Origin of the sequence: Arcanobacterium pinnipediorum, assembly GCF_023973165.1 — a bacterium.
Classification (GTDB): domain Bacteria; phylum Actinomycetota; class Actinomycetes; order Actinomycetales; family Actinomycetaceae; genus Arcanobacterium; species Arcanobacterium pinnipediorum.
This window is the reverse complement of the sequence record NZ_CP099547.1, coordinates 1,499,459-1,614,801: the sequence shown is the minus strand read 5'-3', so window position 1 is coordinate 1,614,801 and position 115,343 is coordinate 1,499,459. Positions and strand designations below refer to the sequence as shown.

At 52.1% G+C, this 115,343-nt stretch carries 107 protein-coding genes, 4 tRNA genes and 3 rRNA genes (2 of these 114 running past the window's edge); 89 read left to right on the top strand and 25 right to left on the bottom strand.

Features of this window, described 5'->3' with window-relative positions:
• On the bottom strand, nucleotides 1-317 hold the 5' portion of the coding sequence (locus NG665_RS07210; protein ID WP_252673036.1) for an NAD(P)H-dependent oxidoreductase. The gene continues 232 nt to the left of window position 1, outside the view; 317 of the gene's 549 nt are visible here — the first part of the coding sequence; it begins with the start codon at nucleotides 315-317; its stop codon lies beyond the left edge, outside the window.
• Between the two features lie 749 nt (nucleotides 318-1,066).
• On the opposite strand from NG665_RS07210, the gene NG665_RS07205 reads away from it, so the two are divergent.
• The 5 genes from NG665_RS07205 (at nucleotide 1,067) to ptsP (ending at nucleotide 8,527) form a co-directional block, all read left to right on the top strand.
• Nucleotides 1,067-2,593 (top strand): 16S ribosomal RNA (locus NG665_RS07205).
• A gap of 246 nt (nucleotides 2,594-2,839) precedes the next feature.
• Nucleotides 2,840-5,932, top strand: a 23S ribosomal RNA gene (locus NG665_RS07200).
• A 91-nt stretch (nucleotides 5,933-6,023) separates the two neighbouring features.
• Nucleotides 6,024-6,141 (top strand): 5S ribosomal RNA (rrf, locus tag NG665_RS07195).
• The 16S, 23S and 5S rRNA genes sit together here, the layout of an rRNA operon.
• A 417-nt stretch (nucleotides 6,142-6,558) precedes the next feature.
• Nucleotides 6,559-6,822: an HPr family phosphocarrier protein gene (locus NG665_RS07190; RefSeq protein ID WP_252673035.1), complete on the top strand. Its 264-nt coding sequence runs from the start codon at nucleotides 6,559-6,561 to the stop codon at nucleotides 6,820-6,822.
• Between the two features lie 4 nt (nucleotides 6,823-6,826).
• Nucleotides 6,827-8,527 (top strand): phosphoenolpyruvate--protein phosphotransferase, encoded by a 1,701-nt coding sequence (ptsP, locus tag NG665_RS07185; protein WP_252673034.1) that lies wholly within the window; start codon nucleotides 6,827-6,829, stop codon nucleotides 8,525-8,527.
• Between the two features lie 211 nt (nucleotides 8,528-8,738).
• On the opposite strand, the gene NG665_RS07180 is transcribed toward ptsP, so the two are convergent.
• Genes NG665_RS07180 through NG665_RS07170 form a run of 3 tightly spaced genes read right to left on the bottom strand, consistent with a single transcriptional unit; the run spans nucleotide 8,739 to nucleotide 12,700 of the window.
• Entirely contained in the window at nucleotides 8,739-9,590 is an 852-nt protein-coding gene (locus tag NG665_RS07180; protein WP_252673033.1) for a PRD domain-containing protein, read from the bottom strand.
• Between the two features lie 8 nt (nucleotides 9,591-9,598).
• The gene (locus NG665_RS07175; protein ID WP_252673032.1) at nucleotides 9,599-11,569 is read right to left on the bottom strand and encodes a glucose PTS transporter subunit IIA; all 1,971 of its coding nucleotides are present in this window, start codon (nucleotides 11,567-11,569) and stop codon (nucleotides 9,599-9,601) included.
• Between the two features lie 36 nt (nucleotides 11,570-11,605).
• On the bottom strand, nucleotides 11,606-12,700 hold the full coding sequence (locus NG665_RS07170; RefSeq protein ID WP_252674049.1) for an IS1249 family transposase: 1,095 nt from the start codon (nucleotides 12,698-12,700) through the stop codon (nucleotides 11,606-11,608).
• Between the two features lie 465 nt (nucleotides 12,701-13,165).
• Here NG665_RS07170 and NG665_RS07165 point away from each other — a divergent pair, with 465 nt between their 5' ends.
• Nucleotides 13,166-14,386: a peptidase T gene (locus NG665_RS07165; protein ID WP_252673031.1), complete on the top strand. Its 1,221-nt coding sequence runs from the start codon at nucleotides 13,166-13,168 to the stop codon at nucleotides 14,384-14,386.
• An 80-nt stretch (nucleotides 14,387-14,466) separates the two neighbouring features.
• Here the strand turns inward: NG665_RS07165 and NG665_RS07160 are convergent, their stop codons facing one another.
• The 3 genes from NG665_RS07160 to NG665_RS07150 all read right to left on the bottom strand — a co-directional run bounded on the left by NG665_RS07160 (nucleotide 14,467) and on the right by NG665_RS07150 (nucleotide 17,022).
• Nucleotides 14,467-14,865: a DUF4870 domain-containing protein gene (locus tag NG665_RS07160; protein WP_252673030.1), complete on the bottom strand. Its 399-nt coding sequence runs from the start codon at nucleotides 14,863-14,865 to the stop codon at nucleotides 14,467-14,469.
• A 101-nt stretch (nucleotides 14,866-14,966) separates the two neighbouring features.
• Complete coding sequence (locus NG665_RS07155) at nucleotides 14,967-16,226, bottom strand: alpha/beta fold hydrolase (RefSeq protein ID WP_252673029.1); 1,260 nt, start codon at nucleotides 16,224-16,226, stop codon at nucleotides 14,967-14,969.
• 13 nt (nucleotides 16,227-16,239) lie between these two features.
• Nucleotides 16,240-17,022, bottom strand: coding sequence for an FAA hydrolase family protein (locus NG665_RS07150; protein WP_252673028.1), 783 nt, complete (start codon nucleotides 17,020-17,022; stop codon nucleotides 16,240-16,242).
• 154 nt (nucleotides 17,023-17,176) lie between these two features.
• Between NG665_RS07150 and NG665_RS07145 the strand changes: the two genes are divergently transcribed.
• Nucleotides 17,177-18,133 carry an L-lactate dehydrogenase gene (locus NG665_RS07145; RefSeq protein ID WP_252673027.1) on the top strand — a complete coding sequence of 319 codons (957 nt, stop codon included), beginning with the start codon at nucleotides 17,177-17,179 and terminating at the stop codon, nucleotides 18,131-18,133.
• 169 nt (nucleotides 18,134-18,302) lie between these two features.
• Here the strand turns inward: NG665_RS07145 and NG665_RS07140 are convergent, their stop codons facing one another.
• Nucleotides 18,303-18,827, bottom strand: a complete 525-nt coding sequence (locus NG665_RS07140) for an LppP/LprE family lipoprotein (RefSeq protein WP_252673026.1) — start codon at nucleotides 18,825-18,827, stop codon at nucleotides 18,303-18,305.
• Between the two features lie 118 nt (nucleotides 18,828-18,945).
• Nucleotides 18,946-21,168: an NADP-dependent isocitrate dehydrogenase gene (locus NG665_RS07135; protein WP_252673025.1), complete on the bottom strand. Its 2,223-nt coding sequence runs from the start codon at nucleotides 21,166-21,168 to the stop codon at nucleotides 18,946-18,948.
• A gap of 215 nt (nucleotides 21,169-21,383) precedes the next feature.
• Here NG665_RS07135 and NG665_RS07130 point away from each other — a divergent pair, with 215 nt between their 5' ends.
• From NG665_RS07130 to NG665_RS07115, 4 genes are all read left to right on the top strand, one after another.
• Entirely contained in the window at nucleotides 21,384-21,836 is a 453-nt protein-coding gene (locus NG665_RS07130; protein WP_252673024.1) for a protein-tyrosine phosphatase family protein, read from the top strand.
• Nucleotides 21,837-21,965: 129 nt separating this feature from the next.
• Complete coding sequence (locus tag NG665_RS07125; protein WP_252673023.1) at nucleotides 21,966-22,733, top strand: alpha/beta hydrolase family protein; 768 nt, start codon at nucleotides 21,966-21,968, stop codon at nucleotides 22,731-22,733.
• A gap of 24 nt (nucleotides 22,734-22,757) precedes the next feature.
• The gene (locus NG665_RS07120) at nucleotides 22,758-24,050 is read left to right on the top strand and encodes a M18 family aminopeptidase (RefSeq protein WP_252673022.1); all 1,293 of its coding nucleotides are present in this window, start codon (nucleotides 22,758-22,760) and stop codon (nucleotides 24,048-24,050) included.
• Nucleotides 24,047-25,585: a class I adenylate-forming enzyme family protein gene (locus NG665_RS07115; protein WP_252673021.1), complete on the top strand. Its 1,539-nt coding sequence runs from the start codon at nucleotides 24,047-24,049 to the stop codon at nucleotides 25,583-25,585. The genes NG665_RS07120 and NG665_RS07115 overlap by 4 nt, the downstream gene beginning before the upstream one ends.
• A gap of 67 nt (nucleotides 25,586-25,652) precedes the next feature.
• Here the strand turns inward: NG665_RS07115 and NG665_RS07110 are convergent, their stop codons facing one another.
• Both NG665_RS07110 and lipB read right to left on the bottom strand, forming a co-directional pair.
• The gene (locus NG665_RS07110; RefSeq protein WP_435366673.1) at nucleotides 25,653-26,699 is read right to left on the bottom strand and encodes a lipoyl synthase; all 1,047 of its coding nucleotides are present in this window, start codon (nucleotides 26,697-26,699) and stop codon (nucleotides 25,653-25,655) included.
• On the bottom strand, nucleotides 26,699-27,469 hold the full coding sequence (lipB, locus tag NG665_RS07105) for a lipoyl(octanoyl) transferase LipB (RefSeq protein WP_252673019.1): 771 nt from the start codon (nucleotides 27,467-27,469) through the stop codon (nucleotides 26,699-26,701). Before lipB ends, NG665_RS07110 begins: the two co-directional genes overlap by 1 nt.
• A 257-nt stretch (nucleotides 27,470-27,726) precedes the next feature.
• Here lipB and NG665_RS07100 point away from each other — a divergent pair, with 257 nt between their 5' ends.
• The 6 genes from NG665_RS07100 to NG665_RS07075 all read left to right on the top strand — a co-directional run bounded on the left by NG665_RS07100 (nucleotide 27,727) and on the right by NG665_RS07075 (nucleotide 37,627).
• Nucleotides 27,727-28,734 carry an ABC transporter permease gene (locus tag NG665_RS07100; RefSeq protein WP_252673018.1) on the top strand — a complete coding sequence of 336 codons (1,008 nt, stop codon included), beginning with the start codon at nucleotides 27,727-27,729 and terminating at the stop codon, nucleotides 28,732-28,734.
• A 23-nt stretch (nucleotides 28,735-28,757) separates the two neighbouring features.
• Nucleotides 28,758-29,699 (top strand): ABC transporter permease, encoded by a 942-nt coding sequence (locus tag NG665_RS07095; RefSeq protein ID WP_252673017.1) that lies wholly within the window; start codon nucleotides 28,758-28,760, stop codon nucleotides 29,697-29,699.
• Nucleotides 29,696-31,825, top strand: a complete 2,130-nt coding sequence (locus NG665_RS07090; protein ID WP_252673016.1) for an ABC transporter ATP-binding protein — start codon at nucleotides 29,696-29,698, stop codon at nucleotides 31,823-31,825. The genes NG665_RS07095 and NG665_RS07090 overlap by 4 nt, the downstream gene beginning before the upstream one ends.
• 191 nt (nucleotides 31,826-32,016) lie before the next feature.
• Nucleotides 32,017-33,720, top strand: coding sequence for an ABC transporter family substrate-binding protein (locus NG665_RS07085; protein WP_252673015.1), 1,704 nt, complete (start codon nucleotides 32,017-32,019; stop codon nucleotides 33,718-33,720).
• A 209-nt stretch (nucleotides 33,721-33,929) separates the two neighbouring features.
• Nucleotides 33,930-35,900 carry an ABC transporter ATP-binding protein gene (locus NG665_RS07080; protein WP_252673014.1) on the top strand — a complete coding sequence of 657 codons (1,971 nt, stop codon included), beginning with the start codon at nucleotides 33,930-33,932 and terminating at the stop codon, nucleotides 35,898-35,900.
• Nucleotides 35,897-37,627, top strand: coding sequence for an ABC transporter ATP-binding protein (locus tag NG665_RS07075; RefSeq protein ID WP_252673013.1), 1,731 nt, complete (start codon nucleotides 35,897-35,899; stop codon nucleotides 37,625-37,627). Before NG665_RS07080 ends, NG665_RS07075 begins: the two co-directional genes overlap by 4 nt.
• Before the next feature lie 35 nt (nucleotides 37,628-37,662).
• Here NG665_RS07075 and NG665_RS07070 read toward each other — a convergent pair whose 3' ends face one another.
• Nucleotides 37,663-38,277 carry a PH domain-containing protein gene (locus NG665_RS07070; protein ID WP_252673012.1) on the bottom strand — a complete coding sequence of 205 codons (615 nt, stop codon included), beginning with the start codon at nucleotides 38,275-38,277 and terminating at the stop codon, nucleotides 37,663-37,665.
• A gap of 115 nt (nucleotides 38,278-38,392) precedes the next feature.
• Here NG665_RS07070 and typA point away from each other — a divergent pair, with 115 nt between their 5' ends.
• The 5 genes from typA (at nucleotide 38,393) to NG665_RS07045 (ending at nucleotide 44,334) form a co-directional block, all read left to right on the top strand.
• Nucleotides 38,393-40,318, top strand: a complete 1,926-nt coding sequence (gene typA / locus NG665_RS07065) for a translational GTPase TypA (protein WP_252673011.1) — start codon at nucleotides 38,393-38,395, stop codon at nucleotides 40,316-40,318.
• Nucleotides 40,319-40,326: 8 nt separating this feature from the next.
• Nucleotides 40,327-40,716: a hypothetical protein gene (locus NG665_RS07060; RefSeq protein WP_252673010.1), complete on the top strand. Its 390-nt coding sequence runs from the start codon at nucleotides 40,327-40,329 to the stop codon at nucleotides 40,714-40,716.
• A 9-nt stretch (nucleotides 40,717-40,725) separates the two neighbouring features.
• Nucleotides 40,726-42,405 carry a VanW family protein gene (locus tag NG665_RS07055; protein ID WP_252673009.1) on the top strand — a complete coding sequence of 560 codons (1,680 nt, stop codon included), beginning with the start codon at nucleotides 40,726-40,728 and terminating at the stop codon, nucleotides 42,403-42,405.
• Between the two features lie 107 nt (nucleotides 42,406-42,512).
• Nucleotides 42,513-42,836: a ferredoxin gene (gene fdxA, locus NG665_RS07050; protein ID WP_252673008.1), complete on the top strand. Its 324-nt coding sequence runs from the start codon at nucleotides 42,513-42,515 to the stop codon at nucleotides 42,834-42,836.
• Nucleotides 42,837-43,002: 166 nt separating this feature from the next.
• Nucleotides 43,003-44,334 (top strand): citrate synthase, encoded by a 1,332-nt coding sequence (locus NG665_RS07045; RefSeq protein WP_252673007.1) that lies wholly within the window; start codon nucleotides 43,003-43,005, stop codon nucleotides 44,332-44,334.
• 94 nt (nucleotides 44,335-44,428) lie between these two features.
• Here NG665_RS07045 and NG665_RS07040 read toward each other — a convergent pair whose 3' ends face one another.
• Both NG665_RS07040 and NG665_RS07035 read right to left on the bottom strand, forming a co-directional pair.
• A complete protein-coding gene (locus tag NG665_RS07040; RefSeq protein WP_252673006.1) occupies nucleotides 44,429-45,088 on the bottom strand; it encodes a Maf family protein in 660 nt (219 codons plus the stop codon).
• A complete protein-coding gene (locus NG665_RS07035) occupies nucleotides 45,085-46,749 on the bottom strand; it encodes a DUF885 domain-containing protein (RefSeq protein WP_252673005.1) in 1,665 nt (554 codons plus the stop codon). Before NG665_RS07035 ends, NG665_RS07040 begins: the two co-directional genes overlap by 4 nt.
• Nucleotides 46,750-46,865: 116 nt before the next feature.
• Here NG665_RS07035 and NG665_RS07030 point away from each other — a divergent pair, with 116 nt between their 5' ends.
• The 3 genes from NG665_RS07030 to NG665_RS07020 all read left to right on the top strand — a co-directional run bounded on the left by NG665_RS07030 (nucleotide 46,866) and on the right by NG665_RS07020 (nucleotide 50,064).
• Nucleotides 46,866-47,921 carry an adenylate/guanylate cyclase domain-containing protein gene (locus tag NG665_RS07030; protein WP_252674103.1) on the top strand — a complete coding sequence of 352 codons (1,056 nt, stop codon included), beginning with the start codon at nucleotides 46,866-46,868 and terminating at the stop codon, nucleotides 47,919-47,921.
• Between the two features lie 69 nt (nucleotides 47,922-47,990).
• Nucleotides 47,991-48,671, top strand: a complete 681-nt coding sequence (locus NG665_RS07025) for a response regulator transcription factor (protein WP_252673004.1) — start codon at nucleotides 47,991-47,993, stop codon at nucleotides 48,669-48,671.
• Nucleotides 48,672-48,747: 76 nt separating this feature from the next.
• Nucleotides 48,748-50,064, top strand: a complete 1,317-nt coding sequence (locus tag NG665_RS07020; RefSeq protein WP_252673003.1) for a sensor histidine kinase — start codon at nucleotides 48,748-48,750, stop codon at nucleotides 50,062-50,064.
• 49 nt (nucleotides 50,065-50,113) lie between these two features.
• Here NG665_RS07020 and NG665_RS07015 read toward each other — a convergent pair whose 3' ends face one another.
• The 3 genes from NG665_RS07015 to NG665_RS07005 all read right to left on the bottom strand — a co-directional run bounded on the left by NG665_RS07015 (nucleotide 50,114) and on the right by NG665_RS07005 (nucleotide 53,436).
• On the bottom strand, nucleotides 50,114-51,532 hold the full coding sequence (locus tag NG665_RS07015; RefSeq protein WP_252673002.1) for an LCP family protein: 1,419 nt from the start codon (nucleotides 51,530-51,532) through the stop codon (nucleotides 50,114-50,116).
• Between the two features lie 15 nt (nucleotides 51,533-51,547).
• Entirely contained in the window at nucleotides 51,548-52,705 is a 1,158-nt protein-coding gene (locus NG665_RS07010) for an LCP family protein (protein WP_252673001.1), read from the bottom strand.
• Between the two features lie 65 nt (nucleotides 52,706-52,770).
• Nucleotides 52,771-53,436 (bottom strand): hypothetical protein, encoded by a 666-nt coding sequence (locus tag NG665_RS07005; protein WP_252673000.1) that lies wholly within the window; start codon nucleotides 53,434-53,436, stop codon nucleotides 52,771-52,773.
• Nucleotides 53,437-53,541: 105 nt separating this feature from the next.
• Between NG665_RS07005 and NG665_RS07000 the strand changes: the two genes are divergently transcribed.
• From NG665_RS07000 to NG665_RS06990, 3 genes are read left to right on the top strand one after another with little or no spacing between them, the layout of a single operon-like run.
• The gene (locus NG665_RS07000; protein WP_435366672.1) at nucleotides 53,542-53,889 is read left to right on the top strand and encodes a WhiB family transcriptional regulator; all 348 of its coding nucleotides are present in this window, start codon (nucleotides 53,542-53,544) and stop codon (nucleotides 53,887-53,889) included.
• Between the two features lie 23 nt (nucleotides 53,890-53,912).
• Nucleotides 53,913-56,843: a glycosyltransferase gene (locus NG665_RS06995; RefSeq protein WP_252672999.1), complete on the top strand. Its 2,931-nt coding sequence runs from the start codon at nucleotides 53,913-53,915 to the stop codon at nucleotides 56,841-56,843.
• A complete protein-coding gene (locus NG665_RS06990; RefSeq protein ID WP_252672998.1) occupies nucleotides 56,840-58,267 on the top strand; it encodes a DUF5719 family protein in 1,428 nt (475 codons plus the stop codon). Before NG665_RS06995 ends, NG665_RS06990 begins: the two co-directional genes overlap by 4 nt.
• Here NG665_RS06990 and NG665_RS06985 read toward each other — a convergent pair.
• Entirely contained in the window at nucleotides 58,264-58,695 is a 432-nt protein-coding gene (locus NG665_RS06985; RefSeq protein WP_252674101.1) for a metallopeptidase family protein, read from the bottom strand. The two genes, NG665_RS06990 and NG665_RS06985, sit on opposite strands and share 4 nt — an antisense overlap.
• 59 nt (nucleotides 58,696-58,754) lie before the next feature.
• On the opposite strand from NG665_RS06985, the gene NG665_RS06980 reads away from it, so the two are divergent.
• The 6 genes from NG665_RS06980 (at nucleotide 58,755) to hpf (ending at nucleotide 64,920) form a co-directional block, all read left to right on the top strand.
• Entirely contained in the window at nucleotides 58,755-59,204 is a 450-nt protein-coding gene (locus tag NG665_RS06980; RefSeq protein WP_252672997.1) for a DUF3499 domain-containing protein, read from the top strand.
• Between the two features lie 49 nt (nucleotides 59,205-59,253).
• Nucleotides 59,254-59,928 (top strand): MtrAB system response regulator MtrA, encoded by a 675-nt coding sequence (gene mtrA / locus NG665_RS06975; RefSeq protein ID WP_252672996.1) that lies wholly within the window; start codon nucleotides 59,254-59,256, stop codon nucleotides 59,926-59,928.
• Between the two features lie 5 nt (nucleotides 59,929-59,933).
• Nucleotides 59,934-61,568: an MtrAB system histidine kinase MtrB gene (gene mtrB, locus NG665_RS06970; RefSeq protein WP_252672995.1), complete on the top strand. Its 1,635-nt coding sequence runs from the start codon at nucleotides 59,934-59,936 to the stop codon at nucleotides 61,566-61,568.
• The gene (locus NG665_RS06965) at nucleotides 61,565-63,241 is read left to right on the top strand and encodes an LpqB family beta-propeller domain-containing protein (protein WP_252672994.1); all 1,677 of its coding nucleotides are present in this window, start codon (nucleotides 61,565-61,567) and stop codon (nucleotides 63,239-63,241) included. The genes mtrB and NG665_RS06965 overlap by 4 nt, the downstream gene beginning before the upstream one ends.
• Complete coding sequence (locus NG665_RS06960; protein WP_252672993.1) at nucleotides 63,238-63,951, top strand: ComF family protein; 714 nt, start codon at nucleotides 63,238-63,240, stop codon at nucleotides 63,949-63,951. Before NG665_RS06965 ends, NG665_RS06960 begins: the two co-directional genes overlap by 4 nt.
• A gap of 294 nt (nucleotides 63,952-64,245) precedes the next feature.
• Nucleotides 64,246-64,920, top strand: a complete 675-nt coding sequence (gene hpf, locus NG665_RS06955; RefSeq protein ID WP_252672992.1) for a ribosome hibernation-promoting factor, HPF/YfiA family — start codon at nucleotides 64,246-64,248, stop codon at nucleotides 64,918-64,920.
• 111 nt (nucleotides 64,921-65,031) lie between these two features.
• On the opposite strand, the gene NG665_RS06950 is transcribed toward hpf, so the two are convergent.
• The gene (locus NG665_RS06950) at nucleotides 65,032-65,526 is read right to left on the bottom strand and encodes a DoxX family protein (protein WP_252672991.1); all 495 of its coding nucleotides are present in this window, start codon (nucleotides 65,524-65,526) and stop codon (nucleotides 65,032-65,034) included.
• A gap of 292 nt (nucleotides 65,527-65,818) precedes the next feature.
• On the opposite strand from NG665_RS06950, the gene NG665_RS06945 reads away from it, so the two are divergent.
• Nucleotides 65,819-67,201, top strand: a complete 1,383-nt coding sequence (locus NG665_RS06945; RefSeq protein ID WP_252672990.1) for an FAD-dependent oxidoreductase — start codon at nucleotides 65,819-65,821, stop codon at nucleotides 67,199-67,201.
• 147 nt (nucleotides 67,202-67,348) lie between these two features.
• Here NG665_RS06945 and NG665_RS06940 read toward each other — a convergent pair whose 3' ends face one another.
• Entirely contained in the window at nucleotides 67,349-67,846 is a 498-nt protein-coding gene (locus tag NG665_RS06940; protein WP_252674100.1) for a YajQ family cyclic di-GMP-binding protein, read from the bottom strand.
• A 131-nt stretch (nucleotides 67,847-67,977) separates the two neighbouring features.
• Here NG665_RS06940 and NG665_RS06935 point away from each other — a divergent pair.
• From NG665_RS06935 to NG665_RS06910, 7 genes are all read left to right on the top strand, one after another.
• Nucleotides 67,978-68,058 (top strand) — tRNA-Tyr (locus tag NG665_RS06935).
• Between the two features lie 111 nt (nucleotides 68,059-68,169).
• Nucleotides 68,170-68,245 (top strand) — tRNA-Thr (locus NG665_RS06930).
• Between the two features lie 25 nt (nucleotides 68,246-68,270).
• Nucleotides 68,271-68,344: transfer RNA gene (locus tag NG665_RS06925), tRNA-Met, on the top strand.
• 53 nt (nucleotides 68,345-68,397) lie between these two features.
• Nucleotides 68,398-68,568, top strand: a complete 171-nt coding sequence (gene rpmG, locus NG665_RS08765; protein WP_204423927.1) for a 50S ribosomal protein L33 — start codon at nucleotides 68,398-68,400, stop codon at nucleotides 68,566-68,568.
• Between the two features lie 391 nt (nucleotides 68,569-68,959).
• Nucleotides 68,960-70,270, top strand: a complete 1,311-nt coding sequence (locus NG665_RS06920; RefSeq protein ID WP_252672639.1) for an ISL3 family transposase — start codon at nucleotides 68,960-68,962, stop codon at nucleotides 70,268-70,270.
• A gap of 373 nt (nucleotides 70,271-70,643) precedes the next feature.
• Nucleotides 70,644-71,780, top strand: coding sequence for an IS1249 family transposase (locus NG665_RS06915; protein ID WP_289812914.1), 1,137 nt, complete (start codon nucleotides 70,644-70,646; stop codon nucleotides 71,778-71,780).
• A 697-nt stretch (nucleotides 71,781-72,477) separates the two neighbouring features.
• A complete protein-coding gene (locus NG665_RS06910) occupies nucleotides 72,478-73,659 on the top strand; it encodes a UDP-N-acetylmuramate dehydrogenase (RefSeq protein ID WP_252672989.1) in 1,182 nt (393 codons plus the stop codon).
• Here the strand turns inward: NG665_RS06910 and NG665_RS06905 are convergent.
• Genes NG665_RS06905 through NG665_RS06895 form a run of 3 tightly spaced genes read right to left on the bottom strand, consistent with a single transcriptional unit; the run spans nucleotide 73,656 to nucleotide 76,199 of the window.
• Entirely contained in the window at nucleotides 73,656-74,312 is a 657-nt protein-coding gene (locus NG665_RS06905; RefSeq protein WP_252672988.1) for an esterase/lipase family protein, read from the bottom strand. The genes NG665_RS06910 and NG665_RS06905 overlap by 4 nt on opposite strands.
• A complete protein-coding gene (locus tag NG665_RS06900) occupies nucleotides 74,303-75,172 on the bottom strand; it encodes an alpha/beta fold hydrolase (RefSeq protein ID WP_252672987.1) in 870 nt (289 codons plus the stop codon). Before NG665_RS06900 ends, NG665_RS06905 begins: the two co-directional genes overlap by 10 nt.
• On the bottom strand, nucleotides 75,162-76,199 hold the full coding sequence (locus tag NG665_RS06895) for an adenosine deaminase (RefSeq protein ID WP_252672986.1): 1,038 nt from the start codon (nucleotides 76,197-76,199) through the stop codon (nucleotides 75,162-75,164). Before NG665_RS06895 ends, NG665_RS06900 begins: the two co-directional genes overlap by 11 nt.
• 108 nt (nucleotides 76,200-76,307) lie before the next feature.
• Between NG665_RS06895 and NG665_RS06890 the strand changes: the two genes are divergently transcribed.
• Nucleotides 76,308-77,567: an aminoglycoside phosphotransferase family protein gene (locus tag NG665_RS06890; protein WP_252672985.1), complete on the top strand. Its 1,260-nt coding sequence runs from the start codon at nucleotides 76,308-76,310 to the stop codon at nucleotides 77,565-77,567.
• A 144-nt stretch (nucleotides 77,568-77,711) separates the two neighbouring features.
• Nucleotides 77,712-77,990, top strand: a complete 279-nt coding sequence (locus NG665_RS06885) for a hypothetical protein (RefSeq protein ID WP_252672984.1) — start codon at nucleotides 77,712-77,714, stop codon at nucleotides 77,988-77,990.
• 76 nt (nucleotides 77,991-78,066) lie between these two features.
• Here NG665_RS06885 and NG665_RS06880 read toward each other — a convergent pair whose 3' ends face one another.
• A complete protein-coding gene (locus NG665_RS06880; RefSeq protein ID WP_252672983.1) occupies nucleotides 78,067-79,272 on the bottom strand; it encodes a pyridoxal phosphate-dependent aminotransferase in 1,206 nt (401 codons plus the stop codon).
• Nucleotides 79,273-79,467: 195 nt separating this feature from the next.
• Between NG665_RS06880 and NG665_RS06875 the strand changes: the two genes are divergently transcribed.
• From NG665_RS06875 to rplQ, 45 genes are all read left to right on the top strand, one after another.
• A tRNA-Trp gene (locus NG665_RS06875) sits at nucleotides 79,468-79,540 on the top strand.
• 51 nt (nucleotides 79,541-79,591) lie between these two features.
• Nucleotides 79,592-79,837, top strand: a complete 246-nt coding sequence (secE, locus tag NG665_RS06870; RefSeq protein ID WP_252672982.1) for a preprotein translocase subunit SecE — start codon at nucleotides 79,592-79,594, stop codon at nucleotides 79,835-79,837.
• A gap of 33 nt (nucleotides 79,838-79,870) precedes the next feature.
• Nucleotides 79,871-80,743: a transcription termination/antitermination protein NusG gene (gene nusG / locus NG665_RS06865; protein WP_252672981.1), complete on the top strand. Its 873-nt coding sequence runs from the start codon at nucleotides 79,871-79,873 to the stop codon at nucleotides 80,741-80,743.
• Between the two features lie 121 nt (nucleotides 80,744-80,864).
• The gene (gene rplK, locus NG665_RS06860; RefSeq protein WP_252672980.1) at nucleotides 80,865-81,299 is read left to right on the top strand and encodes a 50S ribosomal protein L11; all 435 of its coding nucleotides are present in this window, start codon (nucleotides 80,865-80,867) and stop codon (nucleotides 81,297-81,299) included.
• 101 nt (nucleotides 81,300-81,400) lie between these two features.
• Complete coding sequence (gene rplA, locus NG665_RS06855) at nucleotides 81,401-82,105, top strand: 50S ribosomal protein L1 (RefSeq protein ID WP_252672979.1); 705 nt, start codon at nucleotides 81,401-81,403, stop codon at nucleotides 82,103-82,105.
• Between the two features lie 372 nt (nucleotides 82,106-82,477).
• Nucleotides 82,478-83,098 (top strand): uridine kinase, encoded by a 621-nt coding sequence (gene udk / locus NG665_RS06850; RefSeq protein WP_252672978.1) that lies wholly within the window; start codon nucleotides 82,478-82,480, stop codon nucleotides 83,096-83,098.
• 250 nt (nucleotides 83,099-83,348) lie between these two features.
• Nucleotides 83,349-83,873, top strand: a complete 525-nt coding sequence (rplJ, locus tag NG665_RS06845; protein WP_252672977.1) for a 50S ribosomal protein L10 — start codon at nucleotides 83,349-83,351, stop codon at nucleotides 83,871-83,873.
• A gap of 63 nt (nucleotides 83,874-83,936) precedes the next feature.
• Entirely contained in the window at nucleotides 83,937-84,323 is a 387-nt protein-coding gene (gene rplL / locus NG665_RS06840; RefSeq protein WP_252672976.1) for a 50S ribosomal protein L7/L12, read from the top strand.
• Nucleotides 84,324-84,776: 453 nt separating this feature from the next.
• Entirely contained in the window at nucleotides 84,777-88,241 is a 3,465-nt protein-coding gene (gene rpoB, locus NG665_RS06835; protein WP_252672975.1) for a DNA-directed RNA polymerase subunit beta, read from the top strand.
• Nucleotides 88,242-88,332: 91 nt separating this feature from the next.
• Nucleotides 88,333-92,310, top strand: a complete 3,978-nt coding sequence (gene rpoC / locus NG665_RS06830; protein WP_252672974.1) for a DNA-directed RNA polymerase subunit beta' — start codon at nucleotides 88,333-88,335, stop codon at nucleotides 92,308-92,310.
• A gap of 82 nt (nucleotides 92,311-92,392) precedes the next feature.
• Nucleotides 92,393-93,745, top strand: a complete 1,353-nt coding sequence (locus NG665_RS06825; protein ID WP_252672973.1) for a PAS domain-containing protein — start codon at nucleotides 92,393-92,395, stop codon at nucleotides 93,743-93,745.
• 301 nt (nucleotides 93,746-94,046) lie between these two features.
• On the top strand, nucleotides 94,047-94,421 hold the full coding sequence (gene rpsL / locus NG665_RS06820) for a 30S ribosomal protein S12 (protein WP_252672972.1): 375 nt from the start codon (nucleotides 94,047-94,049) through the stop codon (nucleotides 94,419-94,421).
• On the top strand, nucleotides 94,421-94,891 hold the full coding sequence (gene rpsG / locus NG665_RS06815; protein ID WP_252672971.1) for a 30S ribosomal protein S7: 471 nt from the start codon (nucleotides 94,421-94,423) through the stop codon (nucleotides 94,889-94,891). Before rpsL ends, rpsG begins: the two co-directional genes overlap by 1 nt.
• A gap of 46 nt (nucleotides 94,892-94,937) precedes the next feature.
• A complete protein-coding gene (gene fusA / locus NG665_RS06810; RefSeq protein WP_252672970.1) occupies nucleotides 94,938-97,058 on the top strand; it encodes an elongation factor G in 2,121 nt (706 codons plus the stop codon).
• A gap of 124 nt (nucleotides 97,059-97,182) precedes the next feature.
• Entirely contained in the window at nucleotides 97,183-98,373 is a 1,191-nt protein-coding gene (gene tuf / locus NG665_RS06805) for an elongation factor Tu (RefSeq protein ID WP_252672969.1), read from the top strand.
• A 395-nt stretch (nucleotides 98,374-98,768) separates the two neighbouring features.
• Nucleotides 98,769-99,077 (top strand): 30S ribosomal protein S10, encoded by a 309-nt coding sequence (gene rpsJ / locus NG665_RS06800; RefSeq protein ID WP_013170582.1) that lies wholly within the window; start codon nucleotides 98,769-98,771, stop codon nucleotides 99,075-99,077.
• Nucleotides 99,078-99,090: 13 nt separating this feature from the next.
• A complete protein-coding gene (gene rplC, locus NG665_RS06795; RefSeq protein ID WP_252672968.1) occupies nucleotides 99,091-99,759 on the top strand; it encodes a 50S ribosomal protein L3 in 669 nt (222 codons plus the stop codon).
• A 5-nt stretch (nucleotides 99,760-99,764) separates the two neighbouring features.
• Nucleotides 99,765-100,412: a 50S ribosomal protein L4 gene (gene rplD / locus NG665_RS06790; protein ID WP_252672967.1), complete on the top strand. Its 648-nt coding sequence runs from the start codon at nucleotides 99,765-99,767 to the stop codon at nucleotides 100,410-100,412.
• The gene (gene rplW, locus NG665_RS06785) at nucleotides 100,409-100,723 is read left to right on the top strand and encodes a 50S ribosomal protein L23 (RefSeq protein ID WP_252672966.1); all 315 of its coding nucleotides are present in this window, start codon (nucleotides 100,409-100,411) and stop codon (nucleotides 100,721-100,723) included. Before rplD ends, rplW begins: the two co-directional genes overlap by 4 nt.
• 29 nt (nucleotides 100,724-100,752) lie before the next feature.
• Nucleotides 100,753-101,589 (top strand): 50S ribosomal protein L2, encoded by an 837-nt coding sequence (gene rplB, locus NG665_RS06780; RefSeq protein ID WP_204423886.1) that lies wholly within the window; start codon nucleotides 100,753-100,755, stop codon nucleotides 101,587-101,589.
• 17 nt (nucleotides 101,590-101,606) lie between these two features.
• Complete coding sequence (gene rpsS / locus NG665_RS06775; protein ID WP_204423885.1) at nucleotides 101,607-101,888, top strand: 30S ribosomal protein S19; 282 nt, start codon at nucleotides 101,607-101,609, stop codon at nucleotides 101,886-101,888.
• A 26-nt stretch (nucleotides 101,889-101,914) separates the two neighbouring features.
• Nucleotides 101,915-102,274, top strand: a complete 360-nt coding sequence (rplV, locus tag NG665_RS06770) for a 50S ribosomal protein L22 (protein WP_252672965.1) — start codon at nucleotides 101,915-101,917, stop codon at nucleotides 102,272-102,274.
• Nucleotides 102,275-102,276: 2 nt separating this feature from the next.
• Nucleotides 102,277-103,101, top strand: coding sequence for a 30S ribosomal protein S3 (gene rpsC / locus NG665_RS06765; protein WP_252672963.1), 825 nt, complete (start codon nucleotides 102,277-102,279; stop codon nucleotides 103,099-103,101).
• 5 nt (nucleotides 103,102-103,106) lie between these two features.
• Complete coding sequence (rplP, locus tag NG665_RS06760; RefSeq protein WP_252672962.1) at nucleotides 103,107-103,523, top strand: 50S ribosomal protein L16; 417 nt, start codon at nucleotides 103,107-103,109, stop codon at nucleotides 103,521-103,523.
• A complete protein-coding gene (rpmC, locus tag NG665_RS06755; protein WP_435366671.1) occupies nucleotides 103,520-103,753 on the top strand; it encodes a 50S ribosomal protein L29 in 234 nt (77 codons plus the stop codon). Before rplP ends, rpmC begins: the two co-directional genes overlap by 4 nt.
• An 8-nt stretch (nucleotides 103,754-103,761) precedes the next feature.
• Nucleotides 103,762-104,046 carry a 30S ribosomal protein S17 gene (gene rpsQ, locus NG665_RS06750; RefSeq protein WP_252672960.1) on the top strand — a complete coding sequence of 95 codons (285 nt, stop codon included), beginning with the start codon at nucleotides 103,762-103,764 and terminating at the stop codon, nucleotides 104,044-104,046.
• Nucleotides 104,047-104,137: 91 nt separating this feature from the next.
• Complete coding sequence (gene rplN / locus NG665_RS06745) at nucleotides 104,138-104,506, top strand: 50S ribosomal protein L14 (protein ID WP_252672959.1); 369 nt, start codon at nucleotides 104,138-104,140, stop codon at nucleotides 104,504-104,506.
• Between the two features lie 3 nt (nucleotides 104,507-104,509).
• Nucleotides 104,510-104,854 carry a 50S ribosomal protein L24 gene (gene rplX, locus NG665_RS06740; protein ID WP_252672957.1) on the top strand — a complete coding sequence of 115 codons (345 nt, stop codon included), beginning with the start codon at nucleotides 104,510-104,512 and terminating at the stop codon, nucleotides 104,852-104,854.
• Between the two features lie 8 nt (nucleotides 104,855-104,862).
• Nucleotides 104,863-105,408, top strand: coding sequence for a 50S ribosomal protein L5 (gene rplE, locus NG665_RS06735; RefSeq protein WP_289812937.1), 546 nt, complete (start codon nucleotides 104,863-104,865; stop codon nucleotides 105,406-105,408).
• A 5-nt stretch (nucleotides 105,409-105,413) separates the two neighbouring features.
• Nucleotides 105,414-105,599 (top strand): type Z 30S ribosomal protein S14, encoded by a 186-nt coding sequence (locus NG665_RS06730; RefSeq protein WP_204423874.1) that lies wholly within the window; start codon nucleotides 105,414-105,416, stop codon nucleotides 105,597-105,599.
• A 55-nt stretch (nucleotides 105,600-105,654) separates the two neighbouring features.
• On the top strand, nucleotides 105,655-106,053 hold the full coding sequence (rpsH, locus tag NG665_RS06725) for a 30S ribosomal protein S8 (protein WP_204423872.1): 399 nt from the start codon (nucleotides 105,655-105,657) through the stop codon (nucleotides 106,051-106,053).
• 15 nt (nucleotides 106,054-106,068) lie between these two features.
• The gene (gene rplF / locus NG665_RS06720; protein WP_252672956.1) at nucleotides 106,069-106,605 is read left to right on the top strand and encodes a 50S ribosomal protein L6; all 537 of its coding nucleotides are present in this window, start codon (nucleotides 106,069-106,071) and stop codon (nucleotides 106,603-106,605) included.
• The gene (rplR, locus tag NG665_RS06715) at nucleotides 106,605-106,976 is read left to right on the top strand and encodes a 50S ribosomal protein L18 (RefSeq protein WP_252672955.1); all 372 of its coding nucleotides are present in this window, start codon (nucleotides 106,605-106,607) and stop codon (nucleotides 106,974-106,976) included. Before rplF ends, rplR begins: the two co-directional genes overlap by 1 nt.
• Nucleotides 106,977-107,001: 25 nt before the next feature.
• The gene (rpsE, locus tag NG665_RS06710) at nucleotides 107,002-107,709 is read left to right on the top strand and encodes a 30S ribosomal protein S5 (RefSeq protein WP_252672954.1); all 708 of its coding nucleotides are present in this window, start codon (nucleotides 107,002-107,004) and stop codon (nucleotides 107,707-107,709) included.
• Complete coding sequence (gene rpmD, locus NG665_RS06705; protein WP_252672953.1) at nucleotides 107,706-107,888, top strand: 50S ribosomal protein L30; 183 nt, start codon at nucleotides 107,706-107,708, stop codon at nucleotides 107,886-107,888. The genes rpsE and rpmD overlap by 4 nt, the downstream gene beginning before the upstream one ends.
• Nucleotides 107,888-108,334, top strand: coding sequence for a 50S ribosomal protein L15 (gene rplO / locus NG665_RS06700; RefSeq protein ID WP_252672952.1), 447 nt, complete (start codon nucleotides 107,888-107,890; stop codon nucleotides 108,332-108,334). The genes rpmD and rplO overlap by 1 nt, the downstream gene beginning before the upstream one ends.
• A gap of 252 nt (nucleotides 108,335-108,586) precedes the next feature.
• The gene (gene secY / locus NG665_RS06695; protein WP_252672951.1) at nucleotides 108,587-109,873 is read left to right on the top strand and encodes a preprotein translocase subunit SecY; all 1,287 of its coding nucleotides are present in this window, start codon (nucleotides 108,587-108,589) and stop codon (nucleotides 109,871-109,873) included.
• Nucleotides 109,870-110,454: an adenylate kinase gene (locus NG665_RS06690; RefSeq protein ID WP_252672949.1), complete on the top strand. Its 585-nt coding sequence runs from the start codon at nucleotides 109,870-109,872 to the stop codon at nucleotides 110,452-110,454. Before secY ends, NG665_RS06690 begins: the two co-directional genes overlap by 4 nt.
• Before the next feature lie 81 nt (nucleotides 110,455-110,535).
• Entirely contained in the window at nucleotides 110,536-111,369 is an 834-nt protein-coding gene (map, locus tag NG665_RS06685) for a type I methionyl aminopeptidase (protein ID WP_252672948.1), read from the top strand.
• A gap of 249 nt (nucleotides 111,370-111,618) precedes the next feature.
• Nucleotides 111,619-111,840 carry a translation initiation factor IF-1 gene (gene infA / locus NG665_RS06680; RefSeq protein ID WP_013170545.1) on the top strand — a complete coding sequence of 74 codons (222 nt, stop codon included), beginning with the start codon at nucleotides 111,619-111,621 and terminating at the stop codon, nucleotides 111,838-111,840.
• Nucleotides 111,841-111,896: 56 nt separating this feature from the next.
• Nucleotides 111,897-112,010: a 50S ribosomal protein L36 gene (rpmJ, locus tag NG665_RS06675; protein WP_013170544.1), complete on the top strand. Its 114-nt coding sequence runs from the start codon at nucleotides 111,897-111,899 to the stop codon at nucleotides 112,008-112,010.
• A gap of 121 nt (nucleotides 112,011-112,131) precedes the next feature.
• Entirely contained in the window at nucleotides 112,132-112,500 is a 369-nt protein-coding gene (gene rpsM / locus NG665_RS06670; RefSeq protein WP_252672947.1) for a 30S ribosomal protein S13, read from the top strand.
• Nucleotides 112,501-112,552: 52 nt separating this feature from the next.
• Nucleotides 112,553-112,945: a 30S ribosomal protein S11 gene (gene rpsK / locus NG665_RS06665; RefSeq protein ID WP_252672946.1), complete on the top strand. Its 393-nt coding sequence runs from the start codon at nucleotides 112,553-112,555 to the stop codon at nucleotides 112,943-112,945.
• Nucleotides 112,946-113,069: 124 nt separating this feature from the next.
• Entirely contained in the window at nucleotides 113,070-114,074 is a 1,005-nt protein-coding gene (locus NG665_RS06660) for a DNA-directed RNA polymerase subunit alpha (RefSeq protein WP_252672944.1), read from the top strand.
• Nucleotides 114,075-114,109: 35 nt separating this feature from the next.
• Nucleotides 114,110-114,646 (top strand): 50S ribosomal protein L17, encoded by a 537-nt coding sequence (rplQ, locus tag NG665_RS06655; RefSeq protein ID WP_252672943.1) that lies wholly within the window; start codon nucleotides 114,110-114,112, stop codon nucleotides 114,644-114,646.
• A 260-nt stretch (nucleotides 114,647-114,906) separates the two neighbouring features.
• On the opposite strand, the gene NG665_RS06650 is transcribed toward rplQ, so the two are convergent.
• Nucleotides 114,907-115,343, bottom strand: partial view of an ROK family protein gene (locus NG665_RS06650; RefSeq protein WP_252672942.1) — the 3' portion only. 367 nt of this gene lie beyond the right edge of the window; 437 of the gene's 804 nt are visible here — the last part of the coding sequence; its start codon lies off the right edge, out of view; it ends in the stop codon at nucleotides 114,907-114,909.

Genomic DNA, 115,343 nt, shown 5'->3' with positions numbered 1-115,343 from the left:
TTTCCAGACATCTTCTTTGCGCCGAATGGGCGCGAGAGAATATCGAGGGCATTTTTGAGTACGGCTGGCATGGAGCGGTTATATTCCGGGGTGAGGATAATGAAGCCGTCCGCAGCATCTGCCTTGCTGCGCAATTCGGCGACGGCGGCCGGAATCGTTTCGGGTGTGTCCCATTCTTGATCGTAGAAGGGGAGATCTTGAAGGGAGAGGAATTCGGCGTCGAAACCTTCGGGAAGCATCGAGACGAGGTCTTGGGCGACGCGTCGGTTCCACGATCCTTGACGGGTGCTGCCAACAATAACGGCTATTTTCTTCATTGCATGCCTTTCTTGAGCATTTAAATGCATATTTTTGTGGGTAGTTTAGATTTTACGCGGGGTTTGGTGGCGGACGTGCCGCAAACCGGTCGTTTAATATTAAACTACAGTTTCTCCCTCACGTCCACTAATGACCCAGGCGGCTAGAAATTCCGCCACGTAGCGTTGTCTTTATTCGGAGCGACGCTGAAAAGCCGATATGCCACGACGGCGATCTGCTTGTCTAGTTAAAACAATGTCACCTGGGTTACGTTGTGAGTAATCGTTGTGACGACGCCGAAGATTGATATTGTGGCGGTGCTTACGTCATTTTGGTTTGACGGTTGTGTGGGTGGGTGGGTACAGTTTTTATCTGTCGCCACGGAGCGTGTGAGTGTTCTGGTGGTGGTGTTTTCTTTCCAAGTTGATGTGTGACTGGTCCTGGATTTTGTTTTGGGTGTGGTTGTGTGTTAGTTTGGTGGGGTTATCCTTCTTGATGGTTGCCTGTTGTGGGTGGTTGTTGGGTGTGGGTGTGTTGTTTGATATCTCAATAGTGTGTCAGCTTTTTATAATGATTGTTTTGTAAGGGTTTGCGTGCTGGCCTTTGTGGTTGGTGTGTTTGCTCTTATGTTTTTTCAAGGGCGAGCTTTTGTGGTTTGTTTTTGATTTTTTTGGATGAGCTAGTTTTTGGTTTGTCTGTTTTGTTGAGCCTGTTTGGGCTTTTCGGACGTGTATTGATTGGATGCCTCTTTTGTGGGGTGTTTGGTTTTTGTTTGGAGAGTTTGATCCTGGCTCAGGACGAACGCTGGCGGCGTGCTTAACACATGCAAGTCGAACGATGATGCTCCAGCTTGCTGGGGTGGATTAGTGGCGAACGGGTGAGTAATACGTGAGTAACCTGCCCCCTTCTTCGGGATAAGCCTTGGAAACGGGGTCTAATACTGGATATTCTGCACTGGACGCATGTTTGGTGTTGGAAAGGGTTTCTGGTGGGGGATGGGCTCACGGCCTATCAGCTTGTTGGTGGGGTGATGGCCTACCAAGGCTTCGACGGGTAGCCGGCCTGAGAGGGTGACCGGCCACATTGGGACTGAGATACGGCCCAGACTCCTACGGGAGGCAGCAGTGGGGAATATTGCACAATGGACGCAAGTCTGATGCAGCGACGCCGCGTGGGGGATGAAGGCTTTCGGGTTGTAAACTCCTTTTAACACTGAACAAGGCGAGAGTTGAGGGTAGGTGTTGAATAAGCGCCGGCTAACTACGTGCCAGCAGCCGCGGTAATACGTAGGGCGCGAGCGTTGTCCGGAATTATTGGGCGTAAAGAGCTCGTAGGCGGTTTGTCGCGTCTGCTGTGAAAGACCGGGGCTTAACTCCGGGGCTGCAGTGGGTACGGGCAGACTAGAGTGCGGTAGGGGTAACTGGAATTCCTGGTGTAGCGGTGGAATGCGCAGATATCAGGAGGAACACCGATGGCGAAGGCAGGTTACTGGGCCGTTACTGACGCTGAGGAGCGAAAGCATGGGGAGCGAACAGGATTAGATACCCTGGTAGTCCATGCCGTAAACGTTGGGCACTAGGTGTGGGGCTTCATTTCCATGGGTCCTGTACCGTAGCTAACGCATTAAGTGCCCCGCCTGGGGAGTACGGCCGCAAGGCTAAAACTCAAAGGAATTGACGGGGGCCCGCACAAGCGGCGGAGCATGCGGATTAATTCGATGCAACGCGAAGAACCTTACCAAGGCTTGACATACACTGCGACATGCTAGAGATAGTGTGGCCTTCGGGGTGGTGTACAGGTGGTGCATGGTTGTCGTCAGCTCGTGTCGTGAGATGTTGGGTTAAGTCCCGCAACGAGCGCAACCCTTGTCTTGTGTTGCCAGCACGTTATGGTGGGGACTCACGAGAGACTGCCGGGGTTAACTCGGAGGAAGGTGGGGATGACGTCAAATCATCATGCCCCTTATGTCTTGGGCTTCACGCATGCTACAATGGCTGGTACAGAGGGTTGCGAGCTTGTGAGGGTGAGCGAATCCCTTAAAGCCAGTCTCAGTTCGGATTGGGGTCTGCAACTCGACCCCATGAAGTCGGAGTCGCTAGTAATCGCAGATCAGCAACGCTGCGGTGAATACGTTCCCGGGCCTTGTACACACCGCCCGTCACGTCACGAAAGTTGGTAACACCCGAAGCCCGTGGCCTAACCTTTTTGGGGGGAGCGGTCGAAGGTGGGATTGGCGATTGGGACGAAGTCGTAACAAGGTAGCCGTACCGGAAGGTGCGGCTGGATCACCTCCTTTCTAAGGAGCTGCCTTCACACCTGGTTTTGTTTATTGTGGGTGTGGCTGATGTCCCTGTTTTTTGGGGGTGTTGGTTGTGGTGGTTTTTAGTGGAAATGTTGTTATGGATTGCTGGCATGCTGTTGGGGTGTGGGGTAATACTCCGTGCTGCCTGTGTTTCTGGATGCTCTTTTGTGGGGTGTTTGGGGGTGTGGTGTTGGTGTGGTGGTTGAGAATTGTATAGTGGACGCGAGCATCTTTGGTTTTTTGTAAGTGTTCAAGAGCGTTCGGTGGATGCCTTGGCATACGGAGCCGATGAAGGACGTTGTAGCCTGCGATAAGCCTCGGGGAGTTGGCAAACGAGCTGTGATCCGGGGGTGTCCGAATGGGGGAACCTGGCTAGAGTTATTTCTAGTTACCAGCATCTGAATGTATAGGGTGTTTGGGGGTAACGCGGGGAAGTGAAACATCTTAGTACCCGTAGGAAAAGATATTCTGTGAGTAGTGGCGAGCGAAAGCGGATGAGGCTAAACCATGTGCGTGTGATAGCTGTCGGGCGTTGCGTGTGTGGTGTTGTGGGGCCATGTTTGATCCCGCCGATGAGGGGTCGGATAGTGATAAATGCTGGTGTGTAGGCGAATCAGTTGGGAAGCTGGACCGTAGACGGTGAGAGTCCGGTAGTTGTAACATGTCAGTCTGTCTTATGTGGTGCCCGAGTAGCACGGGGCACGTGAAATCCCGTGTGAATCTGCACAGACCACTGTGTAAGCCTAAATACTTCGTGTGACCGATAGTGGATAGTACCGTGAGGGAATGGTGAAAAGTACCCCGGGAGGGGAGTGAAATAGTACCTGAAACCGGACGCTTACAATCCGTCAGAGCCTCCTTGGTAGGGGTGATGGCGTGCCTTTTGAAGAATGAGCCTGCGAGTTAGTGGCATGTAGCGAGGTTAACCCGTGTGGGGTAGTCGTAGCGAAAGCGAGTTTTAAAAAGCGAATTTTAGTTGCATGTTCTAGACCCGAAGCGGGGTGATCTACCCATGGGCAGGTTGAAGCACGTGTAAGAGCGTGTGGAGGACCGAACCCACTTCAGTTGAAAATGGAGGGGATGACCTGTGGGTAGGGGTGAAAGGCCAATCAAACTCCGTGATAGCTGGTTCTCCCCGAAATGCATTTAGGTGCAGCGTCGTGTGTTTCTTACTGGAGGTAGAGCGACTGGATGGCCGATGGCCCTTATCGGGGTACTGACGTCAGCCAAACTCCGAATGCTGGTAAGTGAGAGCACGGCAGTGAGACTGCGGGGGATAAGCTTCGTAGTCGAGAGGGAAACAGCCCAGACCATCGGTTAAGGCCCCTAAGCGTGTGCTAAGTGGGAAAGGATGTGGAGTTGCTGTGACAACCAGGAGGTTGGCTTAGAAGCAGCCATCCTTGAAAGAGTGCGTAATAGCTCACTGGTCAAGTGATTCTGCGCCGACAATGTAGCGGGGCTAAGCACACCGCCGAAACCGTGGCAATGAGACATTAGTGTTTTGTTGGGTAGGGGAGCGTCGTGCGTGAGGTGAAGCAGCACAGGTAACTGGTTGTGGATTTCGTACGAGTGAGAATGCAGGCATGAGTAGCGAATGACGGGTGAGAATCCCGTCCGCCGTATAACTAAGGGTTCCAGGGCCAGGTTCGTCCGCCCTGGGTTAGTCGGGTCCTAAGGCGAGGCCGACAGGCGTAGTCGATGGGTAACCAGTTGATATTCTGGTACCGGCGAAAGACCGTCAATGCTGAATCGTGTGATACTAACCATCCGATCTGCCATTGTCTTCCTTCGGGTTGATGGTGTGTGGGGAGCGTGGGGCCTGAGCATGTAGTAGGCAAGCGTGTTAACAGGGGTGACGCAGAGTGGTAGCTTCGCGTGGCTAATGGCTTGCCACGTTTAACAGTGCGGCCTGTTTCCTAGGTAAATCCGGGAAGCGTGAAGGGTGAGGCTGGATGATGACCCATTATTGTGGGGAAGTAGAGTGATCCTGTGCTGTCTAGAAAAGCCTCGACGTTAGGTTTTAGCCGCCCGTACCCGAAACCGACACAGGTAGTTGGGTAGAGTATACTAAGGCGAGCGAGTGAATCGTGGTTAAGGAACTCGGCAAAATGCCCCCGTAACTTCGGAAGAAGGGGGGCCTGATCCTTGAAGCCTTTTCTGGCTAGGGGTGATGGCCGCAGAAACCAGGGAGAAGCGACTGTTTATCAAAAACACAGGTCCGTGCGAACATGTAAGTGGATGTATACGGACTGACGCCTGCCCGGTGCTGGAAGGTTAAGAGGAACGGTTAGAACACGTTTGTGTTCGAAGCTGTGAATTTAAGCCCCAGTAAACGGCGGTGGTAACTATAACCATCCTAAGGTAGCGAAATTCCTTGTCGGGTAAGTTCCGACCTGCACGAATGGCGTAACGACTTCTCCGCTGTCTCAACCGCGAACTCGGTGAAATTGCATTACGAGTAAAGATGCTCGTTACGCGCAGCAGGACGGAAAGACCCCGGGACCTTTACTATAGCTTGGTATTGGTGTTCGGTACGGCTTGTGTAGGATAGGTGGGAGACTGTGAAGTTGCCACGCTAGTGGTGATGGAGTCATTGTTGAAATACCACTCTGGTCGTGCTGGATGTCTAACCTTGGACCATGATCTGGTTCAGGGACAGTGCCTGGTGGGTAGTTTAACTGGGGCGGTTGCCTCCTAAATGGTAACGGAGGCGCTCAAAGGTTCCCTCAGCCTGGTTGGCAATCAGGTGTTGAGTGTAAGTGTACAAGGGAGCTTGACTGTGAGACCGACAGGTCGAGCAGGTACGAAAGTAGGAACTAGTGATCCGGCGGTGGCTTGTGGAAGCGCCGTCGCTCAACGGATAAAAGGTACCCCGGGGATAACAGGCTGATCTTGCCCAAGAGTTCATATCGACGGCATGGTTTGGCACCTCGATGTCGGCTCGTCGCATCCTGGGGCTGGAGTAGGTCCCAAGGGTTGGGCTGTTCGCCCATTAAAGCGGCACGCGAGCTGGGTTCAGAACGTCGTGAGACAGTTCGGTCCCTATCCGCTGCGCGCGTAGGAAACTTGAAAAGGGCTGTCCCTAGTACGAGAGGACCGGGACGGACGAACCTCTGGTGTGCCAGTTGTACCGCCAGGTGCATGGCTGGTTAGCTACGTTCGGAAGGGATAACCGCTGAAAGCATCTAAGCGGGAAGCCTGCTTTAAGATAAGGTTTCCATAAACATTTAATGTTTTGAAGGCCCCCTATAGACCATGGGGTTGATAGGCCAGGCGTGGACAACAAGTAATTGTTGGAGCTGACTGGTACTAATGGCCAACCACTTAACAAAAGACACGATATTAACATGTTTCGCGTTCACTATACGATTCCCAACCCCCACACTAAAATACAGTGGTGGTGGTATTAAACTCCAAGATTTTTGACGGTGGTCATAGCGGTAGGGAAACGCCCGGCTCCATTCCGAACCCGGATAGCTAAGCCTACCAGCGCCGATGGTACTGCACTCGAGGGAGTGTGGGAGAGTAGGACACCGCCGTCAACACATTATTGACAAGGTAGGAGACACCACCCAGTAGGTTAAACTATTGTGGTTGTGTCTCCTACCATTTTCGTGTATATAGAATAAACCAGTAAACACCCGCACCCCTCCCAACCACAAACACACAATCACAAACCAAACAGACATACCAACATCAAGCTCACTATGTTGTGTGAACTATAGCGCTAACTTTTCCCTCAGCGAACGTTGATCTTATCTTCTTTCGGCATAGACCTAGATTATGTGTAGGGCAATGCGCTAAACTAGGGAGTGGATAAAGTCCACTAACAGGGTTGTTACTGAAAAGGCAAAACCTGAGAAATGCGTTCGCATATCTCAGGCTTTTTTATTTTTGGCAACAATCAAGAATGTTGAAGTCGTATGCGTAAAGCACCTTCAAAGAGGAAGGAATCACTCATGATCTCTCGAACAGTTACCGTAGCGTCCACCGTCGGACTCCACGCACGTCCGGCAGCTCTGCTTGCTGAAGCTGCCGAAGCCACCGGAGTAGAGTTCACCCTCACCCTCGATGGCGAAGAAGCAGACGCAGCATCGGTACTCGATATTATGTCTCTTGGTGCAGATCACGGTGACGAAGTCACCATCTCCACCGAAGACGACACCGCTACCGAGGCGCTAGACAAGCTTGCAGAACTGATCTCTACCGATCTGGACGCGTGATGTTATGGCGGTAGAGCATCGCGTACTACTTGGAATTGGCGTATCGGCTGGAACAGCCCACGGCGCAATCGCAGTCGTATCTCCGGCCCCAACAATTGACCCAAATGAGCCACGAACCACAGACGTAGACCAGGCGAGTGAAACGGTCGCACAGGCCCTCGAAACGGTTGCGAGCGAACTGCTGGACCGCGCCGAACACGCCTCGGAAAAAGCGCAAGAGATTTTAAGCGCCACCGCCAAAATGGCGCGCGATCGGGGTTTGAAGAAAGCAATCGTCAAAGAGCTCAAAAATGGTTCCGGTCTTACCCGAGCCATCTCTGATGCGATTCAAAAGTATGCCGATATGTTCATCGAACTTGGTGGATATATGGCAGAACGCGCCACCGATCTCTACGATGTACGAGATCGTGCGATTGCCGTCGTGCGTAACCTACCGATGCCCGGTATTCCGGAACTTGCGCAGCCCTCTATTATTGTTGCCCGCGATCTTGCTCCCGCTGAAACCGCGACGCTCGATCCTGAAAAAGCTCTCGGAATCGTTATCGCAGAAGGTGGCCCAACGAGCCACACAGCGATTTTGGCTGCACAGCTCGGTATTCCGGCAGCGGTGCGCGTTGGAAAAGTAGTCGAATATGCCACCCAAGCCCAAGAAGCTGGCGCTACTATGGCACTCGATGGTGGGGTTGGCGAAGTCATTATCGCACCTTCGCAAGACGACGTCGATCTGCTAACCGAACGTTCCGAACAACGTGAAAAGGCGTTAGCGGATTCTCACGGAGTTGGAATGACGTATGACGGTCATCGCGTTGCACTACTTGCCAATATCGGTACAGCTGATGATGCACAACGAGCAGCCCAAAAAGACCTTGAAGGTTCGGGGTTATTCCGTACCGAATTCCTGTTCCTGGGCCGTGAAGCAGCTCCGAGTGTTGAAGAGCAAACCGAAGTATACAAAACAGTATTTGAAGCGTTTGGAAAACGTCGGGTCACAGTACGCACCTTAGATGCCGGCGCTGATAAACCCCTGAAATTTGCAGACCTCGGCGAAGAAGAAAACCCGGCGCTTGGACGCCGCGGTGTTCGGCTGACCCGGATCCGTGAAGATCTTATGGACGCGCAACTCCAAGCACTAGCAGCTGCCTATAAGGCAACGGGTGCTGATGTACGCGTGATGGCTCCGATGATTGCCACAATGGAAGAAGCACAGTGGTTTGCCCAAAAAGCGCGAGCTGTTGGTTTGCCATCAGTGGGTATCATGATCGAAGTCCCTGCAGCTGCCATCAACTCCGCACAGTTACTTTCCGTAGTGGACTTTGCGTCGATTGGCACCAACGATCTCGCTCAATACACCATGGCTGCTGATCGTATGCAAGGCGAGCTTGCCAGCCTCCTTGACGTCTGGCAGCCAGCTGTGCTGCGCATGATTCGACTCGCATGCCAAGGTGGTACCGCCACTGGAAAGTATGTGGGAGTGTGTGGTGAAGCAGGCGGAGATCCACTCTTGGCCCTGGTTCTGACCGGACTAGGCGTCCAGTCGCTATCGATGGCACCGTCAAAGGTTGGGGCAGTACGTGCAGCACTCAAACTCCACGATCTGTCCACCTGCCAGCAAATGGCCGCATACGCGCTAGATGCTCCAACGGCAGCAGACGCACGTGCAGCAGTTGAAAAGCTGATCCATCCAGACGTGAAGTTCCTCCTGTAAGGAAGCAGAGCTTGGCGGAACATCGGCACGATGTCTGCCACGTATAGTGGAGCCAAACAGGGGAGAACTCAACCGAACAACTAATTATACTCAGCCGAAGTCAAATATCGGGCAGGCTGAGAAACAACGTAGAGGATGGGAGACTGAACTTTCAGTCTCCCATCCTCTAGTTCAATCTCGAGCAGATATAACTCGGCAAATATACACTTGTTTAGTCTTGAACGGACGTAACTCGGGAAATATGCATCGCCAAGTAGGCGATTTCGTTGTCGTTGAGCTCGGTGCCTAAACGTAGCGAAATGAGTTGATTAATATTTTCGGCGCACGCATATTCGGCTACCAGTGAGCTTCGGATGGCGGCAGCAATACTAGAAATCTCATCGGTGAGTTGTTTGCCTTGGAAGATACGGACGAATAGGTAGCGCATGTGCGTGATTAGGCGAGCAGTGTTGACACTCGTTTGGTCAAGGCGAACTCCAAATGTTGCCCCGATAACATCGATAACCTGCTGGATAAGACCAGTCATTGTGTACGTGTGTGCCAGATTACCGCCGGCAAACCCGGCATTGACAAGATGTAGTGCCACAGCGATACTCTCATGCGCAGGCAACGGCGGATGATCGTTGGCAGTAAGTAGCGTATTTAATGACTTTAAGAACATGCCAGCTTGAACGTATTCGGCATGGTAGAGATGTTCGACTTCCGCCTGGAGCGGGTATTGTAGCGTTTCACCAGTTTTGATTCGGCGCAACGCCAACTCGATGTGGTCGCATAACGCTATATAGAGTGTGGGGCTCGAGAGCTGTTCGTCAGAAAAGTGTGCATCAACCATCGCTCGGTGTACGAGATCGCGGACGTTGTCGCTCAATTGAGCGATCAGAGCTCCTAGATGGTCTGGATCGCGACCATCTAGTGGGACAAAAACGCGCACGATTAACTCAGGATTGAGAGCTTGCCCTACCCGGGCTTTAAAGCCGACGCCCCGGCCCGTCACGATGACCTCACGGCCAGAGTCTTGACGGGCCAAGACGACGTTGTTATTAAAGATTCGAAGAATCTCCATGGGTGTCCTTAACGTTGGGTGGTTACACCTGGCGTAAGTACGGTTGCATGTTCTGCCAGTACTGGTGTTACTGCCGCAAAGGAACGCGTATTAGTGACCGTGACGATCACGGTGGTGGCATATCCTGCTGCGGCAACTTTCTTAAAGTCTACCGCGACCAGCGGGTGTCCGGCTGTGATCTGCTCGCCCTTAGCAACTTTGACATCGAACCCGTCACCTTTGAGATTGACGGTATCAATGCCGACGTGAACGAGAACTTCCGTGCCGTCAGCCGATTTGATTCCGAAAGCATGTCCAGACTTTGTCACACTGGACACGGTTCCAGTGATAGGGGCGACGACGGTGGCGTTACCAGTTTCATCAACTTCTGGGACGACGGCGAAACCTTCACCCAGAGCGCGTGAGGCGAATACTTGATCACCGGCGTCGTCTAGGGAGATGACTTTTCCTGCGATGGGAACACCTACGGTGTTATCGGGAAGAGTGACGGTGTGCTTGCGAATGTAGGAAGGACGTTCCTCGCGTGGACGGTAATCGAGGACGATAACAGCCAACATCGAGGTTGTGAATGCTACCGCGATTGCGATCAAGTAAACCCAAGCCGGATCGAAGACGGAGATAGTGAGCAATGAGGTAAAGACGAAGGCGTCTGTGGTCACCCCGCCAAATGGCAAGCTCAATACTGCGATAGTAAGGCCGCCAGCTAAACAGCCAGCCAATAGCCGCGAGTAGGCGAGCTTGAAGCGTAAGTGAATACCGTAAAGTGAGGGTTCGGAGATGCCGCCGAAGAGGCCGGCTGCGAGTGCACCAGAAGCGGTTTGGCGCATGACGTTGTCCTTATCGCGGATTGCCAAGTAGAGCACGCCTGCGGTGGTGCCGAAACACGCGAAGTTCCATGCACCCATTGGGCCTTGAATGAAGTCATAGCCTAAGGTTTGGATATTGACGAGCATCATGGCGTTCAGTGGCCAGTGCAAACCGAGTGGCACGAGGAATGGGTAGATGAGTGGGATTGCGATTGCGAAGATGAATGGAGCAGTGGTGTTCATCCATGCCAAGCCGAAACCGAGACCGTTACCGATCCAGATGCCCAATGGGCCGATGAGGAAAGCAGTAAGCGGAATGAGGACGATCATGGAGATGAATGGAATGAAAACCATCTGGACGTTGCTGGGGATGATCTTCTTCAAGTTGCGGTAGACCAATGCGAGTACGGGCACCATCATCAATGGCACGAAAACGTTACCGGAATAATCTGGCAAGGTCAGTGGCAAACCGAAAACGTCAATCGAACAGGTAGTTTGTTTAATTGCCTCGTTTTCCACGCATTGTAGAGTGGTGTAAAGCTCTGAGTTGGACAGTTTGAGGAAGTCGGGGGTCAAGAATGCAGCCATGATGGTTGCCCCGAGCCACGGATCAACTAAGAGTTTCTTAGAGGCGTTAAATGCCACCATGATGGGCAGGAAGTAGAATACTGAATGCCACATGGAATCGACGAACACCCACCCGGGAGCCTTATCGGCAGCGCGGAAGTCGACGACGCCGAGCGCGTCAAGAACAGCAGCGAAGGCGATGATCAGCGATGCTCCCAAGAGCACGCCAAGAATAGGGCGGAAAGAATCAGAAAGGTATTCGAAGAAGGTATCGAGCCATGCTGACTTGCCGCGCGCTTTGGAACGAGCTGCCGCCTTGATATCTTCATCAGATTCGCCTGCTTTGGCGCGATTAGCCATCTGCGGTAGCGCATTGATTGCGCTATACATCGATTCAACTGCGCCGCCCACGATCACCTGATAGCGATCACCTGATTGTGCCATTGTGCCAAGGACTTCAGGAATCTGTTCCAGATCTGCTGCCTTGACCAGATCGGCGTCGTTGAGTTCGAAGCGTAGCCGCGTCGCGCAGTGGGTGAGAGATCGTATATTCTCTGGTCCGCCGACGGCGTCGATAATACCGTTGGCGCTCTTGTTTGTAGACATCCTTGGGGTTATAGGACAAAAGTTATTGATTTTGGGTTAGTAGTCGTTGCGGTAGGGTGTGTGGGTGTGGAGTTCGTTCCAGTCAAGGCCGTTGCCCCAGCGATGGTTGTTGTGGTCGGCTCGGTGTCGGGCTGCGGCTTGCTGGTAAGCGCGCATGATGTCCGTGTTGGTGGGCATGATACGCAGGATTTCGGCTGGGTTGGCAGGGTTCTCGGTGTGTAGGTAGCACCACCATGACACTGCACGGATCCGGTGATCGATACTCATACCCCGATGACGGCGCAGCAGTTCACGTAAAGGCGAGTTGATACCTCCCTCGATCTGGTTATTCATCGCTGGTAGAGAACCGATTATTTCTCCGTCATCGTAAAGATCGGGATTGAGAAACGTGAACAAATGGCCACTATCGACCAGCCTAGACAGACTATTGCCAGCCTTGACGAGCCGCTCGTGTTTATCGACTAGTTTTCCTTTCTCGTTACGGGTTTTCTCGGCCAGGAACCCAGCCCAACGGTGACGCCAAGCATAGAAGCTATCGATCCATGCGTGCGCGTGTGCGGGAGTTTTCACATGCAATAGATCAACACCGATCCGGTAGAGCTGTCTGCCACATTCAGTTCGTGAGCGTGTGGTCGTGTAGCGTTTGACCTGTTGATAGGCGTGGAACGTGCAGCGTTGGACACGCGTGGAGGGCCACAATCGTGCCCGAGCTGTTGTGAAACCTGTGCCCCCGTCAGCCACGACCATACCGGGTGGTGGGATTTTCGCGAGCAGGTCCAGCCAGGCTTGGGTCGATTCACGTCTGGCCACATGCCAGGCAATCACATATTCGGGGCTGCAGGCGATCAGAATGACAGCATCGCGGCCTAAATGGATACCATCAACATGGATCACGCGGTGGTCTTGCCCATCGGGTTCGCATATCGGCCAGATCTCCCACAACACAGCGCTCCTGCGTCGGAAGGTCCGGCCCTGTCCAGGAAGTTCTCGCTGCGTGGTTTTCCCAGTCAGAACGTCTAAGAACGCGCGCAAATCCCGCGAAGTGACGTCGTTATGCCAACGCGAGGTTACCTTGCATGAGCAGCAGATCCAGCGTTGGTGGCCGCATTTGTCTTTACCGTTTTTGACCATGCCTTCACCACAAGTAGGGCAGTGTTTCTTGTTCGATCTCATACCCACTAGTATGCAACCGACTTTCACCACAATTTTTCCCTGCTATCACGCGGATAACTGGCAACAAAATCAATAACTATTGTCCAACCAAAAACTCGAGTCGAAACGAGTTTCTTTCCAGAAAACCCCACCCTAGCAACGAAAAACAGCAAAACCATCAATAACAATTGTCCGCTAGCCCCATCCTTGTCCTTACTGCTTGTGCTGAAAACAAAAAAGACCCAAGAGCGCGCTAGAGCGTCTCTTGAGTCTTGCCTATGAAAGTTGCAACCTCTATAGGTTTCTTATCCTACGAACAATACACGGCATGCGTCAAGTATTTTTCCAAAACTGCTGCCGATAGTCATAGCCGAGGCTGGTTCAAGCCGTACAATAGAGACCAAGTAACAAAACGAAGTCTCAACGAGAAAATACGGCAGAGCAATGCACACAACGAGTCTAACCCAAGAGCTGGTGGAACGATTTTTCCGCTACGTAGCGATCAGCAGTCAATCCGATGCCTCCAATCCGGTTGTTCCCACCAGTCCCGGTCAGCGCGTTCTAGCCGAGTTACTCGCCGATGAATTACGTCAAATCGGTGCGATCGACGTCGTTCTCGATGACTACGCGTGCCTCACAGCGCGGTTTCCCGGAACGCTGCCCGGCCCGGCATTGGGGTTTTGTGCCCATTTAGATACCGTCGACGTCGGTTTGAGTCCAGATATTTACCCACAGCTTGTCCGCTTTTCTGGGCAGCGAATCGAACTAGGTCACGGCCAGGTCCTAGACCCGCGCCAGTATCCTGTTCTTGAAGACTATCTAGGAGAGGACATCATCTGCACCGATGGTTCGTCGGTGCTGGGCAGTGATGACAAGGCAGCATTGGCTTCGATCATGACGGCGCTCTCTCACCTGGGCGAGGTCGAACACCGCGATATTGTCCTCGCTTTTGTCCCGGATGAAGAAATTGGGTTACGCGGAGCTAAGGCACTTGATTTGACGCGTTTCGCGGTAGCTGGCGCCTATACAGTTGATTGCGAGGGGCAATCAACAATAGCCTACGAGACGTTTAATGCCGGTCAAGCAATCGTCGAGATTGCTGGGGTGACTGCTCATCCGATGTCGGCCAAAGGAGTGTTGGTTAATCCTAACCTAGTTGCCCACGATCTGATCTCGTGTTTCGATCGCAACCAGACTCCCGAATGTACTGCAGGACGCGAGGGATATATTTGGGTCCAAGGTATCGACGGTAACCAGGCTCGAACGATCGTTACACTCAATATCCGTGACCACGATAAGGCCAGATATGAAGAACGCAAAACCGAGATTCTGCGGGCGGTAGCGGAGATCGAGAAGCGTCATCCGCGGGCGCAGATTTCGTGTCAGATCGACGATGTGTATGCGAACATAGCTGACGCGCTAAAGCCAGAAAATCAGTGGGTAGTCCAGGATTTGCAGGCTGCTGTGCTCACCACTGGGCGCCCGGCGCGTCCACTGGTTATGCGCGGTGGCACAGATGGGTCATACTTATCAACTCAAGGAATCCCGACCCCGAATATTTTCACCGGGGGTTTCAACTTCCATTCAGTGCATGAATTCTTGCCAGTTTCAGAGTTTTATCGTTCGTATCGCACTATTTGGGCGCTAATGACGCGCCAGTTCTAGCCGCCACCTAGCCCCAGATAGGCAATAGTAGTTTTAGTACGTGGGTTTAGGTGAGCTATCAGCCAAAACCCACGTACTCACTAGCTAAGGATAGGAATCTGGAACGGGTAGGAGTATTGCTCGCCGCGGTTAGTTGCCCCGAATGCTTTGAGGTGCTGCCAAATTGTGAGTACGAAACTGGCAAATACCAGCGGCAGGCCGATAGGCGCCAAAATAATAGTTATAGTTAGCGCCCACCCGACGATATTCATTATCCACATGCCGGCATTGAAATTGAACGATTGCGCAGCAGCTTGACGCACGAACGGGCTCGAGTCCTTCTTCATCGCCCAAATAACAAGCGGGCCGAGGAAAGATAGCGAGGTTGCAGAGACAATCATGGCAATAATCGCAGAAAGATGAGCGATTTTTGCCCAGGTGCGTTCATCTTCGGTAACCGATTCGATAATGCGACCATTACGATAAAAAGATTCAGTCATATCTCCATTATTCCCTTAAAAGCCGGCGAACGTGAGTATTTTTCCTCTCAGCAGAGCCGAGCTTGCGTAGCACAAAGAAGAAAACCTGCAATCAGCGCTGTCTAGCGGTAGCGAACGTCGTCAGCGAGCTCATACATGTGTTCAAAAATGGCGCCACCCATCGCACCCAACCCATTGTGTTCATGGGAATTGGTAACGATCTCACGCACGCCCGGCATAAGATCGGCAGTTGCCATAGACAGTTCAAACGGTACGAAAGCATCACGGAGATAAATCGTTGCAGCTCCACGTACCCCCGAGGATTGTAAAACATCGGGTTTGAACAAGGCCGGCCACTGCCAGTTTGCCAGTTCGTGTGCAACCTCAGCCCACGGCTGCCAAGCCGGAACGGTCGAACACCAATCCTCAAACACGTGTTCACCGGTAAACAAGGTGACATCATCACTAAAATCTGCAGGCATAACACGCTGTGCCGACCATTGCGTAGACACGCCGTTAGCTCCGCATGCCTCGTGGAGCAGGAAGTAGAGCGGGTTACGTGCACTAAAAGGCAACTGGGCTGCCAGATCGTGACTAAAGGTTGCCGAACGCGGATCCCATTCCAGCAGATTATGAATAGCGAGCCAGCCGTTGTCTCGCCCCAAGTCCATGCCGATCGAGCGCAATCGCGAAGGGGAGACGACTTCGCCGTCGGGCAAAACGATCTCTCCGGCTGCCGCCAACTCAACCGCGGAACGCATCCGGTCACGATCGTGGGGAAAACGCGAATAGTAATTTTCCGATAGCCAACGCATCTTATTAAACGTAGCGCGGTAAAACTCATCGACGTGCCCAGTTACTGGCGGCAAACCGCCGGTGAAGAAGACGCGATTAAGGGAGTGCGGATAACGGGAAATATAGCAAACTGCACTAAATCCACCAAAACTTTGCCCCAAGAGATTCCACTGATGGCCACTGGCACCGAGATGTTCGCGGAGAATTTCAGCGTCTTCAACTATTGCGTCAGCGCGAAAATAGCTAAGATATTGTGCAGTCTCGCTGGGTGTGCCAGTTGAAAGGAGAGTGGAATCAACCGGCGTGGAGCGCCCAGTACCACGCTGATCGAGCATCACAACCCGATAGTGTTTCAGTGCGCTACCTAGCCAGCTAGGAGACAGCGGGTTGAGTGCTACACGTGGTGCTTCAAAGCCTGGACCGCCCTGTAAATAAACTAAAAATGGTAAGTCTTCCCCGCCAGCAGGAGTGATAACGCGAGCGAAGATCTCGATTGTGCGAGCGTCGGCGTCGTCGTGATGAACTAGCGGAACCGTCAAAGTGTGATCATCGAGGCGTAAACCTTGCAGCGTAGTTGTTTCCATCATCCCTAACTAACCTTTAGACGAAACGAGCCGAAATCGTACCCATCCGGCCGTAATCACACAAAATGACGTCACCACGCTCTACTGGCATAGAGCGAGTGAAAGAACCGGCCAAAATAATCTCGCCGGCATCCAAGGCTTGGTCGTGACTGACTAAGGTATTGGCAAGCCAGGCAACGCCGTTTGCCGGATGATTCAACACCCCAGCAGCGACGCCGGTTTCCTCGATAACTTCGTTCTTGTACAGCAACGCCGAAACCCAGCGCATATCAACATCTTCAGGGCGTAACGGACGCCCGCCCATAATCATGGCGCCAAAATATGAATTGTCTGCAACAGAATCTATGACGGTGCGACCAGGACCGGCGATGCGCGGAGCTAAAATCTCTACCGCAGGGGTAATGAATTCGGTAGCGCGCAACACGTCATAGGTGGTCACGTTTGGACCTTCGAGACGATCTTTGAGAATGAAGGCCAGTTCGACTTCGACACGCGGCTGATGGAACATGTCAAAGTCGATCAGCGAAGAGTTATCGAAGATTTGGTCGCGGAAGATTGTGCCGTAAGTAGGCTCAGTGATTCCGCGACGATCTTGGGCTGCGCGCGCGGTCAAACCAATTTTGTGACCAGCCATCTTACGTTCGGCGTCAAGCTGCTCTTCGACCCATGCGGCTTGAATTTCGTAGGCATCATCGATACTAGCGTGAGGTAACTGTTCAGAAATACGTGGCAGTATTTCACGAGTGTGTTGCGCGGTGCTTAACTTCCGTGCGATTTCGGTTGCTAATGACCTGTCCATAACGTGTCCTTTCGTGCAGTCCGAAGACGATAACCTCCGCACAATGAATCTGTCTAAGGGTATTGTGTCACTTTTTACGGCTTGGATGCTACCTACGCGAAAGTGTGATTAAGAATTTCAAGACATCTGGCGTCAAAAGCAGGATAATAAGAATATGGCTACACAATTTAAAACCAAAATGTCCGTCATCGGTGCAGGGTCAGTTGGTACTGCGCTTGCGTATGCTGCGATGTTGCGCGGTTCTGCCAACGTCGTTGCATTGTTCGATATTAATAAAACGAAAGTCGACGCTGAAGTCCTCGATCTAGCACACGGCACCCAGTTCATGGCTGGCTCGGAACTGATTGGCGGATCAGATATTACTATTACCGCCAATTCAGATATTGTGCTCATTACTGCTGGGGCGAAACAAAACCCGGGTCAAACCCGGCTTGAGCTTGCGGAAAAGAATGCTCGAATTCTGGAAAGCCTCATGTCAGATCTGGTTCCACTTTCCCCCAACGCTATTTTCGTGTTGGTCACCAATCCGGTTGATGTATTGACTGCGGCAGCAGCGAAATTCTCCGGGCTGCCAGATGGTCGCGTCTTCGGCTCAGGTACTGTGCTTGACTCCTCGCGGCTGCGGTGGCTAGTTGGCCGTAAGATCGGTGTTTCGCCACGCTCGGTTCACTCCCTCATCGTAGGTGAACACGGCGATAGTGAATTCGCGCTGTGGTCTTCGGCAACGATTGGTCAAGTTTCGTTGCGGCAGTGGCGCAATGCCCAGGGAGAAAAAGTATTTACCGACGAAGTTTTGCATGAGCTCGAGCAAGAAGTTATCCATTCGGCATACAAGATTATCGAGGGCAAAGGCGCAACTAACTATGCGATTGGTGTAGCTGGGGCGCGCATTGTTGAAGCCGTGTTGAATAACCAGCGGGCAATCTTACCGGTATCGAGTGTTTTGCACGGCTCGTTCGGGGTTGAAGATGTGGCGCTCGCAGTGCCGTGCATTGTGGGTGCAAACGGCGTTGAACGCCCGATTGAATTCCCGATGGATGAAGCCGAACGCGCCCGGTTTGATGCATCTGTGCAAGCGTTGAGCGCAGCCCAAAAGAGCATCGGTCTATGAGAGCGTGTTACAACGCTGACGAAAAGTTCAAAGAGCATTCATAAGCGCGATCAGTCGCATTGACTTATGTCTTGACGTAGTGGCGGGGAACATCGGTATCGATGTTCCCCGCCACTAGGCTCTCACATGTGATGTTTTATTGCATGCAAGAGCAGAGAGAATGAAACAATTATTCAGCAGTTGGCTGTAGCCCACCGGCGGCAAATTCGTTTGGTGGTAGGCCACCGGTACGCTTGACGCGCGAAGTGTCTTCGTTCCACACATAGGTAGCTACCGCAGTCATTGGCTTGGTGTGCTCAGCATCGACAAACCACGGGCGTTCGATCTGAATTTCCTTGTCAGAGACCCGGGAAACCTTCGGCACGCCGAGGTAAGGGCGGGCTTCAGCAGTTCGAATAAATTCGCCGTTGTGGAACAGCGCAACCGTGTATGGTGAGTCTTGGCCTGAGTTACCGGTTGGAATTGAAATCCACGATAGTGCCTTACATGAATCGAATGTGGAGGTGTCAGCTGCAGAGAAGTCCCAGTTCTCCGATGAATCGGCAGGGAGTCCTTCCCAGGCTGGAGTGATGTTTTCGGCTACGCCGTTAAGGGCTTGCGTGCCACTAATATCGGCACAGTTCGAACAACCTGTGAAAGCTAGGAGTGCTATCGGCAGGCCGATAACAAACCGAGACGCGCGTGATCGAATCATAATTCCTTTCCTCAATGTCAATAATCAAACCACGTAAAACGTTAGCATTTTCAGGCACTATATGCGGCGTGTGCGATATGTGACATTGACTCAACTGTGGGCGATGTAGCATCGGGTGTTAGAGCGACGCCAAAATCGTGTTGAACAGTGTTGAGGGACGCATAACTTCTGCGAGGATCTGTGGATCTGGATGGTAGTAGCCACCAAGGTCTACCGCACGCCCTTGCACATCGATAACGTCGGCTTGAATTTGCGCTGCATGTTCGTGGAGCTGCCTGGCGATCGGTGAAAAAATCTGTGCCAGATCAGTATCAGCATCTTGGGTTGCCAATGCCTGTGCCCAGTATGTAGCTAGCCATAAATGCGACGAACGATTATCAGGCTGGCCAACTGAGCGTTGCGCAGAGCGTTCTTCGCTTAGTACTCGTTCGGTGGCTTCATCGAGAGTGGTAGCGAGCACGCGCGCTGCGCGATTACCAGACGTTCGCTCTGCGTGGCGCAATGATTCAGCGATCGCCAAGAACTCTCCGAGCGAATCCCAACGCAGATGGTTTTCGTCTAGTAGTTGCCGGGCGAGTTTGGGTGCAGACCCGCCAGCGCCGGTTTCAAACAGGCCACCACCAGCCATGAGTGGAACCACGGAGAGCATCTTTGCCGACGTTCCCAGTTCCATAATGGGGAAGAGGTCAGTTAAATAGTCGCGTAGCACGTTTCCGGTCACAGAGATCGTATCTAAGCCTTGCCGAATACGCGCCACCGTTGCCTCGGTAGCTAGGCGCGGGGACATAATCGTTATATCTAGACCGTTCGTATCGTGTTCATCTAGGTAGTGAGTAACCTTTTGTTCCATAACCCGATCGTGGGCACGCTCCGGGTCGAGCCAGAAAATAGCTGGCGTATCAGATATGCGTGCGCGCTCGACTGCTAACTTAACCCAGTTACGGATGGGCGCATCCTTAGTTAGACAGCTACGGAAAATGTCGCCTGCGTGAACTTCGCGGGCAAGAAGCACGGTGGCGTCGTCGGCGATAATCTCGACTCGGCCCGGTGCCCGGGCGATAAATGTTTTATCGTGAGAGCCATATTCTTCGGCCTTTTGTGCCATGAGACCCACATTTGGCACGCTACCCATCGTCACAGGGTCAAAAGCACCGTGTGCTATGCAATCGTCGATAACTGCCTGATAGACCTCAGCATAGGAAGAATCAGGTATGACGGCGATGGTGTCATGGAGTTGCCCATCTGGCCCCCACATTTTTCCGCCATTACGAATCATTGCCGGCATGGAGGCATCGACAATCACATCCGAAGGAACATGTAGATTTGTTATTCCCTTATCGGAGTTGACCATGGCAAGGAGTGGGCCGGCAGTTAAATCTTGCGCAAAAGACTCTAAAATTTCTGGTGCTTGCGCGCGCAGTTGCGCCGATTTTTCAAGTCCGGAAAAGATAGAAGCCAAGCCATTATCAGCATCTAGGCCAGCTGCTTGCAGTTCGCTGCCAAAGCGCTGGAAAGTGCGGGCAAAGAAAGCGCGAACCGTGTGCCCGAAAATGACTGGATCAGATACTTTCATCATCGTGGCTTTGAGATGAACTGAGAACAGTAGATCTTCCTTCTTTGCCGCAGCCAGTGCGCCAGCCAGGAATGAATCCAGAGCCTGGGCGTTCATCACGCTGGCATCAAGAACATCGGCACTTTCAAGATAGATATCGCTGGTGATAGTTTCCGGGCTACCTTCTAGTGGGGTGAAGACGATTTGTGCGCGGCAAGCTTTGTTGACGACGGCGGAGACTTCGTTGTGTTTGAAATCGCCTAAGTCCATAGTGGCAACGCGCGTACCGGAATCTGCAGACCAGGGCGCCATGCGATGCGGATGGGTGCGCGCATAGTTTTTCACCGCCAGCGGCGCACGACGATCTGAGTTCCCTTCGCGTAGCACCGGGTTAACGGCTGATCCTTTGACTGCGTCATAGCGTGAACGAATCTCGTTGTCAGCTTCACTTCTTGGATTGGTGGGATAGTCAGGCACGGGGTAGCCCTGGCTTTGAAGTTCGTCAATTGCGGCGAGTAGCTGGGGTAGGGAGGCGGAGATATTTGGCAGCTTAATAATGTTCGCCTCGGGGTGTTGCGTTAGCTCGCCAAGCTCGCCAAGGGCATCAGGTTGACGCAGGTGTTCGGGCAGATGATCTGAGAATGCGGCAATGATTCGCCCCGCGAGGGAAATATCGGCTGAGCGAATTGAAATGCCGGCTGTAGAAGCGAAAGCTGAGACGATGGGTAGCAAGGATGCGCTTGCGAGCATGGGGGCTTCGTCGGTGTGGGTGTAAATAATCTCAACCATGTCTACTCTCCTATGAATATGACGTGTCTAAAACATAGATGTCTTGATGTAAAGATTATCAGGAAAGGGAGGAAATGTGGCCCAAATCAACATACTGGTGTGACATTGATTGCCAAAGTGGCTCTAAGTGCCCCTAGTACTAGGGGAATCGATGCAAGCATTGGTATTTTTATACTACGCGAGAACACTTGCGAATCAATATCAGGAGGTTGGCGATGGCTACATGGAATGATGGTCCAGGTGTCATTACCCTCCCGTCTGGACGACGGATCAGAGGACGATCATGGAAGGTCGCAGTCGATGACGTTGCTGATCTATCCATCGTGTTAACAACCTCTGTTGGGCATCGATTTGGTGCCCAAACCCTCTCCTCCGAAGCTGGACAAACCATCATGATCGATTGGCCAGATTATCGCTTGCCACGCCGTTCAGCTCAAGCCTTGCAAACGTTGCGAGAAGCTTGGGAAAGCGCAGCGGATCAAAAAGTTGAAATTACGTGCGCCGGTGGTGTGGGGCGCACCGGAACTGCGTTGGCGATTCTAGCGGTTTACGATGGGATGGATCCGCACGCGGCTATCGATCTCGTTCAGCGCACATACAACCCCGAATCTGTAGAATCACCCGCACAACGCGCATTCGTAATGGATCTGGGCGCCGACGTTAACTAAAAACTGCCCCGCCTTTTAGTTCTTCACACCAAAATTAACGGTGCGTTGATTTCGTGGCAATGACCTCATCGAAGACATTTCGTTGCTAAAAACATGAGTTTTGCTCTCCTATGCGTAATACTAGTTCACATGTTCATTGACGAGGCAACACCAGATAGCCCAGAACGCCATGTCCTGCAAAACTTGGCGGTACTTAGTGTTGCCAGCGAAGAAGTCGAACCCTACGGAACAGATCCTTCGCAATTCATCGAATGGTATGGGCCTAGCGATGGGCACGTCGTTGTTTTCGTTCCCGGAGGCGGTTTCCGATCCGATGTCAGTGTTGCCTACGCTCGCCCAGCAGCGTTAGCCCTAGGTGAAGAAGGTTACCGAGTAGCCCTCGTTGAAGTGCGCAAAGAACGAGGAAATCCACGCATTACTCTTGACGATCTCGCGTTCCTAGCCCACCGCCCAGATCTTCGCGATGCCACTTGGATCGGTCACTCCCTAGGCGGAACCCTCATCCTTGACATTGTTCTCGATCCGCAATTGCCCCCGCGCAGAGCAATCGCACTGGCACCATTTTTCTGCCTAACCGAACTCGCAGCTGCCAACGCCGGCGTGACCGGCATTGAACGCTGGATGGGTGGGATGCCAACCGAACTGCCAGAACTATATCGCCACCTCGATCCCAGCGTTCGGATGAACGAGCTAGGCGAAGCAGGCTACGTCGATAGTGGACTGAACATACACATCATCCACGGCGAAGAAGATTTAACCATCCCGGCAATGCTCGTACGCCAAATTCCTGAAACTCCCATCCGAACCGCGATGATTCCAGGAGCTAACCACGTCGATCTGATTCGCCCCGGCCATGATGCCTGGCTCTTCCTACTCGGAGCTTTGCGCGCAGACTGAGCTACAAACGACTAGAATTAAAGTATGACTTACCTTGATTCTTTTACGCCACGTACCTATGCCCAAGCCTTTGGTGAATTCATCAGCCACTCACCAACGTCCTACCACGCTGCGGAAAATATAGCTCAGATTCTCCACGAAGCTGGTTTTACCCGCTGTACCAGTACTGAGCCATGGTCCAATGCAGATCGGGCAGTGATGGTGACCGCAGGCGCGGTTGTTGCCTGGCAGATGCCACGCACCTTCACTCAACACACCGGCGCTCGAATTATCGGCTCCCACACCGATTCGCCGTCCTTTAAACTCAAGCCCGTAGCTACGTCGATAACTGAAGGATATTCCCAGGTTAATGTTGAAGTCTATGGCGGTCCGTTGCTCAACTCGTGGCTGAACCGCGATCTGGGTATTGCCGGTCAGATCATCACCACCGACGGCGAACGGCACTTGGTCAAAACCGAGGCACTGATGACTATCCCTCAGCTAGCTCCGCATTTAGACCGCAGCCAAAATGATGAGTTGAAGCTCTCGCGCCAACAAGATTATCATCCCCTCTGGTCATGTAATGAAGCTGAGGTAATGGACCATATCTGCGCCAGTGCCGGGATTGATCCCCAACAGGTAGCTGGCACTGATTTGTTTGCCTACGATAGTGCGCCCTACCGTATCTATGGAGGCCCAAGCGGGGAAGATTTCTTTAGCGCCGCCCGCCAAGATAACCTCACTTCCGTGTTTGCATCCTTGCAAGCCTTCCTGAGTGTGGCGCAAGAAGAAGTAGGCCACAATGATGTTTTAGTCTTCGTAGCCTTCGATCACGAAGAAGTAGGATCGGCAACCCCAACCGGAGCAAGCGGACCAATCCTGGAAAGCACGTTGCGCCGGATCGTTGACGCTAGCGCTTATGCGGGCGAAGAAGGCTATTGGCGCTTTATCGCCAACTCCTCGTGCATCTCTGCTGATGCTGGTCACGCACTTAATCCAAACAAAATTGCCAAGCATGACCCAGCTCATCATCCTATTCTTGGTGGCGGGCCACTGCTAAAGCTCAACGCACAACAACGCTATGCCACAGATGCTCTCGGTTCGGCAATCTGGTTACGCGCCGCGCACCAGGCAGGGGTAGCTACCCAAGAATTTGTTTCGAATAACGACGTTCCGTGCGGAACAACAATCGGCCCGTTGACTGCTACCCGCTTTGGTATGACTACTGTTGATGTTGGCGTTGCCATGCTCTCTATGCATTCAGTGCGCGAGATAACCAACCCGGCAGATTTGCTTGGGTTAGCAAAGATCGCAGCGGCCTATTGGATGGGGGCATGAATCAGTTCGGTGCGCGATTTAACCCAGCACACGCACTTGATCTAGCGGCGCTATCCCATCCCGATCGAATCTCGATACATTACGGTTCGGGCTTCCTCACCGTCAAACAAGCAGCCCTCCGCACCCAGCAATTGGCTACGTTACTTACCGAACTGGGCGTTGGGGTCAACGATATAGTTGTGTTGGTGGCACGCAACAGCCCCTACCACATGCTCTTACATGTGGCGTGCGCACGTATCGGGGCGATCTTCGCCCCAGTATCCTATCGGTTCCCAACCCCAGAGCTAGCGGCGCTTTTTGATTTCATCGCCCCCGTCGTCGTCGTTGCCGATCCGGAAACGGCCAGAAGTTTTACTGGCAGGTTGCCTGAAAACGCCTTTATTATCGACGACGACGAATTCGCACCCCTGACCACGCAAGATGCCCCGAAGTGGCGGCGGCTCCAGGAAAGTTACGCGGATGCGCCCGCGAGCACTGCGCCCGTCACACCCGCCCAACCTGACGATGGGGGAGCCTTGCTGTTTACGTCAGGTTCGACGGGTCGGCCTAAAGGGGTGCGTTTGACTCACGAACAGTTGTGGTGGGGTTCGCAAAACTTTCGGGAAGGGTTTGAATACTCCAATCACGACGTCGAACTTGTCACAGTCCCATTGAGCCATATCGGTGGGTTTAACGGAACGACGTTAGATCTGTTTAGCCATGGTGGGTGCATAGTTATTATTCGAGAGTTTGATCCGCAACTGGTTCTGCAGGCTCTAGAACGGCACCGCGTGGCCATCATGTTTGCAGTGCCAACTATTTATGCGGCCTTGCTAGCGCATCGAAGCTTTGCGGAGTTTGACTTACGTCATCTGCGCCTGCCCCTTATAGGTGGCGCAGTATGCCCTCCGGCCTTGTTGACTCGCATGGAAGAACAGGGTTTAGCTCCACTTAATGTGTGGGGAATGACCGAAGCTGCAGCTGCAGGGTTTATGCTTTCCCCAGATCTTTTACCACAAGCACGCGGCGCGATCGGTATACCTTTTGCACACGTGCAAGGACGCATCGTAGATAGTGATGGCCAGGACGCAGATTTCGGTGAGCTCCTCATCGCCGGCCCTAATGTGGTTGACCAGTATTGGCATGATGCTGATTACTCTTCCCAAGCGTTTCGAGATGGTTGGCTATATACCGGGGATTTGGCGCGGCGAGATGAGAACGGTTTCGTGTGGATTATGGGCCGGGTGCGCTATCAGATCAACACCGGTGGGGAAAAGGTCATTCCAGAAGAAGTGACGAATGTATTGGTGCAGATGCCGCAGATCGCCGACGCATCTGTTGTAGGAATTCCAGATCCAGTATGGGGTGAAATAGTTGCTGCGGCAGTTATAGCTACTCCTGGTCACGAATCTCCTTCCGTTGAGCAGATTCGTGACTTTGTTGCAGCGCATATTGCGCGCTACAAGGCACCGCGCCGTATCGCCGTCGTCGAAAATTTGCCGACCAACGCTAATGGGAAAGTCGATATCGCCGCAGTCAAAGACTTATTTGCGTAACGTGAGGGCCGAGCTCGCCGCTTTGGTTTAGAGCAACGACGGCGAACCTGCGCGCTTAGCCGGGTAGCTAGAAACCGCGGGCGACTAAACTGGCTGCTTCTTGGCGCGCATGACCGCCACCAACGCCCAAACCGTGTTGGGCACTAGCTCCGATTGCTTTGAGGTTTTCTGGTATCTTCCAGCCCTTATGCGCCATTGCGCGAGCCCACAGGGAACCAGAACGATACGAGGAGCGAACCAACGGCCCAGCCATAATACCTGCAAAGCCCATCTCGTAACCGATTTTGGATAGTTCAACAAATTCTTTTGGCTTTAACCAGCGGTCGATAGGATGATGGAGCGGGGAGGGACGTAGATATTGGGTAATCGTCAACAAGTCGCACTTGGCGTCTTTGAGATCTTGCATCGTTTGAATAACCTCATCCATCGTCTCTCCCATTCCCAAAATGAGATTGGACTTAGTGATCAGGCCAGATTCGGATGCGGCGCTAATGAGTTGCAGGGAACGGTCATAGCGGAACGCAGGACGGATTTTCTTAAAAATTCGCGGAACAGTTTCAAGGTTATGTGCCAAGACTTCAGGGCGCGAATCAAAAACCTGCTGCAAGGAGTTGCTGCCGCCCCGCATATCGTCAATAAGAAGTTCGACGCCGGTGGTTGGAGATTGGCGGTGAATCTCGCGGCACGTTTCGGCATACAGCCACGAGGCGCCGTCGTCGAGATCGTCACGGGTAACGCCAGTAACAGTGACGTAATTAAGTTTCATACTCACAACCGATTCAGCGACGCGACGAGGTTCGTCGCGATCGTAACTGGTGGGGCGACCGGTTTTAATAAAGCAAAAATCGCAGCGTCGGGTACAGATATCGCCACCGATAAGGAAGGACGCCTCGCGATCTTCCCAGCATTCGTAGATATTAGGACAGTTTGCTTCAGCGCACACCGTGTGCAAACTTGCCCCCTCCATCAAGTTGCGCATATCGGTGTATTGTTCACCAACTGTTGCAGTGGTTTTAATCCACCCAGGTTTCTTTTCGATAGGAGTTTCACGATTGCGCTCTTCGACGCGCAATAACTTTCGGTGCTCTGGGTTTACGCGGTCTGCGACGGCCACTATGCCTCCTTGTGTTCTACGGTCGGTTTCCATGCTACGCCGGTTCGCTCAGGTACCGGAGGTAGAAAATGCTCAGCTTCTTCTAAGAGCTGATCTGGTGCCTGATGATAGTGAATTTCAGGTTCTGGGCGCGCCAGGAATTGCTGATAGCTATGTGATAAGTAAGGTATGAGGAGCTCAGCTGTGTGAGCCAATGATTTCTGTAAGCCAAGTTGGGCAAGTGAAGTCACACCTGCGTCAGTAATGCCGCACGGTCTCACGCGCATAAACTGTTCCAGATCGGTCGATACGTTCAAGGCCATGCCGTGCATCGTCGTTTCTTGAGCAAACTTAATCCCGATCGCACAAAGTTTGGATTCTAAACCGGTGGGCATGTACTGAGCGTCAATCCATACCCCAGAGCGTCCGGCAACTGTTTTTGCGTTAATATCCCACGTCTGGACTGCCTCGATGAGGGCCTGCTCGGTGGTGCGCACAAACGCGACGACGTCTTGTGGCGGACGAACTTTAACAATGGGATAAATCACGAGTTGGCCAGGACCATGGTATGTGACTGAACCACCGCGATCCATGGCGATCACTGGAACATTAGTGTCTGGAATGTCTTGTACTTGGGTGCGCCGACCGGCGGTGTAGGTATCTTGTGCTTCCCATATAATCAACGTGTCCGGAGCGTGGAGTGACGCGACTTTTTCGTGTAAATACCGCTGTAAAGCGTCCACTGACATATAGGGCAGTGGGCCGCGATGTAATAGATTTATGATCTGCACACCTCCAGCCTAGACCGGGACGTTAGTCATGTGCTAATTGGAGTGAGAAAGAGCAAACATTAAGGACGAAATCAAGGTTGGTTATGGTGTGGTGATGTAATCACAAAACTTTTTGAATGGAAGATGAACCACAAAGAGCCTGTACAATGTGAGTCGAAGTATTCTTTCGGTATACACTCCACTGTTAAGAGAATAAGAAAATCGGTGTTTTATTCGTCCCTGCGAGGCGGAGAACACCGCCGGACAGAAAGCCTCGCATGTTTAAGTTCATCATACGGCGATTGCTGAATTACCTGCTTTTACTAGCAGTAGCGGTCACTCTTGCCTACTTTATTGCTGGCACGCAGCTCGATCCGCGCTCGATGCTCATCGAAGCTGAGATCACCTCAGGGAAGAACGTTCCTTACGATGAGGTTGTTCGTACAGTTGATGCACGCCTAACTGGGTGGAACATCAATCCCACTGACCCAATTTTGGATAGATTCGTTAACTGGGTCGGCATGATTAGCCACTGGGACTGGGGTTATTCTCCGAAAGGCAGTAGCGTGAACGCGGAAATTGCGAACCGAGTTCCCATCTCGCTTCAGCTTGTTTTCCTCGGCTTCTTCATCGGAATTATCGGTGGTGTTTCCCTTGGTGCGTGGGCAGCTGTCCACCAGTACACCAAGCGTGACCGTGCGATCTCGCTCGGTTCGATGATCATTATCTCCACCCCAGCGATGGTTATCGCGGTGTTCTTGCAGATCTTGGCAACATGGGCCAACCAATCTGCTGGTTATCAGATCTTCAACTTCATTGGGCCAACATCTGCGATCCCGCCATCTGGCTTCTTCCCGCAACTCTTTGATCGCGCCCAGCACTTGTTGCTACCAACGATCAGTATGGCAGCAACCTCAATCGCGACCTACTCGCGTATCCAGCGAAACCTCATGCTCGATACTCTCGGTGCTGACTACGTGCGCACCGCCCGAGCAAAAGGCGTTCGTTTCGGAACAGCAATTCGTAAGCACGCCCTACGAACTGCACTTATCCCGATCGCAACATACTTCGCATTTGGTATCGCCACCCTTATTCTCGGTGCGGCCATTACAGAACAGGTTTATGGTTGGAACGGAATGGGTATCTACTCCGTGGGTACTATTACCGGCGCCGATATTAATGGAACGGCAGCCGTTGTAGCCTTCGCGGGTACTTTCACCTTAACCGGTGCGTTCTTATCCGATGTTGCTATATCAATTGTTGATCCACGAGTAAGGGTAGGCTGATGACGAGAATTCAACATTCCCCAATGGTCACACAGGCCGAAATCGACGCTGTCCAAGCTCAGCTGACTAAAGACGCAGATATTCGCATGGAAAATGCCGTGCGTTATTCTCGTGGCCAACTTATTCGCCGTCGTTTCTTGCGCAACAAGACAGCCGTCTTCGGCGTATTTATGTTGATCGGCGTGGTCGCGTTAGCCCTATTTGGCTCCTATATCAGCCAGTGGGATTACCTGACCCGTGACCGTACCGCGCCACTGCAAGGACCAAGTGGCAACCACTGGTTCGGTACAGATAATCGCGGACGCGACATCTTCGCCCTCACTATCGAAGGCCTACGCACCTCACTCATGATCGGTTTTTCGGTTGCGTTCTTGCAAACCAGCTGGGCCGCGCTCTTTGGTTCTTCGATCGCCTACTTTGGTCGCTGGATCGACAAAGTCGGTTCATGGATTATCGATTTGATGCTCGTTATTCCGTCCTTCTTGCTCATCGCTGTTATCAACCAGCGCCTGAGCGGGCAGTCGAGCTCGGTCGTCGTATTGATCATCTTGCTGGCCCTGTTTGGTTGGATGCTCACCGCGCGAGTGGTTCGATCCTTGACGATGTCTGTCAAGAGCTTGGATTACGTCCACGCCGCACAGTACATGTCGGTGCCACCGTTCTTCGTTATTATTCGTCACATTATTCCCAACATTTCTTCGTTGTTGATTATTGACTTTACGCTTGGGATTGCCGGTGCTGTGTTGTCCGAAACCACGCTGTCCTACTTCGGACTGGGTATTAAGGATCCGCAGATCTCTCTCGGTGCCCTTATCGGCCAAGGCCAGGCCTCGGCATTGACGCATTCCTGGCTCTTCGTGCCACCAGCACTCGTGCTTGTTTTCATGCTCGTCTCAGTGAACTTCATTGGTGACGGATTGCGCGATGCTATTGATCCAACGTCTAAGTCTGGAGGAAAAGCATGAGTAAGAAAAACGAAGCAGTATCGTTTGAGACCGAAGATCTTCCTCAAGCTACTAGCGGTGTACCGATTGTTGAAGTCTCTGATCTGCATGTGCGTTTCCCATCCGAAGATGGTTCAGTCCATGCAGTTCGTGGGGTCAACTTCTCAGTTAACTCCGGTGAAGTTCTGGGCATCGTCGGTGAGTCAGGTTCTGGTAAGTCGGTTACGTCGATGGCCATTATGGGCCTACTTGACCAATCTGCCCAAGTAGAAGGTTCAGTAAAGCTCCACGGCACTGAAGTTCTCGGCCGCTCAGATTCCTACATGTCACAGGTGCGTGGCAAGACTGTTGCGATGGTCTTCCAAGATCCGCTTTCAGCTCTGACACCGGTCTACACAATTGGTGATCAGATTGTTGAAGCTCTCAAAGTTCACAATCCGTCACTATCGGATAACGAATGTCGCGAACGCGCTATTGAGCTATTGACGATGGTCGGTATTCCAAATCCGGAAATTCGCGTCAAGTCTTTCCCGCATGAATTCTCCGGTGGTATGCGTCAGCGTGCGATGATTGCCATGGCTATTGCAAACAAGCCAGAGCTCATTATTGCCGACGAACCTACAACCGCACTTGACGTAACTATCCAGGCTCAGATTCTCGACGTGTTGCGCAGAGCACAACATGAACTTGGTGCTGCAGTTATTATGATTACCCACGATCTTGGTGTGGTTGCTGGAATTGCAGATAAAGTTGCTGTGATGTACGCCGGACGTGTGGTCGAATCTGGTTCTGTTGATGAGATTTTCTATCACTCGGCTATGCCTTACACCATCGGTTTGCTTGGTTCGTTACCGCGATTGGATTCGCGTAAAGAGTACCAGCTTGCTGCAGTTGAAGGTAATCCGCCTTCGATGCTCTATGAACCAACGGGTTGCCCATTCGCTGCGCGTTGCCCGGTGGCTCAACCGGCATGTCTTGATGGCGAACCCGTTCTAGCCGATGTGCGCAGTTCTGATAGCACCGCCCATCGTGTGGCCTGTAAGCGTGCCGAAGAAATCCGTGATGATTCGCGCAAGTACACTGATATCTATCCACTTCCGGCAGCGGTACCACCGCCGTTTGAAGGTTCGCGTGAAGATCGCGAAGAGGTTTTGCGAATTGAAGGCATGACGCGCTACTTCCCGTTGATGAAGGGATCAGTGTTCCGCCGCCAAGTTGGTACAGTTCACGCTGTTGATGGTATCGATCTTGATATCCGTGCCGGTGAAACCCTTGGACTTGTCGGTGAATCCGGTTCGGGTAAAACAACTACTTTGATGCAGGTCCTCGATCTCGTCAAGCCACAAAACGGCAAGATCGTCGTGATGGGTGAAGATACCAAAGATCTCAAGCGTAGTGATCGCAAGCGTATCCGCAAAGATCTTCAAGTTGTTTTCCAAGATCCAATGGCTTCCCTTGACCCACGATTCCCGGTATTCGATATCATCGCCGAACCGTTGCGTTATGGTGGCTGGAAGAAAGAAGACATTCCAGCTCGAGTTGAAGAACTGATGACGATGGTTGGTTTGGAACCAGCCCACGTTAATCGCTATCCACGCAACTTCTCCGGCGGTCAGCGCCAGCGCATCGGTATTGCGCGAGCCTTGGCACTGGAACCAAAGTTACTGATTCTTGACGAACCAGTTTCTGCACTGGATGTCTCCATCCAAGCTGGTGTCATTAATCTACTTGACGAATTGCGCTCGAAGATGTCGTTGTCATACTTGTTTGTGGCACACGATCTTTCGGTGATCCGCCATATCGCTGATCGCGTTGCGGTTATGTACTTGGGTAAAATCGTCGAAGTTGGTGATGTGGAAGCAGTTTTTGAACATCCGCAACATCCTTACACTCAAGCTTTGCTCTCGGCGATCCCGATTCCAGATCCGCATAAGGAACGAAACCGCGACCGAATTATCCTTGAAGGCGATTTGCCTTCACCGGCAAATCCACCAAAGGGTTGCCGTTTTGTTACGCGGTGCCCGCTGTATAAGACGCTTTCGGATGGCGAAAAGGCCAAGTGTGAAGCAAAGCATCCTGATCTTCAGATCTTAGACGATGACCACAAAGCAGCGTGCTACTATCCGCGAGCACTCAAGCTTTTCTAGTAGGTTATTAGCTTACTGATAGCATTCACAATCATTTGGGCAGATAGTTTTACTATCTGCCCAAATGTATCTTTCTCCACATTTTCTTAAAAATCGAGTAAATAAATTTACCTTTTTCTGAAAAGTAGCTAGGCTGGGTCTTAACGCTCCGGATGTTATCGTCGGAGTTCCGTCCTAAAAGGAGGACCACTATGGGAATCAAGAAAGCAGGCTTCGCACTCGTCGCAGCCTCCGCGCTCGTTTTGAGCGCATGTTCGGGCCCGGCTTCGTCCGAATCCGGTTCTGATGACGCCGGCAAGGCAACCGCAGCCCTGCCAGCTTCAGACTACAACAAAGTCGATCCAGCAGATCTGAAAGAAGGCGGTACACTCCGTCTTGCAATTGCTGGCTTGCCAACAAACTTTAACTCACTCCACGTCAACGGCAACACCACTGAAACCAGTGACATTTGGGGCTGGGCAAACACCGGCAACTTTATTTACGCCGACGATGCTTCATGGGAAGTTAACAAAGACTTCGTAGAGTCATACGATGTTAGCAACAAGGCTGATGGTGACGCCAAGATGACCGTTACCCTCAAGCTCAACCCAGAAGCCAAGTGGTATGATGGCACGCCAATTAACGTTGCTGATTACCAGGCCAGCTGGAATGCGTGTAAGTCTCAAGATACCGGATACGATTGTGCATCAACCGATGGTTGGGAACACATCATTTCTATTGAGCAGGGCGCAGATGAGTACGAAGTCGTAGCTAAGTTCAAGATTGAGTACCCAGATTGGTCAGCTATATTGGGCTCTCGTTACGCCGCAGCTGGCATGGCTGATCAAGCCATGTTCAACGAAGGCTGGGCTACTACAGACGTTAACGTTCTAAACAAGTTCGTTGCCGGTCCATTCAAGTTCAAGAGCATTGACGAGGGCGCTAAGCGCGTTACCCTCGAGCAAAACGAAAAGTGGTGGGGCGAAAAGCCAAAGCTCGATACCATCACCTTCTCCGTTCTCGATACCAAGGCACAGCCACAGGCATTCGCCAACAACGAACTCGATGTAGTCGATAACGTTCTTGAAGCGGCAGCCTACGAACTTATCAAGGGCCGCCAAGATGCAGATATTAAGCAGTCGGCATCTACCGTTTGGCGTCACATCACCTTGAATTCCAATGCGGAAGCACTCTCTGATGTCAAGGTTCGCCGGGCAATTCAAAAGGGTATCGACTCTGCAGACTTCCTCGCCACCGACATGGCAGGTTTGCCAGTTGAAGGGCTTGACCTCTCCCTCGGAAACCACTTCTTCATGCCAGGTCAAGCAGGATACGAAGACCACGCAGTTAAGTTCGATCCAGAAGGCGCAATGAAGGATCTCGAAGAGCTCGGTTTCAAGATGAATGAAACCACTAAGCTTTTCGAAAAGGATGGAAAGCCACTTTCCTTCAACTTCACCCGCTTCCCAGGCATCCCAGCTTCAGACAATGCTGCAGCACTGCTCAAGGAGCACATGAAGGCTATTGGTATCAACGTCAACTTCGTTGATGTACCACCAGCAGAATTCGCAAACGTTCTTGAAGCTGGCGAATTCGAATCAGTTACCTTCGGCTGGCGTGGAACGCCATACCCGATGGCAAACGTTGGACAGATCTACGGCCCAGGTTCGGCCTCGAACTTCTCAAAGGTTGACGATCCAAAGATCGCTGAATACGTTGAGAAGATTGCTGCTGAAACCGATAACGCCAAGCGCGTTAAGCTCACCAACGAAGTCGATAAGGTTATCTGGGATAACGTTATGACCATCCCGTTGTACTACCGCGCTAAGTTGATGGCAATTCCGTCGAATCTCGCAAACTACGGTGCAACCGCGTTCCAGACATTCTTGCCTGAGCACGTTGGCTACACCAAGTAAGCACTACGTGTAACTAGTCGATAGTCAACTATTGCTCTAGTTCCACACTACGTCCAACGAGACCGGACCGATTCATATCGGCCGGTCTCGTTGCGTCGCAGTCAGTTTTTACCTGATAAACCCATATTTTCACCACCAGCAGTCTCGGCTGTGTCCATAACCAAACCTCAACGTCGCCCATTAGCGGTGCCTGCTATCGAAAGATCACTATGGTTGCTCAGTTTTTTCGTACCATCTATACGATGCGCTCACCGAAGGTAACGAATCTGCAGAAAAAACGTGACTCCTCTGTGATCTCTCGCACCTACGAGGTAGGGCCACAACCTAAGACTTGGCCGCAATTCCTTGAATTTAAGGCAACTCCGAATGCCGATCACAACTCGGTGCTGTGGTCCACCCTCAAAGCCAACCGCGGGCTGTTACTTGGAGCATTCGTTATGTCGGTGCTGATGTTTGTTGGCGGCGCACTCATACCGTGGGCACTAGGTATCTTTTTAGACTCCGGACTCGAAAAAGGCTTAACTGCATCCTTGATCCCTGGCGGACTACTGCTCAGTGGTGTCATTTTGGTGCGGGCTCTAGGTTCCTTCAGTGAGCCGGTGCTTGTCGCGTCATGGATGCGCGGTGACTTCGGCTGGCGTCGCGATATCGTTGGCCACATTTCAACCATACGTGGCGGTGGACGCGAACACATTCCGTCTGGTGAAATAGTTGCTGCGGTGACCTCCGATACCCAAAAAATCGGTAACTTTCTCTACGGTGTGCCTGCTACAGCAGCCGCTGCACTATCGTTCATCGTTATCTCGGTGATGATGCTACGCACTAATATCGGTCTCGGTCTTATTATCGTCATCGGCCTTCCGATAGCGATCTTTCTTATGTCGCTACTCATTAAACCTCTCCACAAGCGCTTGAGCGCCAATCGTGAAGAGCGCGGAAAACTCACCACCCTTGCCTCCGATGCCGTAGTGGGATTACGTGTGCTACGCGGAGTAGGGGGAGAAGATACCTACAATGAGCGCTACCGCGACCAATCAGAACACGTGATGAACACTGGAATCCGTGCCGCCTTCGTCCAAGCGATCTTGGGCGCATTGACCACCGCAGTACCTGCGATCTTCACCGTCGTCGTCATTTCTATAGGACTGTGGGATGTCTACGATGGGGAATTAACTTACGGAGAACTCGTCGCATTCTTCGGATACACCGTCTACCTATCGGTCCCGGTCTCGGCGGCAACTCAGTTTTTACAAGTGTTTGCCGATGCGCGCGTCGGGGCGCGACGAGTTAGCCGAATAATGAACGCCACCGCGCTCACCAGCGATGCTGGTCTCGATCCGAACGTGGCACAACCGCGTTGGGAAGGTGTCACGCTCACCGATCAAACGTCTGGTATTTCTATATCGCCGGGAAAGGTGAGCGTTATCGTCAGTGCCCAGCCAGAAAAGTCAGCCCAACTCGCGCAACGGTTAGCGCGCACCGACGACGCGCACCCTATTAGCGCCCACTGGAATGATTCCGCCGGCAGCCACACTATCGATTTAACAGACATAGCCGTGGATAAAGTGCGCCAAGCCATCGTCTTTTCCGGTGCCACTGCACAACTTTTCCAAGGTCGGTTACGCTCTAATCTTGCCGGTGCCTACGCCGAACGGCCGCTGCCGCGCCTGGTTGGCGCACAAATGCGTGCAACCGGAGACGGTTCGGGCAGCGCCCAGCGCGAGCACAATCCTCACCCACATACCCCGAGCGAACACACCTTAGACGCTGCACTGAGTGTAGCCGACGCCCACGATATCGTCCTGGGTCTCAAGGACGGCCTCGATGATTATATTGCTGAACGCGGCCGATCGTTGTCTGGAGGCCAGCGCCAACGAATTGCCTTAGCGCGCGCTCTGGTCACCCAAGCTCCGATTCTTATCGCCGTCGAACCAACATCAGCTGTCGATTCGCACACCGAGATGCGTATCGCTCGAGCCCTTCACGAACGACGCAGCGGGAAAACCACCGTAATAGTGTCAGTTTCGCCGATTATGTTGCACCAGTCAGATGAGGTGATCGTACTTAACCCTGACGGTTCGCTGCGATTGCGCGGAACCTACGCAGAGGTGATCGCTGATGACTACGTCCACGCTATTGTTCATCGTGGGCAAGAAGATCTTGAGGACAACCACGCATGAAGCTACCAATAGCAAATAACTCAACAATTGTTCGTCATCTTACCCAGCTTGCCCGGCTTTTTGGACGCGATATCACCGTTGTGCTCCTCATCCAGCTGTGCGTTGCGGTAGCGAGCATTGTGACCCCATGGATAATCGGGCGCTCCTTCGACGCGCTCAATGAACCCGACCCAGCCCGTGCTATCCGATTCAACATCGTCGTCTTAATAGTTGCGGTGAGCGTGCAATCCGTATTGGCCGGTTTTGGGGAGTACCTTTCGCGCGCTCTCGGCCAGCGTTTCTTCCACAAGTTGCGTATCGATTTGGTCAACACCGTCACCCACTTACCGATTTCGACGGTGGAGTCAGCCGGTACCGGCGATTTACTAGGGCGAACGACGGCGGACGTAGACCGCATCGAATATATTGTTCGCGTTGGCATATCGCGTATCATGATGTTAGTCATGCAGATCCTTGTCACGGTGATTGCAGCATTTCTTATCGAATGGCGCGTCGGATTTGTGGTGGCGCTGTCCTTCATCCCGGTTTTCTATATCACTCGGAAGTATCTGCGCCGCACTATTGCTGCGTATCTGGCTTCTTCGGCACTGAATGCAGAAATGTCTGGCGATATCACTGAAACCGTCGAACATTCGGCAACTGTAGATGCCTTACGAATGGGGGCCTACCGCACAGCTCGAACTATGGTGTTACTCGACGAAAAATGGGAAAACGAACGCTACTCGGCGTTGATGCGCGCATTTTTCTCCTTCGGGATGGTTATCGCACTGTTTTCGCCCGTGATCTTGGCAGTAGTCTGGGGCGCCTGGCTCGTCGGGCACTCAATCGTGAGTGTGGGAGCGGTTATCGCTGTGGCTCTCTACGCCCAGCAGCTGCGCGGCCCGGTAGATGAACTGTCGTGGTGGATTGACGAAATGCAGTTTGCCTCAGTGTCACTGGCACGTATTTTCGGTGTGGCCGAAATCCACTCGGACCGAGTAACAGAAGCAGATCTGCCCATCGGCGAAGCAATCGAAATTCGAGATGTTTCGTTTTCCTACCGGGATGGGGTAGAAGTGCTCCACGATGTCGATCTAGATGTTAAACCTGGCGAACGCCTCGCGATTGTGGGTCCTTCCGGGGCCGGAAAATCTACCCTCGGACGCCTCATCGCTGGCATTAATCCGCCCTCGGCTGGTCATATTTCCATCGGCGGGGTAGAAGTGAGCAAGATCGACGAAAAGCGCGTCCACTCCTACGTTGCACTGGTCACTCAGGAAAACCATGTTTTTGTGGGAACAATTGCGCAAAACCTCCGTTTAGCAGCCCCAGAAGCCCGTGTGGAACGGTTGTGGGATGCGCTCGACGTCGTCGATGCACAATGGGCAAGAGATCTTCCTGACGGCTTAGAAACAACTGTTGGCTCCGGTGCCCTAGAGCTTCCCCCAGATCACATCCAACAATTAGCGCTGGCACGAATCGTTTTGCTCGATCCCGATATTGTTATTCTCGACGAAGCTACCTCACTGTTGGATCCAACCGCGGCGCGTTCGGCAGAGCGGGCACTTGCTCGAGTTTTGGAGGGTCGTACCGTGATCTCCATTGCCCACCGCCTCTACACCGCATACGACGCCGATCGGGTGTGCGTCATGATTGATGGAAAGATTGCTGAACTAGGCAGTCACGATGAGTTAGTTGCCTTAGGTGGGGAGTATGCGTCGCTGTGGGAAACCTGGCAACAAGACTAAAACGCGATGATTGGCCACAGGCGCTAGTTCGCGGCCTAGCGCCAGGTAAACATAGCAATTGTTGCTATAAGCAACGCTAGCGAGCCGATGATAGGCACTGGTAGCAATCGGCTCGTCGTGCCAGGTTTCCATCCATTTAGATGCGGGGCGAGGCGACGGCGCAGGGAGGCATCAGAGCGAATAGCGTGATTGCGGATATTTAACGAATCTGCGACGAAAGTTACAGGTAGCACATAAGAGCGTGATTCTGCGGCTTTCCAGTCGATTGCCTCAGGGGTGGCTTTTTTGCGGTCCCGCCATGAGTTATGTAGTAATCCGACTCGGCTAGGCAAAGCCCACACCGGAATTTTCTTCTCCGAGCGGGTGAAAATGTAGAGACCCCAACGGTTTTGTGCTTCAGCGAAATCGGCCCAGGAGATGAGGTGTTCGCGGAAGATATTGGTCACATATAGGCCGTCTGCGGTGACCTCTAGGCGCGGATTCCACCAGCCGACCCAGCCTATGAAGCTGAGGAATAAGCACAGTGGTAGGGCAAAGAAAAACTCTGCTAGTCCGCCGTTAATCGTTGATGCAGTTAGGATAAGTGCGGAGAAAGCCCACAGAAGGTAGGCCCAAAAATGCCCGCCTTCGCCACGGATAATCACGTTCATAATGCTATTGTCTCAGGTTGTTCGATCGCTCGCATTTCTTGGATTTTAGACGAAGTATGGTCTGAATTCAGCGTAAACTTGGACTATCTAACTAATTTTTTGATAAGGGACCTTTATGACTCAAGTACGCGCTGATCTGCGAAATGTTGCTATTGTTGCACACGTCGATCACGGCAAGACCACTCTCGTGGACGGCATGTTATGGCAAGGCGGCGCATTTGACGCGCGCGCAACTGTTGAAAAAACTGGCGAGCGTGTTATGGACTCAGGCGATTTGGAGCGTGAAAAGGGAATCACCATTCTCGCTAAAAATACTGCCATCACCTACCACGGCCCATCGGCAGCTGAGTTCGGTGCACCAGAAGGGGTCATTATTAACGTCATCGACACCCCCGGCCACGCCGATTTTTCTGGCGAAGTCGAACGCGGGCTGTCAATGGTTGACGGCGTGGTTCTCCTCGTCGATGCTTCCGAAGGTCCGTTGCCGCAAACGCGTTTTGTGCTGCGCAAAGCCCTAGAGGCTAATTTGCCAGTGATCACTGTGATCAACAAAGTCGATCGACCCGATGCGCGCATTTCCGAAGTTGTTGAAGAAGCTCAAGATTTGCTCTTGAACCTAGCAGCCGATATCGACGAGGTCGATCTTGACCTAGAGCGCTTAATGGATATTCCAGTTATATATGCCGCAGCGAAAGCAGGACGAGCAGACACAGTTCAGCCAGCTGATGGTCAAGTTCCAGCCAACGAGAATTTAGAGCCACTGTTCCGGGCAATCTTGGAACACATCCCAGCCCCCACCTATGAAGCAGATGCTCCTTTGGTTGCACAAGTTACCAACCTTGACGCCTCGCCTTTCCTGGGACGCTTAGCGCTCGTGCGCGTCTATTCAGGTGAGTTGAAGAAAGGCGCCTGGGTGGGCTTAGCTAACGGCCCAGATTCAGATATCGAACGCGTTCATATCACTGAGCTGTTGCGTACTCAAGGTTTAGATAGGGTACCGGCAACCGTGGCTGGTCCAGGCGATATCGTCGCAGTTGCAGGTATGCCAAATATTATGATTGGTCAAACCCTCGTCGATCTTGACGATCCGCGTCCAAAGCCACGTATCCACATTGACGATCCGGCAATTTCTATGACCATTGGTATCAATACCTCGCCGTTAGCGGGCAAGATCAAGGGTCATAAACTCACCGCCCGTCAAGTTCGCGATCGCCTAGCTCAAGAACTCGTTGGTAACGTCTCTATTCGAGTGCTTCCTACCGATCGCCCAGATGCTTGGGAAGTTCAAGATCGTGGCGAACTTGCCCTCGCAATCCTCGTTGAGACTATGCGCCGCGAAGGATTTGAACTTACGGTTGGAAAGCCACAAGTCGTCAAGCGTATTATCGACGGCGTTGTCCACGAACCTTGGGAGCGCGCAACTATCGACGTCCCCGAAGAGCATCTTGGTGCCGTTACCCAGCTCATGGCAGCCCGCAAAGGCCAGATGGAAACGATGTCCAATCATGGAAGTGGCTGGGTCCGAATGGAGTTCGTTCTGCCTTCTCGGGGCATGATCGGTTTCCGTACCCAATTCTTGACCCAGACTCGTGGCACCGGTATCGCAGCGTCAATCTCGGAAGGTTATGCGCCCTGGGCTGGCGAAATCGAGTCGCGCAACACTGGCTCTCTTGTTTCGGATCGATCCGGCCAGGTAACTGCGTTCTCATTGCAACGCCTCGAAGATCGTGGCACATTCTTTGTAGATCCAGGTGAGGAAACCTACGAAGGACAAATCGTTGGTGAGAATTCCCGCAACGAAGATATGGAAGTCAACGTCGTTAAAGCTAAAGAAATGACGAACATGCGTTCTGCGAACGCCGACGTATTCGAATCCTTGCAAGCACGCCGTAAGCTCACTCTCGAAGAATGTATCGAGTTCGCTGCTGAAGATGAGTGCATCGAGGTTACACCTGAAGTGGTACGGGTACGCAAAGTCATTTTGAGTACAACAGAACGTCTACGCCAAGCAGCTCGACGCAAGCGCTCTAACGGAAACTAATATCGACGATGATGGGCATATTTGCTGGCATTGTTCTTGGCCTGATTTCCGGGACTCTTTCGCTGGTGGCCTATTCCGGGCCGCTCGATCAACCGTGGATAGGACTGGTGATCGCAAGTGCTCTGGTTGCGTGTGGTTCCTGGCTGGTGAGCAGACTAGCTGGTGTGCTTGGTTGGGTTTTTTACGCGCTGAGCACGTTGGGAGTTACTATTTGGCTACTCTTCTTCGGCTCTGCAGATACTGCCCTATATACCGATCACCAGTGGGCAACCCATGTGTGGTTGGTACTGCTTCCACTCGCGTTGATCACCGCGCCTCTTATTGAAAAAATCTCTTCGCGCTCAGCTATGCCGGCGAGCCAGGTTGGCACCGTAGGCGAACCACGAAACGAGGAATGAGTAGCACTGATGCAACGAAAACTAGCTTTGACGTCGCCCCGAGTATTTCTTCCGGGTTTAGGTGTGCTGTTCATTGTGCTCTATCTTGGTATAGCCTACTCGTTATCCGGCTATATCCCGAACAACACAAAGATCTCTGGTGTTGATGTCTCTGGACTGACCCAAGACCAAGCCCGGGATAAGCTCAGCTCCCAGCTCGAACCGTTGCTGGCCCAGCCGCGTAGCGTCGCGATACGAGAAATTGACTCCGAAGCGATGTCAATTGATCCCGCGCCGCTATCTTTAAGCATCGACTATGAGGCAACATTGGGAAAATACACTGGTTTTTCACTAAACCCGGTGCGACTATGGCGCGATATCGTCGGCGGTAACAATGATAAAGCAATTGTGCAGGTCTCCCAGCCAGCACTTGACCAAGCTCTAACTGCCTTGGCCGAACAAACCGCCCAAGCAGCTACGGACGCTACTATTTCCCTGACCGGAACACAAGTAGACATCGTAGAATCACGTACTGGCCTGCAACTAGACACCGAATCAGCTGGTGACATACTCCTTGACCAGTGGCTATCGGGCACGGATGTTATCGTGTTGCCATCGGTGAAACAAGCCCCGCAGTTAACTACTGAGGATGCGCAGAATTTCGCCCGCGATCTCCTAACTCCTTTGGTAGACCAACCTATTTCGCTCGACGTCAAAGAACACCATATCGAGGTCTCCGGACCAGAACTTGCCGATCTTCTCACTGTTGAAAATCGAAGCGATGCATTTGCCATCGTAGTCAATAACGACAAGCTCAATGCCCTGATCGAGGCGAACTTGCCTGGCGTCTTGCCACAGGCACGAGATGCGAGTGTCACTATTGAAAACTCTGCCGTCCATATCCAGCCCTCCCAAGATGGCGAAGGGGTGGATCTTGGCGAGTTTACCAAGCGACTCACCGCCGTCGTTGAAACGAAGAATCGAACTGTTGTTGTGCCAATCCAAGCAGTTAAAGCGCAACTTTCGACTACCGACGTCGAAAGCTTAGGTATTAAGGAAGTAGTTTCAGAGATATCAACGCCGTTAACTGCCGATCAAGTTCGTACCACGAACCTGATCGTCGGCTCACGATACGTAACAAATACGTTGGTTCGTCCGGGAGAAACATTCGATTTGCAAACTGCACTCGGCCCGTTGGAAGAATCGCGCGGATTTGTCTCCTCAGGGGTGCTTGTTGATGGTTTTCCTTCCACGGCACTAGGCGGCGGATTGTCTCAGCTGGCAACGAATGTGTTCAATGTGGGGTATCGAGCTGGGCTAGAAGATGTGGCGCATCAACCGCACTCGGTCTACTATGATCGCTATCCGCGCGGGCTCGAATCAACGATTTGGTATGATCAGATCTTCGTGAAATGGAAGAACACCATCCCCTATGGTGTGGTGGTTGAATCCTTTGTTTCTGGGTCCCAGCTCACCACACGACTGTGGTCCACAAAGCACTTCGATGTGCAGATCCACCAGGGCCAACCTTATGGTTTTGTTAAAGCAGGAACCGAGATTAATCCGGCACCAGATTGTGAGCCCTCGTCGTATTCGAAGGATGGATTCTCCGTCGACGTCGGTCGTACCGTATCGCTTCACGGCGAGGTAGTTGAAGACTCTCGGCATACTGTGAACTATGAAACGCTTCCGCAAGTCCAGTGCCAGTAATTGGCGACTTCGCTGGCTTTCCCATCGCGAGCGGGACTATTGCCCATTGGCAAAATGCACTCCCAAGGCAGATAATTGAACCAGCCTACGAATAGAAAGAGGAACTCATGACGTACGTAATCGCATTGCCATGTGTAGATGTTAAAGATCGGGCATGCGTTGATGAATGTCCGGTTGATTGCATCTATGAAGGTGAGCGCACGTTATATATCCATCCAGACGAATGCGTTGATTGTGGTGCATGTGAACCAGTGTGTCCGACTGAGGCGATCTATTACGAAGATGATTTGCCAGCAGAGTGGAGTGAATACTATCGGGCGAATGTGGAGTTCTTCGATGACTTGGGCTCCCCAGGTGGTGCCACTAAGTTAGGGCCGATTGCAAAAGATCATCCGATCATTGCCGATTTACCTGAAGGCGTCAACGATTAATCAGTGAAGATCCCTAGGTTCTTGCGCAGATGAGCGCACTGGCCTAGGGATCTTTTTACCCCGAAGTTATCTCAATATCAAAACATCTCGCTCAATATGTTGTAATGTGGTCTATATCCTACCGTTTCAATGATGAATGGTAAGAAGATAGCGAAGGAGACGCATTATGCCTAACAACGCCCGCTTGAGTGTGGATGGTCACGATCTTGAACTCGAACGTGTCCGTGCAGTGTCTGGAAATGATGGCTTTAAAATCAATTCCCTCCTGTCAACCACCGGAACAGTAACGTTAGATCCGGGGTTTACTAATACCGCGTCGTGCGCATCGGAGATCACCTATATCGATGGTGAAGCCGGTATTTTGCGATATCGCGGTTATCCAATCGAACAACTAGCAGCTAATTGTTCCTTCCTCGAGGTAGCTTATCTGTTGATTTATGGTCAGCTACCTGACGTTAATTCGTTATCGAAATTCACGCGCCGGATTAAACGCCACACGTTGTTGCACGAGGATTTCCGGTCTTTCTTTACTGCCTTTCCTTCATCTGGTCATCCGATGTCTATTCTTCAAGCTGGGGTTGCTGGCTTGGGAACATATTATGAAGATACGCTCGATCCGCAAGATAAAGAACAACGCAATCTCGCATCGGTGTTGCTGTTAGCGAAACTGCCGACGATGATCGCCTATATTTCGAAGCGTGCTACCGGACTACCATTGTTGTACCCAGATTCATCGAAGTCCTACACTGAAGATTTTATTCGGATGACGTTCGCCTTGCCCTATCAAAACCACGACGTGGATCCGACCATCGTCAACGCACTAGATAAGTTGTTTATTTTGCATGCCGATCACGAACAGAATTGTTCGACGTCGACCGTGCGTTTGGTTGGTTCAGCGCACGCCAATATTTATGCTTCGGTTGCGGCCGGAGTTGGGGCGCTATCTGGCCCGTTGCATGGCGGAGCAAATGAGGCGGTGTTGTCTATGCTTGACCATCTGCGCGAAACCGGAACTCCGATTAAGGACTTCGTCAATCAGGTTAAGGACAAGAAGAACAATGTCAAACTGATGGGATTTGGCCATCGCGTGTATAAGAACTATGATCCTCGAGCCAAGATCGTTAAAGAGTTAGCCGATGAGATTCTGGGAGCCTTGTATGGCGATGAGGAATTGTTCGATATGGCACGTGAGCTTGAACAGATAGCGTTGCAAGATGAGTATTTCGTTTCACGTAATCTGTATCCAAATGTTGATTTCTATACCGGGCTGATTTACAAGGCGATGGGCTTTCCAACGAAGATGTTTACGCCGCTGTTTGCTTTGGGGCGGTTGCCGGGATGGATTGCGCAATACCATGAGCTTGTTGATGATCCAACGCAACGCATCGGCCGACCACGCCAAGTCTATATTGGTGCTGGCGAGCGTGATTGGGTGGCACTCAATGAGCGTTCCAAAACCTATTCCGGGTTCCGGGAGCCAATCGATTACCAAGTCTAGCCTGGGCTTAGGATCCTAACCCTAGTCGTAGTGCAAAATCTAGGGCCCAGACAATTGTTGTCTGGGCCCTACATTTTGGTAGATAGCCGGAGAATTATCGGGCAGATTTTTCAGGCAGGTGCCAGAATTCGGTGATGGAATATCCTAGTTCTGTTAGCAAGGAACGTAAAAGTGGTAGCGAAATACCAACGATGCCGTGGTAGTCACCTTCGATACGCTCAATGAATGGCCCGCCAAAACCATCAACTGTGAATGAGCCAGCCACATGGAGGGGTTCACCGGTGGCAATGTATGCCTCAATATCAGCATCAGATAGATGCGCGATATGTACTGTTGCCGTAGATACACCCGTCACGCTTGTGCCGGTGTGTGTATCTATCACGCAGTGGCCGGTGTGGAGGTAACCAACGTTGCCGCTCATAGCTCGCAGCCGCTGGCGGGCAATAGAAGGCGTATGCGGTTTGCCAACGATTGTGCCATCGATTTCAAGCATTGAATCACAGCCCACGATCACATCACTAGCTTGATCTAGTTCGCTGGCAGTTGTGAAGATCTGGTGTGCTTTAGCCTTGGCAAGCAGTTGGACTTGTGCGATGGCTAGCTCGCGCGTTGAAAGTTCGCGGTGAGCGCTACGATACTCCTCAATTAATGCTTCTTCATCTAGATCTGCAACCATGACGTGCGGAATAATCCCGGCATTTATCAGAGTTTGCTTGCGAGCAGGTGAAGCTGAACCCAGGAGAAGAGTTCTCATGCTAGCGCCTCGCGCAAAACATCGAGACCCACCGATCCTAAGGACAGTGCCTGAGTATGCCAATCTTTGAGGCTAAATGCTGAGCCGTGACGTTGTTCCGCCTCGCGGCGCAGTTCTTTCCACATCCGGTGTCCGATCTTGTAGGACGGGGCCTGGCCAGCCCATCCTAGATAACGGTTGAGTTCGAAGGTCAAGAAAGATCGATCCATAGCAACGTTATCTTGGAGGAATTGCCACGCTACATCGCGGTTCCACACCGGGCTAATGTGGTGGTATTGGGCGGGTGCGGGCTTTTGGAGATGAACCCCAATATCGAGGACGACGCGTGAGGCGCGTAGCCGTTCGGCGTCAAGAACCCCCATATAGTCTCCGGGTTCATCCATGTATCCGAGTTCACGCATGAGACCTTCGGCGTACAAGGCCCAGCCTTCTCCGTGCCCAGAAACCCAGCAGAAGTTCCGACGCCACATATTGAGTTGTTCGCGCAAGTAGGTGGTGTATCCAACTTGCAAGTGGTGGCCGGGAACTCCTTCATGGTAGACGGTTGTTTTTTCCTGCCAGGTGGTAAATGTTTCAGTACCTGCTGGCACCGACCACCACATGCGTCCAGGCCGGGAGAAATCGTCAGAAGGTCCAGTGTAGTAGATTGCTCCAGTGCCAGAAGGTGCGATCATGCACTCGATCGTCTTCATCGGCGTTGGAATATCAAAGTGGGTATCGCTGAGATCTGCTACGGCTTGGTCAGAGGTGGTTTGCATCCACTCTTGGAGAGCGTCTGTGCCGTGGAGTTGACGTGCCGGATCGTTATTGAGCCGTTCCATAGCTTCGGTCACGCTCACACCGGGGCCGTAGAGCTGAGCGGCGATAGCGGTTTGTTCTGCGACGATGCGCGCTAATTCTGCCACACCCCACTCATAGGTTTCATCAAGATCAAGTTGTGCGCCTACGAACTGGCGGATACGCCGTTCGTAGCGCTCGCGACCAAAAGCATCCTCGGCTACACCATGAGGGGCGATGTGGGTTGCTAAGAATTGTGAAAGTTCACTGTAGGCCTGACGTGCGGCTGTAGAAGCTGCGGTGAGTTGTTCGGCCAAGTGCGGAACGGCCTGGGCGCCGCGCTCTCCAAGACGGGCGAGGGCAGAAGATTGCCCTGCCACAGCTTCAGCTTCTGCGATGGCTAACTCGATTTGCCGGCGTGCATGTGCGGGACCGGTTTGGGTGCGCAATGCCAGGGTTTCTTGCCAACCCTTTAGAGCCTGGGGAACGTTACGAAGTCGGGCAGTAATAAGTTCCCAATCGGCTTCGGTAGCGCTGGGCATCAGATCGTAAATTTCTGCGATACCTTGTAGCGGGGTGGCGATATTGTTGATGTCGCCAAATTCGTGCGCCTCATGTAATTCTAAATCCAGGCCGATGCGCTCGCGCATGGCAGCGATGGTTACGCGATCGACGTCGTCGACGGGGTCGAGCTGGCTAAGTTCGTTCAGCGTGGAGCGTTGCAGATCAGCTATCTGTTCCAATCCTTGTGGGGAGTAGTCGGAGTAGGTTGATTCATCAGCGCCAGGTAAGCCTAAAGATGTTACCGATTCTGGGGAGTGGTCAAGTATTTTTTGGCTGTAAGTGTTGGCTAGATGGTCAATATGTGAAAGTTCTCGTGTCATGGTCTCTAGTCTACCGTCACCCGCGCCTAAGAAAATAGTAGTAACCTAATGTGGTTGTACTATTTTTGGAAAAACTCTTCTAAAAGTCAGAATTAATTGCTAGAGTAGTGGATGTGATGCAAAACACACCAGATTCTCAAGGGGAAAATGAACTTACCACCGTCGAGAAACATGCCCGACGGTTACTTGGTGGTGCACCGAAATACGCAGTGCGCCAAGCAGCGGAGTTAGCTGGGATGGATGTCGATTCCGTGCGCCGATTTTGGCGCGCAATGGGATTTCCGTACATCAATAACGCCGATTCACTGCTGTTTACCGAATATGATATTGACGTCATGCGAGCCCACCAAGACTTTATCGAGCGTGGGAAGATGGATGAAGATACCCAAAACTCACTCATCCGAGCCCAGTCTCACCTCGCTGATCGAATAGTGCTATGGCAGTATGAGGCACTCGTTGAGGAAGCAGAAAACCGATTCGGGCTAGACGAAGTCTCGGCGCGCTATTGGGTCCTTGACCACATTCAAGATTACGAGCAATTCTTGGTCTATCAAACCAAGTATGCGTGGCGGCGGCATTTGGCGGCATTCTTGCGCAGAACCGAAGTCGAACTCGAAGGCATGTCTTATAACGGAGCAGACGCTATGCCTCTCATGCGTGCCGTGGGATTTGTTGACCTAGTCTCATTTACACAACGTTCCGGTGAACTTTCACCCCATCAGTTGGTCGATTTTATTCAGACGTTCGAGTTCACTTCTCGCGATGTGATTTCTTCATACGGAGCGCGGGTAGTTAAAACCGTCGGAGATGCAGTGTTGTATATCGCCGATGATTTGCGTATTGGCGCTACTGTTGTTGCCGAAATTGTCCAAGCTCTCCATAAGACTCCTGGAATGCCGCAGGTGCGCGCATCGTTGGTATGGGGAGGTTTAGTCTCTCGCTTCGGGGATGTATTTGGCCCCAAAGTAAATCTTGCCTCACGATTATGCTCAGTGGCTCCAGTTGGCGGGATCCTCGTTGATCGCTCCACCGCTGAGGCATTGAAGAAAGTTGATGAGCAAGCCTATCGGATAGAGCCGTTCGGTTCTCCCGATTTGCAAGGAATTGGTAGTATAGACGCCGCGCAATTATTTGTTGAGGGGTATTTTGACTCTCAATCACCACAAAGCTGAATATTCCTTTACTATGGAAAGTAGTAGTTCGCCAAATTTAGCTAAAAACTTATGAAACGAGAAATGAAAATGACTAGAGTACTTATTGTTGAAGATGATGCGGCGATCTCAGCCCCATTGGTTCGAGCTTTTATGCGCGAAGGATATGACGTCACTGCCGTGGATAACGGGCAAGCAGCTATCGATCAAATCTCATCTGCTATTGACCTCATGGTTTTGGACCTAGGACTGCCAGATATGGATGGCCTCGATGTGGCTCGCGCTGCACGCACGAGCGGAGAAATTTTCCCGATTTTGATCCTGACCGCGCGCGCCGAAGAAGTAGATATGGTTGTTGGTTTAGATGCCGGCGCAGATGATTACGTAACGAAACCATTCCGCCTTGCTGAACTTTTAGCCCGCGTTCGCGCCTTGTTGCGACGCACTTCGCCTCAAGAAGAACCCGCGGGGATGTTGAAAGCCCAAGATGTCTCGATAGATTTAGGCGCCCACCGAGCCTATCTAGGAGATGAGGAGCTGCAGCTAACCGGTAAAGAATTCGAACTTCTCACCATTCTCTTGCGCTCTGCCGGATCGGTAGTATCACGCGAAAAACTCATGTCAACCATGTGGGGTAAGGACGTCGAAACCTCAACGAAGAAACTCGATATGCATATATCGTGGTTGCGCCGCAAACTTGGTGAAGACGTTGCTGAGCCGCACTATATTTCCACCGTACGCGGCATGGGATTCCGTTTCGAAGTCGAGTAAAAAGTAAACTACCAGCTACTTAACGCCTGAGATCTAGCCCGCCATGAGCGCTAACCGGAACTGAAGAAGGTATTAGATGCGACAACGCGCACTTGCATTGATGAGAGTAGTTGTAGCTGTTGCGGTACTTTTTCTCGCTATCCCAGGAGTGCTCCTAGGTAGTTTCCTCATTTGGCGCGACGCCCAAAACAGTATTGAACTCCGGTCGCAAACAGTTGTTGAGATCATCGGGCGCTTAGAACAAAACAACGCGAAGGTCTGGCCCAATCTACTCGATTCGTTAGCCGAATCCTCACGCCTATCCGAAGTTCATATATCGGTAGCCTATACAAACGGGCAAACCTTCGAATCAACCAACTCGCTAGCTCCGCTACGGTTCGAGATCCGCCGCTTTTCCCCGAAAGGCACCCTGGTAACAATATCTGCACCAAAGTATGCCGCCTTAGGAAATATCTTCAAACTTGGTGGCGCAGCGGTCGTCTTAGTTGTTTTAGCATACGGCGTGGGTGGTCTGGTTGCGCAACGTCGCGCACGAACCTTGTCCGAACCACTCGTCCTCCTAGCTGCCACGGCCGAGCAAATAGGTGCCGGGCGCGTGCGGCCGCACATGGATCCATCCGGAATTGAAGAAATCGATCTCGTCTATCAAGAATTAGAGCGAACTGCGAACCGAATGGCCGGGCGAATCGCTGCCGAACGTCAGTTCGCTGCCGATGCCGCACACCAATTACGCACCCCTCTTACCGCATTATCCATGCGGATAGAAGAAATCCAGTTTTTAGCCGACGATGACCAAGTGCGTGACGAAGCTACGTTAGCGCTCGAACAAATAGACCGGCTCAGTGGAGTTGTCCAGGAACTCATGCGCACCTCGGTATCTGACGAAGCACCAGGAGTCGAAGCTGTCTGGCTTAAAGAAATTTGCGAGCAACAATACAACGAGTGGAGTAGCGTCTTCCACAACGCGAATCGCGAACTCGTCCTAGCACCCGGCGATTACGATTTTGTTCGCGCAACCCCCGGAGCGCTATCTCAAATCATTGCCACATTGCTGGAAAACTCGCTCAAGCACGGAGCTGGGACGACGACGATCACCCCCACGAAATCAGGCCGGATGATGAATATTCGCATCCGCGACGAAGGCGCTGGAGTGCCCGATGAACTTGGCGATACTATCTTCCAAAAAGGGGTTTCTGGAGTAGGATCAACCGGTATTGGGTTAGCAGTAGCACGCCAGTTAGCTTCGAGTAATGGGGGACGACTGGAATTAACGATGCGCCAACCAGCCGAATTTACTCTCACCTTGCCCGCAGTTCCCGATCAGCTCAATCCAGCACATGTGGTACCCAAAGGTGCAGTAATTTCGTTAGCCTCGCGGCGCCGGCGCAGATAGTGCTACGGGCAAAAGCATCGCCTAGATGCGCACTGCCTAGAAACGATATTTAGAAGGATGCGAACGAATCCTTCGTCACGCTCCCGTCACGAACCTGAGCCCAGAAGCTATCGATGGCATCTTCGTCGAACAAGACGTAGGAGGCGCCATCGTAGCCGATATAGTTCAATGAACTAATCGGTGGGGCTCCCATAACTCCTTCTGTTCCTAGCGCGTCACGCAGCGCCAAGCCGGCCCATGCCACATCGAACAGGGAATCGGAGTCATCGGTAGTCAGCACGCTGCTGGCAGCTTCGACGAGGTGATGTTGCTGACCAGGATTAATAAACGTCGACGTCGAGGCGGCTTTACTAATAATCTTGGAGACAACTTGGCGTTGGCGAGTAGCGCGCCCAATATCGCCGAGCGGATCTTGGTAGCGCATTCGAGAAAACGCTAGCGCCGTGGTGCCATCGACGTCGTGACAGCCAGCTTGCCATTGTAGCGTTGAGTATGGGTCATTGACGTCGTAATCGAGGCAAAGATTAACCCCGCCAACCGCATCGGTAAGTTGCTTAACCCCGTCCATCCCGATCTGTACATAGTGATCAATCGTTAGATCGCTGAGGTTTTCTACTGTGGCAACCAGCGATTGCGGCCCGCCGAGGCTAAAGGCGGCGTTGATTTTCCCTGAAGAGCCATCTGGATAATCAACTAAAGCGTCTCGCGGTATTGAGATCAGCGATGTTTTTCCAGAATCTGGTACATGCAAAACCATGATGGTATCGGCGCGCTGGCCCTCAGTGGGATCAGAAACAACGCCGCCGCGTTCATCGGAGCCGACGATGAGATAGGTTGTGCCGGCAGTGCTAGGCCGATCAGTTAAGGCTTGCACGCGCGCGATATTCGAATTACCAAGGGCGTAGAGATAGTAGACCCAGCCGATGCTCACAACCAATATCACTAGAAGAGTTACGGCGCTACCGGCTGCATAGAATCGCCAACCGCGGCGCCGACGCGGATGCCCAGATCCGTTTCCTGGAGTGTGGCTGGCTTGGCCAGGGTGGATCTGTTGTGGGGGGCGAGAAGTATGGGCATGTGGGCCAGAGCTAGCCTCTCGGGCTGGCGCATAGGATTGCGGCGAGCTCGCCGGAGGGCGTTGAGCGCGGCGTCGCGGGGGAATCGACGGTGCAATAGGCTCTGGTGAGGCAGGTGTGGAATGGGATTGTTGTGGAGATTGTGGCTGTTGTGTGCGCGATTGGTCTGGAGAAAAAGCCGAACGTCGAATTGGGCCGCGTGGGGCGCGCCCCGCAGGTGCTGCCGACCTAGAGCGTGCAGGTGGCTGATCGTGAGGTGAGCGCGCACCTGGGCGCGACTCGCCAGAAGCTGAAGCCGAAGGTTGGTCCTTAGATCGCCCAACTCTACGCGCACCTTGAGCCGATGGCCGAGGTGGGCGGTTACGCGGTTGGAAAGATGGAGGTTGAGTCACCAGAAATCCTAACGGTTATTGTGTCAGTCCAGCACCGAGATTGTCTTTAAATTCTTGGAGTTGTTCTGGCGTTACACTGTGAACAACATCTGGGCCGGCGTCAGCTGCTGGAGTTTGTGCCGGGATGGGGGCATCGTTAATGAGTGCTTCCCACACAGCTGTAGCACTTGCGGCAGGGCGTACGCGAGGCCCCTCATATTCGAAAGGCATGGTAACGAAATTGATTTCGTCAGGGTTAATATTGCGCATCGAATAGGACAGTCCGCCTAGCCATTGGATATCACCAAGCCCATCAGATAAATCCATGTGGCTGGTTACATTCTTCAAAATACCGTAGAGCGTGGGGATATCGGTAAAGACGTTGAGGGAGAACGTCTTTTTAGCTATCGCGGTAACGACTTGGTGTTGGCGTGAAATACGGCCGATATCGGAGCCATCACCAATGGAATAGCGGGCCCGTGCAATACCAAGTGCCTGAGTGCCATCGAGGTGATGGCAACCGGCAGTGAGACTGATGCCGGAATATGGATCGTCAATATCTTCGTTGAAACACATGTCGATGCCGCCGATCGTATTGACGACGTCGCGGAATGAGTCAAAGTCTAAGACGGCAAACCCGTCGATGTAGATACCGGTGAGTTCTTCAACTGTTTTCATCGTACATGCGGCAGATTGTGCCACATTGCCATCGAAATTACCGCCGGTGGCAAAGGCGGCATTAAAAATGGTGTCGTATTGCCAAAATGATGATTCCCCGTTGCCCATGACGCACGGGGGAATATCGACGAGAGTATCGCGCGGGATCGAGACCACATCGATGCGTTCTCTATTTGCTGAAATGTGGACGATCATCGTCGTATCGGAACGTTGGAGGCCGCCATCGGCAAGATCTGCTCCCAAGAGCAAAATGTTGAGGGACTTTCCAGCTTTTTGATCCAGCGGAGCTTGGTTTTCTACTGGGCGATCTTTTTGCGATATCAGCGCAGAGACATCATGTTGCTTGATAGAGCTTTGGAGCTGGTGAAGCATCGTAGCTACCGCGGTTCCACCACACAGTGTCAGTGCCAGTACAGCGGTGAAGAAAATGCGTAGGCGATTGCGCCACGGGCCTATCTTTCGCTGATGGGTAGCTGATCTTTTGGGGAGGGTGGAAGTCTCGCTCGAAGGTTTCACGCTCTTGTCCTACTTCGTTTTATTCACGTTCGATGCTGTTGAATGTTCGATAAACAATTAAGTGTTCATATTGTATCCCACATGGATGCATTTTCGGCTGCAAGAATGGTCTCAATGTCTTGTTCTAGGGTTATTATCACCAGATTGCGATTCGTTACTGCAGCCCCGATGAACTCCGAACATAGCGTGTGAATATCGCGTGGTAGAACTGCCAGGGCGCGCGTGGCGTGCTCAGGTGGGACGACGGCGGGCAGTGGAGTGGAGCTGAGAATACTGGTATCGATTGTGTCGGCAAAGCGCATTGGAGCTGCGGTAGCGTCGTCGTACCCGGCGGGCAACGAACCGTTCCACGACAGTGCCAACGAGTCCAGATTCAACGCCAGATGTACTCCTTGACCCGGTGAATCTGTAGGAGCGTTCGTTACAACAATATCTTCCCAAGATAAATCGGTGCCCGCGGAGCTGACTTGGCAGCCACTGGCATAACCAGCTAGCTGCCAGAGAAGTGTTTTCCAGTGGATCGGCAAATCGATGACGAGGCGAGTATCTTCGCTCACTGCCAAGTCATTTAAAAGATAGCCAACGAGTTTAGATATATGCATAGCTACGACTTTGCCAGAGAGTTCAATTCGCTCTGATTTTCCATACCAGACCAGTGCGGGCATGGTTGCTCGAGTCAGGAGTGCTGAGATGAGATCTGCTGGAGTATGAGACATCTTTGCTCGCTTCATGTGATTATTTCCGATGCTAGAGGGCAGTTTGCCCTATCGCCTTGACTTTTGGGGTATGACACGCGTGTAATTTACATAGCACGTTATTTTTGAAGGGATAGTTGTATGCGGGATCTAGAGGCACAAGCAACCGGTAATCAGTCCGATGCGGCTCATGCTCAGACCCTCATGCAGGGTATCTTTAACCTAGGATACGGCACTTTAGTTGCTGAAGACCTCAGCTGGATGGAAGAAGCACTATGTGCTCAAACCGATCCAGATATCTTTTATCCCGAAAAAGGCGGATCTACCGCGCCCGCGACCTCAGTATGCGCCGGTTGTTCGGTGCGTGCTCAATGTTTAGAGTATGCCGTCTCCCACGATATCCGGCACGGTATTTGGGGTGGAACCTCAGATAATGATCGCAAGCGTATGGCTCGCGAACGGAAGGTTGCCCGGAATTTGCACGGGTAGCGCGATAGCGACGAGATATGCCTATGCAGGAGATACGCCGCGATCAAGTTACTGCGCTTATTATTTCGCAAGACTACGACTTTAGCAGTGCACGCGAGACCCTCCGGGCGGTGGCAGACCAATCCTATCTGCCCGCCCAAGTAATTGTCGGCGTCGAACGCGAAGCCCACGTTGGCCAGGTACACCAAGATTATCCGCACGCCCACGTCGTCGTTATTGGTAGTCAACCTACGTATGGCGCTGCGGTAGCGGCAACGCTTGCCCAAAGTGAGATCAACGATCCGTGGGTATGGTTTTTACACGCCGATAGTGCCCCTGAACGTTTAGCGCTCGATCTGTTGACTCACACCGGCGAAGCCTCCCGGCAAATCGGTATCGTGGGTGCGAAACAAGTCGGCTGGGATACCCATCAGCGCACGTTACTTGAAGTTGGTATCCGCGCTACTCGTTCCGCGCGCCGTGTTCCAGATGTCGAACCTGGTGAAATTGATCAAGGTCAGTTAGATTCTCGCCACGATGTGTTGGCGGTGGGGTCTGCTGGAATGCTCGTGCGCACATCGGTAGGGCAAGCCTGTGGCTGGTTGGATCCAGCACTGGGTCCGTTTGGTGACGGTTTGGAGTTTTCTCGTCGCGTGCGCAGCGCCGGATACCGGGTTGTTGTCCAGCCTCAAGCTCGTGTTCGCCATAAGCGGTTATCGCTGGGGAGCTCACTGGTATCGTCGTTTGCTGCGCGGCGAGTAGCACAGCTACACAACGCCTTGATCGCTGCTCCGGCGCTTGTTATGCCAGTGTTGTGGCTAGGTTATGTTCTTGGCGCTATTGGGCGCGCAGTGCTGCGGTTAGTTGCGAAAGAAGGCGCCTATAGCCGCGCCGAATTGCGTGCCGGTTGGCAGTTAGCACAACGTTTTGGTGCCATTATTCAATCTCGACGACGCTATGCCAACGATCTCGTGACTGCGCGGCGTTCTTTGGCCGCGTTGGAAGAAAAACCGTGGAGTATTCGGCTGGCAAAACGCCAATCGCGCCGGGCGCACGCCGATGCTGTGTTGATGGCCCAGGCTCCCGATCAGCTCACCTTGATCGAGCGCGGGGAGTTGGTTCGTGGGGTGCGTCTTGGACGTTTGGCTACGCTCGGCGTCGCAATCGTGGTAGCAGGCGTGATATTTTTCCCAGTTGCCTCTAGCGGGGTATTGACTGGTGGCGGTCTGGCGCCCAGCTCCCTAACTGGATTCGAACTCACCCGCCAGGCGATGTCAGGCTGGATTTTTTCTGCTGACGGTTATCCAGGTGCACTCGATCCGCTCTGGGTTTTCCTCTCCATGGCGCTGTGGCTCCTCCAGCCACTTCACATCACCCTAGGGCAGCTAGTAGCAATCGTGTTCTATTGCGCTACCGTCGTCGTTGCCTTGCTGGCATACGAAGCCGTGGGACGAATCATGGTAAGGTGGCCGGCCCGGGTGATGCTGGCACTGGTGTGGACGCTCTCCCCGCCATTCTTGCTCTCTTTGGCGCAAGGACGAATAGCTGGAGTTGTGGCATATATTGGTTTGACCGGCATCGCCTATGTTATTGGTCGAGCGTGGCGCAACCGGGTGCGTGAGGCTGGTCTGCTCTCCTTCTTCATGCTCATTACCTCCCTAGCATCACCAATATTTGCAGTTCTAGCCCTACTTGTAGGCGTAATCGGTTTCATCGGGCACCGACTGCGCTGGCGCTGGCTCTTTGTGCCCTTGCCAGCAGTTATTGCCCAACTGCCAGGTTTGCGTTTTGCCGGCATAAAATATTTCCTCACCAGCCCAGGAATCATCCAAGACGAGATCAGTAACGCCCGCGATGTTCTAACCCTTACTCCCTATGTTTCGGGCTGGTCATCGGGTACAACCACACTGGCATATGCGTTGCCGGTGAGTCTAGTTATGTTGGCGTTGGTAGCGTTAGGTCGCATGCGAGGATACGGCCGAGTACGTATTGCCTGGCTTTATGCACTTTTAGGTCTAGCCCTAGCTTTGGGTGCTACTCAGATCACCGATCCTGGCATGAATCTATGGCCGGGCTTGGGACAAGAATTGACGTGGATATCATTGGTGATGGCAGTAGCTGCTGGATTTGCGGGTACAGCTTCGTGGTTGCGCGCATCCTCGTTTGGTGTCAAACATATTGCGATAGGTTTTTTAAGTGTTATCCTCGCGATAGGCACCCTGGGCTCAAGCAGTTATTTCATACTCAATATAGCCGAGCTACGCAGTATTGAACCTGTCTCAGAGAATCTGTTGCCGGCAGTGGGCAGTGAAGACCAACGCAACGGGGAGAAGGTTTTGGCTTTAAGTGCCAACGCCACCGGCATCGACGCTCAACTCTGGCGCGGCTACGGAATCGAATTGACTGAATCGAGCATGAGTGTGCGTGTCAGTTCCTCCGATCCGACTCCGGCTGAGCATCTGGGGCAGACGGTTGCAAATATTACCGGGCGTGCTCAGTCAGTTAGTGGCGATCTGCGTGCCCATGGTATTTCCCTTGTGCTAGTGCGTCCCGGTGAGCCCGGTGCAGATATCTATCGTAACCAACTTGTGGCGGCTCTTAATACAATCTCCGATATAACCTATGTTTCCGGGCATGAATCTGGTGATTTTTGGCGCGTTGATGATAGCGACGATGGTATTATTCGAGCGCATGTTGGGCGCACACGCCAGATCCTTCCAGATGACCACGAGCAAATAGTGGTAATCCCAGAGCGGTTTGCGCCCACATGGGAAGCTGTAGTCGATAATGAGGCCCTTAGCCCACACCAGCTCTCATGGCAGCAAGCATTCACAATGCCAGCCCATGCTCACGGAAATCTTCAGGTATCAACCTCAGATACTGTCCACGGCCTGCTAACAATTAGCCAATACAGCGCAATGCTGATTGCGCTGATCGCAGCATTGCCCAGAGTGCGCCGGAGAGCTCAGCTATGAAACTAAAACCCGTCATATCCGCACTGGCCATTATTGGATTGGTAGGGGCCACCATCGCTCTTGGATGGTCCTTGCCCCAGGCATCACCACAAACTCAAACAGTGGCGCGCTATCTTCCGGTAGGACAAACTCATTCGTTGACGTGTACCGGGGCACTAGCTCGCACAGTCTCCCAAGGTATCAACGTGGAAACACAAGCTGAAACGCTCGATGTTTCTACCGCTATATTTGTCAACGGTGGGCGCTGGGTCGATGGCGAGACAGGTCAAAGTTCGGCGCCGCGCACTATTAACGCCTCGGGGAAAACCTTCAACTCTGCTCAGGGTAGTGGGAGCGTGTTTATCAACCAAACCCAGGCTGCCACGCAACGAGTTATGGGAGGGACCTATGCGCGCATAGGCGGCGGAGATATGCGTGGCTTGGCGATAAATCCGTGCCAGTGGGCTCGCCAATCTATGTGGCTGGTCGGTAGCCAGGCTGGTGTGGGAACATACAACGTGCTCAGCGTTGCAAACCCAGGGGATCAGCCCATTACGGTGAGCGTTGCAGCATTTGGGGAACGTGGCCGGGTTGATTTTGCTGGTTCACCAGAAATATCGGTAGCCCCGCAGGCAAAAGTGGAAGTGAATCTCGACGGTCTGCTTGCAGATACAGCACAGCTTGCCTTGCATCTTACTTCTGACTCAGGCCCATTTTCAGCTACGCTTCAAACTAATGAACTCGATGGGTTTACCCCGCGCGGTATTTCGGTTGTGACTAATTCTGACTTCGCTACCAGTCTCGTCATGCCCGGCTTGGTCGTAACACAACCTGCCAACGTCGCCCCAGGAGCGGACAGTGAGGATCAACGTGCAACGTTGCGTATTGTCAATCCGCATGACGAAGAGCTCACCGCAGATATTACGGTCTTAGGCAACGACGTCGAACCGCTGCCGGGAACTCCTAGCGTTACTCTTCCAGCCCAGTCGGTGCTCGATTTGACGTTAGATGGGTTATCTGCCGGTAGTTACTCGGTGGGTGTTGACAGCGAGAAACCACTGACCGCAAGTATCAAAGTCGCTGTTGCTAGCGGCGAAGCAACTGATAGTGCGTGGATAGCTGGCCAGCTTCCGATCGAAGCTGGCGGTGCGATGGTTAAGGATCAGTCTCAATTAATCGTAGGAAGCCCCCAACCCACCCAGGTTGTACTGGTTGGATATGATGATGCGGGCGATGAGGTTTATACCGCCACTGAAAATATCAGCGGTACGCAAACTATCGTGATCCCCGAGCGGGTTCGATACATCTGGTTTGATAGCACACAACCGGCATACGCCTATGTGCAGATCAAAACTGCCCTCAACGAGGGAACCGGCGTGGCATATCTGCCACTTGTTGCTCACGGAATGGATGATCAAGCTGTTGCGGTGCGAGTTCGGCCTTAAATTTTTCCAATAAAATCAATATCATTGGGATCGATATTGAGCGCAGTGGCGATCTGGCTAACCATAACGTCGTGGATAAAAGCACGCGGATCATCTTCACTAAGTGCGGCCATAGTCATCGGCAATCGATAAAAAACGATGCGACCAAGAATCTTTGACGGACGCTCAAACGGAAGAAAACGTGCAAGAGGAATACCGTCTTCCCACGGGGCAGGATCGGTTGGAGGTACATCGATCACTGCGAAATCATAGCGATTTAATCGACTGCCGAGATAGGTTCTAAATGCGTTGAGTTCCCAGGCTAAAATATCGTCAAATTTTTGCGCACGAGTGCGATACGCAGGTGAATCCAGGTCCAGAATCGGGCCTCGAATCCCGCGTCCATGCCGGTCTCGTCGTCTTCCATGTGCACGTTTTGGCAAAGTCATCACATAACGTAGTTTATGCCACTTCGAATGATTTCGACGAGCAATGTAGACTAGCTCATGTGAGTCCAATTCGTCGCTGTAGCCGAGGCGCCTGCAAAAATCCAGCAGTCGCCACGATGACCTATGACTATAAGCAAGCAACTGCAGTCATCGGAACACTTTCTCCAGTCCCGTTACCTGGGGCGTTCGATCTGTGTGTTGATCATGCCCAGTCAGTAACCGTTCCTATCGGATGGCAAATGATTCGACTCAAAACCGAATTTGAGCCGGTTGCGCCTTCCACCGATGATTTGACTGCGTTAGCTGACGCAATTCGAGAAGCGTCACGAAAAGATGTTCCCCCACCACGGCCAGCTCAACGCGAAATTCGACGAACTGCGATGGATATTTCGGCAACTCCGCGCCCGCGCCCGCGCCCACAGTTATCCGTTGTGGAAGGCTATGATGAAGCAAGCAGTGACGCTGAGCAGGCTCATCACCTCACATCGGTTTCTGACGAAGAACCTTGACGGCAATTTCCGGTAAAGTATCGGGTAGTTATAAAAGAAAGGCAAGCACATGCGTGTTCTCGTAGTTGATGACGATCCGGGTATCTCAGAGATGGTCGCTATCTTGTTAGAATCAGAAGGATATGACGTTTCTGTGTGCGCAAACGGATCGAATGTGTTGCCATTATTTCGCGCCGAGCAACCAGACCTCGTCCTACTCGATGTGATGTTACCTGGTCTTGATGGTGTATCAGTTTGTCGCCAACTGCGTGAAGAATCCGATGTTCCTATCATTATGATGAGCGCGAAAACTGATTCAGTTGATGTTATTGCAGGGCTCGAAGCAGGCGCAGATGATTACGTGACCAAACCCTTTGAGAACTCCGTGCTACTTGCTCGCGTCAAGGTGCGTTTGCGTCGCCAAGAAAACGAAGCTGAAATTTTGCGTGTTGCCGACTTAAGCATTGATCTCAAAGCCCACGAGGTTACTCGCAACGGGAAGCCGGTGCATTTGACCCCACTCGAGTTTGATCTCCTTGCGGTACTAGCGCGCAAACCCTACCAAGTATTTTCTCGCGAAGAGTTACTCGAACAGGTCTGGGGATACCGGCACTCTGCTGATACTCGGTTGGTTAATGTTCATATCCAGCGTTTGCGCGCCAAGGTTGAACATGATCCAGAAAACCCAGATGTTGTATTAACTGTGCGTGGTGTAGGTTACCGGGCTGGAGCCGTTAAGGAGTGAAGCACGTGTTTGCGAAAAAATCGCGCAAACTCAGTATTTTCGATGCACTAGAGCGCCGAATTGCGAAAATTCGGCGCTCTTGGCAGTCCTCCTTATCCATCCGCACTGTGTCATTTATTGTTTTGGTATCGGTGCTAGGTATTGCGATCACCGGAACAGTCATTACTCACCAAGTACGCAATGCCGTGTTCGAGCGTACGGTTTCAGTTGACGTTGAACGTTTTGCCACTCATGCCCAACTGACCCAAGAAAAGTTTTCCGTAGTTGTTTCACCCACCACAGCGCAATCTCAACGTGTTGCCCTCGAAGTTGTAGCATCACTGTATGATCCAGCTCGCGAACTCCTTGGTGGAGTGCTGCTCCGCTCACCGCATCAAGAGTTTTCTGGTACCCCCATCTTGGAACCAGAAACCGTCGCATCGACTCGAGTACGCTCCTTAGTTACCCCCGATTTGCGCGAACTTGTGGGTAATAGCAACGATTTGGCATGGCAGTCTGTTGCAACTGAAAACACCAAAGATCAACGCGTGCCCGGAGTTGTAGTGGGCAAAAAAATCACGATTCCCGGATCGGGAGACTATGAGCTTTACGCAGTTTTTTCGCTAGAAAATCAGCAAGATCTCCTCAACGCAACCATTCGTGCATTGCTGGCGGGCATGGTTGGACTACTCATCCTTTTGATAATTGTTTCCTGGGGTATGACCCGATTCATTCTGCGTCCGATTCGAGCAGCTGCCGCAAACGCACAAAAGCTCACCGAAGGGGATTTCAATTCGCGCATGCACGTCCACGGCTCTGATGAGCTTGCCCAACTAGGCGAATCCTTCAATACGATGGCCTCCTCCCTCGAGGAGCAATTTACCAAGCTCGAACGCATGTCTGCAGTCCAAACGAACTTCGTCTCAGCAGTATCCCATGAATTACGCTCCCCGGTAACAACCATCCGCATGGCTGGGCAACTCATCTACGATAAGCGTGAAGATCTCCCTAACGCACTCAAACGAAGCGCAGAATTACAGCACACCCAGCTGCGCAACCTCGATGCGATGCTCTCTGACCTTCTCGAAATCTCACGATACGACGCCGGTGGGATGTCCCTCGTACCACAAACAACCGATATCGCTGAAATTTCGCAAAACGTTATCGATATGGCCGATCCGTTAGCGATCGACAACGGTGTGGTAGTGCGTATGGATGTTTCTGGCGATACCCATGCCGACGTCGAACCGCGGCGTATCGAGCGAGTGATCCGCAACCTCGTCGTCAATGCACTCGAACACGCAGAAGGTAAACCCGTTCAAGTATCAGTCATTGGCGGGCGAGACGCAGTAGCAGTTCGCGTCCAAGACAACGGGGTTGGCCTTAGCCCAGACCAAGCCGAACATGTTTTCGATAGATTCTGGCGCGCTGATTCGTCGCGGGTACGAAAATCAGGAGGCACCGGTCTAGGACTAACAATTGCAAAAGAAGATGCCCTCATTCACGGCGGCACCCTCGAAGCTATCGGAGAACTGGGAGTGGGATCAACATTTTTACTCACCATTCCCCGAAAACCAGGTGAAGGGTTTACTCGCCCGTTGCCGCTCGAAGTTCCGGAACCCTTCGTGGTTCCAGGTGAGATCCACCAGGAGGAAGAATGAAGCGGATTTTCAGCCTCGTACTCATCTTATTCTTCATCAGCGCCTGTACATCCATCCCCACATCAGGCTCGCCCCAAGCAGTCGAACGCCCAATCCAAACAACCAACGGGATCGTTCTCGATCCGCAAGGACCAGCAGATAACGCCGATCCTCAAGATATCGTGGCCGGTTTCATGCGAGCTTCTTCTGCTGGATTCTCCGATGATTTCTTAGTCGCTCGGCAGTATCTGACGGCAACGGCATCAGCTAACTGGAATCCGACAACCCAGGTACGCATCTATCCCGATTCGCAAAATCAACAAGTTAGCCAGACGCGATCGGGAGCCTATCGCGTAACGGTACAAGCCGGCGGAAACGTCGATTCAACCGGAAGATATACCGCTGCAACAGCAGATGCAACCCTATCTAGTGAATTCTCCCTCGTACGTGACAAAGCCGGGCAGTGGCGCATTGCCGTTCTACCCGACGGGGTAACCATGCCCGAATCACTTTTCCAAACGCTCTTTGCCCGCACCCCACTATATTTTTCCACCCAAGACCAAACTGCTTTTATTGCCGATACCCGATGGTATCCACGTAGCCAAATCGTCTCAGCAGCCGCCCGCGGCTTAGTTGAAGGACCATCGCAATGGCTAGCAGGTTCAGCAACCTCACTGTTGCCACCTGGCACCCAGCTGGCAAACCCGGTGGTGATTTTGAACGGGTCACTGGCGCGCGTTGACCTCACCAGTGATGTTGCCGAACTACCAGAACGCGTCCGCAACATTCTCTACGCCCAGTTCATTAAGACTCTAACCGGGGTATCTGGCGTGACTGCAGTAGAAATTTTAGCCAACGGCGCCCCGCTAGCAAGCCAGAACGAAACCGAGCTTCCTACCTATCCTTATACGACGTCGTCGTTAATGATCCTTAGTGACGGGAAACCAGCGATTGTCAACGATAACGGAATTAGCCTTATCGGCAACGCAAATGAGCTTAAAAATCTCAACATATCTGGATTAGCAACTCCGTATGGTCAGCCGTTGACTCGCTTCGTGGCGATTGGAGACGAGGCTAGCACCCTGTACGAAATTGATAGCACTGGCCGGTACACTGCGCTGGTTTCCGGCACGGATTTCGTAGGGCCGTCTATGGATATTAAAGGTTATGCCTGGGTGAGCCAACGAGTGCCGGATATGACGATGATCGTTGCCAACATCAACTCGGGTGTTTCTTCTGTTGTTGATGTGCCGTGGTTGGCTGGGATGAACGTGCACGAGATTGCAGTCTCACGCGAGGGCTCGCGCATAGCGATGATTGTTGACGACGATGGTATCTTGCAGATCTTGGTGGCGGGAATTGTTCGTGATAGTTCGGGCAGACCGTTGGCGCTGGGAGAGCCTATTCGTATCGGGCAACGCCTCGCAGATATCAGCGATATGGCGTGGATTGCAGATACCCGCTTGGTGGTGATCGGCAAGGGACAAAATATGTCGGCAAACGCATTGTATTCGGTTCCGCTGGGTGAAAATATCTCGATCATGGCCTCTTTGGATAATATTGTCAATGTCACGGCTGGCCGCGGGGAAGAGTCAATTTTACTTAACACCAGCAATGGCGATGTGTATGTCTATGATGCTGGTGGATGGCGCAAAGTCCTAGAAGACGCTACTTTGCCAACATTGCCTGGATGATTGTGATGACCAATACGGCGGGTGTGACTGGGTTCTTCCAGCGGTTGTGGGATGTGATATATCCGCGATGGTGCTTGGGGTGTGGTATTCCAGATCAAAGCTTGTGCCCGCAGTGCCGTAGGCAGTGGAACGGGCCGTGGTGGCATGGGGAAGCAGATGCTCGTTTTCTTGTCGAGTTTTCTGACGACGGTGGCCAGATCGTTGCATTCCCGGTGTGGGGTAAGGCGAATTATGCCGGCGATGTTGCGCGGGCAATAGTGGGGTGGAAGCATATTCGTGATCGGCGTGCAGATCGCGAATTTTGTGCATTGATGGCTGAAAATGCCACGAGTTTGAATGTTTCTGAGGCTTTTCCTGCAGCGTGGCACAATCGTTTGGTGGTTGTTCCGGTAGCATCTGGGCGGCGCCGACGTCGCGACGGGCACCGAACCACAGAAGTTTTGGCGCAAAGTGTGGCTCATTCTTGGGGTTGTGCGATGGTGGATGGATTGCGATCAGTTCCCTGCGATGGGGCGGGGGAGTCGGTGCGCGATCGTTCGGGTAAGATTCGCGGGCAACGCGCGGTTCGTGATTTTTCTGGTTGCGATGTGATCTTGGTCGACGACGTTTTAACCACCGGGGCTACTCTGCGCGGTGCGCAGCATGCGATTGCAGCTGCCGGGGGCCGGGTAGTTGGTGGCTTGGTTTTAGCGATCACGCCACCGAGATAAGTTCGCGAGCAGGTTTTGTGCAGCGGGGGAAATTGTGGCTGGTTTAGCTGCGGGATGGGATCTGGTTTTCCGTGCTGTATGCTGTGCGCTGAAATCAGATTTAAATGCGCAACTAGATTCACTTTTGTGACGTGAGGCACTATAATGGAAACACCAGATAGTTAAGAACATCGAGTCCAGAAGATGTTATCTGGTAGGAAAGAAGGTGATGGTGTTTCTTCCTCGCGCAAGCGAGTCTAGACCCTCAAAGTAGCATCGATGAAGTTGCTACCCTCACGACCCAAGGAGGTCATTGTGGAATTTGTAGTAAAAGGCCGTAACGCCGAAGTCAGTGATAACTTCCGTGAATTCGTTATCGAAAAGCTGGCAAAAATTGAGCAGTTTGCTCCGCGAGCCCAACGTGTGGAAGTTGAAGTAACTCATGAGCCGAATCCGGCTCAAGCAGAAGTATCTGAGCGTATTGAGATTACCGTTCGCGATAAAGGTCCGGTTGTGCGCGCTGAAGCGGCAACCTCTGATCGTTACGGCTCGGTAGATATCGCCGCGCAGAAATTGTTTGAGCGTTTGCGTCGTAAGAGCGAGAAAATGAAGGATCGCAAGCATCAAGCGGCAAAAGATATGCAAGCTGGTGAACTCGATGTTGATCAGTTACTCCAAGAAGTGACTGCCACGAACGTGGACACCCATGATAGTTCCGATCTACCAACCCATCCAACTGTTGTGGGTGAAGCAGTTGAAGTGCAAGTTGGTGATTCTCCAGTGGTTGTCCGGCAAAAACTCTACGAGGCTAAACCGATGTCGGTTGAACAAGCCATTGATGAGATGGAACTAGTTGGTCACCCCTTCTACCTGTTTATTGATGAGGAAACCTCTCAACCATGCGCTGCATATCGCCGGCGCGGATGGACCTATGGTGTGATCCGCCTAGATGCAAAGACCGGCGAATTCGGACCAGGTGAATCTGCCTGACCTTGCTTCAGGTGGCGCGCTCGGTAACGACTTCGCGTCCAAGATATAACTGTGGGGGTGGGTGCGCACTGATGTGCGCACCCACCCCCAGCTATAGGTTTTGAAGAGAACTTAGGACCGATTGGTGCCGGTTGTGCGATTCTTCAGCGCCGGTAATCCTGCGCTCCACAGTGAAAGCCCGATCAAGACGGGCTGGAAGAAGAGCCGAGTGAGACGCTTTGCGTCGGTATCCAATCCAAAAGCGTCGATCGAATTAGCGTATTGGCTGATATTTCCAGGGAAGATTGCGACGTAGAAGAGCGCTAATGCAGTCCCGGTCCAGAATTTTTGTTTCGGAAGAAGAAGCATAGATAGTCCCAAACCGATTTCCACAACTCCAGAAGAAACGACGACGAAGTCGGTATCGAGGGGTACCCAGTGTGGCACTTGAGCCTGGAATTCTTCGCGGGCAGTAGTTAAATGCGAGATCCCGGCAACGCTCATAAACGTTCCCAGGCCAATGCGTGTCACAGTGCGAGAAGCATCAACTAATCGTGTGGCGTTAGATTTAGGCACCGACTGCTGAGGTAGTGCACGCTTTGAGTTTTTCTTTTTCCACAACGACATATCGTGACCTTTCTCGAGACGACTAGGTACCTGCAGTCTACCGCGTCCATTGCACTGAGATGAGCGTGAGCGCCCAAAGTCAGACCTGGGGTTGACCAACTAGTGTGCTGGTAGTAGTTGAGTTGTGCTGGTAGTAGTTGAGTTGTGCCGGTAGTAGTTGGTTAAAGCCGGAAGGTAAGATGTCGACCTGATCACCCAGTATTTAACCAGTGTCACTATTTCGATAGTATTAGCACTGGTTTAACTTCGAACATCATCATAGACCACCTGTGGGTGGTTGAAAGAGGTAATTGTGACTCAACGTCCACTCCAGGTTGCAGTAATTGGCGCTGGCCCTGCAGGCATTTATGCTTCTGACATCTTGTCTAAGTCAGATATCGATGTGCAGATCGACTTATATGAAAAGTTACCAGCACCCTACGGGCTGGTCCGTTACGGTGTGGCACCAGACCATCCGCGTATTAAAGCTATTATTACTGCTCTATACAATGTGTTGCAGCGCGGAGATATTCGCCTCGTCGGCAATGTTGAGGTGGGCAAGGATATTACTTTTGATGAGCTCCATGAGCACTACGATGCAGTGCTGTTAGCAACTGGCGCTGATCGTGATCGCCCGTTTGATATTCCGGGTTCTGACTTGCCAGAGGTTTACGGTGCAGCAGATTTTGTTTACTGGTATGACGGTCACCCCGATGTGCCGCGTACCTGGCCATTAGAGGCTAAAGAAGTGGCTGTTTTAGGAGTGGGAAATGTGGCACTCGATGTTGCCCGAATTCTTGCCAAGCACCCTCAGGACCTGATGAGTACGGAGATTCCGGAAAACGTCGAAGCTGGACTGCGTCAATCACCTATCACCGACGTCCATGTTTTTGGCCGACGCGGACCGGCGCAAGTGAAGTTCACTCCGATGGAGTTGCGCGAGCTGGGGCACGTGCCAGATGTTGACATCGTCGTCTATCCTGATGACTTTGACTACGATGCTGGCTCGGAAAAAGCTATGGATGAGTCAAAGATGGCTCGCCAAGTGGTTGACCAACTGACCAACTACGCATTCCAAGATACCGAAGATCTCACTGCCTCGCGGCGAATCCATATCCATATGCTTCAGGCGCCGGTAGAAATCTTGGGCGATGAGCATGTTGAGGGAATTCGGATGGAGCGCATGGAGCTCCAGGGCGATGAGACGGTCAAGGGTACGGGGGAGTTCATTGATTACCCAGTCCAGGCGGTTTATCGTGCGATTGGCTATGCTTCGTCGCCTATTCCTGGCGTTCCGTTCGACGAGCGGAACTACATCGTTCCTAATGAAGGTGGCCGGGTGTTAAACGACGGCGAAATCCTGCCGGGAATGTATGCTACAGGGTGGATTAAACGTGGCCCAGTAGGCTTGATTGGTTCAACGAAGTCCGATGCGCAAGAAACGATCGGAAACCTCATTGAAGATTACAAGGCCGGCAAGTTACATGCGTCAACCGACAATGTTGGCTGGGAGGCTTCCCGTGCGGTCCTTGATCAGCGCGGAGTGCGTTATACGGACTGGGAGGGGTGGCACCATCTCGAGGACTTCGAGAAGGCTTTGGGCGCTGCCGCTGGCCGTGAGCGTATCAAGGTCGTTGAGCGTGAAACGATGACTGCAGTTTCACGCGGTGAAGACCACGATGGCAAGCTGTATTAGCCTGCCTCCAGCTATGCCAGATAGCTCGAACTGACAACAAAATCACATTGTGGGAGGTCGAAATTCTTTATTTCGACCTCCCACAATGTGTTTTTATATATGTTCTCCTTGGCTCTGCTGCAGCTACTTGCTCTCTAGCTGTGCTCACTAGCGGAAGTTGACGAACTGCAAAGCGACCTCGAACGATGCGTTTTTCAGTAAAGCGATGGTGGCTTGGAGATCGTCGCGCGATTTCGATGAAACACGTACCTCAGCGCCCTGAATCTGTGCTTTAACGGACTTCGGGCCTTCATCGCGGATAAGTTTGGTGATCTTCTTAGCATTGGCCTGATCAATACCCTTTTTTAGACTACCGCTGAGGCGATATTCTTTGCCGGAGGCTTTGGGTTCTCCCTCGCCGACGTCAACTTGCTTGAGAGATAATCCGCGTCGAATAAGTTTGGATTGGAGAACATCCCAAATCGCCAGCACTCGCTCCGGTGTGTTGGCGATCATGGTAATGGTTTCTCCGCTCAACTCAATCGATGCCCCAACATTTTTAAAATCGTAGCGCTGCTTAATTTCTTTAGCGGTTTGATTAACGGCGTTATCGACCTCTTGATAGTCGTAATCAGAGACGACATCGAACGATGAATCAGCCATAATTTCCTTCTTTCATGCCTCATTTTTTAAAATGTGACGTGCATAGCACTGTTTTCTTACCCTTATAGTTTGACACGTTAGGGGGTAGAGCTGGTAATCTCGTTATCCGCACGGGTTATTAAAAATTCGTGCACGGCAGGTTTGCAGAGCGGCCAAATGCATCTGACTGTAAATCAGACGGGTAACCTTCGGGGGTTCAAATCCCTCACCTGCCACGGATTAGTTACGTGAGTAACTAAGTGAAGTTTTCTGGTGATATGTTTCACCAGAAGATTTCTTAGCTTGGTTGGTATTTTACCATCTCAGTTGGTAAGCTTTCCAACGTTGCCCCGATAGCTCAGTCGGCAGAGCGTCTCCATGGTAAGGAGAAGGTCAAGGGTTCGATTCCCTTTCGGGGCTCCATTCATTTCACACGAAATGGATTTGAGGCGGGGTAGCTCAGTTGGTCAGAGCGCACGACTCATAATCGTGAGGTCGCGGGTTCAAACCCCGCCCCCGCTACAAACGAAATTGAAGCACCCGCTTCTCAACAAGCCGAACGTGAGGTAACAACAGTGGCTAGCAAGTCTGCAGACGTTCGCCCCAAGATCACCCTCGCTTGCGAGGTTTGCAAGGAGCGCAACTACATTACGAAGAAGAACCGTCGTAACACGCCGGATCGCCTGGAACTGAAGAAGTACTGCCCAAGGTGCAACCAGTCCCAGACTCACCGCGAGACTCGATAAGTTTCTCTTAAAAAGCCCTTCCTTCCGGAAGGGCTTTTTGTTATCTCGGCTTATTGGCCAGATCGGGCTTATTGGCCAGATTGGGCTTATTGGCTTATTGACCAGATCGGGCTTATTGGCTTATTGGTCAGATCGTGGGCTTATAGGCCAGATCGTGTTGTTTTTTGGCTATGTTTCGTTGATATAGCAGGTAATAGTCAGTTTTGAATTGGGTTTGAATCTCAGCGGGTTGGCAACTCTTCGCGTTTGATTACGGGCTAGCGGACAATTGTTATTGATGGTTTTGCTGTTTTTCGTTGCTAGGGTGGGGTTTTCTGGAAAGAAACTGGCTCTTCGCGTTTTAGCGGGGTGTGGAGATGCAGAAGTGGTGAAGGTAGTTCATGCTTAGAGTGTGAATCAAAAACTTGAACGTACCTTCACCGCTTATGATCCTACCGTAATTCTTGCTCGGCTTGTGAGTTTGAAAGATATTCGCGTCTTGGCGTATCACCGTCATGGCTCTCAACAGGAAATCGAAATTGAACAAGTCCTTAAGAGACCAACATGCCCACGTTGTGAAAGTCTTGCACGCGTTAAAGAAAGGCCAAGAGTACGGTATATAGATTTACCTGTCTATGGTCGGTCTATGAGCTTGTTATGGCGTAAGCACCGCTGGTATTGTCCAAACGTTGCATGTGATGTTGGTTCATGGACAAGTCAAGATAAACGTATTGCTGCTCAACGTTGCCAGATGACTACCAGGGCAGCTAAATGGGCGACCCAGCAAGTAGGCATGGGACGAACAATTAGCGAAGTCGCAGCTGAACTTGGTTGTTCTTGGCACACAGTCAATGATGCAGTAACTATGTATGGTCAAGTGTTACTACAAGCAGACCGTAAGCGTTTAAACAAGACTCACGCAATCGGGCTTGATGAAACAAGTTTCGTTCGCATACAAGGACACCGCACAAGTTATGTCACTACGGTATGTGACGTCGAGCATCATCAAATCATTGATATTATCCCAAGCTGTAACTACATAGACGTAGCCCGCTATTTAAAAGACCAGCCCAACGCTTGGAAAGCACGAATCCGCTATGCCACTTTAGACATGAGCCCAACATACCGTGCTGTGTATAACGTGGTATTACCCCAGGCAACTCAAATAGCTGATCATTTCCATGTGATTACGTTAGCCAATCGTGTGTTAGATACTGTACGTAGACGCGTACAAAATCAGACCTTGGGACACCGTGGGCATAAAAAAGATCCTTTATACAAGATTCGGCGTTTACTGACATATGGTAGTGAAAAACTACTGCCAGCAATGGTCCAGCGTCTAGAAAGCATGCTTGTGTTAGGAGATCCTCACGCTGAAGTAGCGATTGCGTATCGGATAAAAGAACGCTTACGAGAGTTTTATCAGCAAACAGATCTTGGTGTTGCGACCACCATGCTTGCAGAATTGATACAAACATGCCTGGATGTGGCTATGCCCCCAGAAATTCAGCAGCTAGGACGCACGCTACAACGATGGCAGCTTCAAATCTTGGCGTATCATCAAACGCATCTTTCTAATTCCATCACCGAGGCGTTAAACAATCTCATCAAACGTATTAAACGTATCGGATTTGGGTTCACGAATTTCAACAACTATCGCATTCGTGCATTACTGTATGCCGGTAAACCTAACTGGAGACTGCTGCATAATATCTTCGTGTAACCTGTTTACCAGTGAGAAGATCACAAGGCATTTTCTATCATCGAGTGTTGCTCGCACTAACACCAACGGGTTAACAAAGACAATGTATGTTGCTTACTTTTATATAGTTATTCCGGGCCACTAAAAATCTCATCACCACCACATTAACGCCAACGAAAACACAGCTGCTAACTTTAAAATCACTACACCAGCACCTGATACTAGGCCAGTAAACCCACCGAGTAACAACGTTTCACCCCGCTAAAACGCGAAGAGCCAAGAAACTCGTTTCGACTCGAGTTTTTGGTTGGACAATAGTTATTGATTTTGTTGCCAGTTATCCGCGTGATAGCAGGGAAAAATTGTGGTGAAAGTCGGTTGCATACTAGTGGGTATGAGATCGAACAAGAAACACTGCCCTACTTGTGGTGAAGGCATGGTCAAAAACGGTAAAGACAAATGCGGCCACCAACGCTGGATCTGCTGCTCATGCAAGGTAACCTCGCGTTGGCATAACGACGTCACTTCGCGGGATTTGCGCGCGTTCTTAGACGTTCTGACTGGGAAAACCACGCAGCGAGAACTTCCTGGACAGGGCCGGACCTTCCGACGCAGGAGCGCTGTGTTGTGGGAGATCTGGCCGATATGCGAACCCGATGGGCAAGACCACCGCGTGATCCATGTTGATGGTATCCATTTAGGCCGCGATGCTGTCATTCTGATCGCCTGCAGCCCCGAATATGTGATTGCCTGGCATGTGGCCAGACGTGAATCGACCCAAGCCTGGCTGGACCTGCTCGCGAAAATCCCACCACCCGGTATGGTCGTGGCTGACGGGGGCACAGGTTTCACAACAGCTCGGGCACGATTGTGGCCCTCCACGCGTGTCCAACGCTGCACGTTCCACGCCTATCAACAGGTCAAACGCTACACGACCACACGCTCACGAACTGAATGTGGCAGACAGCTCTACCGGATCGGTGTTGATCTATTGCATGTGAAAACTCCCGCACACGCGCACGCATGGATCGATAGCTTCTATGCTTGGCGTCACCGTTGGGCTGGGTTCCTGGCCGAGAAAACCCGTAACGAGAAAGGAAAACTAGTCGATAAACACGAGCGGCTCGTCAAGGCTGGCAATAGTCTGTCTAGGCTGGTCGATAGTGGCCATTTGTTCACGTTTCTCAATCCCGATCTTTACGATGACGGAGAAATAATCGGTTCTCTACCAGCGATGAATAACCAGATCGAGGGAGGTATCAACTCGCCTTTACGTGAACTGCTGCGCCGTCATCGGGGTATGAGTATCGATCACCGGATCCGTGCAGTGTCATGGTGGTGCTACCTACACACCGAGAACCCTGCCAACCCAGCCGAAATCCTGCGTATCATGCCCACCAACACGGACATCATGCGCGCTTACCAGCAAGCCGCAGCCCGACACCGAGCCGACCACAACAACCATCGCTGGGGCAACGGCCTTGACTGGAACGAACTCCACACCCACACACCCTACCGCAACGACTACTAACCCAAAATCAATAACTTTTGTCCTATAACCCTTGATTACGCTGTACGTGTTGGCGGTTCTCATGAGAACACCTCATTCGAATGGTGGATCCTTGTGGCTATCAATCAGCAACAACTTCTAGCTGCCATTTTGTTCTGCTTACTGGTTCGCAAAAATCTATAACTGCTGTTTTTCGTGCCGACCAGGCACACGCCGAGTCATAGCTATCGTTTTTCGTGCCGACCACGCCACCAACACCATTCACCCTGCTTGTCTGTCCGCAGCAATCTACGTACACAGCCGCTATAGGCCGACCAAACCTAGTTGTATTCTGAAATATCCGATTTTCAAGGTTGGTGGTGAGGTTTGCCTGTTGCAAAACCGGGGTATTTGGGGCGATGTCCCCGTATATGAGGACATCGCCCCAAATACCCCGGTTTCGGCACAACTTATGGTCTTATCCAGGGCGGAAGATAAGAAAATTCATTTATTCGAGTTCGGGTGGGGTAAACGTGTGGAATTAGTCGAGCCCTCCTCGGCATGCATATAACCAGTTCGGGTGGAGATGGTATGCATGAAGCCTTGACAGGGCAGACGCACAAGCATATACCCAGTTCACGTGGGGATAGTGCCACGTCACATACCCTCCGCTAAGATGCGAAGAGCCACTATAATCAGAAAATACGTTGACGATTCTAGGTTCTTTAAGGCAGAAAATATGAGCTGTTCATTGGGTGAGGGAATGATCGGGCACGGACCAGTTCCTCCTGCACTACCGTCTTCTCGTGCTAAAAAAGACGCCCAAACCCTCGCCGAGTTAACCACGCTCGGAGTTGGCGGAGCAATTACCTCACTCGTCCAAGCCCATAGTGAAGCTGAGATAGTGGCAGCCGTGCGTGAGGCAGATGAACACCACCTTCCAGTCTTGGTCGTTGGCGGCGGATCTAATATTCTTGCCAGCGATGAACCTTTTCCGGGTGTTGTTATCCGCGATATGCGCCACGAGATCGTGACGACGATGGATGACGGTTGCGGTGGCGGGCAAATGTCTGTCACTGCTGGAAGTCCGTGGGACGATGTCGTTGTCTATGCAATCGAACACGAATGGATGGGGCTGGAGGCACTCTCGGGCATTCCGGGAAGTGCAGGGGCTGCTCCGGTACAAAATATCGGGGCTTACGGCCAAGAAGTCGCCGAAACAATTTCCTCGTTACGGGTATATGACCGGCTCGAACAACGTATCACCACCTTGTTCTTGTCTGATCTAGATTTCGGTTACCGGCACTCTGTTCTCAAAGAATCAATGACGAACGGCCCGTGGGGGCCCAGTCCGCGCTGGATCGTCCTCCAGGTCAATTTCCACACCCGGCGCGCGACGTTGAGCGCTCCAGTTAAATATGGCGAACTTGCACGCACGTTAGGGATTGAACTTGGCGGCCGTGCACCGGCAACCGAGGTACGCCAAGCAGTGCTCGAACTGCGCCGATCAAAATCAATGGTGTTAGACGATAATAACCGCAACACCTATTCTGCTGGGTCGTTCTTCACTAACCCAGTCCTCACCCTAGATCAAGCTCACCGCTTGCCTGGGGATGCGCCCCAATTCCCGGTCACCAATCACGCAACGATTAACCAGATTGGAGGCCAGGGCCAGGTAGTTCCAGGATTGGTTAAAACCTCAGCGGCGTGGCTCATAACGCATGCCGGGTTTGACAAAGGATTCCAGATCTCTTCCACAGCCTCGCTATCGACCGATCATTGCTTGGCGGTAACCAACCGCGGTAATGCTAGCGCCCAAGACATCATTGACCTGGCGCGTGTGGTTCGAGACGGGGTTCGAGAGGCGTTTGGGGTAACCTTGGTACCTGAACCAGTATTCGTCGGTCTAAGCCTCGATTAACGGCTTGTGAGCAAGCGACGAAGAGATTCGTGCACGAGGGATTTGGTCTCGGCAGTTCCCAACGGGAAGAAATGCCCAGATGAAGTCAGCCGAATATTGTGGGCGCCAGGTAGATATGAACCGTTAGGTACATGTGGATCGCTGCGCGGAATAAGAGAATAGATCCGAGACAGGTCACAGTTTTGGCGTTGCTGGATGGCAAGGTCCAACCCATCTGGTGCCAGGCGCCGCACTGGTGAGTTTGGCGGGAAAAACTGCGCCAGTGATGAACCCTGCCACGGGGTAGCAATGGCGACCATCCCTGCGAGATTGAGCAGTTTGTCATGCGATTCCAAAACACTTGCCCCAACCAGGCCGCCTTTGGAATGTGCCAACAAGACCACCGGGCCAGGAATTGTAGCTACTCGTTGCGCAACGATGCGGGCTAACTTCGCGGTGGGTTTGGTCAGCATAGCCAGTTCGCCGATAATCTCAACCTGGTAGCCAGCTTCGTGCAGAGAACGAGCTAGCGGCATGAGCTGGGTGCGCCCTTCGTAAATACCTGGGATAACGACGACAGTAGCGCGAGGATGGTTTCGTATCCCCAGTGGTGTGCGATTTAGTGCCGTACACACAAACCACCCGTAGTCCTTAATCCGGTCTTTTATTCCCATATAGCATCGTCTCGAATCAAAGAAAGAATATGGTTACCTACTTCGCGCTCATCATTGTAAAGCGTCGAATGTGCCGCCCCGTCAATCGTGACAACCCGGCTGTGCCCCACCTTGCTAGCTAAGTGTTCAAGCCAGCGTGTCGGAGCTAGGTAGTCATGTTCACCGCGAATAAAAACAAGATGTGCCTGCGGATCAATCTCGGCGATTCGCTGCTCAATCGGATAGGTTAAAACACGCGGCATGATCCGTGCCATCCACACCGTCGTCGCACGTAGATATGACCACAGTGCAAGGTGGATAAGTGATGGCCGTTCCCATACCGAAGACTGGGTGTATCGGGCCAAAACCCAAGCTGGGCTACGTTCTTCATTAAAAACTGGCGGACCAATGAGAGCTGCCCGATGATAGAGATCTTGGTTGCGTGCCATCATCTCAACGACGATTTGTGCTCCCATAGAGTGTCCAACTAAAATCGGATCAGCGATGCCGTTGAGGCGCAAAATTTCAGTTAAAATATCGGCAAAGTCGCCAATTTGTAACGGATGGCGTGGGGCTGGAAGATCTCCAAAACCAGGTAGGTCAACGAGTAAAACTTGGCCATATTCAGCTAGGCGCTCAGCTAGTGGAACCATATAGGTTGCGGATAATCCGATGCCGTGGACGAGTAAAAATGTCAGTGGGCTGCGATCGAGAACAAGGCGATCAAGGCGTCGGCATCCAGGATTAGCGCCAATATGCTCACGTTGGGCTAGGCGGTGAACTCGTATAAAGGTCGAGCCGATTTTAACGAGCGAGCGTTGTGGCTCTACATAAGGGATGTTTGAGATAAGAAAATTAAAACGATCAGGTTTAAGCCGCATGGTCATCCGTATCTGGTGTAGCTAGCCAGGCATCAATCTCGTCATGCCAGTGTCTCTTTGATTGTTCGCTGGCTAAAGAAGCGCTGATTGAGGAATGGGCAAGCATTGCGATCTCGTAATCATCACAGCCCAGCTCGCGGGCAATGTTATATTGGTCTGTCAAACGCGACAAGAACAACAGCGGATCGTCGGCTCCCAAAGCAACTTGGGCACCGGCGTCGAGCAGTGTGCGTAATGGCACCTCATCTTGGTGGGCATATACGCCCAAGGAAACGTTAGAAGCTGGGCATACTTCAAATGCGATTCCGGCATCGACGATACGTGCCAACAAATCTGAATCTTCAGCCGCGCGCACCCCATGTCCTAAGCGCACTGGCCGTAAATGTGCCACAACTTCACGCAAGTGGTCTGGTCCCAGGAGCTCACCGCCATGTGGCACGGCAGCTATCCCGGCTCGGCGGGCGATGTTGAATGCTGCCGACCATTCGGAGGTGGTGCCACGTCGCTCGTCGTTACTCAACCCGAACCCCACTACGTGCCCGGGGCCATCTCCGGCGTGTTTAGCAGCTAGTCGTGCCAAGGTGCGTGCCTCGAGCGGGTGACGAATACGAGACGCGGCCACAATAACACCGACTTCGATACCGACGTCACGTGAGGCAAGCGCCGCCTCGTCAAGTACGATTTCTAACGCGGGGGTGATCCCGCCGACAAATGGAGCATAAGAGGTTGGATCAATTTGGATCTCTAGGCGACGCGAGCCTTCACGCTTGTCGTCTTCAGCAGCATCTCGAACAATTCGGCGCATAGCTGCTTCGCTCCGCACAACTTTACGCGCTGCATCATAGGCGCGCTGGAACCGAAACCAACCTCGCTGATCGGCAGGCACATGTAGTGAGACGTTGTCGGTGAGATTTTCTGGGAGGCGAAGTCCTTGTTCTTCAGCCATCTCAACTAACGTCGATACCCGCATCGAGCCGGTGAAGTGGAGGTGAAGATGAGCTTTAGGAAGGGCGTTAAGGTCTCGCATAGCCCAAGTCTGCCAGCGCCGCCCCATCCTTTCAACGTTCTAGAGTGTGAGACTGGGCGCTTGGTTATCCAGTTGCCTGTGTGGATAAAGTTCTCTATAAATAAATACGTGCCCAGCGAAGTATCATCCCCAGTGCGCCATCGTGATAAATCTGCGCACGAAGCGCGCGTCCTTTCTGTATTGACCAGTGCCGAAGCATCTCAAATGCTCTCGGTAGCTTTGGCTCATCGTGGGGTGGTGCGTTCGTGGAATGTTCATGCTATCCATCATCGGCCCGGTGCTGGAGTCTCGGTGGGATATAGCGTGGTTCTTGATGAGGATCTCGGCGCCGGGGCATGGAAGCGACGCGATACTTATATTGTGGCAACATCTGGGAAAATTGACGAAGAACGTTTAATTGATGTTGAGGGTCGAACGCTGTCATGGCAAGATGTGCGAGTTCACGTCTGGGAACACCCGTATGATCCGCAGCTTCCCGCTTTAGAGCGCGCGTGCGACCAGCAGCTGGTGCAAGAGTGGATGGGAGAAGAAGTCGATATTGAGCTAGTCTCCTATCGGCCTACCCGGCGAGCTGTTGTCAAAATTCTTCCACATAGGAGCGAACACCCCATCTTTGGCAAGGTGGTAGAACCGCGCCAGGTGTCTGGAGTCGTCTCACGGATGCAGATGTTGGAGCGCGCCGGAGTGCCTGCGCCGCGCTTAGTGCGCTTTGATGAGCAGGGATTGGTTGTTTCAAGTGCACTGCCGGGAATGCCGTTGAATAAAGTCTATGCCAGTGTGGTACCCGAAAATTTAGCTCGGATGCGCACTGTTTTGGATTCGTTGGCTCAAACGTTGGATAGTCTACCGCTGGTGTCCTTGGGGTTGCCTGCCCGCCCGGCGTGGGCAGATCGGTGCGAGCACTATGCACAGGCAGCAGCTATCGCATTGCCAGAGCACGAGCAACGAGCCACGAGGTTAGCTCACCAGATCCGCGAGATTTTATCGAGCGCGGATATGGGTCCCGTGCAACCCACGCACGGCGATTTTTATGAAGCAAATATTTTTATCGATCCGCGTAGCGGCCAGGTCTCTGGAATTCTCGACGTCGATAATTTAGGTCCGGGGTATCGGGTTCACGATTGGGGATGCCTGTTGGGGCATATGTCAGTGCTTGGCGGACTAGCGCCGAAAACGTATCAGCACATTGACCAGTTGTTAGCTGACTGGACTGGACGTATAGCGTGTCGAGTTGAGCCAGAGGTTCTCGGTGCGTGTGCGGCTGGGGTGGTGTTGTCATTGGTTTCTGGAGCGCGGCGCTCGCGAAGGAAAAACTGGCAGGCCCAGGCGCTGTATCGTTTAGGTGTTGCCGAGCAGTGGCTAAAGTGATCGTTAGCGAGATTTCGTATAGGGAGCCATGGGGTAGTCATTGCCAACGGTGAAACTGATAATTAGTCTCGGGTATCATAGGTATACTGACTAAAAGACCGGATTTTGAGCAGATGTGCGTTAAGGATTGAAGCGGAGGAATGGATGGAACACAATGCCATAACAACTTCTGAGATGCCGATGCGCCAGTCACAGCAATTGTATTTTGGCTTTATCTTGGCTTTGCTCAGTGTTCCGCTGTTTTTCACAGTAGTTGTGCCGTTCAGCGCGATTATTGTTTCTCGAAAGGAGCGCCAGGCTAACCCAGAGTCGTTGCCATCTACTGGGGGGCTCTACCTTGGAATGGTTACACTGTTCGCCGGACTGATTTTGGCTGGCGTGGTTCTTTTCCGTCTGTTCAGCTTGGTGGTTTATCCAGGCTAGTAGCTGTCTTACATGCACATTGCCGGGAGAACACGCGTTCTCCCGGCAACTTTTCGCTGTTGAGGTGCTTATCTTGTTAGGCAAATAGCTCTTGCAATCTGCGTGCTCCGGCGACGAGATCGTCGTCGGCAAGCGCATAGGAGAAGCGCAGGTAGCCGGGGGCTCCGAAGGCTTCGCCTGGCACAACTGCTACTTCGGCTTCGTCTAAAATCAGTTCGGCAAGTTCGGCCGACGTTGTGGCGACCCGGCCGCGAATTTCCTTACCGAGTAGCGCTTCAACGTTCGGGAAGACGTAGAACGCTCCGGTTGGCTGTGGCACGACGAATCCGTCGATCTCGCGCAACATTTCTACCAGGGTTTGCCGACGATGATCAAAAGCTTCTTTCATCGGCGCCAAAACGCTTTGATCGCCGGTGAGCGCGGCGATGGCTGCGCGTTGGGAAATATTGGAAACGTTTGATGTGATGTGGGATTGGAAATTAGCTGCCTTCTTGATCACGTCACTTGGCCCATACATCCAGCCCACGCGCCAGCCGGTCATAGCGTAGGATTTTGCGACGCCGTTGACGACGATGGTTTGATCAGCAAGTTCGGGTACAACCTTAAGAATGTAGGCCATCTCGCCTTCGTAGACGAGCTTTTCATAGATTTCATCGGTGATGATCCAGATACCGTTATCGAGTGCCCACTGGCCGATTTCGCGTAGCTCATCAGCGGTGTAGACCGCGCCAGTTGGGTTCGACGGCGAACACATAAGCAAAACTTTAGTGCGTTCGGTTAGTGCCGCATCTAGTTGCGCCGTTGTGACCTTGTAATTGTGGTCTGGGCCAGCGAACACCTCGACGACGGTGCCACCGCATAGCCTGATTGCTTCGGGGTAGGTGGTCCAGTAAGGAGCTGGAAGAATAACTTCATCGCCCTCGGAGACCAGCGCAGCGAACGCTTGGAATACGGCTTGCTTACCACCGTTGGTGACGATGATGTTTGCGGGATCGATACTGATGCCGGCATCTTCGCGGGCACGCAGTGCGATGGCGTCACGTAGTTCAGGCAGGCCTGAGGCTTGGGTGTACTTGTGGTTTTTAGGGTCTTGAGCGGCAGTGATAGCAGCCTCGACGACGTGGGTAGGGGTGGGGAAGTTCGGCTCGCCAGCGCCGAATCCGATGACGGGTTTACCGGCAGCTTTAAGCGCTTTGGCTTTAGCATCTACGGCAAGGGTTGCTGAGGGTTGTAGTGCTCCAAGGCGGTGTGAGACGCGGGAGCGAGGTGTTGTTTTAGTCATAGTTACATAGTGTCATGAATGAACCGTGCTGTCACATAGATCAGACAAGACGATTTCATTAAAGAATCGCTATTGTGGTATGAATTACATCTCCATAATTGTGTATCTGAGAAATGCACAGTAAAGTAGAGGGAGTTGTGGAACGCATCTTCGCGCTAGCCTGCTTATGTGGGCTGATGGAGAGCTTTCCCGTAAAGGGTAGTGGCGCAATTGGTAGCGCACCGGTCTCCAAAACCGGCGGTTGTGGGTTCGAGTCCCTCCTGCCCTGCTAGAAGGCGGCCCACAAGGGCCGTTTTCCACATTATCGAGAGGACAACAAGTGAGCCAGGCTTCCGCGTCTAGTCACGGCAATAAGCCAGCGAAAACCGATTCGCAAGGCTTGTTTGCTCGCATTATTCAGTTCTTCCATGAAGTTTTTGTTGAGCTGAAGAAAGTTCAGCGCCCAACCCGTTCTGAACTATGGAAACTATTTTTAACAGTGGTTTTCTTTGTCACAGTTGTGATGATTTTTGTCGGTGTTGTTGATCTGGTCTTTGCTCAACTCGTTCTCGTCATTTTCAGCTAGTGCTGGTTCTAAGGTCAATTGAAAGCAGGAAATATGTCTGAGGAAAAACTCGACAATACCCAAGCTAACCCAGTATTCTCCGATGCTAGCGCTGAGCAAGTATCGAATATTGCGTTGCCTGCAGAAGATGACGTTTTTGAAGCTGGTGTTGGCGAACACGACGGTATCGACGTCGTTGCAGATAGTCAATCTAGCGCCGATCTTAACCCTGAGGCAGGCGAAGAAACCGCTGCGGTTTCCGCCCAGCCACATCACAGTGAAGAGGCCAGTGGCGCCGAAGATGATTCGTCGGTTGTAACCGAAGAAATGGTGCGTGCCAAACTCAAGGGCCTTCCAGGGCGCTGGTATGTACTCCATACCTATGCTGGCTATGAAAAGCGGGTCAAGCACGATCTGGAAACTCGTATGCGCTCATTGGACATGGAAGATTATATTTTCCAAATTGAAGTTCCGATGGAAGAAGTCTTCGAGGTTAAAAAGGGTCAACGAAAGCTGATTTCTCGAGTACGTATTCCTGGCTATGCGCTTATTCGTATGAAGATGACTGACGATTCTTGGCGTGTAGTTCAAGATACAAACGGTGTTACCGGTTTTGTGGGAAATGGACGCAATCCGGTTGCACTCATGCCTGATGAAGTTGTGCAAATGCTCACCCCAGTTGTGGAGCAAGAAGCAGCTGCAGCGGCTCAAACCGCTGGTACACAAGTAGGTTCTCATGGTTTGACACTCGAGGTTGAATACTCAGTTGGGGAAACAGTGACACTGACCACTGAGCCTTGGATGGGAATGCCAGCTACAATTTCACAGGTTGATGCAGTTAATCAACGATTGACTGTTCTCATGACACTTGTCGGCCAGGAAACCCCGGTCGATTTGTCCTTCGGGCAAGTTAAGAAGATGGACTGATCAGTTATTGATCACCATTGCGTAGGTTTATCTCCACAGCGCAATGTTTATCACTTAACCCATCGAAGGCACCCGTCGTCATTGCCAGGCGGCGGAATCAGATAAGAAAAGAAGGATCAAAATGCCACCGAAGAAGAAGGTTGCCGGTCTGATCAAGCTCCAGATTCAAGCTGGAATGGCTACACCGGCTCCGCCAGTTGGCCCAGCTCTGGGTCAGCACGGCGTCAATATCGTGGAATTCACCAAGGCATACAATGCTGCAACTGAATCCATGCGCGGAAACATTATTCCGGTTGAAATCACGGTTTACGAGGATCGCTCGTTTACCTTTGTTACCAAGACTCCACCAGCTGCTGAGCTTATTAAGAAGGCTGCTGGTATCAAGAAGGGTTCTGCAGTTCCACAGTCGAACAAGGTCGGGCATCTCAGCGCTGATCAGCTTCGCGAAATCGCAAAGACGAAGGAACCAGACCTCAACGCCAACGATATCGACAACGCAGCTCGCATTATTGCTGGCACTGCACGCTCGATGGGCGTTACCACCGACGAGATCTAAGAATCTCAACCGCTCATTAAGAGTAAATGATGCCACCTGGGCATCGTGGTAGAGTCCGAGCGGGCTCGTTCCCCACAACTGCTGACAAGGAGAAAAGCAGAATGGCAAAGCGCTCAAAGAATTACCGTAAGGCTGCTGAGCTCATCCAAGCTGGTGAAATTTACACACCACTTGAGGCTATTGAGCTAGCACAGAAAACATCCGTAACTAAGTTCCCATCAACCGTCGAGGTCATGTACCGTCTCGGTGTTGATCCGCGTAAGGCAGATCAGATGGTTCGTGGTACGGTTAACCTCCCACACGGCACTGGTAAGACGGCACGTGTTATCGTCTTCGCCGTTGGTGATAAAGCCCAAGCAGCTCTTGAAGCTGGCGCTGACGAAGTCGGCGGCGATGAGCTCATCGAAAAGGTCGCAGGTGGCTGGACCGACTTCGATGCAGCTGTTGCAACCCCAGATCTCATGGGTAAAGTTGGCCGGTTAGGTCGCGTCCTTGGTCCTCGTGGTTTGATGCCAAACCCTAAGACCGGCACCGTGACCATGGATACCGCTAAGGCTGTTAATGATATCAAGGGTGGACGTATTGAGTTCCGTGTTGATAAGCACGGCAACCTTGCCTTCATCATTGGTAACACATCTTTCTCAACCGAGCAGCTCCTCGAGAACTTCGAAGCTGCCCATGAAGAGATCATGCGTGCCAAGCCAGCCTCATCAAAGGGCCGTTACTTGCTCAAGGCAACCGTTTCGACCACCATGGGTCCTGGTATTCGCATTGATGCAACAAAGTCTTCTTCTAAGGACGCCTGAAAAGCTATCTCGGCACTGACGAGATAATGCATTCGATATAGTGGACGGGTGGGAACTAGATATCTAGTTCCCACCCGTCCACTATGTGTAGGTGCAAATATGTAGCGTGATGTGTGTGGAAATTTCACGCAGGCTATGGATAATGTCTGCTGTAGTGCCTTGGTGTGCACAGCTCTTTTCCGTATAGCCGAGGCGTTCCCAGACAGTCCCGAGTAGCGTTCGGGCGTGCGCAGCTCTTTTCGCGTTGCCGAAAGGGTAGGAGTGCGCAGATAGGGTATGTGGAGCTAAGGATCCCTGCGGGCAACTATTAGCATCACGCCACAGTGGTATAGTTGAATAAAATCTCTAGGAAGACCAATAAAGGGGCTGACGGTGCGTAAATCATTAGTTATCGGGATCGCGGGTGGTACTGGTAGTGGAAAAACAACCCTTACCCGTGCAATTGAATCCCGGTTTGCACCTCATGCTTCAGTTATCTTCCATGACGCGTACTATAAAGCTCATGACGATTTAAGTTATGAAGAGCGCGCACAGCTCAACTATGACCATCCTGATTCTTTCGATAACGCGTTACTAGTTTCGCACCTCGATAAGTTACTTAGCGGTCATGCGATCGAAGCTCCAGTCTATGATTATGCTGCGCACAACAGGGCCAAGCACACCCAACACATTGAACCCGCACCGGTTCTCATTGTGGAAGGTATTTTATTATTCGCCGAGCCGCAAATCTGCGACCTATGTGATGTGAAGATCTTCGTCGATACCGATGCTGATGTGCGGATTTTACGCCGAATCAAACGTGATGTGATTGAACGTGGACGTTCACTTGAATCGGTGGAATCCCAGTATCTGGCAACCGTTAAACCAATGCATGAACTCTACGTCGAACCCTCAAAGCGACGAGCAGATCTCATCGTTCCTGAAGGTGGGCACAATATGGTTGCCTTGGATATGCTGGTTCATCGTATTGAAGGTGAACTCGGGCGTATGTGAGAATGTTTAACCGCTCACGTCCGGTGAACTTCACTTGCCACCTAGCTCTAAGTCAAGTAGTGTACTAACTGCCCAAGACCGCAGGTCGCCTGAAATTTTCAGGACGAAGTTCGCGTTGCGAAGCCAGCGTAGGTACGAATAGATAGCAGATATTCTGTGTTCTCCTCATGCCTGCGCATGAGGATTTTTTATTTCTCACTTTGCCATACGTAGAACTTCCGACAGCGGCATTCAATCGGAAGGAGGTCCCATGGCACGGACCGACAAGTCTGCAGCGATCGCAGAGCTCAAGGAGCTATTCTCGGGTTCTTCGGCCGTTCTCGTAACTGAGTACCGCGGACTGACTGTTGCACAGATGAAGACTCTTCGTCGCGCAATGGGTCAGGAAGCAACGTACGTGGTTGCGAAGAACACCCTCGCTCGCATCGCGGCTAAAGAAGCTGGCGTCGAAGGACTCGATGAAGCTCTCTCAGGCCCGACTGCACTGGCATTCGTCACCGGTGACATCGCTTCCGCAGCTAAAGCAGTAAAGAACTTTGCCAAAGAAAATCCAGCACTTATTGTTAAGGCTGGCGTTCTTGAAGGTAAACTTCTGGCTGCTGAAGATGTTCAGAAGCTCGCCGATCTCGAATCTCGCGAGGTCCTTTTGGCCAAGGCCGCAGGAGCTCTCAAGGCTTCCATGCAGAAGGCTGCATTTGTTTTCAACGCACCAGCAACCAAGTTGGTACGCACCGTCGACGCACTACGTGCGAAGCAAGAAGAAGCTGCTGCCTGAGTGCAGTAGCATAACTTAATACAATAACCGCCTCACACGTAGGCAAAGGAAGGTAGGCCAATCATGGCTAAGCTCACCGCTGAAGAGCTCATCGAAGCTTTCAAGGAGCTCACCCTAGTTGAGCTCAACGACTTCGTTAAGAAGTTCGAAGAAGAATTTGACGTAGAAGCAGCTGCTCCAGTTGCTGTTGCTGCTGCAGCTCCTGCTGCTGGTGGCGCCGCTGAAGCTGAAGAAGAGAAGGACGAATTTGACGTCATTCTCGAATCAGCTGGCGATAAGAAGATCGGTGTTATCAAGGAGGTGCGCGCCCTTACCTCCCTCGGTCTGAAGGAAGCTAAGGACCTCGTCGATGGTGCACCAAAGGCAGTTCTCGAAGGTGTCAACAAGGAGACCGCAGAGAAGGCTAAGGAGCAACTCGAAGGCGCTGGCGCAACCGTCACCCTTAAGTGATCTATGCGGAGTGATCCGCAATCATCACACAATACTTGTTGGTTAATCACCAGCGGTTGAGACGATCCCCCAAACTTATTGTTTGGGGGATCTCTTGATAAATATCGCGTGTGACTATCTCTACTTGCATCAGGGCGCAAAGTATGGGAGAGTTTTCGCGTTAAGAATTTTTCTTAACCCACATTCCTATCGAGGAACCTGTACGTAGCACGGCAGCCGTACAGAGATTCGAGGATAGTTTGTAGGTCTATAGGAGTCGTGACCCCTACCACAGTGGTTAGGGGTGGACTTTCCTGTGTTCGAACGGTAAATTAGAAACTTGCATGGCTTGTCTTTTGGCTACCATTTTTCCTTGAAAATAGTGCTTTTTACCGGCATATCCGGCAAAATGAATGGTCGTTTCGAGATTGAGTAAGTGCATATCCCTTACCAGAACCCAGGGAAGGATCACCTTTGGCTGCGCATAGCACCCCTACGCCCACCGTCGTGAACGGCAAATTAGTTTCTGATCGTGTGTCGTTTGCAAAGATCAACGAACCACTATCAGTTCCAGACCTCCTCGGCCTTCAGACCTCCAGCTACGGCTGGCTCATCGGTTCCGAAGAATGGCGTGCAAACGCTGCCGAAGGTGAAAAGTCTGGCCTTGAAGAAATTTTTGATGAGGTCTCACCCATCGAGAACACCGCAGGAACGATGGGATTAGTCCTATCCAATCCGCATCTCGAAGAAGAAAAAGCCTCGATCGCAGAATGTAAAGAGAAGGATCTTACCTACTCCGCTGCGTTGTATGTCACCGCAGAATTCCAAAACTATGAAACCGGCGAAATTAAGTCACAGACCACTTTCATCGGTGATTTCCCGTTGATGACTCCGCAAGGAACCTTCATCATTAACGGAACCGAGCGCGTCGTCGTTTCGCAGTTGGTTCGTTCTCCAGGCGTCTACTTTGAACGCATGGCAGATAAGACCTCCGATAAGTATATCTACTCTACCAAAGTCATCCCATCGCGCGGAGCATGGTTGGAGTTCGAAATTGACAAGCGTGACACCGTCGGTGTGCGCGTTGATCGTAAGCGTAAGCAGTCAGCCACCGTTTTCCTCAAGGCTCTGGGCATGTCTGAAGCTGAGATTCGCGAAGAATTCAAGGACTTCCCGATTCTCCTTGACACCTTGGATAAGGATTCGGTTAAAACCCAAGAAGAAGCGTTACAAGATCTCTACCGCAAGCTTCGCCCAGGTGAACCACCAACGGCTGAAGCTGGCCGGGCACTGATCAACAACTTCTACCACAACCCAAAGCGCTACGATATGGCCAAAGTGGGCCGGTATAAGGTCAACAAGAAGCTCGGCACGCACATCGCAACCGATCAGCGCCAGCTTCAACTCCAAGACGTCACCGCCACGTTGCGTTACCTCTTAGCACTTCACGCCAACCAAGCAACTGTTGTGACTGCAGAAGATGGTTTTGAAGTCCCAGTTGAAACTGACGATATTGATCATTTCGGTAACCGTCGCATCCGCGCAGTTGGTGAGCTGATCCAAAACCAGGTTCGCACTGGTTTAGCTCGGTTGGATCGTATGGTCCGCGAACGCATGACCACCCAAGAAGCCGAAGCTATCACGCCGTCGTCGTTGATTAACATTCGGCCAATTGTTGCAGCGATTAAGGAGTTCTTCGGAACCTCCCAGCTCTCCCAGTTCATGGATCAAAACAATCCACTGGCTGGCTTGACTCACAAGCGTCGCCTCTCCGCCCTCGGCCCAGGTGGTCTTTCGCGCGATCGCGCATCGATGGAAGTTCGAGACGTTCACCCATCGCACTACGGACGTATGTGCCCAATTGAAACCCCAGAAGGACCAAACATCGGTCTGATCGGTTCTTTGGCAACCTACGGACGAGTCAATGCGTTCGGGTTTATCGAAACACCATACCGCAAGGTCGTTGACGGTCGAGTGACCGATCAAATTGATTACCTCGATGCAGCCGACGAAGATCGCTTCAACGTAGCACAAGCCTCAGCTCCATTAGACGACGAGGGGCACTTCGTCGAAGATGAAGTTCTGGTACGTTTGCCCGGTGGCGAGCCAGCGCTCGTTCCGGCAGACGAAGTTGGCTACATGGACGTCTCTGCCCGCCAGATGGTTTCTGTAGGTACTGCAGCTATCCCATTCCTTGAGCATGACGATGCTAACCGTGCTCTTATGGGTGCGAACATGCAGCGCCAGGCTGTGCCACTGATTCGACCGGTTGCGCCATACGTTGGTACTGGTATCGAAGTTCGCGCCGCAGTCGATGCGGGCGAAGTAATCGTTGCACAAGCCCCCGGCGTCGTCACTGAAGTCTCAGCAGACGTCGTCCACGTTGAAGAAGATGACGGAACCCACCGCGTCTACAAGCTGTTGAAGTTTGAGCGTTCCAACCCCGGCAACTGTACCAACCAGATTGTGCGAGTTTCTCAAGGCGACCGCGTCGAAAAGGGCTCACTGATCGCTGACGGTCCAGCTACCGACGGTGGCGAACTTGCGTTGGGTCAAAACCTCCTCGTTGCCTTCATGGCATGGAATGGCTACAACTACGAAGATGCTATTATCGTCTCCCAGCGTTGCCAGTCAGAAGATTTGCTGACGTCCATCCACATTGAAGAGCACGAAGTTGACGCCCGCGATACCAAGCTCGGCCCAGAAGAAATCACTCGCGATATTCCAAACGTCGGTGAAGATATGTTGGCTCATCTCGATGAGCGCGGCATTATCCGCATCGGTGCCGAAGTATCTGCTGGAGATATCTTAGTTGGCAAGATTACACCAAAGGGTGAAACCGAGCTGACCTCCGAAGAACGCCTATTGCGCGCAATCTTTGGTGAAAAGGCGAAGGAAGTTCGTGATACCTCCTTGCGCGTGCCACACGGTGAATCTGGAATCGTTATCGGAGTCAAGGAATTCTCTTCGGAAAACCACGACGAGCTCGCTGCTGACGTGCGTCAAACTGTGCGAGTTCACATCGCACAACGCCGCAAGATCACCATTGGTGACAAGATGGCTGGACGCCACGGAAACAAGGGTGTTATCTCCCGTATCCTTCCGTTGGAAGACATGCCATTTATGGCCGATGGAACGCCAGTTGATATCGTGCTCAACCCCTTGGGCGTACCTTCGCGTATGAACTTGGGTCAGGTCTTCGAACTCCATCTCGGTTGGGTAGCTTCCCAAGGATGGGATGCCACAGCAGCACGAGAAGCAGGCGAAGAATGGGCAGTGCGACTCCCAGATAATGCAGTAGTTGGCCAACGCGAAGGTCGAGTAGCTACCCCGGTATTCGACGGCGTTGAATCCGATGAACTGCGCGGTTTGCTTGAAAACACCAACGTCAATCGAGACGGTGATCGACTAATCGGTGCTTCTGGAAAGGCGCAACTGTTTGACGGCCGTACCGGTGACCCGTTCCCAGAACCTGTTTCTGTGGGTTACATGTATATGCTGAAGTTGCACCACTTGGTTGACGATAAGATCCACGCACGCTCTACTGGTCCATATTCTATGGTTACCCAGCAGCCACTCGGTGGTAAAGCACAGTTCGGTGGACAGCGTTTCGGAGAAATGGAAGTGTGGGCCTTGGAGGCCTACGGCGCAGCCCATACCCTCCAAGAAATGTTGACTATCAAGTCCGACGACACTGTTGGCCGTGTCAAGGTTTATGAAGCAATCGTCAAAGGCGATAATGTTCCAGAACCTGGCATCCCCGAATCCTTTAAGGTTCTCGTGCAAGAAATGCGTTCCTTGTGCTTGAACGTGGAAGCTTTGGATGCTGCCGGTAACCCGATCAACCTCCAAGATTCCGACGACGATGCCTTCCGCGCTCCGCAAAGCGCCGGTATCACCACCGGTTTAGAAGATCTCCAAACCGGTTCGGAACTCTAACAAACGTCAGTGAGGTCAGTAGCTTCAACGCCTGCTACTGACCTCACGAAATGCCCAATAATCGGCGTAATTTAGTGAGGAAGTAGGAATCTTGCTCGACGTTAATCTTTTTGATCAGCTACATATTTCGCTAGCCACATCTGATGATGTGCGCAAGTGGAGTCATGGCACTGTTACCAAGCCAGAAACCATTAACTATCGTACGCTCAAGCCGGAAAAGGACGGTCTGTTCGGCGAACAGATCTTTGGTCCAACCCGTGACTGGGAGTGTGCCTGTGGAAAGTACAAGCGCCCGCGATACAAGGGAATTGTGTGCGAACGCTGTGGTGTTGAAGTTACTCGTTCGAAGGTTCGCCGCGAACGTATGGGCCACATTGAGCTCGCAGCACCTGTGACCCACATCTGGTACTTCAAGGGTGTCCCTTCACGCCTTGGCTACCTACTCGATATTGCTCCAAAAGACCTCGAAAAAGTCATTTACTTTGCGGCATATATGGTCACCGACGTCGACGCTGAGCGGCGCCACAACGATATGCCGGCTTTGACCGCAGAATACGAACTAGAACGCGCAAACTTGGAAAAAGAGCGCGATGCAGCAATCGAAAAGCGACTCAAGGCTGAAGAAGACGCGCTAGCGCAAGCAGAGAAAGACGGTCAGGACGCTGCTGCACGCGCTAAGATCAAGCGCAATGCAGAAAACGAAACCCGCCGTGTTCGTCGCGAATATGAAGAAGATCTTGCCCGTTTAGAAGACGTGTGGGATAAGTTCACCAAGCTCAAGGTTGGCGATCTCGAAGGAGACGAAGAAGCATACCGTGAGATGGCGCTTCGCTGGGGTGACTACTTCCAGGCATTCCGTGGAGCTGAAGCTATTCAGCGTCGCTTGAAGTCTTTCGATCTGGAAGCCGAGCATGAGGCTTTAGTTGAACAGATCGAAACTGGTACCGCACAGCGTAAAACTCGCGCCTTGAAGCGCATTAAGGTTGTCAACGCATTTTTGCATACCGGCACCAAGCCAGAGGCAATGGTTCTCGATGCGCTTCCAGTTATCCCGCCGGACTTGCGCCCTATGGTTCAGCTTGATGGTGGCCGCTTTGCGACCTCAGATCTTAACGATCTCTACCGTCGTGTCATTAACCGCAACAACCGTCTCCAGCGCATGATCGATCTGAACGCGCCTGAGATTATGGTGAACAACGAAAAGCGTATGCTTCAAGAAGCTGTTGACGCACTCTTCGACAACGGCCGTCGCGGTCGTCCGGTTCAGGGTGCAGGTAACCGCCCATTGAAGTCGATTTCGGATATGCTCAAGGGCAAGCAGGGACGTTTCCGCCAAAACTTGCTTGGAAAGCGCGTGGATTACTCTGGTCGTTCGGTTATCGTCGTCGGCCCAACCTTGAAGCTCCATCAGTGTGGTCTGCCCAAGACGATGGCACTGGAATTGTTCAAGCCGTTCGTGCAAAAGCGACTTGTCGATCTGGAATTGGCTAAGAACATTAAGGCTGCGAAGCGGTTGATTGAACGCCAACGCGATGAAGTTTTCGACGTGCTCGAAGAGGTTATTCGCGAGCATCCAGTCTTGCTCAACCGTGCTCCAACCTTGCACCGTTTGGGTATTCAGGCGTTCGAGCCACAACTCATTGAAGGTAAGGCAATTCGTCTTCACCCACTCGTTTGTGCGGCGTTCAACGCTGACTTTGACGGTGACCAGATGGCAGTCCATTTGCCGCTGTCAGTTGAAGCTCAAGCAGAAGCTCGTATCCTTATGCTCTCGGCCAACAATATCCTTAAGCCATCCGATGGTCGCCCAGTGACCGTCCCGGCCCAGGACATGATTATTGGTCTTTACCATTTGACTGTTGTCCGTGATGGGGGAGCGGGCGAAGGCCGTTACTTCTCCTCGGCTGCTGAAGCACAGATGGCATTCGATCTTGGTCAACTCGATTTGAACGCGAAGATTCATATCCGCTTCCCAGCTGACGGTGTTGTTCCACCGCGCGATTGGCAGGCGCCGCAAGGCTATGAAGAAGGCGATCCGATCACCCTCGAAACCACGCTGGGCCGCGCCCTGTTCAACGAAGCGCTGCCAACAACCTTCCCATTCATCAACACTGTGGTGGGCAAGAAGGTTTTGGGTTCGATCATTAACGAACTTGCCGAGCGTTACCCGAAGGTCGACGTCGGTGCCTCACTTGACGCTTTGAAGGAAACCGGTTTCTATTGGGGTGGACGTTCTGGTGTGACGATTGCGGTTTCCGACGTTATTCCGCCAGATACCAAGAAGGATATTCTTGCTGCTGCCGAAAAGCGAGCTGCCAAGATCGAAATGGACTTCCAAGAAGGTAACATCCGTGACGAAGATCGTCGTAAGGATCTTGTTGCGTTGTGGACCGAAGTTACCGATCAGGTTGCTGACGAAATGCGCAAGAACTTCGATGACTGGAATAACGTCAATGTGATGGTTACTTCTGGTGCTCGTGGTAACTGGATGCAGATTCGCCAGGTTGCTGGTATGCGTGGACTCGTGGCTGATCCTAAGGGTGAAATTATTCCTCGTCCTATCACCTCTAACTACCGTGAAGGCTTGTCAGCACTCGAATACTTCACCGCTACCCACGGTGCTCGTAAGGGACTTGCCGATACCGCGTTGCGTACCGCTGAGTCTGGCTACTTGACCCGTCGTTTGGTTGACGTGGCACAGGATGTGATTGTTCGCGAACACGATTGTGGTACCTCACGTGGTTTGACAAAGTCTATTGTTGCGGTTGATAAAGACGGTAACGAATTGCGCGAAGTCGTCCTTGACGGCGTGCCAACGTCGGTTACGGCAAGCGACGTTTCGCCGGCGCAGTGGGAGTCGGGCAAGGTTCTGGCGCACGATGAGATCGATACTTCGGTTTACGCGCGTACCTTAGCTAAGGATGTTACCGACGGCGATGGCAACGTTATCGTCGAAGCTGGTACCGATATTGGCGACGTTGCTCTCGAGCAGTTGCTCAATGCTGGTATTAAAGAGATCTCGGTTCGTTCGGTGCTCACATGTGATTCACGTGTTGGTACTTGTGCTTTGTGCTATGGTCGTTCCTTGGCAACCGGTAAACTCGTCGATATCGGCGAAGCTGTGGGTATTGTTTCCGCACAGTCGATTGGCGAACCTGGTACCCAGTTGACCATGCGTACCTTCCACACCGGTGGTGCTGCATCAGCAGAGGATATCACCCAGGGTCTACCTCGTGTTCAAGAACTCTTCGAAGCTCGTACCCCTAAGGGTGAAGCTCCGTTGGCTGAAGCTGCAGGTAAGCTGGAAATCGAAGATATGGAACGTTCGCGTCGCTTGATCATTAAGCGTGACGACGGCGATGAAGACTTGGTATATCTGGTAGGCAAGCGCGCTAAGCTCTTGGTTCCAGAAGGTTCCCACGTCACGGTTGGTCAGCAGCTTGTTGAAGGCTTGATTGATCCTAAGAAGGTCTTGCGTATTTCGGGACGCCGCACTACTCAGTTGCACTTAGTGTCCGAAGTTCAGCATGTTTACCGTTCGCAGGGTGTAGAAATCCACGACAAGCACATTGAAGTTATCGTACGTCAGATGTTGCGTCGCGTCACTGTTCTGGATTCGGGTAGCACTCGTTTGCTACCAGGTGAACTCGTTGACGTGGCAGTATTTGAAAGCGCTAACCGTGCAGTTTTGGCTGAAGGTGGCCGCCCGGCATCGGGTCGTCCAGAACTCATGGGTATCACCAAGGCTTCCTTGGCAACTGATTCTTGGTTGTCAGCCGCCTCCTTCCAGGAAACGACGAAGGTGCTTACTGAAGCTGCACTCAATTCCAAGTCTGATCCGTTGTCTGGTCTGAAGGAAAACGTCATTCTTGGTAAGCTCATTCCGGCTGGTACTGGCCTTGAGACGTTGCGTCAATTGCGTGTTGAGCCAACGAATGAGGCACGTGCTGAGTATGAGCAACTCAATTCCTTCATGGGTGGTGGCATGGAATCATTTGATGATTTCTATGGCTATGGCTCATTCGATGATTACGACGCTGCCGGATACGGTTACGGTTCTAATTTCTAACCGGTATCTGTAGTGGATAGTTAATGTTTGTGGCGGTGGTAGTAATACCACCGCCATAAACTTAGTTAAAAGGATATTTATTATGGTTCAACCAACTGGGTCAGTCCACGAAGTGAGCGTCGACGAACTCTTTTTTTCTACAACAGATGCCAAAGGCATTATCGATTTATCGAATAGTGTTTTCACCCGTATGTCACGCTATTCACGCACTGAGCTCCACGGGGCTCCGCACAACATCATTCGCCACCCTGACATGCCAGCAGCAGCTTTTAAGGTTATGTGGGATACTTTGCAAAGCGGTCAACCCTTCGCGGCCTACGTGCGTAACCTTGCTGCCGACGGCTCCGAATACCGCGTTTTTGCAACCATCACTCCGCTGCGCGACGGCGGATTTTTATCGGTACGTTCGCGTCCGATGGATCAAGAGCGCTACGGCGCGGTCGCGGGTATTTACGACGTAGTACGTCGCGCCGAGCGAGAGTATATGGCTCAAGGGTTAAACCGTAGAGAGGTTGCCGAATCCGGCGTTGGAGTTTTGGTTCAAACCTTGACGTCTGCAGGAATTGAGTCGTATGAGAGTTTCCAAAATGGTTCGTTAGTATCCGAAGTTCATTTGCGCGAGCAGCTCACCTCGGGGTTCCCTTCGCGTGATGGTGACGGAGAACTTCCGCACGTCTTAGATCGTGCTCGTGAAATCTATGAGCTTTTGGATCAATGGATGAGTAAGCAAGATGTGCTGGCGGGCCTCGCGCATAAAATTACCGCGACGCTGTCTCAAGTTAGTGCGGATATGACCTATATGAATTCGGCGGGGGAGAAGTTTACGAACTATGGCGCTCTCCGCCCTGAGCTTTCATCCTTGACGATGCCTTTGACGGTCTGGGCGCAGATGCAACCAATTGTTAATGGTTACACTGATTCGTTAGCCCAGCGCCTAGCGAAGTTGAATCTTAATGTTTCGCGCACCCAGTTCCGGATCGCGTTGAGCCGATTGCATATCTATATGTATGGCCTCTTTGTTGCAGAAATTATCGATGAAGCCGGTGACGATAGTGCACAGCGGTTGCGCGCCCTTGCCATGTTGGGTGAGGCGCTTGTCGACGACGTCGAAACCTTAGAGCAACAAGCGAAGACGACTGCGGCATACATGGCAGAAGTTGGTTCATATGTCACTAGCGTGGTTGAGGCGTTAGCTATTCCGCGTCAATTGCTGGGTATGTGGGAAGCTACCGGCGTTACGGGAATCGACGACGAACAGAGTGCAGAACTGGTTTCGATGGTGGCTTCGGCGAAGAAACGGGGGGATGAGTCATTGCAAACGTTGGTGGATTTAGCTGAGCAGTTGAGTGGTATCACCGAGCTAGCTTCGGATAGCGATAATATTCAATCGAATCTGCGCGATATTTGTGATGTTATTAACTCTATGACAGCGTGATATCGGTGAATTGTCGAGATTCCGCGGGCTGTGTGCCTAGTGCCACTAAGTAATATGCTCCGAATCTTTGACTGACACAGTGCCGATTAGTTAGTCTTATGAACGGTGCCCGTTCCAGGCGTATGTCGTTGCCAAATTGGAAAAACCGAATGCTTTCTCGTGAAAGCCCGTCTCCACACGGCCGGTATTTCGAATATGTATTCGCGTGGACGTTAGGAAAGAACGGTGTCTTTCCGACCGCAGGTTCGAAAAAGGCGAGCAGGCGGGCAGTTCGACTATTGACATATCAACAGGAGAAATAGTGCCAACTATTCAGCAGCTGGTCCGCAAGGGCCGCTCCAGCAAGGCGAGTTCATCAAACACGCCGGCGCTGAAGGCTAGCCCGCAGCGTCGTGGCGTGTGCACCCGTGTGTACACCACAACTCCGAAGAAGCCTAACTCGGCTCTTCGTAAGGTTGCTCGTGTCCGTCTTTCATCGGGCATCGAAGTAACTGCATATATCCCAGGCGAAGGCCACAACCTCCAGGAGCACTCGATTGTGCTCGTTCGCGGCGGTCGTGTGAAGGACCTTCCTGGTGTGCGCTACCACATCGTTCGTGGTGCTCTCGATACGCAGGGCGTAAAGAGCCGCAGCCAGGGTCGTTCCAAGTACGGTGCGAAGAAGGAGAAGAAGTAATGCCACGTAAGGGTCCAGCGCGTAAGCGCCCACTCATTGCCGATCCGGTTCACGGCTCAACAGTCGTTACCCAGCTTATTAATCGCGTCCTTCTTGATGGCAAGAAGTCCACTGCCGAGCGCATTGTTTATGGTGCACTTGCCGCAGTTGGTGAGAAGACTGGCCAAGAGCCATTGTCTGTTCTCAAGCGCGCACTTGATAATATCCGCCCACAGCTCGAAGTTCGTTCGCGCCGTGTTGGTGGTGCAACCTACCAGGTGCCGGTCGAGGTTAAGCCAGGCCGCGCCAATACTCTAGCGCTTCGCTGGCTCGTTGATTTCTCCCGCGCGCGTCGTGAGCACACCATGCTCGAGCGTTTGCAAAATGAAATCATGGACGCCGCTAATGGCCTCGGCGCCGCTGTTAAGCGTCGCGAGGACATGCACAAGATGGCCGAAGCGAACCGTGCGTTTGCACACTACCGCTGGTAAACCGCCGTCGGGCAATAACTGCTCGGCATAATCAGGAAAGAGATCCATGGCACACGAAGTGCTTACCGACCTCACGAAGGTCCGTAACATCGGAATTATGGCGCACATTGACGCGGGTAAAACCACCGTCACTGAGCGTATCCTCTTCTACACCGGTATTAACTACAAGCTCGGTGAAACACACGATGGCGCCTCCACCACAGACTGGATGGAGCAGGAAAAAGAGCGCGGTATTACGATTACCTCCGCTGCTGTTACTTCCTTCTGGAAGGGTCATCAGATCAACATTATTGACACCCCAGGACACGTTGACTTCACCGTTGAGGTAGAGCGCTCATTGCGCGTCCTCGACGGTGCAGTGGCTGTCTTCGACGGTAAAGAAGGTGTGGAGCCTCAGTCTGAGACTGTTTGGCGCCAGGCTGACAAGTACAATGTTCCACGTATCTGCTTCATCAACAAGATGGACAAGATGGGTGCCGATTTCTACTTCTCAGTACAGACCCTCAAAGACCGTTTGCACGCAACTCCAATCGTGATGGAGATTCCAATCGGTTCTGAGTCCGATATTGCTGGCGTTATCGATCTTTTGACGATGAAAGCCTTGCGTTTCCCAGAGAAGGACGAGCAGGGCAATGCAACAATGGGCTCCTTGGTTGTCGAGGAAGAAATTCCTGCTGACCTCCTTGCTAAGGCTGAGGAATACCGTGCAGCTCTCGTTGAGCAGGTTTCAGAAAACGACGAAGACCTCATCGATAAGTATCTTGGTGGTGAAGAGCCAACTATCGAAGAACTCAAAGCAGTTATTCGCCGGATGACCATCGCAGGTGAAGCCTTCCCAGTTTACTGTGGTTCAGCATACAAGAACATCGGTATTCAGCCAGTTCTCGATGCTGTCGTCGACTTCCTTCCTTCCCCAATTGACGTTGGCGAAGTTAAGGGCATCGATCCGCGCAACGAAGAAGTTGAACTTGTTCGCAAGCCAGATGAGAAAGAACCGTTTGCTGCTCTTGCGTTCAAGATTGCAGTCCACCCATTCTTTGGTCGTTTGACTTACGTTCGTGTTTACTCCGGTACGATGGAAGCTGGTTCCCAGGTTCTTAACGCTACTAAGGGTAAGAAAGAGCGTATTGGCAAGATCTTCCAGATGCACTCCAATAAGGAAAATCCTGTTGATGTTGCACACGCTGGTCACATCTATGCCGTTATCGGTTTGAAGGACACCACAACCGGTGATTCGCTAACCGATCTTAACCACCCAATCTCACTGGAATCGATGACGTTCCCAGAACCAGTCATCCACGTTGCAGTTGAGCCAAAGTCAAAGGCTGATCAAGAAAAGCTTGGTATCGCTATTCAGAAACTTGCTGAAGAAGATCCAACCTTCACTGTTCGCCTCGACGAAGAATCTGGTCAGACCGTTATCGGCGGTATGGGCGAACTTCACTTGGATATTATCGTTGACCGCATGCGTCGCGAGTTCAAGGTTGAAGCAAACGTTGGTGCGCCGATGGTTGCCTACCGTGAGACGATTCGTTCAACCGCAAAGTCTATCGACTACACCCACAAGAAGCAGACCGGTGGTTCCGGTCAGTTCGCAAAGGTTATTGTCACCTTCGAACCTCTCGAGGAAAACGAAGAAGGCAAGACCTACGAGTTTGTTGACGCAGTGACTGGTGGCCGTGTGCCACGCGAGTACATTCCGTCCGTCGATGCTGGTATTCAGGCAGCCATGGATAACGGCGTTCTTGCCGGATTCCCTATGGTGAACGTGAAGGCCACCCTCGAAGACGGCGCGTACCACGACGTCGACTCCTCCGAAATGGCGTTCAAGATTGCTGGACAGATGGTATTCCGTGAAGGTGCTAAGCGCGCTAATCCGGTTATCCTCGAACCAGTTATGGACGTGGAGGTCCGTACTCCTGAAGAGTACATGGGAGATGTGATCGGCGATCTTAACTCACGCCGTGGTCTGATCTCCTCGATGGAGGATGCGACCGGCGTCAAGATCGTTCGTGCCCTCGTTCCGCTTTCCGAAATGTTCGGATACATTGGCGACTTGCGTTCAAAGACGCAAGGTCGCGCTGTGTACTCCATGCAGTTCGCGAAGTACCAGGAAGTCCCGAAGGCTGTTGCCGACGAGATTATCCAAAAGACCCGTGGCGAGTGAGCCAACAGGTCTGATTTACAATCAAACCAATCGACCAGTAGGATCTCTTTAGCCACGGTTTGGTGCTAGCGCACAAATCATATAAGCTGAAGACCAAATAACATCGAGTCCCAGGAGGACAAAAGTGGCCAAGGCCAAGTACGACAAGTCAAAGACACACATGAATATCGGTACCATCGGTCACGTCGATCACGGAAAGACGACGACGACCGCTGCTATTACCAAGGTTCTAGCAGACAAGTACCCAGAATTGAACGAGTTCACCCCGTTCGACCAGGTTGATAACGCTCCAGAAGAGCGCCAGCGTGGTATTACCATCAACGTTTCCCACGTTGAATACCAGACCGAAAAGCGTCACTACGCTCACGTTGACGCCCCAGGCCACGCCGATTACATCAAGAACATGATTACCGGTGCTGCTCAGATGGACGGCGCAATCCTCGTTGTTGCTGCCACCGACGGCCCAATGGCACAGACCCGCGAGCACGTTCTTCTTGCTCGCCAGGTTGGCGTTCCACAGATCATCGTTGCTCTTAACAAGGCTGACATGGTTGACGATGAGGAAATCCTCGAACTCGTCGAAATGGAAGTTCGTGAGCTTCTTTCCAGCCAGGAATACCCAGGCGATGACCTTCCAGTTGTGAAGATCTCCGCTCTGAAGGCTCTCGAAGGCGATGCTGAGTGGTCGAAGTCCATCGAAGAACTCATGGATGCAGTCGATACCTACTTCGACGATCCAGTTCGCGATCTCGATAAGCCATTCCTCATGCCAATCGAAGACGTCTTCACCATCACCGGTCGTGGAACCGTTGTTACCGGCCGTGCAGAGCGCGGTATGCTCAACTTGAACGAAGAAGTTGAAATTCTCGGTATCCGTGCACCACAGAAGACCACCGTTACCGGTATCGAAATGTTCCACAAGTCCATGGATCACGCAGACGCAGGCGAGAACTGTGGTCTTCTCCTCCGTGGTACCAAGCGCGAAGATGTTGAGCGTGGACAGGTTGTTGCCAAGCCAGGCACCATCACCCCACACACCAACTTCGAAGCTCAGGTTTACGTGCTCGGTAAGGAAGAAGGTGGCCGTCACAACCCATTCTTCTCCAACTACCGTCCACAGTTCTACTTCCGTACCACTGACGTTACCGGCGTGATCACCCTTCCAGAGGGCACCGAAATGGTTATGCCTGGCGACAACACCGACATGACCGTCGAACTCATCCAGCCAATTGCTATGGAAGAGGGCCTCGGCTTCGCAATCCGCGAAGGTGGTCGTACCGTTGGTTCAGGTCGAGTCACCAAGATCATCAAGTGATGCATCTTTAGGTAACTAATACCTCGTGTGGGCCCTGCTTTTATGCAGGGCCCACACTTTTGTTCTGACGTCATGGCCGCTGGTCAGCGTTTGCCATATAGTTGTTGCAACTACTTGCACGTTTTGCACACCATGAACAGCGAGTCTGAGCGAGGCGGTGTGCAATGGCACACCAAGTTACGCTAAAACTTGATGGTGTGGCTCGTTATTTGCAATACTTATCAAGTTGTCTGGTTTTAGCCAGACGTTAGAACTTGGCCGAAGTGCAAAAGTATTTCGGTACATAAGGCCGGTTCGCCGAAAATCTCATAGGGCTGACGTTGTTGAATGCTTAACCGCGACACGCCCGACTGCGGGTTTCGGTGTTCCGCGGTAAAAGAGAGGGAGACGACGCCATGGCGGGACAAAAAATCCGCATCCGTCTGAAGTCTTATGACCATGAGGTCATCGACAACGCAGCGAAAAAGCTCGTCGACGAAGTTACCCGTACAGGAGCGTCGGTCGTGGGCCCAGTGCCATTGCCGACCGAGAAGAACGTTTTCACGGTCATTCGCTCGCCCCACAAGTACAAGGACAGTCGCGAACACTTCGAAATGCGTACGCATAAGCGACTGATCGACATTGTCGATCCGACTCTGAAGACCATTGACACGCTACGTCGTCTGGATTTACCAGCAGATGTTAGCGTCGAGATTAAGCTCTGAGGTAACGCATAAAATGACCAAGAACATCACTACTGCTAAAGCAGCGCCAGTAAAGGCCCTGCTTGGCATCAAGCTCGGCATGACCCAGGTCTGGGATGAGAACGCTAATCTCGTTCCAGTGACTGTTGTTCGTGTTGGTAAGAACGTTGTAACTCAGGTTCGTACACCTGAGACCGATGGCTATTCCGCTGTCCAGATTGCTTCTGGCGAGTTGAAGGCCAAGAACGTGACCAAGCCACTCAAGGGACACTTTGAGAAGGCAGGCGTTGAGCCACGTCGTCACGTAGCTGAAGTCCGCACATTTGACGCAGCCGAATATACGCTAGGCCAGGAACTCGGTGTTGATACATTCGAAGCCGGCCAAACAATTGACGTTATCGGTAAGTCAAAGGGTAAAGGTTTCGCTGGTGTTATGAAGCGTCATGGCTTCGCCGGTGTTTCTGCTTCCCACGGTGCACACCGTAACCACCGCAAGCCTGGTTCCATCGGCGCATGTGCTACACCATCTCGCGTATTCCGCGGTATGCGTATGGCTGGCCGCATGGGCAATGCTCGCGTAACCGTGCAAAACTTGACCATTCACGCCATTGACGCCGAGAACGATTTGATTCTCGTGTCTGGCGCTATCCCAGGTAACAAGGGTGGCGTCGTCGTGATCCGTACTGCCGTGAAGGGAGCCTGATCTATATGGCAGACCTCAAGGTTGACATCCTCGACACCACAGGCGCAAAAGCCGGTTCGGCGACTCTGCCTGCTGAATCCTTCGATCTCGAGATCAACATCCCGTTGATTCACCAGGTTGTTGTAGCCCAGCTCGCGGCTGCTCGCCAAGGTACCCACAAGACCAAAACCCGTGGTGAAGTCCGCGGCGGTGGCGTTAAGCCATTTAAGCAGAAGGGTACCGGTCGTGCTCGTCAGGGTTCGATCCGCGCTCCTCACTTTACTGGTGGTGGCGTCGTCCATGGCCCGCGCCCACGCGATTACTCGCAGCGCACCCCGAAGAAGATGATTGCTGCAGCATTGCGTCAGGCATTGTCTGACCGTGCTCGTAACGAGCGTGTCCACGTCGTTACCGGCATCGTTGATTCTGCAACTCCATCCACGAAAGCCGCGCTTAACTTGTTGAACAAGGTTGCTAACGAGCGCAGTGTTCTCGTTGTGCTTGAGCGTAACGACGAAGCTGGAGTTCTTTCGCTTCGCAACTTGCCTGAAGCTCACACCATCTACGTTGATCAGCTCAACGCTTATGATGTGCTTGTTTCAGACGATGTCATCTTCACCCAGGCAGCTCTTGACACCTTCAATGGTGCACACAGCAAGGAGGAGACGAAGTGACTTCGTACGCAGCGTTTTACAACAAGGATCCACGCGACGTCATTCTCGCCCCAGTAGCAACTGAAAAGTCTGCTCGTGGCGAAGACGAGGGCAAGTACACCTTCTTGGTGCACCCATCCGCAAATAAAACGGAAATCAAGATCGCTATTGAAAAGATTTTCGGTGTCAAGGTTGATTCCGTCAACACTCAGAATCGTGCAGGCAAGACTCGTCGCACCCGTAATGGGATTGGTCGCCGCAAGGCTACCAAGCGCGCAATTGTCACTCTCCGCGAGGGCACGATCGACATCTACGGCGAGATCGTCGGCTAACGCCGGCAGGATATTGAGGATAATTACTCATGGGAATTCGTAAGTACAAGCCGACGACACCAGGTCGTCGCGGTGCGAGCGTCGCCGACTTCGCTGAGATCACCCGATCTACGCCGGAGAAGTCGCTCCTGCGCCCGCTCTCTAAGACTGGCGGCCGTAACAATAGCGGTCGCATCACCACCCGTCACAAGGGTGGTGGACATAAGCGCCAGTACCGCGTGATTGACTTCCGTCGTCACGATAAGGATGGTATCCCGGCACGCGTTGCTCATATTGAGTACGATCCAAACCGTACCGCACGTATCGCACTGCTCCACTATGTGGACGGCGAAAAGCGCTACATCTTGGCTCCGCTCAACTTGAAGCAAGGCATGATGGTCGAAAACGGTCCGTCCGCCGACATCAAGCCAGGTAATAACCTTCCACTCCGCAACATCCCAGTTGGTACAGTTATCCACGCCGTGGAGCTACGTCCAGGTGGTGGAGCAAAGATCGCCCGTTCTGCTGGCGTCTCTGTTCAACTTGTTGCTAAGGAAGGTAAGTACGCCCAGCTACGCATGCCTTCTGGCGAAATTCGTAATGTCGACGCGCGCTGCCGTGCAACTGTTGGCGAAGTTGGCAATGCTGAGCAGTCCAACATTAACTGGGGTAAAGCAGGCCGTATGCGGTGGAAGGGCGTTCGCCCAACTGTTCGCGGTGTTGTTATGAACCCGGTTGATCACCCACATGGTGGTGGTGAAGGCAAGACCTCAGGTGGTCGTCACCCAGTTTCACCATGGGGTAAGAAGGAAGGCCGCACCCGCCACCCCAACAAGCCCAGCGACAAGCTCATTGTGCGCCGTCGCAAGACTGGCAAGAAGCGCTGATCAGGAGGATTTGAGCAATGCCGCGTAGTTTAAAGAAGGGCCCGTTCGTCGACGATCACCTTATGAAAAAGGTTGATGAACAAAACGAAAAGGGTACCAAGAACGTTATCAAGACCTGGTCGCGTCGGTCGGTTATTACCCCCGACTTCCTAGGTCACACCTTTGCAGTCCACGACGGCCGCAAGCATGTTCCGGTGTTCGTCACCGAATCCATGGTCGGCCACAAGCTCGGCGAATTCGCTCCAACTCGTACTTTCCGTAGTCACGAGAAGGACGATCGCAAGGGCCGCCGCCGCTAAGGCAGCGCAGAGAGTTAGGCAGGATTATGGAAGCTAAGGCACAAGCACGTTACGTACGTGTAACGCCGCAAAAGGCACGTCGCGTGATCAATGAGATCCGTGGTATGCGTGTACCAGCAGCGGTTGACCTATTGACATTCGCTCCACAAGCTATTGCAACTGATATCAAGAAGATTCTTGAATCGGCAATGGCCAATGCTCGCTACGCAGCTGAGCAGGCGAACGAACGATTCGATGAAGCTGACTTTGTTGTTCGCGCAACATACGTCGACGAAGGCCCAACGATGAAGCGTATTCAACCACGCGCTCAGGGCCGTGCGAATCGCATTTTAAAGCGTACAAGCCACATCACCGTTATCGTCGGTGACGAGAAGAAGGGAGCCTGATTGTGGGACAGAAAGTAAACCCGACCGGTTTCCGTCTCGGTATCACCACCGATCATCGGTCCAAGTGGTTCGCAGATTCTTCTAAGGAAGGTCAGCGTTACCGCGATTACATCGAAGAAGACATCAAGATTCGCCGCAAGGTTGAGCGTGATCTCGAACGTGCTGGTATTTCGCGCGTTAATATCGAGCGTCGCACTGAACGCGTCGTCGTCGACATTCACACTGCCCGTCCAGGTATTGTGATTGGTCGTCGCGGAGCCGAAGCAGATCGTCTTCGCCAAGATCTCGAGAAGTTGACCGGCAAGTCCGTACAGCTCAACATTCTCGAGGTTAAGAATCCAGAAGCTGACGCACAGCTTGTTGCACAAGGCATTGCCGAGCAGCTCGCTGCACGTGTTTCCTTCCGCCGCGCAATGCGCAAGGGCATCCAGTCCGCACAGCGCGCTGGTGCTAAGGGTATCCGTGTCCAGTGCTCGGGTCGTCTTGGCGGCGCTGAAATGTCACGCGCTGAGTTCTACCGTGAAGGTCGAGTTCCGCTCCACACATTGCGCGCTAATATCGACTACGGCTTCTACGAAGCACGTACCACCTTCGGCCGTATTGGTGTGAAGGTCTGGATTTACCGCGGTGACGTTACAGACGCCGAATACTACCGTTCTTTGACCGAGGCCCCACGTGGTCGTGGTGGACGCGGTGGTGAACGACGTGGTCGTCGTGGTGATCGTCCAAACCGTGGATCTCGTTCAAACCAGTCGGTAGAGCAGAAGTCTGCTCCAACCGAAGCACCGGCAACTGAGCCGGCACCTACCCAGGAAACGGAGGCCTGAGTTTCATGCTCATTCCCCGCCGCACAAAGTACCGCAAGCAGCATCGTCCGCATCGTTCGGGCATGTCTAAGGGCGGAAACCAGATTGCATTCGGTGAATACGGTATCCAGGCTCTGGAGCCGGCTTATATTACCAACCGTCAGATTGAAGCAGCACGTATTGCTATGACCCGTCACGTCAAGCGTGGTGGTAAGGTGTGGATCAACATCTTCCCAGACCGCCCATTGACAAAGAAGGCTCTTGGTCTTCGTATGGGTTCTGGTAAGGGCCCAGTTGAAACCTGGGTTGCTAACGTTAAGCCTGGCCGTATCATGTTCGAACTCGCTGGTGTGCCAGAGCAGCTAGCGCGTGAGGCTATGTTGCGTGCTATGCACAAGCTCCCAATGAAGACCCGTTTTGTTACCCGTGAGGATGGTGAATGATGGCTAAAGGCATCACCACTGAAGAACTTGACAAGCTCACAGATCTTGAGCTTGCCGAGCGTCTGAAGGAATCGAAGGCAGAACTTTTCAACCTTCGCTTTTCAGCCGTGACCCATCGTCTGGAAGATTCCGGTCGTCTAAAGGAAGTGCGCCGCAATATTGCCCGCATTTACACAATTGCCCGCGAGCGTGAGCTCGGTATTCGAACCGCTCCAACGGCTAAGAAGTGAGGTCACACATGAGCGAGCAGGAAAAGTTGACTGAAACCACAGAGCGAAACAATCGCAAAGTTCGCCGTGGTTATGTAGTATCTGACAAGATGGACAAGACCGTTGTGGTCGAAGTCGAAGACCGCCGTAAGCATCCGCTTTATGGTAAGGTTATGACTCGTACCAAGCGCGTCAAGGCCCATGATGAATCTAACGAGGTCCAGGTTGGCGATCTCGTACGTATCATGGAAACCCGACCGTTATCTGCGACCAAGCATTTCCGCGTGGTCGAGATTATCGAAAAGGCAAAGTGATCTATCCCGGGCGGCAACGCCCGGGAAAGCAAACCATCCGTTCGGCAAGGCTCGTAAAACGAGAACCGGCACGACGACAGGAGAAATGTAAATGATCCAGCAGGAGTCGCGGCTTAAGATCGCCGACAACACCGGTGCAAAGGAAATCTTGTGCATCCGCGTGCTTGGCGGTTCTGGCAAGCGCTACGCCGGAATTGGCGACACGATTGTCGCCACCGTCAAGGATGCTATTCCTGGCGGTAATGTTAAGAAGGGCGACGTCGTTAAGGCGGTTGTCGTCCGTACAAAGAAGAGCACTCGTCGCGCTGACGGCTCATACATTCGTTTCGACGAAAATGCAGCTGTCATCCTGAAGAACGAGAATGAGCCACGTGGTACCCGTATCTTCGGCCCCGTTGCTCGTGAACTTCGTGATAAGAAGTTTATGCGTATCGTTTCATTGGCACCGGAGGTGATCTGAGTAATGGCGAAGATCAAGAAGGGTGACCTAGTTCAGGTAATCGCTGGACGTGACAAGGGCTTGCAGGGAACAGTTTTGACTGTTTTCCCTGCAGAAGACCGCGTCATCGTTGAAGGCGTTGCTCGAGTCAAGAAGCACACCAAGGTTGGACGTTCTGATCGTGGGGTTGCTACTGGCGGTATTGAGACCGTTGAAGCACCAATTCATATTTCAAACGTGGCCCTCGTTGGCCCGGATAAGAAGCCAATTCGCGTTGGTTTCCGTGAAGTTGAAGTTGAGCGCAACGGACGTAAGAAGATCATGCGCGAACGCATCGGTCGTCGTGGTGGAAAGGAAATCGAACTGTGAGCGAGAAAATTACTCCACGTTTGAAGACTAAGTACGCTGATGAAATTCGTTCCAAGATGAACGAAGAATTCACCTATGCCAACGTTAATCAAATCCCTGGTTTGACTAAGATCGTTGTGAATATGGGTGTTGGCGATGCTGCTCGTGATTCGAAGGTTTTGGAAGGCGCTATTGCCGACATCACCGCTATCACCGGCCAGAAACCACAAATTAACCGGGCTCGCAAGTCGATTGCACAGTTTAAGCTACGTGAAGGCCAAGCAATTGGTTGCAACGTAACTTTGCGTGGCGATCGTATGTGGGAGTTCCTGGATCGCCTACTCGCAACCGCTTTGCCGCGTATCCGCGATTTCCGCGGTTTATCGGCTAAGCAGTTCGACGGCCACGGCAACTACACCTTCGGCTTGACCGAACAGTCTGTGTTCCACGAAATTGATCAAGATAAGATTGATCGCGTTCGCGGTATGGACATCACGGTTGTCACCACAGCTAATACCGACGACGAGGGACGTGCACTGTTGCGTTACCTTGGATTCCCGTTCAAGGAGGACTGACTCTCATGGCAAAGACCTCACTCAAGGTAAAGGCTGCACGCAAGCCTAAGTTCGCTGTACGCGCTTACACTCGTTGTCAGCGTTGCGGCCGCCCACACTCGGTTTATCGCAAGTTCGGCCTGTGCCGTATCTGCGTTCGCGAGATGGCCCACCGTGGTGAACTCCCCGGTGTCAAGAAGTCCAGCTGGTAAGAATCTACGTCGCAGGTCTGAATAGGAAACCGCGACGAGAAAGGGCTAAAGCCCGATGTCTATGACAGACCCAATTGCAGATATGCTCACGCGTCTGCGTAACGCCAATTCGGCGTTCCACGAGTCGGTTTCAATGCCGTACTCGAAGATGAAGGCGAACATCGCCAACATCCTTCAGCGTGAGGGTTACATCGCCGACTTCACCGTCGAAGATGCCAAGGTGGGTAAGACGCTCACACTTAACTTGAAGTTCGGTCCTAACCGGGAGCGTTCGCTCGCTGGTTTGCGCCGTATTTCAAAGCCGGGTCTTCGCGTTTACGCGAAGTCGACCAATCTTCCTCAGGTTCTTGGTGGCTTGGGCGTGGCAATTTTGTCAACGTCTTCTGGTCTCCTGACTGACCGTGAGGCTAAGGATAAGGGCGTAGGTGGGGAAGTCCTCGCCTACATCTGGTAAGGAAGGAGTGAAACAATGTCTCGTATTGGTAAGCTCCCTATTACCGTCCCTGCAGGTGTTGAAGTAAAGCTTGACGGCGATCTGATTTCCGTCAAGGGCCCTAAGGGCGAACTCTCACACACTATTCCGGCTCCGATTACTGTGGACCTGGCTGACGGTGTGATCACCGTAAGCCGCCCAGACGATGCTCGCGTATCGCGTTCACTCCACGGTCTAACCCGTACACTGATTGCGAATAACATCATTGGTGTGACTGACGGATTTACTAAGGCACTTGAGATCGTTGGTACTGGTTACCGTGTGGTCGCTAAGGGCTCCGATCTCGAATTCTCCCTTGGTTATTCACACACGATTTTCGTTGAAGCTCCTGAAGGTATCACCTTCACTGTTGAAACCCCAACGAAATTCTCGATTAGTGGCATTAATAAGCAACTGGTCGGTGAAACGGCAGCTCGCATCCGCAAGCTCCGTAAGCCTGAGCCATACAAGGGCAAGGGCATCCGCTACGCTGGCGAGCATGTTCGCCGCAAGGCCGGAAAGGCTGGTAAGTGATGGCTGTTACTCCAAAAGGCAAGGGCAAGTTCGTTTCACGTACTCGCCGTCATATCCGACTCCGCAAGCGTATTTCCGGTACCGCCGAGCGTCCACGCTTGGTCGTTACCCGGTCAAATCGCCACATGGTTGCACAAATTATCGACGACACCGTAGGCAAGACACTCGTGTCTGCTTCTACACTCGAAGCTGATTTGCGCGCCACATCCGATTCCAAGGTCTCTAAAGCTCGTGTCGTTGGCGAACTCGTTGGCAAGCGTGCAATCGAAGCTGGTATCTCTACCGTCGTCTTTGACCGCGGTGGTAATAAGTACCATGGTCGTGTTGCTGCTGTTGCCGATGGCGCACGCGAATCTGGCTTGACCCTGTAAATTGGCGAAACGAGAGGAAATTCTTATGGCTGCACAGCAGCGAGGACGAGCCGCTGGCTCGGAGAACGACGGCGCACGCACCGAGCGTAACAACCGTCGAGACGATCGTCGAAACGATCGTCGCACCGATCGTCGCGCCGATGACCGCAATACATACATTGAGCGCGTCGTGACGATTAACCGTGTTGCTAAAACCGTCAAAGGTGGTCGTCGCATGTCCTTTACCGCACTTGTTGTGGTAGGCGATGGCAACGGCACCGTAGGTGTTGGCTACGGCAAGGCAAAGGAAGTACCAGCAGCAATTGCTAAGGGTACCGAGGAAGCTAAGAAGAACTTCTTCAAGGTTCCTCGTATCGGTACTACCATTCCGCATTTGGTCCAGGGCCGTGACGCAGCTGGTGAAGTTTTGCTTCGCCCAGCTTCAGCAGGTACTGGTGTTATTGCTGGTGGTCCAGTTCGTGCAATTATGGAGTGCGCTGGAATCCACGATGTTTTGTCGAAGTCCTTGGGCTCGTCAAACGCATTGAACATCGTTCGTGGCACGATTGCTGCTCTTAAGCAACTCGAACAGCCAGAAGCCGTAGCGGCTCGCCGTGGTCTTCCACTAGACGATGTTGCTCCTAAGTCCATGCTTCTTAAGCGTACCGAGCATGAAGCTAAGGAACGCGAAGATGCTGAACTCGAAGCACAGCGTGCTGAGAATGAAGCTGCTGCCGCAGGAGTTGGTGCATGATGAAACTCAAGATCACCCAGACGAAAGGTCTCGTGGGAGCTAAGCAGAACCAGAAAGATACGGTTCGTTCCCTTGGCTTGCACAAGATCCACCAGTCAGTCGTTCGCGAAGATACCCCAGTTGTTCGTGGTATGATCCGCACGGTTGCTCATCTAGTTACTGTGGAGGAGGTTGCCTGATGGCTGATGTTTTGAAGATCCATGATCTACGCCCAGCTCCCGGCGCCAAGAAGTCACGCACTCGTGTGGGTCGTGGTGAAGGTTCAAAGGGTAAAACCGCTGGCCGTGGTACCAAGGGTACTAAGGCTCGTTACCAGGTTAAGGCCGGATTCGAAGGCGGGCAGATGCCGATGCATATGCGCTTGCCGAAGTTGCGCGGTTTTAAGAACCCAGCACGCGTCGAATACCAGGTTGTTAACTTGGATAAGCTCGAAGCTCTCTTCCCAGAGGGTGGAACCATTACCGTAGATGATCTCGTAGCAAAGGGCGCAGTTCGCGCCAAGCAGCTCGTGAAGATTCTTGGTACTGGTGAAATCACCACGAAAGTCAACGTTATCGTTGATGCTTGGTCTGCTTCCGCTAAGGAAAAGATCGAGGCTGCTGGTGGCTCACTAGAGCAACGCTGAGCATAACTTATCGACTAATGACGGGTTCAATCCAAAATTTTGGGTTGAACCCGTCATTTACATGTAAAATGTCTCAAACATTACCTATTTTTAGCTATATCATAAGCTAGGAAAACAGGTATAGTTATCTGAGAACGTGTCTCTAGCTCATGTTAGATACACAAACAGACTTTCTGTTACTGAATCATTTGTTGGCAATCGCCGGCATCCCCTTTCCCGGCATTCGTCGGCACCAACACCGGAGGAACTTCCTTGCTACAAGCACTGATATCAGCCTTCCGTACCCCAGATTTGCGAGCTAAGCTCCTTTTCACTGTGTTTATTATGGTGATTTATCGTCTTGGTACGTTCATTCCAGCACCTTTTGTTTCGTATGAGAATGTTACACAGTGTTTGGATGAAGCAGGCAGCGATGGACTTCTTACTCTCATCAACATGTTCTCTGGCGGAGCGATGCTTAAACTCGCTGTTTTCGCTCTCGGAATCATGCCTTACATTACTGCGTCGATTATTGTGCAGTTGATGAAGGTAGTTATTCCGCGCTTCGAAGAGCTTTCCAAGGAAGGGCAGACTGGGCAGGCCAAGCTCACCGAGTACACTCGCTATCTGACGATCTTCTTGGCGATCTTGCAGTCATCGGTCACTGTTTCAGTAGCTAATGGTGCGTTGTTTACCAACTGTACCGTTGATCCGATCCCTGGCCCGTCAGCTGGCAAATACATCATTGCTATTTTGGCAATGACTGCCGGTACTGGCTTGATTATGTGGATGGCAGAACTCATCACCGAGCGCGGCGTTGGTAATGGTATGTCCTTGTTGATCTTCACCGGTATCGCAGCAAACTTCCCAGCTATGCTGGGCAATGTTAGCCAATCAAACTACGGTTGGTTCGGTGTGTTTATCGTTTTGGCAATGTTCTTGGCAATCACGGTCGTGGTGGTATTCGTAGAGCAGTCCCAGCGTCGCATCCCTGTTCAATATGCTAAGCGTGTTGTAGGACGGCGCACCTACGGCGGCACCTCAACCTACATTCCGTTGAAACTCAACATGGCTAACGTTATTCCGGTGATCTTTGCGTCTTCAATTTTGTCGCTTCCAACTATGATCGCGCAGTTCTCCACTTCCCAAGAAGGTTGGGCTGGATGGGTTCGCACCTATTTTGCGCCACATTCGTTCTGGTACTTAGCTGTTTATTTCTTCCTCATTCTCTTCTTTGCCTTCTTCTACACCTCCATTACGTTCAATCCAGAAGAAGTCGCTGACAACATGAAGCGCTATGGCGGCTTCGTACCAGGTATTCGCGCCGGTCAACCAACTGCAGATTACCTGCGCTACGTCATTAACCGCATCACCTGGGTTGGCGCATTGTACTTGGCGATCATTGCACTTATTCCTCAGATCGTCTTTACTCAAATGGGTTTGACAACCTTCAGCTTTGGTGGAACATCAATTATCATTCTTGTTGGTGTGGGACTCCAAACAGTCAAAGATATCGATGCCCAGCTCCAACAACGTCATTATGAAGGATTCTTACGATGAGTTTCCGGTTGATTCTTGCCGGCCCGCCAGGGGCTGGTAAAGGTACCCAAGCAACCACAGTTTCTGAGCGACTCGGCATTCCTGCTATTTCTACCGGAGCGATCTTCCGGGCTGAAATGGCAAGCAAATCAGATGTGGGGTTAGAAGCTCAGCGCTACATTAGTGAAGGAAATCTGGTTCCAGATTCGGTAACGAATGAAATCGTTCGTCGTCGTCTGGCACAACCTGATGCTACGCAGGGCTTCTTGCTCGATGGTTACCCGCGTACGCTAGAGCAAATCAGCGCTCTAGATCAGATGCTTTCCGAAACCGGATTGAGCATTGATGCGATGGTTGACATCGAGATACCAGACGATGAAATCATGTCTCGTCTACTCAAACGTGCCAGCATCGAAGGTCGCGCTGATGATACCCCAGAGGTTATCGCACACCGCATTGAAGTGTATCATCAGGCTACCGAGCCTATTCTTCAAGCCTTCCGAGATCGCAATAAGTTGATTTCGATTGACGGACTAGGCACGATCGACGAGGTTCGCGAACGGATCGTTGCAGCAGTTACGCAGCGACTGGGGTTGAACTAATTTGTGAGAATAGACTGCTAGCTACCGCGGTAGTTAGCAGTCTATTTTTTTAAACAGAGCTAAAACTTTTAAAGGATAACTGTGGGACAATCAATCCAATACAAAACTGACGAGCAGATCATTAAAATGCGTGAAGCTGGTTTAGTCGTGGCACAGATTCATGCAGCGTTGCGCCAGGCAGTCAAGCCCGGGGTAACAACCGATGACATGGATCAGGTTGCCTTGGACGTTCTGCGCAAGAACGGCTCGCGGTCGAACTTCTTAGGCTACTATGGTTTTCCAAGAAACATTTGTACCTCAGTAAACGAGGAAATCGTCCACGGGATACCCGGGCCACGCGTCTTAGAACCTGGTGATCTAGTTTCCTTTGATTGCGGAGCGATTGTTGATGGCTGGCATGCAGATGCGTGCATTAGCGTCGTCGTCCCTGGGGGAGATCCCGCGCTTATGCGCGCCCGCCAAGAACTAAGTGACATTACTCGGCACGCAATGTGGGTGGGTATTGCGGCAATGGCAACGGGCCGACGTGTTGGAGATATTGGCGATGCCATTGATGACTACGTCGAAGAACTCGATGGCGATCTGCGCCCTGACATCGTCTTAGATTTCACCGGGCATGGGATTGGTGATGCTATGCATCAAGAACCAGAAGTACTCAATTATTCTATTGATGCTCGCACTCCTAAACTCAAGCCGGGTATGGTGTTGTGCATTGAGCCGATGCTTACTGCAGGTGCGCAAGATAACCACACTTTGGCCGATGAGTGGACTGTGGTTACTGATGACGGCAAAGATGCCTGCCATTGGGAGCATATGGTGGCCTTGCACAAGAAGGGCATCTGGGTTTTGACTGAACCTGATGGGGGAGCAAGCGAACTGGCCCGATTCGGCGTGAGCGTTGCGCCGTTGAGCTAATGTTGAGCGACGACGTCGATCGCGTTGAGCGTTGGGTGAGGTTGATTGTGTCCACTAAAGCTTCGGGAGATGGAAACTGCCGCAGATGGTAGATTCAAAGTGACCAGCTCAACTTTCCAACGACTATCCATACAGGTTGAAAATCACGTAGTATAGAGCGTTGGTGCTGTATATCTATAACAGTGAATATAGTTACCAAACTATGATCGCAACCGTGGTCATAGAAACCGATCGAAGTTAGCGGGAGTAATGGCGAAAAAAGAAGGCGTCATTGAAATTGAAGGTGTTGTCGTAGAAGCACTGCCAAATGCGATGTTTCGCGTCGAACTAGATAACGGGCACGTAGTGCTCGGGCACATCTCAGGTAAGATGCGTCAGCACTACATCAAGATCCTTCCAGAGGACCGTGTCGTCGTAGAGCTTACGCCTTACGATCTCACACGTGGTCGTATCGTCTACCGCCACAAGTAAACCGTTAACTTCACGTAGCTGAAACGTTGCGTCTACAACCAAGAAAGCTAGAGACTATGAAGGTCAAGCCAAGCGTTAAGCGCATTTGCGATAACTGCAAGGTTATTCGCCGGCACGGTCGCGTCATGGTTATCTGTGACAACCCACGCCACAAGCAGCGTCAGGGCTAAAGCCCACGCACTGAACAGGCATTGTCAGCGTATAACGCATTCTTTCGGTCCGAAGGCCGAAACCCACTATTGGGAAGACAATGCTCCACACCTTCGGAACAATCAAATAGGAGCCTAAATAATGGCACGTCTATCTGGAGTGGATCTCCCTCGTGAAAAGCGAGTAGAGATTGCACTGACATACATTTTCGGCATTGGTCATACCCGCGCCCTGGAATCGCTAGCTGCAACTGGCGTTAATCCAGATACTCGCGTAAAAGATTTGACTGAAGACGATCTCGTCAAGCTGAAGAAGCACATCGACGAAAACTACAAGGTCGAAGGTGATCTCCGTCGTGAGATCCAGGCTGATATTCGCCGTAAGATCGAAATTGGTTGCTACCAGGGTCTACGTCACCGTCGTGGTCTGCCAGTTCACGGACAGCGCACCAAGACCAACGCGCGTACCCGCAAGGGACCAAAGCGTACCGTTGCAGGTAAGAAGAAGTAAGTAGTTCCACCTTCGGGTGTGAATCGATGATAATTTTCAGGAGATTTTAACAATGCCACCTAAGACTCAGCGCCGTCCGCGCCGTACAGTGCGCAAGAACGTAGTAAACGGCCAGGCACATATTAAGTCAACATTTAATAACACCATTGTTTCCATTACGGATACCAATGGTGAAGTTATCGCTCAGACCTCCTCAGGTATGGTCGGTTTCAAGGGTTCTCGTAAGTCCACCCCATACGCAGCTCAGCTCGCAGCCGAGAACGCTGCACGCCGCGCAATGGAAGCCGGCATGAAGAAGGTAGACGTTTTCGTTAAGGGTCCAGGTTCCGGCCGTGAGACCGCGATTCGTTCCTTGACTGCATCCGGGCTTGAAGTAACGTCGATTTCGGACGTTACTCCTCAGGCGCACAATGGTTGCCGTCCACCCAAGCGCCGTCGCGTTTGATCCGCGAAGGGGATACCTCCCCTTTCCTCAGTGACGTGCCCATAGGGGTAAGCCACATTAAAGTGCCGGAGAAATCCGGCTGGAGGGTGTCATATAGTGGGCGCCCTGGTGAAAGGAAACTATAGTGATCATTGAACAGCGTCCTACGCTGACCGAAGAAAAGCTTTCGGATACCCGTTCGCGGTTCACGCTTAACCCACTCGAGCCAGGCTTTGGCTATACGCTCGGAAACTCGCTTCGTCGTACGTTGTTGTCATCCATTCCGGGTGCGGCAGTGACGTCGATTCACATCGATGGTGTTCTCCATGAGTTTTCTACCATTGAAGGTGTTAAGGAAGATGTTGCGCAGATTATTTTGAATCTCAAAGATCTCGTAGTGACATCAGAAAACGATGAGCCAGTCCAGATGTATCTGCGTAAAGCCGGCCCTGGTCAGGTTACCGCAGAAGATATCACCCCACCTGCTGGTGTGGAGATCCACAACCCTGAGCTGCTTATCGCTACCTTGAACGAAAAGGGTAAGCTGGAGATTGATCTTACTGTTGAGCGTGGCCGTGGCTACGTTTCTGCACAGCAAAATAACTCTCCAGATTACGAGATTGGCCGTATTCCGGTCGATTCGATCTATTCACCCGTTGTGAAGGTTTCTTACAAGGTAGAAGCTACCCGTGTTGGACAGCGTACCGACTTCGACAAGCTCATTGTCGACGTCGAAACAAAGCCTTCGATGGCACCACGTGATGCGTTCGCATCTGCTGGAAAGACCCTTGTTGAGCTCTTCGGTTTGACCGCAGAACTCAACGAAGAAGTTGAAGGTCTTGAGCTTAAGGAAGCCCCTGTTGTTGAGCAACAGTCTTCTGACTTGCAGCGTCCAATCACCATTCTTAACCTTCCAGCCCGCTCGCAGAACTGCTTGCAGCGCGAAGGTATCCATACGATCGGTGAGCTTGTGCTTCGTTCTGAAGCTGACTTGCTTGACATCCGTAACTTTGGTGCGAAGTCAATTGAAGATGTCAAGGATGAGCTGGCAAAGCTCGACTTGCGTCTCAAGGATTCCCCAGCCGGTTACATGTCTGGCTTCGGTGAAGAAGCGTATGGAATGCACTTCAGTGACGAAACGCAGGCCTGAGGGTCAGCGGAACAAGAAAATTTTTAGGAGAAATCATGCCACGTCCCGCTAAGGGTCCACGCTTGGGTGGTAGCCCAGCTAACGAGCGTCTTATCATTGCAAATCTGTGTAAGGCACTCATTCACAACGAGTCGATCGTAACGACTGAGGCCAAGGCTAAGCGCCTTCGTCCACATATCGAAAAGCTCATCACCAAAGCTAAGAAGGGCGATACGCACAACCGTCGTCTCGCACTAAAGGTTCTTGGTTCACGCGAAACTGCTTACATTTTGTTTGAGGAGCTCGCACCAAAGTTTGCTAACCGTGAGGGTGGATACACCCGCATTATCAAGCTTCCTAACCGTAAGGGCGACAACGCTCCTATGGCTGAAATCTCGCTCGTTCTTGAGCCAGTTTCGCCAAAGCAAGCAGTTGTGAAGGAAGCAGAGAAGGCAGCTGAAAAGGCTGCTAACGCTGAGGTTGAAGAGACCGAAACAGTTGAAGAAGCTCCAGTAGCTGAAGAAACTGAAGCAGTTGAAGAAGCTGAGGCAGTTGAAGAAGCTGAAGAGACCGAAGCAACTGAAGAGAACTGAGTACAGTTCAATTCGCTGAAGGTTGTTCGTTCTTAGACAACAAAACGTTCGAGGTGGATGTGACATGTCACATCCACCTCGATTTTTATTAATTGTTGGTTGCCACCAACAATATAGCTCCGTGGATATCCATCTGGTTGGGTACGGATCTCAGTATAGTTAAGTGCGGATAGCTATTTAGTCGCACAAGAATCTCCATATAGCTACGCAAGACGTTTTACCGCATCTAGCTTATTGGCCGGACTTCGCGCACAATAGGGCTATCTAGTCCCCATGTAGGTCCAGGCCCGAGCCCCACCGCGCGCTCCAGCTTCATAATCAACAAAAGTGGCAGCGCGCTCCTGCAACATGTTTCGGGCAATAGCGTTGAGTTTTAGGGCGTTTCCGCCACCAATATAGAGTCGATCCCAGCGGTACATTGGCCACAGTGCCGCAACAATTGCGCACACCTGGGCCGACCATTGGTCAGCATCGGCATCCGCAGTGTTAATCGCCCCGGCGATATCATCAAAGGTTCCTCCGAGTGGACTTGGGGCATGTGAAACTTCAATGTGTTCAGTTAACCGGCCATTAACCGCAAAAGCAACGCCCAGTCCGGTACCAAATGTCAAGACGAGTTCACTGCCGGTGCCCGCTATGACTGCTGCTGCGGCAATGAGCGCATCGTTGACCACTAATGCTGGCCGAGTTGTCGTGA

Bases quoted from the DNA above. Each gene is read 5' to 3' on its own strand.
- NG665_RS07190 (WP_252673035.1), top strand. From the start codon at position 6,559: ATGATCTCTCGAACAGTTACCGTAGCGTCCACCGTCGGACTCCACGCA.
- ptsP (WP_252673034.1), top strand. From the start codon at position 6,827: ATGGCGGTAGAGCATCGCGTACTACTTGGAATTGGCGTATCGGCTGGA.
- NG665_RS07180 (WP_252673033.1), bottom strand. From the start codon at position 9,590: ATGGAGATTCTTCGAATCTTTAATAACAACGTCGTCTTGGCCCGTCAA.
- NG665_RS07175 (WP_252673032.1), bottom strand. From the start codon at position 11,569: ATGTCTACAAACAAGAGCGCCAACGGTATTATCGACGCCGTCGGCGGA.
- NG665_RS07170 (WP_252674049.1), bottom strand. From the start codon at position 12,700: ATGGTCAAAAACGGTAAAGACAAATGCGGCCACCAACGCTGGATCTGC.
- NG665_RS07165 (WP_252673031.1), top strand. From the start codon at position 13,166: ATGCACACAACGAGTCTAACCCAAGAGCTGGTGGAACGATTTTTCCGC.
- NG665_RS07160 (WP_252673030.1), bottom strand. From the start codon at position 14,865: ATGACTGAATCTTTTTATCGTAATGGTCGCATTATCGAATCGGTTACC.
- NG665_RS07155 (WP_252673029.1), bottom strand. From the start codon at position 16,226: ATGATGGAAACAACTACGCTGCAAGGTTTACGCCTCGATGATCACACT.
- NG665_RS07150 (WP_252673028.1), bottom strand. From the start codon at position 17,022: ATGGACAGGTCATTAGCAACCGAAATCGCACGGAAGTTAAGCACCGCG.
- NG665_RS07145 (WP_252673027.1), top strand. From the start codon at position 17,177: ATGGCTACACAATTTAAAACCAAAATGTCCGTCATCGGTGCAGGGTCA.
- NG665_RS07140 (WP_252673026.1), bottom strand. From the start codon at position 18,827: ATGATTCGATCACGCGCGTCTCGGTTTGTTATCGGCCTGCCGATAGCA.
- NG665_RS07135 (WP_252673025.1), bottom strand. From the start codon at position 21,168: ATGGTTGAGATTATTTACACCCACACCGACGAAGCCCCCATGCTCGCA.
- NG665_RS07130 (WP_252673024.1), top strand. From the start codon at position 21,384: ATGGCTACATGGAATGATGGTCCAGGTGTCATTACCCTCCCGTCTGGA.
- NG665_RS07125 (WP_252673023.1), top strand. From the start codon at position 21,966: ATGTTCATTGACGAGGCAACACCAGATAGCCCAGAACGCCATGTCCTG.
- NG665_RS07120 (WP_252673022.1), top strand. From the start codon at position 22,758: ATGACTTACCTTGATTCTTTTACGCCACGTACCTATGCCCAAGCCTTT.
- NG665_RS07115 (WP_252673021.1), top strand. From the start codon at position 24,047: ATGAATCAGTTCGGTGCGCGATTTAACCCAGCACACGCACTTGATCTA.
- NG665_RS07100 (WP_252673018.1), top strand. From the start codon at position 27,727: ATGTTTAAGTTCATCATACGGCGATTGCTGAATTACCTGCTTTTACTA.
- NG665_RS07095 (WP_252673017.1), top strand. From the start codon at position 28,758: ATGGTCACACAGGCCGAAATCGACGCTGTCCAAGCTCAGCTGACTAAA.
- NG665_RS07090 (WP_252673016.1), top strand. From the start codon at position 29,696: ATGAGTAAGAAAAACGAAGCAGTATCGTTTGAGACCGAAGATCTTCCT.
- NG665_RS07085 (WP_252673015.1), top strand. From the start codon at position 32,017: ATGGGAATCAAGAAAGCAGGCTTCGCACTCGTCGCAGCCTCCGCGCTC.
- NG665_RS07080 (WP_252673014.1), top strand. From the start codon at position 33,930: ATGGTTGCTCAGTTTTTTCGTACCATCTATACGATGCGCTCACCGAAG.
- NG665_RS07075 (WP_252673013.1), top strand. From the start codon at position 35,897: ATGAAGCTACCAATAGCAAATAACTCAACAATTGTTCGTCATCTTACC.
- NG665_RS07070 (WP_252673012.1), bottom strand. From the start codon at position 38,277: ATGAACGTGATTATCCGTGGCGAAGGCGGGCATTTTTGGGCCTACCTT.
- typA (WP_252673011.1), top strand. From the start codon at position 38,393: ATGACTCAAGTACGCGCTGATCTGCGAAATGTTGCTATTGTTGCACAC.
- NG665_RS07060 (WP_252673010.1), top strand. From the start codon at position 40,327: ATGATGGGCATATTTGCTGGCATTGTTCTTGGCCTGATTTCCGGGACT.
- NG665_RS07055 (WP_252673009.1), top strand. From the start codon at position 40,726: ATGCAACGAAAACTAGCTTTGACGTCGCCCCGAGTATTTCTTCCGGGT.
- fdxA (WP_252673008.1), top strand. From the start codon at position 42,513: ATGACGTACGTAATCGCATTGCCATGTGTAGATGTTAAAGATCGGGCA.
- NG665_RS07045 (WP_252673007.1), top strand. From the start codon at position 43,003: ATGCCTAACAACGCCCGCTTGAGTGTGGATGGTCACGATCTTGAACTC.
- NG665_RS07040 (WP_252673006.1), bottom strand. From the start codon at position 45,088: ATGAGAACTCTTCTCCTGGGTTCAGCTTCACCTGCTCGCAAGCAAACT.
- NG665_RS07035 (WP_252673005.1), bottom strand. From the start codon at position 46,749: ATGACACGAGAACTTTCACATATTGACCATCTAGCCAACACTTACAGC.
- NG665_RS07030 (WP_252674103.1), top strand. From the start codon at position 46,866: ATGCAAAACACACCAGATTCTCAAGGGGAAAATGAACTTACCACCGTC.
- NG665_RS07025 (WP_252673004.1), top strand. From the start codon at position 47,991: ATGACTAGAGTACTTATTGTTGAAGATGATGCGGCGATCTCAGCCCCA.
- NG665_RS07020 (WP_252673003.1), top strand. From the start codon at position 48,748: ATGCGACAACGCGCACTTGCATTGATGAGAGTAGTTGTAGCTGTTGCG.
- NG665_RS07005 (WP_252673000.1), bottom strand. From the start codon at position 53,436: ATGAAGCGAGCAAAGATGTCTCATACTCCAGCAGATCTCATCTCAGCA.
- NG665_RS07000 (WP_435366672.1), top strand. From the start codon at position 53,542: ATGCGGGATCTAGAGGCACAAGCAACCGGTAATCAGTCCGATGCGGCT.
- NG665_RS06995 (WP_252672999.1), top strand. From the start codon at position 53,913: ATGCAGGAGATACGCCGCGATCAAGTTACTGCGCTTATTATTTCGCAA.
- NG665_RS06990 (WP_252672998.1), top strand. From the start codon at position 56,840: ATGAAACTAAAACCCGTCATATCCGCACTGGCCATTATTGGATTGGTA.
- NG665_RS06985 (WP_252674101.1), bottom strand. From the start codon at position 58,695: ATGACTTTGCCAAAACGTGCACATGGAAGACGACGAGACCGGCATGGA.
- mtrA (WP_252672996.1), top strand. From the start codon at position 59,254: ATGCGTGTTCTCGTAGTTGATGACGATCCGGGTATCTCAGAGATGGTC.
- NG665_RS06965 (WP_252672994.1), top strand. From the start codon at position 61,565: ATGAAGCGGATTTTCAGCCTCGTACTCATCTTATTCTTCATCAGCGCC.
- NG665_RS06960 (WP_252672993.1), top strand. From the start codon at position 63,238: ATGATTGTGATGACCAATACGGCGGGTGTGACTGGGTTCTTCCAGCGG.
- NG665_RS06950 (WP_252672991.1), bottom strand. From the start codon at position 65,526: ATGTCGTTGTGGAAAAAGAAAAACTCAAAGCGTGCACTACCTCAGCAG.
- NG665_RS06915 (WP_289812914.1), top strand. From the start codon at position 70,644: ATGAGATCGAACAAGAAACACTGCCCTACTTGTGGTGAAGGCATGGTC.
- NG665_RS06910 (WP_252672989.1), top strand. From the start codon at position 72,478: ATGAGCTGTTCATTGGGTGAGGGAATGATCGGGCACGGACCAGTTCCT.
- NG665_RS06905 (WP_252672988.1), bottom strand. From the start codon at position 74,312: ATGGGAATAAAAGACCGGATTAAGGACTACGGGTGGTTTGTGTGTACG.
- NG665_RS06900 (WP_252672987.1), bottom strand. From the start codon at position 75,172: ATGCGGCTTAAACCTGATCGTTTTAATTTTCTTATCTCAAACATCCCT.
- NG665_RS06895 (WP_252672986.1), bottom strand. From the start codon at position 76,199: ATGCGAGACCTTAACGCCCTTCCTAAAGCTCATCTTCACCTCCACTTC.
- NG665_RS06885 (WP_252672984.1), top strand. From the start codon at position 77,712: ATGGAACACAATGCCATAACAACTTCTGAGATGCCGATGCGCCAGTCA.
- NG665_RS06880 (WP_252672983.1), bottom strand. From the start codon at position 79,272: ATGACTAAAACAACACCTCGCTCCCGCGTCTCACACCGCCTTGGAGCA.
- nusG (WP_252672981.1), top strand. From the start codon at position 79,871: ATGTCTGAGGAAAAACTCGACAATACCCAAGCTAACCCAGTATTCTCC.
- rplK (WP_252672980.1), top strand. From the start codon at position 80,865: ATGCCACCGAAGAAGAAGGTTGCCGGTCTGATCAAGCTCCAGATTCAA.
- rplA (WP_252672979.1), top strand. From the start codon at position 81,401: ATGGCAAAGCGCTCAAAGAATTACCGTAAGGCTGCTGAGCTCATCCAA.
- rplJ (WP_252672977.1), top strand. From the start codon at position 83,349: ATGGCACGGACCGACAAGTCTGCAGCGATCGCAGAGCTCAAGGAGCTA.
- rplL (WP_252672976.1), top strand. From the start codon at position 83,937: ATGGCTAAGCTCACCGCTGAAGAGCTCATCGAAGCTTTCAAGGAGCTC.
- NG665_RS06825 (WP_252672973.1), top strand. From the start codon at position 92,393: ATGGTTCAACCAACTGGGTCAGTCCACGAAGTGAGCGTCGACGAACTC.
- rpsG (WP_252672971.1), top strand. From the start codon at position 94,421: ATGCCACGTAAGGGTCCAGCGCGTAAGCGCCCACTCATTGCCGATCCG.
- fusA (WP_252672970.1), top strand. From the start codon at position 94,938: ATGGCACACGAAGTGCTTACCGACCTCACGAAGGTCCGTAACATCGGA.
- rpsJ (WP_013170582.1), top strand. From the start codon at position 98,769: ATGGCGGGACAAAAAATCCGCATCCGTCTGAAGTCTTATGACCATGAG.
- rplC (WP_252672968.1), top strand. From the start codon at position 99,091: ATGACCAAGAACATCACTACTGCTAAAGCAGCGCCAGTAAAGGCCCTG.
- rplD (WP_252672967.1), top strand. From the start codon at position 99,765: ATGGCAGACCTCAAGGTTGACATCCTCGACACCACAGGCGCAAAAGCC.
- rplB (WP_204423886.1), top strand. From the start codon at position 100,753: ATGGGAATTCGTAAGTACAAGCCGACGACACCAGGTCGTCGCGGTGCG.
- rpsS (WP_204423885.1), top strand. From the start codon at position 101,607: ATGCCGCGTAGTTTAAAGAAGGGCCCGTTCGTCGACGATCACCTTATG.
- rplV (WP_252672965.1), top strand. From the start codon at position 101,915: ATGGAAGCTAAGGCACAAGCACGTTACGTACGTGTAACGCCGCAAAAG.
- rplP (WP_252672962.1), top strand. From the start codon at position 103,107: ATGCTCATTCCCCGCCGCACAAAGTACCGCAAGCAGCATCGTCCGCAT.
- rpmC (WP_435366671.1), top strand. From the start codon at position 103,520: ATGATGGCTAAAGGCATCACCACTGAAGAACTTGACAAGCTCACAGAT.
- rpsQ (WP_252672960.1), top strand. From the start codon at position 103,762: ATGAGCGAGCAGGAAAAGTTGACTGAAACCACAGAGCGAAACAATCGC.
- rplN (WP_252672959.1), top strand. From the start codon at position 104,138: ATGATCCAGCAGGAGTCGCGGCTTAAGATCGCCGACAACACCGGTGCA.
- rplX (WP_252672957.1), top strand. From the start codon at position 104,510: ATGGCGAAGATCAAGAAGGGTGACCTAGTTCAGGTAATCGCTGGACGT.
- NG665_RS06730 (WP_204423874.1), top strand. From the start codon at position 105,414: ATGGCAAAGACCTCACTCAAGGTAAAGGCTGCACGCAAGCCTAAGTTC.
- rpsH (WP_204423872.1), top strand. From the start codon at position 105,655: ATGTCTATGACAGACCCAATTGCAGATATGCTCACGCGTCTGCGTAAC.
- rplF (WP_252672956.1), top strand. From the start codon at position 106,069: ATGTCTCGTATTGGTAAGCTCCCTATTACCGTCCCTGCAGGTGTTGAA.
- rplR (WP_252672955.1), top strand. From the start codon at position 106,605: ATGGCTGTTACTCCAAAAGGCAAGGGCAAGTTCGTTTCACGTACTCGC.
- rpsE (WP_252672954.1), top strand. From the start codon at position 107,002: ATGGCTGCACAGCAGCGAGGACGAGCCGCTGGCTCGGAGAACGACGGC.
- rpmD (WP_252672953.1), top strand. From the start codon at position 107,706: ATGATGAAACTCAAGATCACCCAGACGAAAGGTCTCGTGGGAGCTAAG.
- rplO (WP_252672952.1), top strand. From the start codon at position 107,888: ATGGCTGATGTTTTGAAGATCCATGATCTACGCCCAGCTCCCGGCGCC.
- NG665_RS06690 (WP_252672949.1), top strand. From the start codon at position 109,870: ATGAGTTTCCGGTTGATTCTTGCCGGCCCGCCAGGGGCTGGTAAAGGT.
- infA (WP_013170545.1), top strand. From the start codon at position 111,619: ATGGCGAAAAAAGAAGGCGTCATTGAAATTGAAGGTGTTGTCGTAGAA.
- rpmJ (WP_013170544.1), top strand. From the start codon at position 111,897: ATGAAGGTCAAGCCAAGCGTTAAGCGCATTTGCGATAACTGCAAGGTT.
- rpsM (WP_252672947.1), top strand. From the start codon at position 112,132: ATGGCACGTCTATCTGGAGTGGATCTCCCTCGTGAAAAGCGAGTAGAG.
- rpsK (WP_252672946.1), top strand. From the start codon at position 112,553: ATGCCACCTAAGACTCAGCGCCGTCCGCGCCGTACAGTGCGCAAGAAC.
- rplQ (WP_252672943.1), top strand. From the start codon at position 114,110: ATGCCACGTCCCGCTAAGGGTCCACGCTTGGGTGGTAGCCCAGCTAAC.